The following is a 113515-nucleotide window of genomic DNA, read 5'->3' as shown; positions in this document are numbered from 1 at the left end:
TCGTTTCCGCGTTGAGTTTTGGGACCGCACGCCGTTGCAGGAGCAGGAAACCATTTTCGGCCGTGAAAAGCACAGCGGCGCGCCGCTCGGCATGAAGCATGAACATGATGAGCCGAACTATGCGAGCGATCCCGACGGCAAGGTGATCCCGATGGATGCGCATATCCGATTGGCTAATCCGCGCACGCCGGAAAGCCAAAGCAATCTGATGTTGCGGCGTGGCTACAGCTATTCCCTTGGCGTATCCAATGCCGGCCAGCTGGAAATGGGGCTGCTGTTCGTCTGCTATCAGGCCGATCTGGAAAAAGGGTTTCTGACGGTGCAAAAAAGACTGAACGGCGAAGCGCTGGAGGAATACATCAAGCCGATCGGCGGCGGGTATTTCTTCGTATTGCCGGGCGTGAAAGAGGGCGGCGACTATCTGGCCAGCGGCTTGCTCAAGGCCTGAAGACGGAATGGCGGGGCGGGATCTTCCGCCTCGCTTTACGTTTGTCTTTCCCGTTGTGGGGGCAATGAACGATGAAACGCAATTCAATGCTGTGCCGGCAGATTAAAAAAACCGCAGTTGCGCTGTTTTTGGTTGCGCAAAATTTAATCGGGAAACCAAAGTGTCATTCGTGGTTTTAAATTGTAATTCATTGATATTTATTAATTATAATTTTCTATGGAATGACGTCTTAGGCGTGATATAGTGTTTTTGTGTTAACTGAAAACAAAAGATATTAAATTTTTTTACATTTTAGTAACGCTGTGGGATTGAATGTCATTATACTGTAATCATCTGGCGGTAGTTTTCACACGGTGCACAGCTTGAAGCTGTAAATATCACTGCGGGGATCGCTAATGGTAAAGTCCTTGGTTGGGCTGGAAAGAAAAAATAACACATCTCCCCTGATTTCTCGTTGTTACGAGGGTTCTCTCTCCGACTCTCTTTTACCGGCAACTCCGCACCCTTATCGCTACCGAATCTCATCGTTTTTTACTCCACGTTTATTGATGCAGTCCGCGTTGTCCCGTGAAGATACGGCGCCGAAGCATTGCCGTCGATTCACTTTGTCCCTTGGCTCTTATTGGCTCGGAGGAGGCCAAAACCTAATACGTGTGTGAAACATAATCGCGCGGCCTGGCCGTTGCGGTAGGTGAAACAAACTGTAAGGTGCCACTATGGGTAGACAGAAAGCAGTGATCAAAGCACGTCGTGAAGCGAAACGCGTTATTCGTCGTGACGCTCGTAGTCATCGCCAGCTGGAAGAAGAGTCTGTGACCTCGCTGGTGCAAATGGGGGGAGTCGAGTCTATCGGCATGGCGCGAGACAAGCGCGATAGCTCACCCATCGAGGCTAGAACCGAAGCTCAGGGTCATTACTTATCAGCCATAGAAAATAAGCAGCTGATCTTCGCCACCGGCGAAGCCGGCTGCGGCAAAACATTTATCAGCGCCGCCAAGGCGGCGGAGGCGCTGATCCATAAAGAGGTGGATCGGATTATCGTTACCCGTCCTGTTTTGCAGGCGGATGAAGACCTCGGTTTCCTGCCGGGGGATATCTCCGAGAAATTCGCCCCTTATTTCCGCCCGGTGTATGACATTCTGGTGCGCCGTTTGGGCTCTTCCTTTATGCAGTACTGCCTGCGGCCGGAAATCGGCAAGGTAGAGATTGCACCGTTCGCTTATATGCGCGGACGCACCTTCGAAAATGCGGTCGTTATCCTGGATGAAGCCCAGAACGTGACCGCCAGCCAGATGAAAATGTTCCTGACCCGCCTGGGCGAAAACGTGACGGTTATCGTTAACGGCGACGTGACCCAGTGCGACTTGCCACGCGGCGTAAAATCCGGCCTCAGCGACGCCCTGGAGCGCTTCGAAGAGGACGAGATGATCGGCGTCATCCGCTTTGAAAAACAGGACTGCGTACGCTCCGCTTTGTGCCAGCGCACGCTCAACGCTTACAGTTAACCTATCCGCTAATGGAAAGGCCGCTTCGGCGGCCTTTTTTATCTCCGCAATTTCCGCTCTCGTTTAACCTTTGTGTAAATTATTGTGGTTATTTGTATAGATTTTCGTTGAGTTAGCGTTAATGATTAATGGGTTCCAGATTGGCGCGCAGTTTGCGTGTGCCGCCAAAAGGACACTATCTGGGGTGTGCGCCGCGCGGCGCATTGAGTGTGGGTTCTTTGCTGCGATTCAAACATGAAATATATCATTCTGATTTTGCTTATTTTATGCGTCGTCTATGTGCATTACCGCGGACGAGTGCGCTACAACGTATGGCGGCAGCTGTCTGACCATTCCACCTTTACCGCACCGCTGAACGTCTTCATGTATCTGTTTTCTCGCGTGCCGACTACGCCGTACCTGAAGCCGGAGCAGTTTCCTGAGCTGGCGGTACTGCGGGAGAATTGGGAAACCATCCGCGACGAAGGACAGAAGCTGATGGAGATCCAGCAGATCAAAGCGTCCGATCAATTCAACGACGCCGGTTTCAACTCGTTCTTCAAGACCGGTTGGAAGCGCTTTTATCTGAAATGGTATGAAGACAGCCATCCTTCCGCCATGACCCTGTGCCCGCAGACCACTGAGCTGCTGCGCAGCCTGCCTTCGGTCAAGGCGGCGATGTTCGCCGAACTGCCGGACGGCAGCCGTTTGCCGCGTCACCGCGATCCTTACGCCGGTTCGCTGCGTTATCACCTGGGGCTGATTACCCCTAACGATGACCGTTGCTTCATTGAAGTGGACGGCGAGCGCTACAGCTGGCGCGACGGTGAAGGGGTGATGTTCGATGAAACCTATCTGCACTACGCGGAAAACCAGAGCGGGCAGAATCGCCTGATCTTGTTCTGCGACATCGAACGGCCGATGCGCTACCGCTGGACGCAGGCGGTGAACCATTGGCTGGGGCGCAATCTGATGAGCGCCGCCACTGCGCCGAACGAAGAGGGCGATCGCACCGGCGGCGTCAACAAGATGTTCAAATACATCTATGCGATACGCCGGGTGGGGAAACGCCTGAAGGCCTGGAACCGCACCGGTTATTACATCATCAAGTGGATTTTGTTCGGGGGGATCGCCGCGGCGATATTCTTCTCGGTATAACGCAGACAGGGGCGCACAGAGTGCGCCCCTTTTTGATCAGGCGAAGATAGTCATCATGTAGGCGGCGAACAGCGCCAGGTGGGCGGTGCCGTTCAGCACGTTGGTGCGGCCGGTCGAGAACGACAGCTGGCACAGCAGCAGCACCGTCAGCATCACCACGATATGCGGCGTTTGCAGGCCGAAGATCAGCGTCTGCCCGGTCAGGGTGGCGATGATGGTCACCGCCGGCACCGTCAGGGAGATGGTCGCCAGTACCGAACCGAAGAACAGGTTCATGGCGCGCTGCACCTGGTTGTTCAGCACGGCGCGCAGCGCACCCAGCCCTTCAGGCGACAGGATCAACAGCGCCACCAGGAAACCGGTGAACTGCGCCGGCGCATTCACCTTGGTCAACAGGCCTTCCAGCGGGTTGGCGTTGAATTTGGTGACGGCGATAACCGCGATCAGGTGCACGATAAGCCAGGCGGCATGCCAGGCGCTGCTGTGCGAAGAAGGTTTGCCGTGATGCGGGTCGCCATCATCATCTTCATGTTCATACACGAACAGGCTCTGGTGGGTTTTGGTCTGGATCACCAGGAATACGCCATACATGGCGGCGGAGATCAGCGCCACCAACAGCGCTTGCCCGGTGCTGAAGTTGCCGCCCGGCAGCGCGCTCGGGAATACCAGCACGATCACCGCCAGCGGGAAAATCGCCATCAGGTACTGTTTGATGCCGCCCAGGTTGACGTACTGAGTGGCGAACTTGCGCCCGCCGAGCAACAGTGCGAAACCGACCAGGCCGGCGGAGACGATCATGATGATGGAGTACAGCGTGTCGCGCATCAGCGCCGGCGCGGCATCGCCGGTGGCCATCAGCGCCGAAATCAGGCTGACCTCGAGGATCACTACCGACAGGCTGAGGATCAGCGATCCGTAGGGTTCGCCCAAACGGTGGGCGAGCACGTCGGCGTGGCGCACAACGCTGAAGGCGCTGCTGAGGATCCCCACCAGCGCGAGAATATTGATGCCGACGATCAGCGGAAAGTTAGTGGTGCTGCTCCACAGATTCAACACCACCAGTGCGGCGATGGGGAAGATCAGCGAGTATTCGGTGTGGCGAGATTTGGTGGATCGGCCAGGATCGTGTTGCGACTTCATGAGGGTGGCACTCCTTCTCAAACAGCGTAGCCCGTCAGCGCCGGTCGCCGTAACACGGCAACTCTGCGTTTCCAGTAGGTATTTTATATTAGGATACACCCACGGCGCCGGTGTGATGTTGTTTTTATCTGAGAAAGCAATTGCTTGCTTTATGTGATCAGGGTAGCAAAAAAACCGCACGGGGTGCGGTTTTATTTACTTACTTTTACGCAATAACGCTGTTTTTTAACGTTAGATTTGAGAAAAGTCGTGTTTACTTATTTAGTGCGTGGTTAATCAAGGAAAATGTGACAGTTAGTCGTCAATATTATCCATGATTTCATGCCGTTTATTATGATAACCCTCTTCATTTAGTCCCTCACGCCAGTAAGGTACGGCATAAAGACGATTACGATCGCATTGGCGTTCGCGGCGCAGGTAACGGCGCAGCCCTACCACCAAAAGATCTTCACCGGCCAGCCAAAAATGCGTCTCGCCTTGCGGCAAGGACTGCTCGCGGAACAGTGCGATCAATTCGTCGGTTTTTTCCGTGCCGCCAACGACCCAGTTGACTTCAACGTCCGCCGGTTTCTTCAGCTCAATCACGTCGGCGGAGCTGTCAACGCGGACAAAAGCGCGCCCCGCGCTATGCGGCGGCAGGTTTTCCAGCAGCGCGGCCAGCGCAGGCAGCGAGGAGGGGTCGCCCGCCAGGCTGTAGAAGTCGGCCTGCGGCAGCATCGGTTTCGGGCCACCCGGGTTGCTGATGCCGATTTTATCGCCGGCTTTCGCCTGGCGCGCAAAATCGACCGCCGGGCCCTGGTGGTCATGGATGGCGAACTCGATGTCCACTTCTGCCTGCTCCGGGCGCACGGCGCGAATGGAATAGGTGCGCACGATCGGGCGCACGGCGTCCGCGGCCCAGCGCGGGCCGTTTTCGGTCAGCGTCGGCAGATCCGGCTGGGTTTGGCCGGCGAGCGGTAAAAATACCTTGATGTGCGCTGCGGCGGCGTTGGCCGGGTAGTAGCGCAGATCGGGCGCGGTAAAGGTGATGCGGCGCAGATGCGGGGTAATGTCCTGTACGGCGCTGACGGCAATCAGGTAGGGGGCGCGTGAGCGAGGGGCTTCGGTAGTCACGGGGATCTCCTTATAGTTCGTTTGGCGGTGAGTATATCATGCCGTTTGATAATGAGAATTGTTTGCTCATTGAGGCGCATCGGCCGCGAACCCGGTTTAGTCAGGATTCTCGGAACAAGCACCGAGGGCATGATGTTCTGCCACGCCGCGAACGGCTTGCCGAACGCGGTGAAGCCAAACATGCGCAGGCGCTCTATTATAAGGAAGCGTTCAACAGCGCTCGGCGACAACGTGTGCGGGCGCAAAAAGTCACGTTTTCCCCGCGGCGAGGATCGCATATGCGCTATGCGACCACGGCAATTAATATTATTGCTGCTCAGTACAAATACTTTTTCACTTTAATACCGCTTTGCAACTTGATTGCGCGACGGGAAAAGAATAAGGTCATTATTAATAGGCGCGGTTGTTGAATTAATAAAATTCCGCACCAAAAATAAAATTGCAAAGGTTCAGCAGTGGCGAGGGAGGACGAGCAATCGTATTCCCGGGAGGTTGTAACAGTGTTAACGCGAGATTTTCTGCAAAAAGCGGATTGTAAAACCGCCTTCGGCGCTATTGAGGAGTCGATGTTGCTGACGCCTGAACAGCGCGCAGCCTCGTTGGATTGCACGTTATCGCGCCGGCCGGATCACAGCCCGGTATGGGTATTCGGCTACGGCTCGCTGATGTGGAATCCGGTTTTTGAATCGGAAGAAGTGCGGCCCGCCACGCTGCCGGGCTGGCATCGGGCGTTCTGCATGCGCCTGACCGCCGGGCGCGGCACGCTGCACCAGCCGGGGCGGATGCTGGCGCTGAAAGAGGGCGGCCAGACCACCGGCCTGGCATTCCGCCTGCCGGAAAACAAGCTGCGCGAAGAGCTGGAACTGCTGTGGAAGCGCGAGATGATCACCGATTGCTACGTGCCTACCTGGTGCGAGCTGCAGCTGGATGGCGGCGAGGTCGTGACCGCGCTGGTATTTGTGATGAACCCGCAGCACCCGCTGTTTGAAGAAGACACCAGCTACCAGGTGATCGCGCCATTGATCGCCAGCGCCAGCGGTCCGCTAGGCACCAACGCGCAATATCTGTTTGCGCTGGATAACGAGCTGAAACACCACGGCATGCAGGATGATTGCATCGGCGATCTGGTGCGCTATGTACAGCAGTGGTTGCAACAGAACCGCCCTGGCGCTTTCGGGGCTGAAGCCACGGCCTGAGGCGTTAGCAGGGCAGCAGACACTGAAGGGCTCAGCATGCTGAGCCCTTTTTATATATCTAATGCCTATATTTAATAACTTTCTTCTGCATGATTATTTAATGCTTATTTTTTGTGTGGTTATTTATCTCTTTATTTTTAAAGTCATTTGGCATTTCGTTGTGCCTTGTTGAGCCGAGAGCAACGATGAATAATTCACTTAGTATTAAATTGCATAACTAAAGGTTATTTCTTATTTGTTCAGCCTCGCAGGACTCCGTATCAATATGGCAAACGCTACTGCAAGAAACAGGGAGACGGGGATGAACTTTCAACAATTAAAAATTATTCGTGAATCGGCGCGCTGCAACTACAACCTGACTGAGGTCGCCAATACCTTATTTACCTCGCAGTCCGGCGTCAGCCGCCATATTCGCGAGCTGGAAGAAGAACTGGGTATCGAAATATTCATTCGCCGCGGCAAGCGCTTGCTGGGCATGACCGAACCCGGCAAAGAGCTGCTGGTGGTGGCGGAGCGCATTCTCAACGATGCCAATAACATCCGTCGCCTGGCGGACGTTTTCAGCAGCAACGATTCGGGGCAGCTGCATATCGCGACGACGCACACTCAGGCGCGCTACAGCCTGCCGGGGGTGATCAAAGAGTTTCGCGCGCTTTATCCACGGGTGCGGGTGGTGCTCAACCAGGGCAGCCCGGAGGAGATCGCTTCGATGTTGGCCGCCGGCGAAGCCGATATCGGCATCGCCAGCGAACGATTGATGAGTGACGAATCGTTGGCGGCGTTTCCTTACTATCGCTGGCATCACACCATTCTGGTGCCGGAAGGGCACGAGTTGACGCGACAGCCGCAGGTGACGCTGGAGATGCTCAGCACCTTGCCGCTGATTACTTACCGCCAGGGCATTACCGGGCGCGCGAAGCTGGATGCGGCGTTTAAAACGGCGGGGCTGACGCCGGACATCGCGCTCAGCGCACAGGACTCCGACGTGATTAAAACCTACGTTGAATTGGGGTTAGGCGTGGGCGTGCTGGCCGACATGTCGTATGAAAAAGAACGCGATCGCGGATTGGTCAGCCTCAACGCCGAGCATTTGTTTGAACCTAATACGGTATGGTTGGGCCTGAAGCGCAGCCAGCTGCAGCGCAATTATGCCTGGCGCTTTATTCAGCTGTGCAACCCTACGCTGTCGCTAACCGAAATCAAGGACAAAGTCTTCTCGTCGCAGCTGGATGCGGTGATTGACTATCAGATTTAAGCGAGAGACGTTGTCCTAAAAGGAGTGCTCGCGGGCTAATGCATGGTCAGTCATCTGTACGTTCGATAAGGTGACGCTTGCTTTTTCTGAACGGGCCGATGGCTTCCCATTCCGGGAGTTCTTCGGCTGGACGTGGATTGGCCATCTCCCAGCGATGGTACTGACGTAAAATCTCGATGGCGATGCGTTTTTGCTCTTGAATGGAGAGCGTGGGGTCGGTCAGATCCTTATTTTCCATTTTGGCTTCCTTGCTGCTCGTTATTTATACGCACCTTATCACATCTGGTGCCGTACTTTTCCAGCGATTGTATGTAATTTTTCAGCGCGCTGAAGCGGGTTTTACATGTCATGGTGCCGGGTATCACTTCAAAGGCGGCCTGGCGTGTATACAGTGCTAACACGCGATGATTAATGGCGTGGCTGATAAGTATGTCCGGTGGCGACGCCGGCGTCAGCCCCTGCTCTTGCAGGTTCAGGCCATACAGATATAGCGCCTGCAAGCAGTTGCGCAGCATATTGCCTTTCAGGGGATGTTGCGTTTCGCGCAGGGAGAAATTCTCCAGCGCGACAAGTTCGATAACGTTCTCCGCCTGGAGATAACGGCACAGGCAAAAGCCGGCGCGGCTTAGCGGGCTGGCCATTTGCCGGTAGACAAAAGCGAAACTCATCGGCATTTGGACATGATATTTAAACAGAGAGCGCCAATTTAACGTATGGCCGTTTTTTCTGCCTTTTTGCCAGCGCCGGTCTTGTACCGTCAGACGAGTCATAAACAGATTCGACTCAAGCAGCACGCTGTTCATGTCTGCCAGCGTTTGCTCTATCGCTCTCTCATGCAGGAGTGAGCAGCCATTTTCTGATGGATAGTTTGCCATTTGCCCGTCCTTTGGGTGACTGAGCTCACGTTAGTCACCCGATGAAACAGACTCAAACCCCGACTTTCATCGCTGCGAATCGCGCCGCAAAGACAGTAGGCAATTGCCGCGACGTGGCGCGAGAGTGCGACCTGCCGCGCAATCCTTGCCCTAATAATCAAAATCCCAGCTATATACATAAAAAGAATATCTATAGTGATTTAAGTACCTTCAGCTGCCGATCGTGCTCGCATACACTCGCAAAATTATTATAAATTCCATCCGCTTGGAGAGTTTCAGATGAAAGCGCTCGTTCCTTCTTTGCTGTTTTTGGCCGTGGCGGCCAGCGCAAACGTACAGGCGGCGACGCCGGCCAACACGCTGGTGATCGCGCAATCTATCGATGACGTGGTCAGTTTTGACCCGGCCCAGGGATTTGAGTTGACCACGGTGCAGTCGTTCAACAGCCTGTATCAACGTCTGATCCAGTCTGATCCGCACAACCCCATCGATCTCAAGCCGACCCTGGCCAGCAGCTGGCAGGCCGGTGCCGACAACCGCAGCCTGACCTTCCGTCTGCGCCCGGACGCCAGGTTCGCCAGCGGCAACCCGCTGCGACCGGAGGACGTGATCTTCTCGCTTTCGAGGGTGGTGAAGCTGAATCTGGAACCGTCGTTTATCCTGACGCAGCTGGGCTGGAACGCGAAAAACGTCGAGCAGCATCTGATCAAAGTGGATGACCACCAGGTGAAAATCAGCTGGAGTGAAAACGTCAGCCCGGCCTTTGTGCTCAGCCTACTGTCGGCGCCGGTATCGTCGATCGTCGACGCCAAAGAGGCGCTGGCACATCAGCAGGGCGACGATCTGGGCCACCAGTGGCTGAACAGCCACTCCGCCGGCAGCGGTCCTTACAAAATCCGTACCTATGTGCCGCATGAAGTGGTAGTGCTGGACGCCAACCCGGGCTCGCCGGAAGGCGCGCCGACGCTGAAAACCATCCTGATCAAAAACGTGCCCGATCCGGCCGCGCGTCGCTTGCTGATCGAGCAGGGCGATGCCGATATCGCGCGCAACCTGGGGGCCGACCAAATGGCGGCCTTGAAGGGCAAGCCGGGCGTCAAACCGCTGGCTATTCCCTATGCTTCGCTGTATTTCCTGCAGTTCAACGCCAAGGCGTCGCCGGCGCTCGGCAATCCGGCGTTCTGGGAGGCGGCGCGTTGGCTGTTCGATTATAAAGGCATCGCCGACGATCTGCTGAAAGGGCAGTTCCAGAGCCATCAGGCGTTTCTGCCGGAGGGTTATCTGGGGGCGCTCAAGGATCAGCCATACAGCTTCAATCCGCAAAAAGCCAAAGAGATACTGGCCAAAGCGGGGCTCAGCAACGTCAGTTTCCGTCTGGACGTCAACAATCAGCCGCCGTATCTGGATATCGCCCAGGCGCTGCAGGCCAGTTTCGCCCAGGGCGGCGTGAAGGTCGAATTGGTGCCGGGCATCAGCTCACAGGTCTCCACCAAGGTGAAAGCGCTTAACTACGATGCGACGCTGACTTCCTGGGGGCCGGATTATTTCGACCCTAACACCAATGCCGCAGCCTTCGCCTACAATCCGGAAGACGGCAGCAAAACGCTGGCCTGGCGCGCTAACTGGCAGATCCCGGCGCTGAGCAAGCTGACGTTGGCCGCCACCGCGGAAAACGACACCGCCAAACGGGTGGCCGACTACCAGCAACTGCAAAAACAGGTGCAGCAAAGCTCGCCGTTCGTCATCGGCCTGCAGGCGCGCAGCCTGATCGCGGTGCGCGACAATCTCAAGGGCTATGTACAGGGCATCAACCCTGACATGGTGTTCTACAGCAAGGTCAGCAAGTAATGGCCGCTGAACTCTCCGCTTCCGCCGGAGCTGCCCGGCGGTATTGGCGCTGGGGCGGGCGGCTGCTTGGCGGCGCGCTGTCGCTGGCGTTAACGCTGCTCGGCCTGCTGTTGTTCACCTTCATGTTGTCGCACCTTGCGCCGATAGATCCGGCGCTGCAGGTGGCGGGCGATCACGCCAGTGAAGCCACCTATGCGCAGGTGCGGCATGAGCTGGGGCTGGATCAGCCGCTGCCGGTGCAGTTTTGGCGTTATCTGACGCACCTGGCGCACGGCGATCTGGGCATTTCGCGCATCACCGCCCAGCCGGTGTTGAGCGATCTGCTGCGTACCTTCCCGGCGACGGTGGAGCTGGCCACTTGCGCCATTATCCTCGGCGCCCTCGGCGGCATTACGCTGGCGTTTCTGGCGGTGCTCAAACCGGGCAGCTGGCTGGATAACGCGGCGCGTTTGCTGTCGCTGATCGGCTATTCGGTGCCGATTTTCTGGCTGAGCCTGCTCGGGCTGCTGCTGTTCTACGCCACGCTGCACTGGTCGGCGGGGCCGGGGCGGCTGGACGATATCTACTTGTACAGCATGGAGCCGCGCAGCGGTTTCGTGTTGATCGACAGCTGGCTGTCCGGCGATCGCGAGATGTTCTATAACGCCATCAGCCACCTGTGGCTGCCGGTGGTGGCGCTGGCGCTGCTGTCGATGGCGGGCATCACCCGGCTGCTGCGTGCGGCGATGCTGGAAGAGTGCAACAAGGAATACGTGACGCTGGCGCGTTCCAAGGGAGCCGGGCGTCTGCGCATTCTGCTGCGCCACGTGTTTCCTAACGTGCTGGGCACGCTGATCACCGTACTTTCTCTCTCCTACGCCAGCCTGCTGGAGGGCGCGGTATTGACCGAAACGGTGTTCGCCTGGCCCGGCGTCGGGCGTTACCTGACTTCGGCGCTGTTTGCCGCCGACACGCCGGCGATCCTCGGCGCCACGCTGCTGATCGGCACCTGTTTTGTGCTGTTGAATGCGCTGGCTGACGCCTTGACCTATTTAGTGGATCCGCGAACCCGATGAGCCAATATCTTTCTGAACACGAACCGCAAAGCGAGCCGGCCGTCGGTTACCGCACCGGTCGGCGGTTGACCACGCTGACGCTGGGCGCGGCGCTGGTCGCGATCCTGATCGTCACCGCGTTGCTGGCCCCGTGGCTGGCGCCTTTCGATCCTAATCTGCAGCATATCGAGCTGCGTTTGCTGCCACCTTCCGCCGAGCATTGGCTGGGCACCGACGGCTTCGGCCGCGATTTGCTCTCCCGCGTGATTTACGGCGCGCGGCCGACGCTGATTCTGGTGTCGCTGATTCTGGTGCTGACCATTCCTATCGGTCTGCTGGTCGGTATCTGTGCCGGTTATCTCGGCGGCTGGGTTGAACGCGTTTTGATGCGCCTGACCGATATTTTCCTGTCGTTGCCGAGTCTGGTGATTGCGCTGGCGTTCGTGGCGGTGATGGGGCCGGGGCTGATGAACGGCGCGCTGGCGCTGGCATTGACCAGTTGGCCGGCCTTTGCCCGCCAGGCGCGGGCCGAAACCCTGGCGCTGAGGCGCAGCGATTACCTGGCGGCGGCGCGCATGCAGGGTATCCGCGGGCTGCGGCTGATGGCTGGCCACATTTTGCCGCTGTGCCTGCCGAGCGCGGTGGTGCGCGCGGCCCTGAGCCTGGGCGGCATCATCCTGTCCGCAGCCGGTCTGGGGTTCCTCGGCATGGGCGTCGCGCCGCCGACCGCCGAATGGGGCTCGATGGTGGCCGAAGGCAGCAAAGTGATTTTCGACCAATGGTGGGTCGCCGCCGCACCGGGCGGGGCGATCCTGTTCGCCAGCCTGGCCTTTAACCTGCTGGGCGATGGCCTGCGCGACAAAATGGATCCTCGTCATGGGCACTGATAACACCTTATTGACCGTCGAGCGTTTGGCGATCGGCGTGCCGGGGCCGCAGCCGGTGGCGCTGGTGAAAAATATTTCGTTCAGCATGGGGCGGGAGCGCCTGGCGCTGGTCGGCGAGTCCGGCTCGGGCAAATCGTTGACCGCGCGTGCGCTGATGGGGCTGTTGCCGCCGCCGTTGCAGCTGCAGGCGCAGCGCCTGACGCTGGGCGGCGAAGACCTCACGCGGCTGAGCGAACGCCAGTGGAGCCGGCTGCGCGGCGATCGGGTGGCGATGGTGATGCAAGACCCCAAGCATGCGCTGAACCCCAATCAGCCGATTGGGCGTCAGGTCGAGGAGCCGCTGGTGCTGCATGCGAAGCTGAGTCGCGCCGAGCGGCGTGAAAAAGTGTTGGAGATGCTGGCGGCGGTGGGGTTGCCCGATCCGGCGGCGCTGTGCCGGCGCTATCCGCATCAGCTCTCCGGCGGCATGGGGCAGCGGGTGATGCTGGCCATTGCGCTGATCAACGATCCGCAACTGCTGATTGCCGACGAACCGACTTCGGCGCTGGATCACCAGATGCGCGATCAGGTGCTGCAGCTGATAGAAAATCTGGTCGCACAACGCAATATGGGCCTGATCCTGATCAGCCACGATTTGCAGCAGGTGGCGCACCACTGCGAACGGGTATTGGTGATGTACAAGGGTGAGCTGTTGGATCAGCTGCCGGCGACGCAGTTGGCGCAGGCCACGCACCCCTATACCCGCACGCTGTGGGCGTGCCGGCCGAGTCGCGAGACGCGCGGCAAACCATTGCCGGTGCTGGATCGGGCGCTGTTGGAGACCTTGAAATGAGCGTGATTGCACTGGATAACCTGAGCGTCAGCCATCGTCAGGGATACGAACTGCGCACCGTGGTGCATGACGTTAACCTGCGCATCGAACCGGGCGAGTGTTTCGGGCTGGTGGGGCCTTCCGGCTGCGGCAAGTCCTCGTTGCTGTGGGTATTGGCCGGGCTGAACGACAGCTGGCGCGGCGGCTTTGAGCTGTTGGGGCGGCGGCTGCAACCGGGCCAGGCATTTACCGGCCCACTGCGGCGCGAAGTGCAGATGGTGTTTCAGGATCCCTATGCTTCGCTGCACCCCAAACACCGGCTGCTGCGCACGTTGTCCGAGCCGCTCAAACTGCTGCAGGAAAGCTATATCGAACGCAAGATCAGCGCGGGATTTCGCCAGGTCGGGTTGGATCCGCGCCTGCTGGATCGCTATCCGCATCAGCTGTCGGGTGGCCAGCGCCAGCGCGTGGCGATCGTGCGCGCGCTACTGCTGCGGCCGAAGCTGTTGCTGCTGGATGAGCCGACCTCGGCGTTGGATATGTCGGTACAGGCGGAGATCCTCAACCTGCTCAACGAGCTGAAGCAGGCGGGCGATCTGACCATGGTGCTGGTCAGCCACGATGCGGACGTCATCGACCACATGTGCGATCGCGCGGTGGCGATGGCGCACGGCCGCATCATCATTTAAACCTGTGCCCGCCAACGCGGCGGGCATATCCATCTTGGTAATAAATAAAGCAATTTATCGTCGTTCTTCTGTTAATTCTTACCCCCTACACTCGAAAAACAACGCAACCGCGTGATTGTGGAGAGTGTATCGATGAAACGGTTAATTCCAACTTTGTTGTATGGTGCGCTGGCGGCCGCTTTCGGTGCGCAGGCCGCCACCCCGCAAGACACCCTGGTGGTGGTCAGTTCGCTGGAGGGCATTATCAGCCTCGATCCGGCGGAGAGTTTTGAGACCGTCAGCTCGGCCAATTTGGTCAACCTCTATCAGCGCCTGGTGGCGCCGGATCGCGCCGCGCCGCAAAAGCTGGCGCCGGACGCCGCAGGCAGTTGGCAAGCGGGCGCCGATGGCCGCAGCCTGACTTTTACCCTGAAACCGCAGCAACGCTTTGCCTCCGGTAATCCGTTACGGCCTGAGGACGTGATTTTCTCACTGGTGCGTGCGGTGAAGCTGAACAAGGCGCCGTCGTTTATTCTCGCCGAGTTTGGTTGGACGTCGGATAACGTTGAACAGCAGCTGAAGAAGATCGGGGATGACCAGGTGCAGCTCAGCTGGCCGGCCAATATCGGCAGTGAGTTGGCGCTGCGTCTGCTGACGGCGAATGTGGCTTCGATTGTGGATGAGAAGCTGCTGAATGAGCATGCGCAGCAGGGGGATTACGGCAACGCCTGGCTGCGCAGCCATTCCGCCGGCGGCGGCCCGTATCGGGTGAATAACTATGTGCCGCACGAGGCGCTGCTGTTTGGCCGCAACGACTATGCGCCGTCGCCGGCTCGGCTGAAAACGGTGCTGTTCAAGAATGTCAGCGACGCCGGCACCCGCCGCCTGCTGTTGCTGAAGGGGGATGCCGACGTGGCCTACGATCTGGGTGCCGACCAATTCGACTCGCTGCGCAAGGCGCCGGGTGTGCGCATCGAGCAGGCCGATGCGCCCCGGGTGTATTATCTTGGTTTCAACACCGGCAGCAAAGACAACCCGGCGCTGGGCAATCCGGCGTTGTGGCAGGCGGCACGCTGGCTGGTGGACTATCAGAGCATCGCCGAGCGGTTGCTGAAAGGGCAATACCGGGTGCATCAGGCCTTCTTGCCGCAAGGATTGGACGGTGCGCTCAACGATCGGCCGTTTAAGCTCGACGTGGATAAAGCCAAACAGATCCTGCGCGATGCCGGCATCGCTGAAGGCACGCGCATCGACCTAATCGTCATCAATCAGCCGCCGTATACCGATATCGCCCAGGCGCTGCAGGCCAGTTTTGCGCAGGCCGGGCTGCGGTTGGATATCCATCCGGTGGTGGAAAGCGATCTGTGGGGCAAGATGCGCGGTCGCGATTTTCAGGCGATATTCACCTATTGGGGCGCCGACTACCTGGATCCGAACACCAACGCCAGCGCATTTGCTTATAATGTGGCCGACGGGCCGAAAACCCTGGCCTGGCGTACCCAGTGGCGCATACCCGCCATCAGCGCGGAAACGCGCGCGGCGGCCGCGGAGGGCGACAACGCCGCGCGCAGCGCACGCTACGTTACGCTGCAGCGGGAACTGCAGGCCAGTTCGCCCTATGTTGTGGCGCTGCAGGGGCAAACGCTGGTGGCATTACGCAACAACGTTCAAGATGCTCGGGTGGATATCGCCAACAGCATGCTGTATCTGGACCGGGTGAGTAAGTAGCGACCGCGCCGCGCGCCTGGCCGGGCTTCTGGCGCGCCAAAGGCCGACAGCGTGTGAAATCGCGTGCTGTTGCAACCGCGAAACGCGAGATGTTGTATCAAGGTGAAATAAAATGAAATTTCATAACGTGCTCATGTGGCGGTGATAGATTGGCGCTGAAAGGTGGCGTTATTTACGCCTTTCAGCGCGGTCGTTCGCAATGATGCGAACACATCACGTCAGGAGATATTATGGACAATAACGAAAACGTTCCAGTACAGCGCGCAGCAACCTTGCTCGCCACCGGTGAGGTTGTGACGCCGGAACAGTTTTATCAGGACAGCGACGGAAGCAACTGGGGGCCGGCTATCAACAAAGCGGCGGAGGCGGCGTTGCAAGCAGGCGGTACACTGTCTCTGGGGAAACGGGTATATACGGTCGCTGGACATGTACTCATTCAGACGACAACGGACATCTACGGCGGCATCGGTTTGCGGGTGGTCGGATTGGGGCGAGCGACCAAAATCGTCAAGACCGCGGACAGCAGTTACACCAATGAACAGGGTGAAACGAAGAAAGCGGTAATCGTAGTGAAAGGATTCGCCAATCTGACGCTGCACGGCTTGACGCTGCGGGATGATACCGGCGTAGACGACACCCACGGCGTATGGTTTAGCGATCGCAATATGACGAAGTTCGATATCCGTGATATCTACACCAACGTCGGCGGTTATTCGCTGTTTGTCTCGGGCGACATGTTCATTAACTGGCTGGTGAATGTGCAGATGGAGGCTAACGCCAGTCGCCCGGGCGATGGGGTGTTGTGGATGGACAAGTCCGGCACCACCAACTTTATCGATGGCCTTTATGCTGCGCGTGCCAAGGGTACTGCGTTCAGAATCTCAGGGTTTTACTCTACTGTCGGCTCGTTGGCTGCGGATGACTGCATCGGCGATATCTACTATTTCAAAGATTTTAACGGCACGATCAATTCATTGGGCTGCGAGAACCGCAACACGCAGCGCGCCGCCAATGTCAGCGTGCTGTCCACCAACTTTGCCCAAGGCACAATAGGCAATATCAATATCCAGGACGCGCAGAACGTGGAGAGCGGCGGCGTGTTGTGCCGATTCATCAACGAATCCCGTTGGGATATCGGCCAGTTGAGTCTTTACAGCGGTTCGACGACTCCCTTCCCGGTGGCGATCGCCGCCTGCAACAACAATACCGAGGTGACGTTCAGCAACGTATACAACGGCGGCGTAGCGGTAGCCGGCAAAAGCACCGTCGACGTCACGTCATTTTTGAGCGGAGTTGAGGTGATGAACAGTTTGGGGGAGCGGGGGATAGCGCCTTCCGCCACCAGCAATCATCTGCCACGCAATATCTCGAAACAGCAATCGTGGACTTTTTTAGGCACCCTGACTGCGCCGGATCGGCAACCCACAACGCACATTACTCTGCAACAGGGAGTAAGCACCAAAGTGCTGGCGTGCGATTTGTATATCACGTTCGATCTGTCTTCGCAGGCCGCCGCCTTTGTCGTCAATAAAGGCAGCTATAGCGCGAAAGGCGCTTTTATGCTGCGGCGCACCGGGCCGCTGAGCTGCGAAATATATTACCGCGTCGAGAAGGACTTTGGTTTTGGCAGCTATCAGGTGCAGACTACGCGAGGCAGCTATTGGCGACCGGATGGCGGATCGTTAAACGCACCGCCATCCGATGCGCTGGAAGTCCGCAGCGATGAGGTGCTCTCCACGACCAGGCTTGCGGCGATCCAGCCCCTGGCCAATCCGACAACGGCCAGCACGGCGGAAGTGGCCGGTGTACTCAATCGACTGATCGACGCGCTGAAGAACTAACCGAACAACGCCGGCACATTTTGGCCGGCGTTCATCATCAGCAACAGCCAGCCGGCCGCCGCCAGGGCGATGCCGAAAGGTTGCGGTGCGCGCCAGGCGCGGCGGTTGTGCAGGCCGTGCGCCAATGCCGCGCCGAGTCCGAATACTGTCGCCAGACAGACCAGCAGCGGCAATGCCGTCCAGCCGAGCCAGGCGCCCAGTGCCGCCAGCAGCTTGAAATCGCCCTGGCCAATGCCGTTACGCCCCCGCACCAGCCGATAGAGCGCGTTGAGCAGCCACAGTGCCCCGTAACCGGCGGCGGCGCCGATAACCGCGTCGTCCAGCGGCGCCCAGCGAGCGTCCAGGTTGCACAGCAGCCCACCCCACAGCAGCGGCTGAGTCAGTCGGTCCGGCAACCAGCGATGACGCCAGTCCAGCCACGCCAGGGCGATCAGCAGCGCCGCCGCCGCCGGCAACCATAACCGCTGCGCCGCCGGCAGCTCGAAAGGCAGCGCCGCCACAGTCAAACCCAGGGCCGTCAACAGCAGGCTGCGGCGACGTAATGTCGACGGGGTGGCGCGTGCGGTTACCGTTCGCTCCAGTCGGGTGATGAGTGCGAAGGCGCCCAGGCCTGCCGCCAGCAGCGCGGTGAAAAACAGCGCGTGCCACAGTAGAGAAATTAACATCAGGACTCCGCCAACCGTAAAACAGGCGTTTAAAATAACGGCAAAATGCTGATTTCATCGGAGTGAAACGCGGCTGCCTGCGGGGAACGCGCGATAGCACGCATCGGCACTGTGCTGATTACATGGCAGTGCAACGCCATGCGCGGCGGCGCGCAGAGGCTGGCGTACTTTTTATCGGCAAAATCGGCGCTAAAATGGCGTGAATTCACCCGATGGCTGAAATGAAAGGGTAAACCGCGTAATGTGACGTCGTCACAAAAGAGGGATTAGGGGTTTATCCTATTGTTTCTTCTCGTCAAGCCGTTAGGCTTTAGGGTAGAGGCGCACCCGCCTGGTCGGGGCGTGAGGTTTTTCAGAACTGTCGCGGGAAGGCGGCGGCGCAGCAGTGGGTTGGCGTGCTCCAGGAAGGAGGGAGCTAACGGTGTCATGAACGACGTCATTCAGGCAGTACTCAACAAGACCAAAAAACGATTCTGGCGCCGGCGTCAGACGGCGTGGCTGGCCGGGCCGCTGATGTGGCTGGCCGGAGCGGCGCCCGCGTGCGCCGAGTCCCCACCGGCGCCGGACAGCGTGATCCCTTCCGAACAGACCGCCGCGGATCCTGCCGCGAATTTGCCCGAGCTGGGCGGTGCGCCCGACGACGCGGCGCGCGAAAAGCAGTGGGCCGAGATGGCCAAGCAGCTCGGTGAACAAGAGTTGAACAATGTGTCTCGTCAGCAGATGCGCAGCCGCGCTGAGGATTATTTGCTGGGCCAGGCGACCGGCGCGCTGCAGCAACAGGCGCAGGAGCTGCTGTCTCCGCTGGGGACCGCCAGGCTGTCGCTGAAGATGACCGGTGAGGGCGACTTTACCGGCAGCAATGGTCAGCTATTCAGCCCGCTGTACGACGTCGACGGGCTATTGACCTACAGCCAGATCGGCTGGCTGCAGCAAAGCGCCGGGGCGCTGGGCAATTTTGCACTGGGGCAGCGCTGGATCGCCGGCGATTGGCTGCTGGGTTACAACACCGCGCTCGACAGCGATTTCGCCCGGCAGCGCAATCGCGGCAGCATCGGCGCGGAGGCCTGGGGAGACTATCTGCGTTTCTCCACCAACTATTACTACCCGCTGTCGGCGTTGTCGCAACAGCCCGGCGATGGGGTGTTCTTCAGCCGTCCGGCGCGAGGCTACGACATCACGACGCAAGGCTATCTGCCGTTTTATCGCCAGATCGGCGGTTCGCTCAGCTATGAGCAATATCTGGGCGATAATGTCGATCTGTTCGGCAGCGGGAAAAAGCAAAACGATCCGCGCGCCATGCAGCTGGGGCTCAATTACACCCCGGTGCCGCTGGTGACGATGAAGGCGTTGCATAAGATTGGCGCGGGCGGCCAAAGCCAGGATCAGGTTGAGCTGGCGCTGAGCTATCGGCTCGGGGTGCCATTGGTGAAGCAGATTTCGCCGGAGTATGTGGCGCAGGCCAAGTCGTTGCGCGGCAGCCGCTACGATCCCATCGAGCGTAAAAATGTGCCGGTGCTGGAATTCCGTCAGCGCAAGACGCTGCAGGTGTTCCTGGCTACGCCGCCGTGGAACCTGCAGGCGGGAGAGACTGTGCCGCTGGTGCTGGAAATCAAGGCGTTGCACGGGATTTCTCATGTCAGTTGGCAGGGGGATACGCAGGCGCTGAGCCTGACGCCGCCGCACAACGCCAACGACCCGCAGGGCTGGACGGCGATCGTGCCGCCGTGGGATGACGCGCCGGGTGCCGCCAACAGTTATCGGCTGTCGGTCACGCTGGAGGACGACAAGCAGCAACGCGTGACGTCCAACTGGATCGAGCTGAAAGTGGCGCCGCCGCTGACGGCGAGCGCCGGCGATGGCGAGGACCTGCCGGCGATCCAAACCCTGACGCCGCCGCCCATTCCGGCGCAAACCGGGCCGTTGTACGGGGAAGATTAACCGTTTTTACCCTGCAGCACCCACACGGCGGCCTCGACGCGGGATTTCAGCTTCATCTTTTTCAGCAGGTGTTTGACGTGCACCTTGACGGTGCTTTCCGTGATGGTCAGGCGGCGCGCGATCAGCTTGTTCGGCAGCCCCTGGGCGATCAGCTTGAGAATATCCCGTTCGCGCGGCGTCAGCTGCTGAATATCGCGCTCGGCGCTGGGGCGGTTTTCACGCAGGCTGGCGGCGAGGATCGGCGTCAGCGTTTCGCTGAGCACCATCTGCCCGGCGGCCGCCTGATGCAGCGCTTTTAGCAGCTCCTCCGGCTCCATGTCTTTCAACAGATAGCCGTCGGCGCCGCGCTTGAGCGCGCTAACGACATCGTCTTCATGGTTGGATACGCTGAACACCACGACGCGCCCTGACAGGTCGGTCTGGCGCAGGCGATCCAGCGTTTCCAGCCCGTTGATGCCGGGCATGTTCAGGTCGAGCAGGATCAGATCCGGATCGTGCTGTTGCGCCAGTTCCACGCCTTGCTCACCGCTGCCGGCTTCGGCGATAACCTGCAGGCGAGCGTCCATGCCGATCAGCTGTTTTACGCCGTTGCGCAGCATGGGATGGTCGTCGATCAGTAAAATTGTGGCGGCGGTTTCTGTCGTCATGGTGTCTCCGTTAGTCGATGGCGTGGTTATCCGGCGTGAAGCTGACTCGCACTTCGGTGCCGCCGCCGCTGCGCGGTAAAATGTCGCAGCGGCCATGCAGGCTCTTGGCGCGATCGCGCATGATGATCAGGCCGTAATGGTCGGGGCGGGACGTCTCGGCCGGCAGGCCGCGTCCGTTGTCGCAAACGCTCAGGGTCACTTCGCCCCGTTTATTGATGACCTGAATGCTCACCTGGCTGGCGGCGGCGTGCTTAAGGATGTTGCTGAGCGCCTCGCGGGCGATCTGCAGCAGATGAATGGCCTGATAGGCGGGCACCGTGCGCGGCCCGAGCTGGTAATCGAGGTTGATGGTCAGGCCCAGTTTGGGATTGAACTCCGCCACCGTCGATTGCAGCGCCGCCAGCAGGCCCGGTTCGGTCAGCTGCAGGCGGAAGGTGGTCAACAGCTCGCGCAGCTGGCGGTAGGCGCCGTTCAACTCTTCGCGCATCTGTTGCACCAGCGCCTGGCTGGCGGAAGAGAGCGTTTCGCCCTGCATCTGCAGGCAGGCGATCTGCATTTTCAGGCAAGAGAGCGATTGAGCGATGGAGTCGTGCAGTTCGCGGGCGATCGCCGCCCGTTCCTCCATCAGCATCAGCTGTTGCTGGTGGTCGACCTGGCGTTCGATGGCCAGCACGCTGGTCAGTTGCTCTACCAGAGTGTTGATCAGTTGGCGGTGCTCATCGTTCAGCGGCTGTTGCGGCGCATGCTGAGCCACGATCACGCCGTAGTCGCCGAGCTTGTCGCTCAGGCTCCAACTCAGCGACGGGTTATCGGGATGCTGGCGATCGCTGTCGTTCAGGCAGGCGCTGCACACCGGGTTGTGGCAGTGCTCCGGCCGCAACGGCTGGTTGCCGCTCAGCTGCAGCAGCGGTTCCCGGCTGTCGTTTTCATACAGCCGCACCTGGATGGCGCGCAGCGGCGTCAGGGTTTGCAGTTGGTTGAGCAGCGGCGTCAGACGGCTGCATAGCGGTTCGTTGGCGTGCAGCTGGCGGCTGGCGCGATAGAGGAAGCTCAGCACTTGATTTTTCTGCTGCAGGTCGGCGGTCTTTTCGGCTACGCGTTGCTCCAGCCCGCTGTAGGTGGCAGACAGCTCATCGGACATGGTATTCAACGCGCCGCCGAGCGAGGCCATTTCATCCTGGTGTCCGCGCTGGGGAAAGCGGCGGCTAAAATCGCCGCGGCCTACCGCTAACGCCATCTCTACCAGCTGCCGCCAGGGATGCAGCAACCGGCGGCGCAGGTAGCAGGTGGTGCCGAACAACAGCAACAGCGTCAGTGCGATGAAGCCGGCCTGCACCAGCGTCACCATCAGCAGGCGGCGCTCGGTTTGCCGATCGATGTCCGATACCAGCTTGTCCAGCAGTTGCACGAAGTGCGCCACCTGCGGCGCGGCATCGGCCGGGCGCTGCGCGCTGCGCAGGCGAGGCTGCAGAGTCTGCTGCCAGTAGTCGCGCAAGGCGACGAAAGGCTGTGTCAGCCCCTCTTGTTCCACCGAGCGCTGCAGGTCTGGGCTGTTTTCGTCGCGTTCGAGCTCCTGAATCAGAATTTCGTGCCGCGCGTCCAGCGGCACCTGCGCCAGCAGGCGATAGCTTTGCATACGCAGCGAACCGGCCTTGTTGATGGCATGCGCGTTGCCCTGAATGCTTTGCGACATCCAGGCGGAAATGCCCATGCCGGCCACGCCCAGAATGCCCGACAGTAACATCAGCAGGGCGACCTGATTCACGATCGAAAGCGGGGCCAACAGGCGTTTCATAAGTCCGGATTCCTGGCGTTTAGCGCCGCTGAAGCTCAGGGGCGAAGGCGGCGACGGGGATAAAAAAAGTAACGATTCAGCCATATTTTTGATTATCCATGAGCATAACCCCATACCTCGAATGAAGTACCCATTAGTTTCCAGTGAAGTGGCGAGCCGGTAAAAACAAGGAAGTGATGTTGATCAACTTATTGATTTTAAGTTATTTAATTTTTTGTTTGCCCGTACCCCTAAGGGGATGAAGGCGCCGTTTACGCCGCCAACTACTTGCATTCGGGTTGATGTACATCAACTTTGCCGCCGGGGCCGCCCCCTAGGGTGTGCGGAATAATCCCCCGTGTCTGAGGTTTTTATGTCGCAACTTGCAACGCCTTCATCAAAGAAAACCGGCGCGCTGATTCAGGACTGGCGCCCTGAAGACAGTGCTTTTTGGCAGCAACGCGGCCAGCGCATCGCCACCCGCAATCTGTGGATTTCCATTCCCTGTCTGCTGCTGGCCTTCTGTGTCTGGATGCTGTTCAGCGCCGTCGCGGTCAACCTGAACAAGGTCGGCTTCAACTTCACCACCGACCAGCTGTTTCTGTTAACGGCGTTGCCGTCGGTCTCTGGCGCTATTTTGCGCGTGCCGTATTCGTTCGTGATCCCGCTGTTCGGCGGCCGTCGCTGGACCGCTATCAGCACTTGCTTCCTGCTGGTGCCTTGCCTGTGGCTGGGGTTCGCGGTACAGGACAGCAGCACACCGTACAGCGTGTTTGTCGTCATTTCCCTGCTGTGCGGTTTCGCCGGTGCCAACTTTGCTTCCAGCATGGCCAACATCAGCTTCTTCTTCCCGAAAGCACGCCAGGGCGGCGCGTTGGGGCTCAATGGCGGGTTGGGCAATCTGGGCGTCAGCGTGATGCAACTGGTTGCGCCGCTGGCGATCTCTTTCAGCCTGTTCGGCCTGTTTGGCGGCGCGGCGCAAAATCAGGCGGACGGAAGTCCGCTGTGGCTGGAAAATGCCGCCTGGATCTGGGTGCCGTTCCTGTTGATCGCCACGCTGGCAGCCTGGTTCGGCATGAACGATCTGGCGGCGGCCAAAGCGTCGCTGCGCCAGCAACTGCCGGTGCTCAAACGCGGGCATCTGTGGATGCTGAGCCTGCTGTACCTCGCGACCTTCGGTTCCTTCATCGGTTTCTCCGCCGGTTTCGCCATGCTGTCGAAAACGCAATTCCCGGATGTGGTGATCCTGCACTACGCGTTCTTCGGGCCGTTCCTCGGGGCGCTGGCGCGGCCGGTTGGCGGTGCGTTGTCTGACCGTTTCGGCGGGGTGCGGGTCACGTTGATCAACTTTGTGGTGATGGCCGTTTTTGCCGCGCTGTTGTTCCTGACCTTGCCGGACGCAGGGCAGGGCGGTTCATTCATCGCCTTCTACGGCATCTTCATGGTGCTGTTCCTCACTGCGGGGCTGGGCAGCGGTTCGACTTTCCAAATGATCGCCGTCATCTTCCGTAAAATCACGGTCGATCGCGTCAAAGCGGCCGGCGGCAGCGACGAGAGCGCGCAGCGTGAAGCGGTGACCGACTCCGCCGCCGCATTGGGCTTTATCTCGGCGATCGGTGCGGCCGGCGGCTTTTTCATTCCGCAGGCATTCGGCACCTCGTTGGCGCTGACAGGTTCGCCGGCGGGGGCGATGAAAGTGTTCCTGGTATTCTATATCTTGTGTGTGGTCATTACCTGGGCGGTGTATGGCCGTAAGAAAAAGGCCTGAGCACCAAACGATTGTCTCAATTCCTCCCCGACAGGGGAGGGATATTTCGCTCATACCGAATCATCTCTCCTCGCCTTCTCAGTGAAATTTTCTGCCTTTAGGTAAAATTCTCATCTCCGCTTGCCGTTTTTTTCTTTTTTTATAGCCATATCTCTCAATGTAGGAATGTCTTCTCACAAACGGATTATATTATTTGCACGGTTTTTTCTTTTTGTTGAGAGTATTCTTACATTAAAATATTAATGCCATCGCCGCAGGTTAAATGAAATTTCTGGGTGGGGAAGGCATAATTAGTGCGATTGTTATAAAATCATCAATAGGGATTTGTCTTAGATGCTAAACTTGCTGGAATGAATGAGTGTTGGAGTTAAATCAGATAACTCTCATTCTGTTTTTTTCGGCTTTTTGTAGTCTATCTGCCAACCAGATTAAGTGGGAAAATAGGATGAATTCACATCACGGAATGAAATTTCACAATTTTACTCGATTAACAATTAAACGACATTGTTAGTTTTTCTTTTTTAAATCAATGAGGTGCCAGGTTGGATTTTACGGCGGTCATGAGAGAAATCCATGTTGCCAACAGGGAAAAAGAGTCGTCTGGATAAACAGAACATCCTTAATCAGGCTTAATGTAAAAAATGAAATCAGAAAATTTTTATAAAAGCCAATATCCGATGAATGCAACCTGTTGAGTTTACATTTAATTTCTTGAACATTTTTTGATATTTCTATACAAAGTGTGCAGGACAGGCACGCTAAGGAAATTAAAAGTGAATCTTGATAAAAGAATAAAGATTAGGAATCTCGATGTTCTGACTCCTGCCGGGGAGAAATTTCGTCTGCGTTGGAAAGAGTATCAAATCCTTTCGCTGCTTGTCGCCAGATCCCCCGAACTGGTTACCCGAACGGAAATTATAGAAAATATCTGGAAAGGGACTTATTGTTCAGATTCAACGATAAATCAAACAATTAAATCCATTCGTCAGAAAATTAGCGACACCGAACATACGCTTATCAGAACCATTCCTCGCTTGGGTTACAAGGTGGAAAATCAGGCGGTTTTTCACTTTATATCTGAAGATGAAGACTACGTCGGTAATGATATATTAAACGGCGATGATGATATTAATGTTGATATTCAAGCGGAACTTTCTGAAAATGTAAATGGAGCGCCTGAAACAAACGATGAGAAAATAGTTAAGCAACGTAAATCGACACTGGTTTCTGCGCCTCTCGCGGCAGAGACGCCATCCCAGGAAACACCGGCGTCTGAAAAGAAGCCAACATCGGGGCGGCGTTTTTTCAGCATGCCCGCTAGCCGCGTAGTGAAATACCTGACGGTATTCGCTTCTTTACTGGTCATTTCACATTTTTCATATGTGTTGGGCAACCAAACCCGCCCGCCGGTGATCAATGATATTCAGAATAACACGCGCGTCGTGTTGACGTTGACGCTGAACAACCCTCATACCAATAGCCCGCAAACCCTGTTCTGCCTTTACCAGGGAGAGAGCATGGAGCAGGCGACCATTGAATGTGTCGATCCTAAGCAAGGCCAGATTAAGCTGCCGGTAAAATATGAGGCCTTTTCTATGCCTGGTAAAGGTCGGATTAATCTCATACTGCCCAATAAAACCTTGCAATATCAAGTTGCTTACGATGTTAAAAATTAGCACTGAATGAGGTTTTATCTTTAGCGATAATTTCACATTTAATGAAATCTTTTATTTCATTATTTGTTATTTGAAAGCCTGATTCGATTTGTCCAGTCTGAATCTCATTACCTAACGCGTATTAGCGTCCTGTCTCAATGTTGTGACGGGAATAATGAGAACCTGCTGAGTGACAAATTATGGATAAGCGTAAAGTAGCTATTATCGGGGGGGCCGGTTTTATCGGAACGCGCCTGGCGAAACGTCTCAGTGCACGCGATGATCTGACGCTGATCATCGTGGATAAACGGCCCAGCGAGCACTTTCCGGCGCTCTACCAGTACGGTGATGTGACTCAGCCCGAGACCTTGCAGCAACCGCTGACGGGCTGTGACGCCATCATTAATCTGGCTGCGGAGCATCAGGACAATGTCGACCCCATTTCGCTCTACTACCAGGTCAACGTCGAAGGTGCACGCCATGTCTGCATGACCGCTTCCGCATTGAATATCCGCCAAATCATTTTCACCTCATCGGTCGCCGTTTATGGTTTCGTCAAACAAGAGACTGGCGAAGAGGGGCGTTTCGAACCCTTCAATCACTACGGCAAATCCAAGCTCGAAGCGGAATACGTTTATGAAGCGTGGCGCAAAGCCGATAGTGAAAACAAGCTGACCATCATTCGCCCGACGGTGGTATTCGGCGAAGGGAATCGCGGCAACGTGTATAACCTGTTCCGTCAGATCGCCAGCGGCCGATTCGTGATGATCGGCAGCGGCAATAATATGAAGTCGATGGCGTATGTTGAAAATATTGCCGCACGATTGGAACACGCGCTGGATCAGCAATCCAGCTATCAGGTCAGCAACTACGTTGATAAACCAGACTTCACGATGAATCAACTGGTTGAGGTTATTTCCTCTTCTCTTGGTCGTGAAAATAAGACGATTCGCATTCCCTATGCAGTGGGAATCTGCGGGGCGACCGCATTAGATGTTGTGAGTAAAATAAGTCGAAAAAAATTCCCAATCAGCCGCGTCAGAGTGCAGAAATTCTGCGCCAGAACGCAATTTAAAACCAATGTGAAGAATGATTTCGTAGCGCCGGTGGAACTTGATTCGGCCATCGAAAGAACCATTAAACATGAGTTTTCTGACCGATAACTTAACCGCACGCTGGCGTTATTTATGTATTTCCGCCGACAAGCGGATAAATCTGCATTTTCAGGATTAACTCATGCTGACTTATATCCTGGCAGGATCAATTTTGTTTTTGCTAATAGCGCATTGGGAGCTGTAACTCAAGGGCGGTAGCGTGCTTAATCGCTGGAGGAACGATGTTATATCAACTGAGCGTGATATTTGTGCTGGCGGTCGCCTGGGTGCTTATTGCCCGTCGGGCCGCTTTGGCGGTGGGGTTAGTGGATAAGCCCAATGCGCGCAAGCAACATCTGGGGCATATTCCGCTGGTCGGCGGCATCGCCGTATACCTGACGTTGACGCTGATGACGCTGTGGCAACCCGCCTGGCTGCCCGACAGCACGATCTACCTGCTGTGCGTCACGGCGCTGGTGGTGTTGGGCGTGCTGGATGACCGCTTTGATCTGCCCGTGGCGCCGCGCGTCATGGTGCAGGGAGGGATCGCGCTGGCGATGATGCTGGCGGCAGGGATGCAACTCTCCTCTCTGGGCTATGTCTGGGGGCATCAGGAAGTGATGCTCGGCTATGGCGCGCTGCTGCTCACGCCGCTGGCGGTCTGGGGGGCGATCAACGCCTACAACATGGTGGATGGCATCGACGGGCAACTGGGCGCCTTGTCCTGCGTTACCTTCGTCGCGTTGGCCGTTGTGTTTGGACTGGGCGGGCGGGAAGACCTGGCGCTGTGGTGCCTGGGTCTGCTCGTCGCGCTGGCAGCTTATCTGCTGTTCAACCTGAGCCTGTTCGGCGCGCGTAACAAAATCTTTATGGGCGATGCCGGCAGCATGGTGATTGGCTTTAGCGTGCTGTGGCTGGTGCTGTTGGCGACGCAGGGGCCACAGGCGGTGATGCGCCCGGTCACCGCGCTGTGGCTGATCGCCATTCCTCTGATGGACATGGTGACCGTGATGGTGCGCCGCCTGTTGCGTCGCCAAAGCCCATTCAAAGCGGGCCGTGACCATCTGCACCATATTCTGATGCGCCGCGGGCTCAATGCGCGCCAGGCGCTGGCCATGAGCACCATGCTGGCGGTGACGCTGGCCTGCATCGGCATTTGCAGCGAAGTGTTGAAGCTCCAGGAGAGCCTGATGCTGGTGGCGTTCCTGTTCTGTTTTTGCGGCTATTTCGCCATGCTGCGCGAACCGCGGCAGGCAACGGTGCTTAGCGACAACCCGACCGTTGGTCGCTAATCCTCTCACGGGCTGCGACAGCAGCCCGTCTATCACGGTAACCCCATGAATTTTCATTTGCCTCTTTTGATGCCGTTGGTCTGTACCTCCGCGCTGTTGAGCGGTTGTACGGTGGTCCCCGGCTCGCATTTACCGACCAGTGGAAAAGCCATCGTCGTGCAGCAAGACGACGATTTCGATTTGAACAACCAGGTACAGGTCTATCGCATGTCGCCGATGCTGCTGCAGAAAATGCGGCGCATAGAACCGGTCGCCCGGCCGAACCCGGCGCTGGATCGGCGGTTGCAGAGTTATCAATACCGCATCGGCGTCGGCGACGTGTTGAACGTCACCGTCTGGGATCATCCCGAGTTGACCACACCGGCCGGGCAGTACCGCAGCGCCAGCGACACCGGCAACTGGGTGCATGCGGATGGCACGATCTTTTATCCCTATATCGGGCGCGTGGCGGTGGTGGGCAAGACCGTCACCGAAGTGCGCAGTCTGATCGCCGGCCGTCTGGCACAGTATGTGGAAAGCCCGCAGGTGGATGTCAGTATCGCCGCGTTCCGCTCGCAGAAGGCTTATGTCACCGGCGAAGTGAAAACCTCCGGCCAGCAGGCAATCACCAACGTGCCGCTGACCATTCTGGATGCGATCAACGCCGCCGGCGGCCTGACGGACAACGCCGACTGGCGCAACGTCGTGCTGACCCATCAGGGCAAGGAGCGGGCCATCTCGCTGCAGGCGCTGATGCAGCGCGGCGACATCAGCCAAAACGCGCTGCTGCAACCGGGCGATATCCTTTACGTCCCGCGCAATGACGAGTTGAAAGTGTTCGTGATGGGCGAGGTGGGCAAACAAACGACGCTGAAGATGGACCGCAGCGGCATGACCCTGACCGAAGCCCTCGGTTCTTCCGAAGGGATCAGCCAGACGGTGGCGGATGCGACCGGGGTATTTGTGATCCGACCGAGCGGCGGCAAACAGCCGCAGCGGTTGGCGACGCTGTACCAGTTCGATCTTTCAGACGCCAGCGCGCTGGCGATGGGCGCTGAATTTCAGCTGCAACCTTACGACGTCGTGTACGTCACTGCGGCGCCGGTCGCGCGCTGGAACCGTTTGATCAGCCAGCTGGTGCCGACCATCAGCAGCTTTAACGATCTCAGCGAGGCTACCTTGCGCGTGCGCAACTGGTGAGTCCGCAGGATGAACAAGGAACAGAAAATGAAAAACAATTCGCTGTCCGTTATGGTGGCCGAACAAGATGAAAAGCTGGAGTGGGAGCGCCTAATCGGGCCGCTGTGGGATAACCGTTGGCGGATCGCCGCCGTGACCGGTTTGGCCGGTGTGCTGGGCGTGGTCTACGCCCTGTTGGCCACCCCGGTGTACCAGGCCACGGCGGTGGTGCAGGTGGAGAAGCAGCTGTCCGGCGATTCGCTGCTGCGCGAAACGCTGGACAGCTCGATGATGGGGCAAAGTTCGGCGACGGAGGATGAGGTGACGCTGGTCAAGTCGCGCTACGTGCTTGGCAAAACGGTGGACGCCCTCGGCCTGACGGTGCGCGTCAGCCCGGACTATTTCCCGGTATTCGGCAAAGGCTTTGCCCGGCTGAGCGGCGAAAAACCGCCGGTCCTGGAGATTGCCACGCTGACGACGCCGGAGGACATGCTGGACGAAGCGCTGACGCTGACGGTGCGCGACGGGCAGCATTATGAATTGAGCCATGACGGCGACAAACTGTTCAGCGGCGTGGTCGGGCAGGCGGTCGCACAGGGCGGATGGAACATGACCGTTTCGGCGCTCGATGCAGCGCCGGGCGCCAGTTTCACCGTGGTGAAAGTCGCGCGTCAAAAAGCGGTGGATGAGCTGCGCAAATACCTGGACGTGGTGCCGGGTGGCAAGGACAGCGGCATCATGACCTTTACGCTGCCGAGCGAAGATCCGCAGAGCGCCGAGGCGATGTTGAAGAACATCACCGACAACTATCTGCAGCAGAACGTGGATCGCAAAACGGAAGAAACGCAGCGGATGCTGGCGTTCCTGCAACAGCAGCTGCCGCAAACGCAAACTTCGTTGAACAACGCCGAAACCCAGCTCAATCAATTCCGCCAGCAAAACGACTCGGTGGATCTGTCGCTGGAAGCCAAATCGGTGCTGGATACTCAGGTGCAGCTCGAGGCCCAACTCAACGAGCTGACCTTCAAGGAAGCGGAGATCTCCAAACTCTATACCCGTGTGCACCCGGCTTACCGGGCGCTGTTGGAAAAGCGTGCCACGCTGGAGGCGGAAAAGGCGCGGCTGGGTAAGCAGGTGCAGACGCTGCCGAAAATGCAACAAGAGATCCTGCGCCTTACCCGCGACGTGCAGGTGGATCAGCAGGTTTACATGCAGTTGATGAACAAGCAGCAGGAGCTGAGCATCAGCAAGGCCGGCACGGTCGGCAACGTCCGCATTATCGACGAAGCGGAAACCGCTATCCGGCCGATTAAGCCGCAAAAGGTGTTGATCGTGCTGTTGGCGCTGTTGCTGGGCGCGGCGGGCACCGTCTCGGTCGTGCTGTTGCGCGCGGCCTTCCATCGCGGCATCAATGATATCGATACCCTTGAGAGGCGGGGCATCAACGTCTACGCCACCGTGCCGCTGTCGCCGTGGCAGGTGAAGCGCAACCGCGAGCAGCGCCAACTGTTGCCTAAATCCGGCGGCCGACGTTTGCCAATCCTGGCGGTGGCCGAGCCGACGGATCTATCGGTGGAAGCGATCCGCAGCCTGCGCACCAGCCTGCATTTCGCCATGATGGAGGCCAAGAACAACATTCTGATGGTCTCCGGTGCCAGCCCGGAAAGCGGTAAGAGCTTTACCAGCACCAACCTGGCGGTGGTGGTGGCGCAGGCCGGGCAGCGGGTGCTGTTGATCGACGCCGATATGCGCAAAGGCTTCCTGCACCGCTGGCTGGCGGATGATGGGCATCAGGGCCTGTCTGACCTGCTGGTGGGCAACGTGATGGCGGAACAGGCGGTGCGGAAAACCGCCATCGCCAATCTGGACTTCGTGCCGCGCGGCCAGGTACCGCCGAACCCGTCCGAACTGCTGATGCACCGCCGTTTCGCCGATTTTCTGCGCTGGGCCGGGCAAAACTACGATCTGGTGTTGATCGATACGCCGCCGATTCTGGCGGTGACGGATGCGGCGATCGTCGGCAACCACGCCGGCACCTCGCTGCTGGTGGTGCGTTTTGAGGTGAATACCGTCAAGCAGATCGAAACCAGCATGCGTCGTTTCGAACAGAATGGGGTGGGGATCAAGGGCGTGATCCTCAACGGCATGGTGAAGAAGGCGGCAACCGACATGAGCTACTACAACTTCGCCTACCCAAGCCATCGGGAAGATCGCCCGCAGGCAGGGGAATAAGCGGGTGAAGGCCATTATCACCAATGCCCTGTGGCTGATGCTCGAACGCGTTTCGCTCAGCCTGTCCGGCATCTTCGTCTCCATTTACGTTGCGCGCTATCTGGGGCCCGCACAGTTTGGCGCTCTCAACTATCTGTTGGCGACGATTGCCATCGTGGTGCCACTGGTGCAGTTGGGCGCCGACAGCATCATTTTCAACCGCGTCGCCCGCCGACAGCCGAGCGGCATTCGCCTGATGCTGGCGTCAATACGCCTGCGCCGTTGGCTGTTCCTGGTGGTAGCGCTGCCGATACTGACATGGAGCTATTTCAGCCAATCGCCCGCCAGCCAACTGATGACGCTGTTGCTGCTTGTCAGTGCCTATTTCTCGATTCAGGACGTGTACAAGATTTATTACGATGCCCGCCTGCAGTCGAAACGCAATACGCTGATCAACAACCTGGCGCTGCTGCTGTCGATCGGGCTGCGGCTGGCGCTGGTGAGCGCCGCGCTGCCGCTGGTGTGGTTCGCGGTACCCTACATCCTCAGCAGCGCCGTACCTTACCTGGCGCGCCTCTGGTTATTCCGTGGGGAAGCGGCGGCCTCGCCGCAGGTTACGCCGCGCCAGGCCGGGCGCTATGGCCGTTATTTGCTAAAGGTGGGCCTGCCGTTGGCCATCTCCAGCCTGTCGATAGTGATCTATACCCGCATCGATCAAATCATGCTGGGCAATCTGGTCGGCGAGCAGGCGGTAGGCTGGTTCAGTGCCGCCACCACCCTCAGCCAAGGCTGGGTTTTCGTGCCGATGGCGCTGATCACCTCGTTGATGCCGGGCATTGCCAGCTGTCGCGATCCGTTGGAGCAAGAATACCGTATACGGGTGCTGTATTTGGTGGTCTTGGGCCTATCGTTGCCGGTGTTGCTGGGCCTGTGGTGGTTCGCCCACCCGGCCATTGCGCTGCTGTACGGTGCCGCTTTCCAACCGGCCGCCAGCATCCTGGCTATTTGTACGCTGACCTCGTTGTTCTCGGTAATGGGGACAGTTTCTTACCGCAGCATCGTGCTGTTCGCCGGCTATCGCTTTATCGCCATCAAGATGCCGTTGGTGGCAGTGGCGAACGTGGTGATGAATCTGCTGCTGATCCCGCGCTACGGCCTGATCGGCGCGGCGGTGTCTACGCTGCTGGCGGAATTCATTTCGTTCTTCGTGCTGAACAGTTTATTCCGTGGCGGAAAAATTACCCGACTGCAGCTGACCTGTTTTTACTGCTTGCCGCGTCTTGTCAGCAAATTAAGGAGAGAACATGTTAAACATCCTGGTTAAAAACATTTCCAAGCGCCTGCCCGATGCCTGGCACCATCAGGTTAAATACGCGCTCTATTTCAAGAAGCTGCCGCACCTGTCAAAACCGACCGGCTTCAGCGAAAAGATCATGCGACGCAAAATTTACCCGCGCAGCATCTACACCACCTTGTCGGACAAGTTCAAGGTACGTGAATTTATCGCCGGTCTGTGGGGCGAGGAGTATCTGGTAGAGCTGTATGCGCATGGCACCGAGCTCAGCTACGACATGTTCAGGCAATTGCCCAACGCCTTTGTACTGAAAGCCAACCACGGCAGCGGTTATAACCGGTTGGTGTTCGACAAACAGCAGGTTAGCTACGCGGAGTTGTACGATCTCAGCAACGCGTGGATGCGCAGCAACTTCTACGAGCAGAGTCGCGAAAAGCATTATCTGGATATCGAACCCTGCATCATGGTGGAGCGCCTGTTGCTGGATGGCGAGCAGGTGCCGAACGATATCAAGTTTCATTGTTTCAACGACAATCATGAAATTCGCATGTTCATCCAGGTGGATTATCAGCGTTTTGGCACTCATCGGCGCGATATTTTTGATATCGACTGGAACCGCACCGAAATCCGTATCAGCTTGCCGAATGCCGACGAACCGATGCCGCGCCCTACGCGGTTGGACGAAATGACGCGTTTGGCTCGCCAGGCAGCGCAGCAGTTCTCTTATGTCCGTGTGGATTTCTACCAGATCGGCGAGAAGGTGTATTTCGGTGAGTTGACGTTTACGCCTGGCGCGGGGCTAAGCAAGCTCATGCCGAAAAACATTGAGCAGGAATGGGGCAGTTATTTTACTGAGTAAACACTTATGCAAAGAGTCGCCTCCAATTTTCAAATGCATACCAATGCCGGTTATAATCAGTCGCGGGATTTAGTCAATCAATCCATCGTATTGACCTTTCTGCTGATGTTTTTCGTGAAAACTTTCCTGACCTCGGGATCGTTCAACAGCGAGCTGATTAATAAAACCGTGATGGGGCTTAATGGCCTGATGTTGCTCTATGTCGGTTATGCATTTTTTATCGCTACGCTGGCGGAAAAAGCGGTTGCGGGTTTTTTGGCTCTGTTGTTTCTGGTTAATATTGCCACCGGGCATGGCGATTATCTTTTTGGCGTGGTATTCAGTACGGCGGTGATAATTTTATTTCGCCGCATAGACATGGGACGTGGCGCTGAAATGTTTGCCATTGCCTTTGTAGTGGCAGGGTTGCTGATGGTCATTCCCTATACCTTTTACACCAATGGATTTGTTTATCTTGATGAGCGTTACGGCAACAGATTAACGCTGGGTTTCGATAACCCGAATACCCTGGCGTATTATTCTTTTGCCTTGTTCGCCACCCTGCTGTGCCTGATCGACCATGCGAAATTAACGCGTGGAATGAAAAATATCGCGTCGTTGGCGGCGTCGACGTTAATTCTCCCGGTGCTGATGTATTCCTATTCGCGCACCTGTTTTATGCTGGCGTTGTTGATGTTATTGCTGTTTTGGCTGGCGCCGCTGCTGCGTGTCGCCCCCAATAGAAAAGTCTGCATCGTGCTGACGTTGATCATTATCGGCTTTCAATTCGCCAGCGTTATGCTCTGGGGTAGCAATCCGGCATTGGACGTCCTCTTGAACCAGGCGTTGACCGGGCGAGTCTGGTTCTCCTGGCAGATGTTTCAGGCGGTGGGACTACCCAATCCTCTGTTCGGTATGAATATAGAACCTTATAAACCCGTCGATTTCTTCTTCATTGCCATGTTTTATTCGGCCGGTGGCATCGCCTCTGTTGTCATGCTTTTCTGTTATTTTCACCTGTTGGGTAACATGCGCAAGCTGAGTCGATTCATGCGCTGGGTGGTGGTGGTTTTCCTGTTAACTACGTTGACGGAAACCTATTTTTTGGTCCCGGTATTTAACGTGTCGTTATTGTTGCTTTGCCGTGGAAAAGAAATGATAAATTCTAAATTAGAGGGCTAAGAAATGGATTTCTCGATCGTGATCCCTATTTATAATAGTGCACGTTATCTGCCTAAAACTCTGAAGCGGGTTTTCAACGCTTGCCAGGGGTTCGACTATCAGGTGATTTTGGTTGATGATTGCTCTGACGAGGATGATATCAAATATATTCGCCAGATAGCAGCGACCAATAGCAACGTGATGTTGCATGAGAAAAAAAAGAAGAGCAATGCGGCGGTATCGCGTAACTTAGGTATCAGGTTGGCGCAATCGGAGATCGTGTTTTTTCTCGACTCTGATGATTACTTTACGACCAACTATATTATTCGCCGCATGAATAAACATGAAGATCGCCAGATTGATATTATCTTCGGTAACTATGCGGAGGTGAGCGGCGATTCGGTACGTGACTTCAACTTCAACTACAAATCCGGTTCTTCCGGCGAAGATTTCCTTTTTCTGGAAATGGGTGATATCCGTTCATCCACCATCAGCATACGTAAAAAAAGCGATCGCCGCTTTTTATTTCCCGAATTCCTCAATAAGCATCAGGATTGGGGCTTTTTAGTCAATGCCACCAATTTGGGCGCGCATGTGGCACACGACGCCGGCGGAGGGGTGTTTCTCGACGTAGGACGCTACGGGCGCATGACGGCGAAGCTAAATTTGGAGGCCAGCGATCGCTTTATCAATACCTTTCTCAGCCCCAGCGATCGCCATATCAGCGGATTCGCCTGCAAGCACCTGCTGGCCTCGCTGTATTCGGAGAACGCCCAGGCGTTCAATTATTACTCGTCGCGCATCGTGCGGCACAGTCTGAGCGGCAAGTTCAAGATGATCAAATGGTATGGCGATTGTCTGGCGCGGTTGGGGTTGTTCTCGGTTGGCGGCCGGCTACTGCGCAATGTGCGCCAGGGATTCAGGAGATGATATGCAACCACGCAAGGTAATCATCGTTATCGAAAATATAGCGGGCAAGGGCGGTACTGAACGGGTCGCCAGCGGCTTGGCCAATGCGCTGGCACGTCTGCCGGGTTACGAGGTGGCGGTGTTTTCGCTGTTTGGCGAGCGGAGCTTCTTTCCGTTGGCGAGCGACGTCCGGCTGCGCTGCGGCGGCGGCGATTCGCTGTTCTGGCCATGGCGGCTGGCGATGGCCCTGCGACGTGAACGCGCGGACGTGATCATTACCGTTTCCATGGGGAAACTATCGGTGGTGATGACGCCTTTTCTGCGTTTGTTCTGTGCCCGCAGCCGGCTGCTGTTGAGTGAACACGTCAGCTTTCACCAGTATCCACGCGTATTTAAGTGGTTGAAGTTGCTGGTTTACCGTCTGGGCGACCGCGTGATTTTCCTGACGCGGCAAGATAGCGACGCCATCGCTCGCTGGGTGGGGGCCGGGAAATGTCGGGTGATCGAGAACGTTTCACCGTTCGGCACGCAGGCGCCGACGCCGGCGCTGCAGAACAAGGTGGCGCTGGCGGTGGGGCGATTGAGCAATCAGAAAGGCTTCGATCGTCTAATCGCGTTGTGGCGAGGAGTGGCGGCGCAGGTGCCGGATTGGCGGCTGTTGATTATTGGCGACGGTCCAGAGCGCGACGCATTGCGGCGGCAGATTGAAGACGCCGGGTTGGAGCAGCAGGTGAGCCTACTGCCGGCCACCGCCGACGTGGCGGCCTATTATCGCCAAGCCAGTCTGTATCTGATGACTTCTCGCTATGAGGGGTTGCCGATGGTGCTGATCGAAGCCATGAGTTTCGGCCTGCCGCTGGTGGCCTACGACTGCAAGACCGGCCCGGCCGAGTTGATAGACGACGGCGTCAACGGCTATCTGGTGCCCGATGACGACGCCGCCGCCTTCAGCGAAGGGGTGATCAAATTGATGCTCGATCCGGGTTTGCGCGAGCACTTTTCTATTGCCGCGTTAGAGAAGTCTCGTCGTTTTACCCCCGAACGTATTTATCCCCAGTGGCAACAGCTCACCGAGTGAGGACAGTATGGAAAAGATATCCGTGATAATGCCGGCCTACAATGCTGCGAACTCTATTAAAGAGTCGATTTTAGGCGTGCTGAACCAGCGATTTACCGATTATCACCTGTATGTGATCGATGATGCGTCTACCGACGATACTGCCGAGGTTGTGCGGCCGTTTATCCACGATCGCCTCACCTATATACGTAATGAGCATAACCAGGGCGTGGCGGAAACGCGCAACATCGGCATTGAGGCGGCGAAGGGCGACTATATCGCCTTCTGTGACAGTGATGACGTATGGCTGCCCAACAAGCTGTCGCGCCAGGCGAGCATTTTGCAAACCCGCCGCTATGACGTGGTGTGTTCCCATTATTACACCTTTGAAGACGACCTGAAATTGGTCAAAAACACCCGTGGCGCGGATGAGCTTATTGGCTATCAGGACATGTTGAAAAGCAACTGGATCGGCAATCTCACCGGGATCTATAACCAGAAGCGCATCGGTAAGGTGTATCAGCAAAAAGTAGGCCATGAGGACTATTTGATGTGGCTGGCGGTGCTGCAGAAGGCGCGCAACGGCCTGGCTTACTGCATTCCTGAACCGCTGGCCTGCTACCGATTGTCTACCCATTCGCTGTCGGGCAACAAAATCCGCGCCGCAGACTGGCAATGGCGGATTTACCGTCATCATTTGGGGCTGTCTTACCAGAAATCCTGTTATCTGTTCGCCACCTACCTGTTCAATGCCGTGGTGAAAAGGAAATGACCATGAAGGGGATGTATCAGAGGGTGGCTCTGGTCTGTTGTGCCTGGTGGAGTGCTTTTGCTCTGGCGCAGAGCTGCCAACCCAATCTGTTGGCCAACCCCGGCTTTGAACAGGGTCTCAGCGGCTGGCGTGCGCAAGGCGCGCAGGCCGACGGCGATACGCACAGCGGCCGTGGAAGTCTGCGTTATGACAATGCAGATGCCGCGCAGTACCGCACCTTCAGCCAGATGCTGCGGGTTGTGCCCGGGCAGACGATCGATTTCGGCGTCTGGCTCAAGACCCATGGCGTACGCGGGCAAAGCCGCGACGGTGGTGCTGGGGTTTATCTGCAGAGCTTCGATGCGCAAGGGCGCTTTCTGGAAGGCAGCTACCCGGCAGGGGTGACCGGTGACAGCGGCTGGCGGCAGGTGAGCGCCAGCTATACCGTGCCGCCGCAGGCGGCGCGAGTCACTTTTGGCGTCTATCTGCGCAAGGGGAGCACCGGTACCGCCTGGTTTGATGACGCCTATGCGTGTGCTCGAGCGCCTACGCCGGCGTTATATCAGCTCGGCGCGTCGACACAGGGGAAAGTCGACACGCTGCTGGTTACTCCGCAGCCGCAGCATTTGCAGGTCGACAGCGAATTGCTCAATGCCGCAGGGCAGGTTGTTCACAGTAGCCGCGACCGTTATCAGGTTGAAGGGCAGCGCCGTATCGAATATCAACTGCCGACTGGCCTGGCCCAGGGGGAATATCGCCTGCGTCAGCAGGTCACCGGGCAGCAATCCCAGCCGGTACAGGGTAGCGAGCTGTCTTTTCGCGTCGGGCAGCCTGCGGCCAAAGTGGCGATCGACAGCGAAGGCTTTACCCTGCGCGATGGTCAACGACTTTTCCCGTTGGGCATTTATGCCAACGTGGCTACCGATGAGCATTTGGCGCGCATCGCATCGGCGGGATTCAACACGGTGCTGAACTATGATTATGGGGAAAAGAAAGATCCTTACACCTTTTTCCGCAACGCACGCAACCGCGGGCTGCTGGTCATTTACTCCGTCAAAGATCAGTACAGCGGCAGCCGTTTCGCTCCGGCCGTTCGCGGTGGCGACTACGCGGCGATGACGGCCTGGTACGTGCAGCGTTTGCGCTCTCAGCCCAACCTGCTCGCCTGGTACATCAACGATGAACTGGGGCCGGAGTATCTCGATAAGATCGAGGAAAAAAACCTGCAAATAAAGCGGCTTGACGGCGATCATCCTACCTTCCAGGTGTTGAACAAAACCGGGGAGTTGGACGCCTACTTTAACAGCAGCGACATTTTGGCGACCGATCCTTACCCGGTGGGGAACGATAGCGATCTGACGCGCACCACGCGTTATACCGCCCTGACGGTACAGGCCGCCCGTCAGGTTCGCGGGGCCTGGGTGGTGATGCAAATCATGGATCACGCCGCTTATGACGCTCGCCGTAGGCCACATCCACCGTCAGAGGCGGAAATTCGCAATCAGGCCTGGCAGGCGCTGATCGGCGGTGCCAAGGGACTGTTGTTTTATTCTTATACCGATCTGTTTTACAAGCGCAAAACCGGCCGCTTCGACCAACGGGAGTTTGACGCTACCTGGCGTGGTGTGGCTGCCGTGTCGCAGCAAATCGCCGCCTTCACCCCTTATCTGCTGACAGGAAAATCGACGCCGCTGGCGGGAAGCGACCCTCAAATGCCGGCGCGGATGTTTATTCTGGGCGATCGCGCCTTGCTGCTGGTAGCCAACCCCTATTATCGAGAGGGAAGCACCCGATTGCGCCTTCCGGCGGGCTGGCGGCAGCAGGGAGGGGGGGCGGAGCTCATGCTGGCGTTGCCCGCCGTGGGCACCGCGACGCTGTGGCTTCAACGCTGAAAGCATCGAGTGAACGTCACGCGGGAGGTTTCTCCCGCGTCCTACCCCCAAATACCTCGTCTTGCCTCACGCCCGTTCGCCTTTACCCTAATGCTCCATTTTATTTATTGTAATTCAATCAATTAACCTCATTTTTCACCCCTATACTTTGGTGGTATTCCTCTCCCGACGCGCGCGTCGCCGCCCGCTTTCTCTTGATCGCAATCAATTTGCCGCCGCTTGGCCGTCAGTAGGCTGGCGGCAGATTGAGCATGTCTTCTTATAACGACAAGAGCCTTCAGGAGCATTCCGGATGAGCAAATTTTTAGACCGTTTCCGCTATTTCAAGCAGTTGGCGGAGCCTTTTTCTGGCGAGCACGGCCAGACCTTGAACACCAACCGCGACTGGGAAGACGGCTACCGCAGCCGCTGGCAGCACGACAAAGTGGTGCGTTCCACCCACGGCGTGAACTGCACCGGTTCCTGCAGTTGGAAGATCTACGTGAAGAATGGTCTGGTGACCTGGGAAACCCAGCAAACCGACTATCCGCGCACCCGTCCCGATCTGCCCAACCATGAACCGCGCGGCTGCCCGCGCGGCGCCAGCTACTCCTGGTACCTGTACAGCGCCAACCGGCTGAAATACCCGCTGATGCGCAAGCGCCTGCTCAAGCTGTGGCGCGAGGCGAAAGCGCAGCACAGCGATCCGGTCGCGGCCTGGGGCTCTATCGTCGGCGATGCGGAAAAAGCCAAAAGTTACAAGGTCGCGCGCGGCCGCGGCGGTTTCGTCCGCTCCAGCTGGCAGGAGGTCAATGAACTGATCGCCGCCGCCAACGTCTACACCGCCAAAACCTTCGGTCCTGATCGCATTATCGGCTTCTCGCCGATCCCGGCGATGTCGATGGTGTCCTACGCCGCCGGCGCCCGCTACCTGTCGCTGATCGGCGGCGCCTGCCTGAGTTTCTACGACTGGTATTGCGATCTGCCGCCGGCCTCGCCGATGACCTGGGGCGAACAGACCGACGTGCCGGAATCCGCCGACTGGTATAACTCCTCCTACATTATCGCCTGGGGCTCCAATGTGCCGCAGACGCGCACCCCGGACGCCCACTTCTTTACCGAAGTGCGTTACAAGGGCACCAAAACCGTGGCGGTGACGCCGGACTATGCCGAAGTCGCCAAGCTGTGCGACCACTGGCTGAATCCGAAGCAGGGCACCGACAGCGCGATGGCGCTGGCGATGGGCCACGTGATGCTGAAAGAGTTCCACCTGGATCGCGAAGTCGGCTACTTCCGCGACTATGTGCGTCGCTATACCGACATGCCGATGCTGGTGCTGCTGGAGCCGCGTGAAGGCGGCCATTACGCCGCCGGTCGCCTGCTGCGCGCCGCCGATCTGGTGGACGGGCTGGGCCAGGAAAACAATCCCGAGTGGAAAACCGTCGCTATCGACGGCCGCAGCGGCGATCTGGTGGCGCCGCAGGGCTCCATCGGTTTCCGCTGGGGCGAAAAGGGCAAGTGGAACCTGGAACAGCGCGAAGGCAAGGCGCAGCAGGAAATCGAGCTGCAGCTCAGCCTGTTGGGCGTGCATGACGAGGTTGCCGAGGTGGGCTTCCCATACTTCGGCGGCGCCGACAGCGAGCATTTCAACAGCGTGGCGCTGGACGAGATCCTGCTGCACAAGCTGCCGGTGAAACGCCTGCAGCTGGCGGACGGCAGCGAAGCGCTGGTGACCAGCGTGTACGATCTGACGCTGGCCAACTACGGCCTCGAGCGCGGGCTGGGCGACGCCAACTGCGCTGCCGACTATGACGAGGTCAAGGCTTACAGCCCGGCCTGGGCCGAACAGATCACCGGCGTATCGCGCCACAACATCATCCGCATTGCCCGCGAGTTCGCGGAAAACGCCGAGAAGACCCACGGCCGTTCGATGATCATCGTCGGCGCCGGCGTCAACCACTGGTATCACATGGACATGACCTACCGCGGCCTGATCAACATGCTGATCTTCTGCGGTTGCGTCGGCCAGAGCGGCGGCGGCTGGGCGCACTACGTCGGCCAGGAAAAACTGCGGCCGCAAACCGGCTGGCTGCCGCTGGCGTTCGGCCTCGACTGGCAGCGCCCGCCGCGCCACATGAACAGCACCTCGTTCTTCTACAACCATTCCAGCCAATGGCGCTATGAAACCGTCGGCACCGACGAGCTGCTGTCGCCGCTGGCGGACAAGTCGCGCTTCGGCGGCAGCCTGATCGACTTCAACGTGCGCGCCGAGCGCATGGGCTGGCTGCCGTCGGCGCCGCAGCTGGGCACCAACCCGCTGCGCCTGGCGGAGCAGGCCCGCGCGGCCGGCCAATCGCCGGTCGAATTTACCGTCGACAGCCTGAAGAACGGCTCGCTGGGCTTTGCCGCCGAGCAGCCGGACAATCCGCAGAACTTCCCGCGCAACCTGTTCGTCTGGCGCTCCAACCTGCTGGGCTCTTCCGGCAAGGGCCATGAGTACATGCTCAAATACCTGTTGGGCACCGAAAACGGCATTCAGGGCAAAGATCTCGGCCAGCAGGGGGGCGTGAAGCCGCAGGAAGTGGAATGGCGCGAGCAGGGCGGCGAAGGCAAGCTGGATCTGGTGGTGACGCTCGATTTCCGCATGTCGAGCACCTGCCTGTACTCCGACGTGGTGCTGCCGACCGCCACCTGGTACGAAAAAGACGACATGAACACCTCCGACATGCACCCGTTCATTCATCCGCTGTCGGCGGCGGTCGATCCGGCCTGGGACTCGAAGAGCGATTGGGAGATCTACAAAGGCATCGCCAAGGCCTTCTCCGAGGTGTGCGTCGGCCATTTGGGCCAGGAAACCGACGTGGTGACGCTGCCTATCCAGCACGATTCCGCCGCCGAACTGGCGCAGCCGTACGGCGTGCAGGACTGGAAGAAAGGCGAATGCGACCTGATCCCCGGTAAAACCGCGCCGCACATCATCGCGGTGGAGCGCGATTACCCGGCCACCTACGAGCGCTTCACCTCGCTGGGGCCGCTGCTGGACAAACTGGGCAACGGCGGCAAGGGCATCAGCTGGAATACCCAAACCGAGGTCGATTTCCTCAAGCAGCTGAACTACGTCAAGGCCGACGGCCCGGCGGCGGGGCGGCCGAAGATCGAAAGCGCGATAGACGCGGCGGAAGTGATCCTGTCGCTGGCACCGGAAACCAACGGCCAGGTGGCGGTAAAAGCCTGGGAAGCCTTAAGCAACGTCACCGGCCGCGATCACCGGCATCTGGCGCTGAACAAGGAAGACGAAAAGATCCGCTTCCGCGATATTCAGGCGCAGCCGCGCAAAATCATCTCCAGCCCGACCTGGTCTGGCCTGGAGGATGAACACGTTTCCTATAACGCCTGCTACACCAACGTGCACGAGCTGATCCCGTGGCGCACGCTCAGCGGCCGCCAGCAGCTGTATCAGGATCACGAGTGGATGCGCGCCTTCGGCGAAAGCCTGCTGGTGTACCGGCCGCCGATCGACACCCGCGCCGCCCAGCCGCTGCTCAACAGCAAGCCGAACGGCAACAAGGAGAAGGCGCTGAACTTCCTGACGCCGCACCAGAAGTGGGGTATCCACTCCACCTACAGCGACAACCTGCTGATGCTGACGCTGTCGCGCGGCGGGCCGATTGTCTGGCTGAGCGAAGACGACGCCAAAGATCTGGGCATCGCGGACAACGACTGGATCGAGGCCTTCAACGCCAACGGCGCGCTGACGGCGCGCGCGGTGGTCAGCCAGCGTATCCCGGCCGGCATGACCATGATGTATCACGCGCAGGAGCGCATCGTGAATCTGCCTGGCTCGGAGATCACCAGCCAACGCGGCGGCATCCACAACTCGGTGACCCGCGCCTGTCCGAAGCCGACCCACATGATCGGCGGCTATGCGCAGCTGGCCTACGGCTTCAACTACTACGGCACCGTCGGCTCCAACCGCGACGAGTTCGTGGTGGTGCGCAAGATGAACCGCATTGATTGGTTGGACGACGAAGGCAACGACTACGCGCAGGGCAGTCAGCAGGAGAACAGCAAATGAAAATTCGTTCGCAAGTCGGCATGGTGCTGAATCTGGACAAGTGCATCGGTTGCCACACCTGTTCGGTTACCTGCAAGAATGTCTGGACCAGCCGCGAAGGCATGGAATACGCCTGGTTCAACAACGTGGAAAGCAAACCCGGCGTCGGCTATCCGCACGCCTGGGAAGATCAGGAAAAATGGAAGGGCGGCTGGATCCGTAAAATCAACGGCAAGTTGGAGCCGCGCATGGGCAACCGCGTCGGCGTGCTGGCGAAAATCTTCGCCAACCCGGACGTGCCGGCGCTGGACGACTACTACGAGCCGTTCGATTACGACTACCAGCATCTGCACACCGCCAAACAGGGCAAACACCAGCCGGTGGCGCGCCCGCGCTCGCTGATCACCGGCCAGCGCATGAACAAGATCGAAAGCGGCCCGAACTGGGAAGAGATCCTTGGCGGGGAATTTGAAAAGCGCTCGCAGGACAAGAACTTCGACAACCTGCAGAAGGCGATGTACGGCCAGTTCGAAAACACCTTCATGATGTATTTGCCGCGTCTGTGCGAGCACTGCCTTAATCCGGCCTGCGTCGCCACCTGCCCGAGCGGGGCGATTTACAAACGCGGCGAAGACGGCATCGTGCTGATCGACCAGGACAAGTGCCGCGGCTGGCGCATGTGCCTGACCGGCTGCCCGTACAAGAAAATCTACTTCAACTGGAAGAGCGGCAAGTCCGAGAAGTGCATCTTCTGCTACCCGCGCATCGAAGCCGGGCAGCCGACGGTGTGTTCGGAGACCTGCGTCGGCCGCATTCGTTACCTCGGCGTGCTGCTGTACGACGCCGATCGCATCGAGCAGGCGGCGGCGGTGGAGAACGACAAGGACTTGTATCAGAGCCAGCTCGATATCTTCCTCGATCCGCATGACCCGGCGGTGATCGCTCAGGCGTTGGCGGACGGCGTGCCGCAGGGCGTCATTGAAGCCGCCCAGCAGTCGCCGGTGTACAAAATGGCGATGGACTGGAAACTGGCGCTGCCGCTGCACCCGGAATACCGCACGCTGCCGATGGTCTGGTACGTGCCGCCATTGTCGCCGATTCAGTCTGCCGCCGACGCCGGCGAGCTGGCGCACAGCGGCGTATTGCCGGACGTCGAGAGCCTGCGCATTCCGGTGCAGTATCTGGCGAACCTGCTGACCGCCGGCGATACCGAACCGGTATTGTTGGCGCTGAAGCGCATGCTGGCGATGCGCCACTACAAACGGGCGGAAACCGTCGACGGCGTAGTGGACACCAGCGCGCTGGAGCAGGTCGGTCTGAGTGAAGCGCAGGCGCAGGAGATGTACCGCTACCTGGCGATCGCCAACTATGAAGATCGCTTTGTGGTGCCGTCGAGCCACCGCGAACTGGCGCGCGAAGCCTTCCCGGAAAGCAAAGGCTGCGGCTTCAGCTTCGGCGATGGTTGCCACGGCAGCGACGGCAAGTTCAACCTGTTCAACAGCCGCCGTATCGATGCCATCGACGTGACCGCGAAAACTGCGCGGCCGGAGGACGCCTCATGATCAGCCTGAAAGTGATCGCCCGCCTGCTGGATTACCCGGAGCAGGCGCTGTTTGACCATCAGCAGACGCTGATCGAAGCATTGGAGCCGGCCAGCGAGCTGGATCTGCACCACAGCGCGCAGCTGATTCTGTTTATCCGCCGCCTGTGCGCGCGCCCGTTGCTGGACGCGCAGGCCGACTATTGCGAACTGTTCGATCGTGGCCGCGCCACCTCGCTGTTGCTGTTTGAACACGTGCACGGCGAATCGCGCGATCGCGGCCAGGCGATGGTCGATCTGATGGCCCAGTACCGCGCCGCCGGGCTGGAGATCGACAGCCGTGAGCTGCCGGACTTCCTGCCGCTGTACCTGGAGTATCTGGCCAGCCGCAACGCGGCGCAAGCGCGCGAAGGGCTGCAGGACATCGCGCCGATCCTGGCGCTGCTGGGGGCGCGTTTGCAGCAGCGTGAAAGCCCGTATGCGGTGCTGTTCGATTTGCTGCTGGCGTTGTCCGGCAGCGAGGTGCAGGCGCAGGCGCTGGAGATGCAGGTGGCGCAAGAGGCGCGCGACGATACGCCGCAGGCGCTGGATGCGGTGTGGGAAGAGGAGCAGGTCAAGTTTCTCGGTGAACAGGGCTGCGCTTCCGCCCAGCAGACGGCGCACCAGCGGCGCTTTGCCGGCGCGGTGGCGCCACAGTATCTGGACCTGACGGATGCGTTAACCGGAACCAAAGGACGCTAATCATGCAATTTTTGAATCAGTTCTTCTTCGACATCTACCCTTATCTGGCCGGTGCGGTGTTCCTGATCGGCAGCTGGCTGCGCTACGACTACGGGCAGTACAGCTGGCGCGCCGGTTCCAGCCAGATGCTGGATAAAAAGGGCATGCGCCTGGCGTCCAACCTGTTTCACATCGGCATTATCGGCATCTTCGCCGGCCACTTCCTCGGCATGCTGACGCCGCACTGGATGTATGAGGCCTTCCTGCCGATCGACGTGAAGCAGAAGCTGGCGATGATCGCCGGCGGCGCCTGCGGCCTGATGACGCTGATCGGCGGCGCACTGTTGCTCAAACGCCGGTTAACCAACCCGCGGGTGCGCGCCACCAGTAGCTTCGCCGACATCATGATCCTGACGTTGCTGGTGGTACAGGTGTGCCTCGGCCTGCTGACCATTCCGTTCTCCGCCCAGCATATGGACGGCAGCGAAATGATGAAGCTGGTGGCCTGGGCCCAGGCGGTGGTGACCTTCCACGCCGGCGCCTCTGCGCATCTCGAAGGGGTGGCGCTGATCTTCAAGCTGCACATGGTGTTGGGCATGACGCTGTTCGTGCTGTTCCCGTTCTGCCGCCTGGTACATATCTGGAGCGCGCCGGTGGAATACCTGACTCGCCGTTACCAACTGGTGCGCAACCGCCGTTGAGCCTGACCTCGCCGCCGCTGATCGCCAGCGGCGGCGCTATTCCGATAATTCGCCCGCCGTCTGCCCATTCTCCCCGCCATGTCGTAAACTGAATATCTCAGTCATGTTACGCTTATGCTTACGCCGACGGACGTCGGCCCGTGGTAGCCGATAACAAGAGATACCGCCTTGATGAAAGGCATTTTGGGATATAAAAACCGGGGATGATCCGCGTGGCCTTCGCGTCGTGCGGGAGAATCGCTTTATGGATAGTCAGGTTAATCAATAACAATAATGACCACACAATTTTGCTCACCCGAGCCGCTGCCTCTGAAAATCATCGCCACCGGGGCTGCGTTGCCGCCCAACCGCGTGGCTTCTTCTACGCTCGATGCCCGCCTGGGGAAACCGGCCGGCTACGTTGAGAAACGCTCGGGCATCGTTTACCGCTATCATGCCGCCGACGACGCCAGCCAGGCCGAACTCGCCGCCGCCGCGCTGCAAGACGCGCTGGCTCGCAGCGCCCTCCCGGCAGCCTCTATCGACCTGCTGATCTCCGCCTCGGCGATTTCGGTGCAGGCGCTGCCGTGCACCGCTGCGCATATTCTCAAGGTGGCGGGGCTGGCGCCGGGCACGCCGGGCTTCGACATCAACAGCAGCTGTGTCAGCTTTATCTCTGCGCTGCAGGTGGCGGCGGGGCTGTTGAACGCCGGAACGTATCGACGCATCGCCATCGTCTCGGCCGATCTCGCTTCACGCGGCATCGACTGGCAGCACGAAGAGTCGTCGCTGATCTTCGGCGACGGCGCCGCCTGCGCCATCGTGGAACGCGGCGACGGCGCCAGCGGCATCCTCGCCAGCCTGGTGGAAACCTATCCCGCCGGCAGCGAGCTGTGCGAAATCCGCGCCGGCGGCACGCGGCGCAACCCGCGCGCCGGCATGTGCGAGCAAGACTTCCTGTTTCATATGCAGGGCAAGCCGCTGTTCCGCCAAGCGTCGGCGCTGATTGAGGATTACCTCGACCGGCTGTTGAGCGCCAGCGGTTTGACCCTGGCGCAGATCGCCACCGTGGTGCCGCATCAGGCCAGTCATCTGTCGCTCGAACATATGCGCAAGCGGCTGCACGTCTCCAGCGAGGCGCTGGTGGATATCTACCGCCATCATGGCAATCAGGTGGCGGCGTCGATTCCGACGGCGCTGCATGCCGCCGTGACCACCGGGCGCTTCAATCCCGGTCGGCCGGTGATGCTGATCGGCACCGCCGCCGGGCTGGCGCTGGCCGGCATGGTGTTGCTGCCATGAGGGTGCTGGTCACCGGGGCGACCAGCGGGCTGGGACGCAACGCGGCGCAGTGGCTGCTGGAGGCGGGACATCAGGTGCGCGCCACCGGCCGCGACGAGCGGGCCGGCGAAGCGTTGCGTCAACTGGGTGCCGAGTTTTTCTCGCTCGATCTGGCGCAGGCCACGCCGCAGCAGTGCCGGCAGCTGGTGACCGGCTGCGAGTGGGTGTGGCACTGCGCGGCCAAGTCCTCGCCCTGGGGCGGCAAAGCGGAGTTTCACCGCATCAACGCCGCCGCAACGGAGAAACTGGCGGAGGCGGCGGGGCGCTGCGGCGTGCGGCGCTTCGTGCATATCTCCACGCCGGCGATCTACTTCGATTTTCGGCCGCATTACGATCTTGACGAAGGTTTCCGTGCCCGGCGCTTCGCCAATCATTATGCCGCCAGCAAGCACGCCGCCGAGCAGCGGCTGTTGGCGCAGGCGAAAACCTATCCGCAAACCACCTACATTATTCTGCGGCCGCGCGGCCTGTTTGGCCCGCACGATCGGGTGATCGTGCCGCGGCTGTTACAGCAGCTCGAACGCGATCGCGGCGTGCTGCGGCTGCCCGGCGGCGGGCAAGCGCTGCTGGACCTGACCTTCGCCCCCAACGTCGTGCACGCGATGGAACTGGCCAGCCGGCAGCGCGGGTTGCCGTCCGGCGCCGTTTACAACATTACCAACCACCAGCCGCAGCGGTTGGCGGAGATGCTGGATGCGTTGCTGCGTCAGGAACTGGGGCTGAGCTACCGGCTGCAGGCGGTGCCTTATCCGCTGCTGCACGCGCTGGCCGGCGGCATGGAGCTGTGGGCGACGCTGAGCGGCAAGGAACCGCTGCTGACGCGCTACAGCGTGGCGGCGGTGCATTTTGACATGACGCTGAGCCAGACCCGCGCGATTGAAGAGCTGGGCTATCGGCCGCGTTACTCGATGGAGGAGGGCATTCGCCTGACCGGCGAGTGGCTGCGGCAGCAAGGAGGCATACAGCATGGCTAAGGTCACCGTTTTTGAAGTGGGTTACTGCACGCATATCGGCTGCATGGCGCTGCGCGGCGCCGGGTTCCGGGTGTGCAAATTCCCGGCGCGCGCCTATCTGCTGGAGGTGGGAGAGCGGCGCTGGCTGTGGGATACCGGCTATGCGCGTTATTTTCAGCAGCACACGCAGTCGGGGCTGTTCAGCCTTTACCGCCGAATGACGCCGGTCTATTTCGATCCCGCCGAGTCGTTGGTGCATCAGCTGCGCGCCGCCGGTTACGCCGAGGGGGATATTCAGACGCTGATCGTCTCGCATTTTCACGCTGATCACATCGCCGGGCTGCATGATTTCGGTCAACTCGACTTTATTTGTTCTGGCGAAGGCTGGCGGCAAACCCGTGATCTGCGCGGTTTCGCGGCGCTGAAGCGCGCCTTTATTCCCGGCCTGATCCCGCCGGATTTCGAGAGCAACCTGCAGTTTATGGAAGCTTTTCCCTCGGTGGCGTTGCCCGCGCTGCTGGCACCGTTCGAGCGCGGCTATGCGCTGCCGGGCAGCGAAGGGCAGATCGTGCTGGTGCCGTTGCCGGGGCATGCGGCCGGCCATATCGGCGCCTTTATTCTCACCGACGCCGGTTGGACGCTGCTGGCCAGCGACGCCGCCTGGTCGCCGCAGAGTTACCAGACGCTACGTGGGCCTTCGCGCCTGGCCAATCTGGTGATGGACGACGCGGCGGCGTATACCCGCACGCTGGAGCGGCTCAACCAGCTGTGGGCGGGCGGCCAGGTCAACATTTTGCTGTGCCACGAGGGGGACCTGTGATCCCCTTCATGACCCTTTGGCACTATTTCCGCGCCCGGCGCCTGCGCTTTGACGATCGTGCGGCGCTGGAGGCTCATCAGGCTCGCCAGCTCGCGGGCTTTGCCCGCCGGGTGCTGAGCAAGAGCCCCTATTTTCAAGGCTTCAGCCGCCGGCCGTTCGTCGAATGGCCACAGATGGACAAGGCGTTGATGATGGCGCAATTCGATCGGATGAACACCGCCGGGCTGCGGCGCGATGCGGTGCTGGCCTGCGCGCAGCGCAGCGAGGCGGATCGCGATTTCACGCCGAAGATCGGGCGCTACAGCGTCGGATTGTCGTCCGGCACCTCCGGGCAGCGCGGCGTGTTTGTCGTCAGCCCGCGCGAACAACAGGTGTGGGCCGGCGGCATGCTGGCGAAGATGCTGCCGGACGGGCTGTTGGCCGGCGAGCGCGTCGCGCTGTTTCTGCGGGCGGACAATAATCTTTATCACAGCGTGAACAACCGTTGGCTGAGCCTGGCGTTTTACGATCTGCTGGCGCCGTTCAGCGGGCATTTGCCCGCATTGGAACGGCAGGCACCCAGCATCATCGTGGCGCCGGCGCAGGTGCTGCGCGCGTTGGCGTTGGCGGTGCTGGCCGGGCAGGTGAAGCTGCCGGTCAAAAAAGCGATCTCGGTCGCCGAGGTGTTGGAAGAGCAGGATCGCCGCCTGCTGTTGCAGGTATTTCCGGCGGTCGGCGAAGTGTATCAGGCTACCGAAGGTTTCCTCGCCGCCACCTGCGCGCACGGTACGTTGCATCTGAACGAAGAGTTCTTGCATATTGAACCGCAGTGGATCGACGAATTGCGTTTCACGCCGCTGATCACCGACTTTACCCGCCGTACCCAGCCTATCGTGCGCTATCGGCTGGACGATGTGCTGGTGCTGCGCAAGGAGCCCTGTCCGTGCGGGCAACCGACGCGGGCGATCGCCCGCATCGAGGGGCGGCGTGACGATCAGCTGATGCTGCCCGATACGCAGCGGCAACCGCAGGCGGTGTTCGCCGATGCCTGCAGCCGGACGATCGCCAATGCGCTGCCGTTAACCAGCGATTACCGGCTGATCCAGCATGGCGAACGGCGACTGGAGCTGATCGCCGATTGCAGCCAGGCTGAATTGGTGCACTGCCAGGCGCAGTTGAACGCGCTGTTCGCTCGCCAGGGCATCGCCACCGAATGGCTGGAATGGCGGTTGACGGCGCAGGCGGTGCTGCCGCAGTTCGACCGCAAACGGCGGCGCATTGTGCGCCGGGCGGAGGAGACATGAAAAACGCACTGTTCAGGCTGTGGCAGATGCTGCTGGGCTGGGGGACGGTTGGCATCGTGTATAACCTGACCGATCGCTTGCAGGGGGCGGGAACGCTGTTGCCGCCGTCGGCGCTTGACCGGGCGATCCCGTTCAGCCCCTCGGCCATCTGGCTTTATCTGTCGTTCTTCCTCATCGTCCCGGCAGGCTATCTGTTGGCGCCACTGCAGCGGATAAAATGGCTGACGCTGGCGATGCAGCTCACCGCGTTGGGCGCCGGTGCGGTTTATCTGTTGTGGCCGACCACCATGGCCTATCCGCAGAACGATGGCGTTGGGATCAGCGCGCAGCTGCTGGCGGCGTTAACCCAGGTGGATTCGCCGCAAAACTGTTTGCCTTCGTTGCACATGGCGTTGACGGTATTGGCGGTGTGGGCGCTGAGCGACGGCGAGCGCAAAATGCGCACGGCGCTGTGGATGCTGTGGGGCGTGGCGATCGCGTTCTCCATTCTGCAACTGCGCCGCCATTTGTTTGTCGATCTGGCCGGCGGCGCGCTGTTGGCGCTGTTCGCCGGCTGGTTGGCTCTGCGCATGCAGACCCTGCGTGGGCGCGTGGTTAAAGGAGAAATGGGATGAGCGATCTGGCGTTGCCGATAGTGTTCATGCTGTTCATCGTGGTGGCCGAGGCGGTGGCGTTGCAGTGGGGGCGCCGTGAACCGGTTAACTGGCACGATCTGGTGTTCAACCTGAACTCCGGCCATATCATGCTGTGGCTGTTCCGCGGCCTGGAAATTACCTGCTACGGCTACGTGGCCGCACATTTCAGTCTGGGGCTATTGGACGCCTGGCCGCCGCTGTTGATGTGGCTGTTCGCTTTGCTGGCGTGGGACTTCGGTTTCTACTGGCTGCACCGTCTGCACCACCGTTTCCGGCTGCTGTGGGCGGTGCACGTGGTGCACCATCAGGGCGAGCATTTCAATCTGTCGTTGGGGGTGCGCAACTCCTGGTATTCGTCGTTGACGTCGATCCCGTTCTTTTTGCTGCTGGCGCTGGCGGGCGTGCCGCTGTCGGTATTCGTCACGGTGTCGATTTTTCATTACAGCATCCAGCTGTTTAATCACAACGCGCTGACGCCGAAGCTCGGCGTGCTGGAAAACATTCTGGTCACGCCCGCGCACCACCGGGTGCACCACGTCAAGGACATGGCGTATTCCAATAAGAATTTCGGCGGCAGCTTTATCTTCTGGGACAAGCTGTTCGGCACCTTCTGCCCGGCACTGCCGACCACGCCGTTCAGCTATGGCGTCAGCGGCGACAGGCCATCCGCCAACCCGTTCTGGGCGAGCAATCTGCCGTTCCTGCGTTATTTACGGCTGGGTTGGCGCCCGACGCCCGGGCGGCCGCGCGACCGCCGTTCGGCGTTCAGCGTATTCAGCGGCGCCATGCTGTTGTTCTCATTGGTGGTCGGTTACGTCTACCAATACGGCTATGGCTACGCTGACGTCAGCTGGCCGCAAATGGCGCTGCTGGCGTTGCTGGCGTTGGGATCGGTGGCATTGGGCGGCATGACGGAAGGGCGGCCGTGGGCGAGCGCGCTTTGGTTGTTGATCGCAGTAGGTATGCCGCTGCTGTTTATCGGCTATCTCGGCTGGCCGCAGCGCTATTGGCATATCGCCATGGCCGCCGTGGCGCTGCATGCCCTGTGTGTCGCGCTGGGCTGGGGGCGCATGGCCGCGTCGGTCGCCGTGGAGGAGCCGCATGGTTGAATCACTGCCGCCGCTGAGTTTTCCCGCCGATGGCGAACAGGCATTCCACCGCGATCTCAAACGTGCGGCGCATGCTTGCCTGGCGGGCGATCATCGCTATGCCGATGCGGCGCGATTGGCCAAGGCCGCGCTGCTGATGGCGTTGTGCATCGGTTTTTACGCGCTGAGCCTGCTGCAGCATCAGCCCTGGGCGTTTTTCCTCTGTTATTTCCTGTTCGTGACCATGGGCATGCTGCTCAACGTCAACGTCAATCACGATGCTTCGCACAACGCTTTCCTGCGCGCGCCCTGGGCCAATCGCCTGGTGGGTCGGTTGGTGACATTGCCGCTGGGCGTCGATCCGGACTATTGGCGCACCCGGCACGTGGATTACCACCATGTTTACGCCAACGTCGAACACTACGATCTGGACACCGAAGAGAACGGCTTTTTCCGCCAGACGCCGTTCCAGCGCTGGCGGCCCCATATGCGCTATCAACATCTTTACTGGCCGCTGATCGCCGCGCTCTCGTTGCCCTACATCGCCTGGATTTTCGATTGGTCCGATCGGCTCGATAAAACGCCGCTGCGGGAAAAACGCGTGCTGGCCGGGCGCGGCGGTTGGGCGCTGTTCGTGCTGTGCAAGCTGGCCCATCTGGCGCTGGTGCTGATTGTGCCGCTGATCCTGTGTCATTTGCACGGCATCGGTTGGGGATGGGTGTTGCTGGCCTACGTGCTCAGCCAGATGTGCGCCTCGCTGCTGGTGGTGTTCCTGCTGTTGGGCACCCACTGGGCGCAGGCCGAGTTTTACCCGGCGCCGACGGGCGAGACCATGCCGCACGGCTGGTACCGGCACAATTTTGCCACCGCCTGCGACTGGCAGCCCGAGCCGCGCTGGCTGGAGCACCTGACCGGCGGCTTGAACTATCACCTGACGCATCACCTGTTCCCCGGCTGGAATCACCGCCATTACCCGGCGCTGGCCGCTGCGGTGGCGGAGGTGGCGCAGCGGCACGACATGGCGTACCGCTGCATCGGCTATCGCGAACTGCTGGCGCAGCAACAGCGTTTCCTGCGTCGCATGGGGCAGCGATGAAAGCGCTGCGACCGTTAGCCTATCGGCGCGACGACAGCGGGTTGCATCGCGCGCTGATGCAGGCCGCTCAGCATTATCTGGCGACCAACGGCGACCACCGCTTCGCCGACGGCGGCATGCTGGCGAAGGTGGCGCTGCTGCTGGCGCTGTGCGCTCTGTGTTACGGGCTGAGCCTGCAGCAGCAGAACGGCTGGGCGTTTTTCGCCTGTTACTTCGGTTTTATCTTTATCGGCATGTTCCTGACGGTCAATGTGGTGCACGACGCCTCACACAACGCGTTTTTCCGTCGGCCCTGGGCCAACCGCTGGCTGAACGCCCTGGTGAGCGTGCCGCTGGGGCTGGATCCTGACTGCTGGCGCGTGCGGCATGTGTTGTTCCACCATGCCCATAACAATATCGAACATTACGACCCCGACATCGACGCCAACGGCGTGCTGCGGCAAACGCCGTTCCAGCGTTGGCGGCCCTTTATGCGCGCACAGCGTTACTATTGGCCGCTGGTGGCGGCGCTGACGTTCCCGTACTACATCTGGCTGTTCGACTGGCTGGACCGGGCGGGCCGCACTCGCGTGGCGGCCCGCATGGCGCAGCAGGGCGTGCGTGGCTGGAGCGCTTTTCTGGCGGGGAAGGCGGCGCACCTGCTGCTGGCGCTGGCGATCCCGTGCTGGCTGCTGCCGCCGGCCATCGGCATCGGGCAAATCCTGCTGGTCTATTTGCTGAGCCAGATGCTTTCTTCATTGCTGTTCGTGATGTTGATCATCGGCACCCACTGGGCCAAGGCCAACTTTTACCAGGCGCCGGCGCAGGGCGCGATGCCGCACGGCTGGTATCATCATGTGTTCGCCACTACCTTCGACTGGTTGACCCGGCCGCGCTGGCTGGGCTACTGGTTCGGCGGGGCGAACCTGCATTTGACGCATCATCTGTTCCCGCATTGGAGCCACCGCCATTACCCGGCGCTGAGCCGCATTATCGGCGAGGTGGCGCCGCGTTTCGGCATCGACTACCGGCTGCTTGAGTTGGAGGAACTGTTGCGTCTGCAGCAACGCTTCCTCAGCGCGATGGGACGCAAGCCGCACTAGCGTTGCATGCGGCTTATGCGAGACGTTACGCAGTTCACTAATTGAACGATATTTGCCCTTCCAGTAGACTTTCTCCCTGTGAATCAACGGCCACAGGAGGTGGGGTATGCGGAGTTTACCTATTCGGTTATCCAATGAAATCGACGACAGTTTGAACGATATCGCCCGGCGTCACGGGATGGCCAAAACTGACGTCATACGGCTGGCGTTTGCTTTAATGACGATTGCCGACCGTGAGTGGATGAAACAGGATGGTTCCCGCCTCGGTATCGTGCGTGAAAGCGACGAGGGGCTGGAGGCCGTCGCCGTGGTGGTGGGGATTTTTCCATGAAGCCGCAAAATGAGCGCCCGCAGCTCGATGCTGAAAGGTTGTATTTGGATCCTTCGCTGGTCTTCGACGAAATGGAGCGGCTGCGCCTGGCGCGTCAGGTGCTGTGCGGGATATTTGCGGTCAGCGTGGGCGTATTCGCCGCCCACGCCGTTCCTCTAAATAATTGGAGTTGCTTCCCGACGGCAAGAGCGCTCATCCCCGGGAGCTTACACAGGTAAGTGACCGGGGTGAACGCTTGCAGCCAACACAGAAGCAACTTCAAGTATGACGAGGATATTGGGAGAAAAATGAAGCGCTGAGCCAGGTGTTCGAGCTGGTGAAGATCGGTGCCTTGCCGCTGGTCACGCTGGTGGTCTCTTTCTACTTTCCCAACAGCGCGGCCAGATAAGGCGCCGCGTTAATGCGACTTCATGCCCGCCGCGGTCATCAGCAAGCGGAACAGTGAGGCGACCACGAACAGCCCCAGCACGCTGGCGCTCCAGATGATCACCAGCCAACCGATGCGTTTCCACCAGGGCGCCGGGGCGGCTGCGGCCGTTTTATCTTGCATAGCGTCCTCCCTCCTCAGTGATAGCCGTGTTCATGGCTGATCTTGCCGCGGAACACGTAGTAGCTCCAGAAGGTGTAGACCAGAATGATCGGGATGATAAACAGCGCGCCTACCAGCATAAACCCAAGGCTCTGCGGCGGTGCGGCGGCGTCCCACAGGCTGATGGCCGGCGGGATCAGGTGCGGCCAGATGCTGATGCCGAGCCCGCTCAGGCCGAGGAACACCAGCAGCAGCGTCAGCATGAACGGCGAGTAGTGCGCGCCGCGTTTCACCCCGCGTTGAATTCCCCAGGCGCAGAGCAGCACCAGCACCGGCACCGGCAGCAGCCAGAACAGGTTCGGCAAGGTAAACCAGCGGGCGGCGATTTCCGGATGGGCGATCGGCGTCCAGATACTGACCGCAGCCAGCACCAACAACAGGATCGCCAGCAGCGGCGTCGCCAGGTGATACATGCGCGCCTGCAGATCACCGGCGGTTTTCATCACCAGCCAGGTGCAACCGAGCAGGGCGTAGGTCACCACCAGCCCCAGCCCGCAGAACAGTGCGAACGGCGTCAGCCAGTCCAGCGCGCCGCCGGCGTAGGTGCGCCCCTCGACCGGGAAGCCGTTGATCACGGCGCCCACCACCACCCCCTGGCTGAAGGTGGCGAACAGTGAGCCCCAGATGAACGCCTTGTCCCAGATATGGCGCTTCTCCGGTGTTGCCTTGAAGCGAAACTCGAAGGCCACGCCGCGGAAAATCAGCCCGATCAGCATCAGCGTCAGCGGGATCGCCAGCGCATCGAGGATCACCGAGTAGGCCAGCGGGAAGGCGCCGAACAGCGCCGCGCCGCCCAGCACCAGCCAGGTCTCATTGCCGTCCCACACCGGGGCGACGGTGTTCATCATCAGATCGCGGTCGTCGCTCGCTTTCACCCATGGAAACAGGATGCCGATGCCCAAATCGAAACCGTCCATCACCACGTACATCATGGTGCTGAACACGATGATCACAAACCAAATCAGCGGAAGATCGATGCCCATGTTCAGCTCCTGTCATCCAGAGTGTCGTTGACCGCGGACAGCGGACGCGCCGGGCGGCCCTCGGTATTGTCTTCTTGGTGCTCATGCGGCTGCGGCCCTTTGCGGATCAGGCGCATCATGTAGGAGTAACCCACGCCGAACACCGAACAGTAGACGATGATGAACGCCAGCAGGCTGATGCTCATGTGCAGATCGCCGTGCGCGGAGACCGCATCCTTGGTGCGCAGCAGGCCATACACCACCCAGGGCTGGCGGCCGATCTCGGTGGTGAACCAACCCGCGAGCAGCGCCAGCAGCCCGGACGGGCCCATCCACAGAATGAAGTACAGGAACGGACGCGACTGATACAGCCCGCCGCGCCAGCGCAGCCACAGGCTCCACACCCCGGCCAGAATCATCAGCATGCCCAGCCCGACCATGATGCGGAACGACCAGAACACCACGGTGGAGTTGGGGCGATCTTCCGGCGGGAAGGATTTGAGCGCCGGCACTTGCTCGGTCAGGCTGTGCGTCAGGATCAGGCTGCCGAGATAAGGCACCTCCAGCTTGAAGCGAGTCTCTTCACGCTGCATGTCCGGCCAACCGACCAGGATCAGCGGCGTAGCTTCGCCCGGCGGGTTTTCCCAGTGGCCTTCGATGGCGGCGATCTTCGCCGGCTGGTGTTTCAGCGTATTCAGGCCGTGCGCATCGCCGATCAGCGCCTGCACCGGCGCGACGATCAGCGCCATCCACATCGCCATCGACAGCATCTTGCGCATCGCCGGCGTATCGCGGCCGCGCAGCAGGTGCCAGGCGGCGGAAGCGCCGACGAAGAACGCCGAGGAGAGGAAGGCGGCGGTGGACATGTGCAGCAGGCGATACGGGAAGGACGGGTTGAAGATCACCTTCAGCCAGTCGACCGGCACCACCTGGCCGTTGATGATTTCGTGTCCCTGCGGGGTTTGCATCCAGCTGTTGGAGGCCAGGATCCAGAAGGTGGAGATCAGCGTGCCGAGTGCCACCATACAGGTAGCGAAGAAGTGCAGCCCTGGGCCGACGCGGTTCCAGCCGAACAGCATCACACCGAGGAAACCGGCTTCGAGGAAGAAGGCGGTCAGTACTTCGTAGGTCAGCAGCGGCCCGGTAATGCTGCCGGCGAACTCGGAGAAGAAGCTCCAGTTGGTGCCGAACTGGTAGGCCATCACCAACCCGGAAACCACGCCCATGCCGAAGTTAACGGCGAAAATCTTTGACCAGAAATGGTAAAGCTCACGATAGGCTTCATTGTGCGTTTTCAACCATAATCCCTCCAGCACCGCCAGATAGCTGGCTAAACCGATGGTGATGGCGGGGAAGATGATATGGAAAGACACGGTGAAGGCGAACTGTATTCTGGCGAGTTCCAGTGCATCAAGACCCAGCATGGCGCCTCCTAGGGTTGAACATAAATTAACCTCTTGAGTATAGCTGTCATTTTTATGTGAAAAGCTTGGCGTGAAGTTAATCACGAAGTACAGTGACTATAATAGTGACAGTTATTTTACTTTTTTATATAACAGTTAAGAGCTATGACCCGATACGAACAGCTTGCGCAGCAGATTAGAGAACAGATCCAGAACCGGGTGTGGCGGGCGGGCGACAAGCTGCCTTCGCTGCGCGAAAGCGGCAAACGCGCCGGGCTGAGCCTGATGACGGTGGTGCAGTCTTACCAGCTGTTGGAGAGCCAGGGATGGATCGTCGCCCGGCCGCAGTCGGGCTATTATGTGGCGGCGCGCCCGCAGCCGTTGCCGCAGCCTTCGCGCGGCGAGAAGCTGGTGCTGAGCGAGCAGGTGGACATCAACGCCTTTATCTTCGACGTGCTGCAGGCCTGCAAGGACCCGGACATCGTGCCTTTCGGTTCGGCGTTTCCCGACGCCACGCTGTTCGCGCAGCCGAAGCTGGCGCGGGCGCTGAGCAGCGTGGCGCGCAAGTTCACGCCGCACAGCTCGCTGGCCAACCTGCCGCCGGGCAACGACGCGCTGCGGCGGCATATCGCCCAGCGTTATGCGCTGAGCGGCATGCAGGTGGCGCCGGACGAGATCGTCATCACCGCCGGGGCGATGGAGTCGCTCAGTCTCAGTCTGCAGGCGGTGACCCAGCCGGGTGACTATGTGGCGATCGAGTCGCCGGCGTTTTACGGCGCGCTGCAGGCGCTGGAGCGGTTGCGACTGAAGGCGGTGGCGATCGCCACCCATCCGCAGGACGGCATAGATCTGGATGCGTTGCAGCAGGCGGTGGAACAGTATCCGATCAAGGCCTGCTGGCTGATGACCCATTTCCAAAACCCGCAGGGCGCCACCTTGCCGGAGGCCAACAAACAGCGTCTGGTGGCGCTGCTGCGCGAGCGGCAGATCTCGCTGATCGAAGACGATGTCTACGGGGAACTCTATTTCAGCGCCGAACGGCCGCTGCCGGCCAAGGCGCTCGACAGCGGTGGCCAGATCCTGCACTGTTCGTCGTTTTCCAAATGTTTGGCGCCAGGCTTTCGCGTTGGCTGGGTGGCGGCGGGGCGTTACGCGCAACAGATCCAGCGTTTGCAACTGATGAGCACCGTTTCCACTAGCGTGCCGACCCAGATGGCGCTGGCGGATTATCTGTTGCACGGCGGCTACGATACCCACCTGCGGCGGTTGCGTCGCCTGCTGGCTCAGCGCCAAAGCGCCATGCGTCAGGCGATCGCCCACCATTTTCCGCCGACGGTGAAAGTCAGCCAGCCTGACGGCGGTTATTTTCTGTGGCTGGAGCTGGATCCGGCGCTGTCGTCGATGGAACTGTACCGGCGCGCTCTTTCTCGGGGTATCAGCATCGCGCCGGGGCGCATGTTCACCACTGGCGACCATTTCAATCACTGCTTCCGTCTCAACGCCTCGTTTGAATGGAACGACCGGTTTGAAGAGGCGATAAAAACCTTAGCCAAACTTATCCGGGGGCTGGCGGCGACCGGTTGAACCGCGTTTGGCACGACGGTTCGCCCCAGAAAAATTCATAATGCTTTTTTCGGCAATGGAATGCCGGTTTCGTTGTTAGACAGCCCTCCAGCCGCCCATTACTCTGCGATAAATTTTGTCACATTTTTATCAACGGGAAGACGAGGGGCAGTGGGTGAGTGGAATAAAAAATAGACTAAACAAACTGTTGCGTTATCGGCTGACGCCGCTGGCGTTGGTCTGCGCGCTGGGGCTGAGCGCCGGCGTTCAGGCGGAAACGCTGGCCGAAGGCATCACGCCGGCCAGCGACGCCGCTCGGGTGCCGGCCGCCGCCAAACTGCGCAAAGACACCGTTGTGGCGGGCATCTCGGAGCCGCAGGGGATTTTCAACCCGTATCTGTTCACCAACGGCTGGGACGAAAACGTGACCGACGTGATCTTCAGCCGCCTGATCGGCCTGGACAGCCAGGGCAAGCCGGAAGGACGCCTGGCTGAGTCCTGGCAGGTCAGCCCCGATAATTTGACCTACACCATCAAGCTGCGGCCGAACCTGGTCTACAGCGACGGTTCGCCGTTGAAGGCCGACGATATCGCCTTTACCCTGACGCTGCTGCACGACCCGGCCTATGACGGCGATACCGATATCACGCCGGCTCACATTCAGGGCGGCGCCGACTATAAAAACGGCACCGCGGCCAGCATCAGCGGGCTGAAGGTGATCGACGATCGCACCATTCAGATCGTCACCACGCAACCGGGCGCGACCACCTTACAATTGATCGGCGGGCCGGTGCTGTCTCGTGCTTACTACGGCAAAGACTATCAGCGCGGCAAGCTCGACGGCGTGCGCGCCTTCAACGGCAAGCCGCTCGGCAACGGCCCCTACATTTACGACAGGTATGTGCCGGGGCAAGAGATTCGCTTCCACGCCAACCCGAACTTCTACCTTGGCCCGCCGCCGATGGCGCGCTTTATCTATCGCGTGACCAACCCGGCTACCAACTTCCAGCTGTTCCAGACCGGCGAGACCGACTACGACGCCTTTACCGCCAAGCCTGACGATATCGAACAGCTGAAGCTGCTCGGCTTCGCCAATATCAACCTCTACAGTTCGAGCGATTACAGCCGCGTCGACTTCAACCTCCGGCGCCCGGCGCTGCAGGACAAACGGGTGCGCCAGGCGCTGATCTACGGTCTGGATCGGCAGAGGCTGATCGCCGTGGTATACCAGGGGTACGGCAAGGTCGCCAACCAGCCAATCTCGCCGATCTCTTGGGCCTATGACGCGAACGGCATCAATCCCTACGCTTACGATCTCGATAAGGCCGGTAAGCTGTTGGACGAGGCCGGTTGGCGAGTGGGGGCGGATGGCATTCGGCAAAAAGACGGTAAAAAGCTGGAGCTGACGCTGTTGGTGACCAAAAAACTGATCAACGATGCGTTGGTGCCGATCGCCAAGGACAACTACCGCCGGCTCGGCGTGGTGCTGAAACCGCAGGTATTGGATTTCAACGCGCTGCTGGCGCAGCGCAAGGCGGGCAATTATGACCTGGCGTCCCTCAGCACCAGTACGTTGAACGATCCGCACGACGGCGTGCGCGATTTCATCAGCCGCGAGAGCCAGACCGGGTATCACAACCCGCAGGTGGATGCACTGATCGCCAGGGCCAACGCCACGCTGGACATCGCGCAGCGCAAACCGCTGTACCATCAGCTGTATCAGGTGTTGGCGGACGATCCGCCGGTGATCTTGCTGGGCAATCGCGAAATCTTGAGCGCCAGCAGCGCGCGCGTCACCGGCTTTAAACCGGATATCTACAACGGCTTGGTCGGCAGCCTGCCGAACGTCAAACCGGCGCCGTAACGCCCTGAAGCCGCTGCGCCACTTCGGGCGGCGGCGATGGAAACCGCAATGAGAAACTTTATCCTGCGCCGTCTGTTGCAGACTATCCCGATGCTGCTGTTGGCTTCATTGCTGATTTTTTGCATCTTCGCCCTGGCGCCCGGCGACTTTATCGATGGCAACATCAACCTGACCGCGCAACGCGCCGCCGAGCTGCGGACGCTGTACGGGTTGGATCAGCCGCTGTTCAGCCGTTACCTGCACTGGCTTGGCCGATTGCTGCAGGGCGACCTCGGCTTTTCGCTGCAGTACCAGATCCCGGTCAGCACGCTGCTGAATCAATACATCTGGAATTCGTTCCTGCTGGCGGCGGTGGCGATGGTGCTGTATTGGGGCATCGCGCTGGCGGTGGGGGTGGTCTCGGCGATGAAACCCTATTCGCTGTTCGATCATCTGATCACCGTGGCGGTGTTCGCCGCCATGTCGTTTCCGACCTTTTTTCTTTGCCTGTTGCTGATCAAATGGTTCGCCGTCGATCTGCACTGGCTGCCGGCGGGCGGCATGTTGCGCACCGGCAGTGAGGCGAGCGGGCTGGCCTGGGCGCTGGAGGTGGCGGCACATCTGCTGTTGCCGGTGCTGGCGCTGGTGATGCTGCAGGCCGGCAGCCTGACGCGCTATTTCCGCGCCAGCATGCTGGAGGTGATCCGCATGGACTATATCCGCACCGCGCGCGCCAAGGGGCTCAGGGAGAAAACGGTGATCCTCAAACACGCGCTGCGCAATGCGCTGTTGCCGATCATCACCCTGCTGGGGTTCGAGCTGCCGGGATTGTTCTCCGGCGCGCTGATCACCGAAAAAATCTTCAACTGGCCGGGGGCCGGGCATATTCATATCGATTCGCTGGCGGCGCGCGACTACCCGGTATTGATGGGGTTTACGCTGTTTCTGGCCGCCTTGACCATTCTCGGCAACCTGCTGGCGGACATTCTGTACGCCTACGCCGATCCGCGCATTCGCTTGAGGTAATACGATGTTGGTTACGCTGTTTTTCGGCCGCCGTCGCCGCTGGCGACAGGCGCAGCTGCCGGTGCTGGCTCAGCTGTCGCCGCCGCCCGCCGCGCAGGCCTGGCGACGTCTGCGCCGCCACCGGCCGGCGATGATTTCGCTGGCGTTGCTGGTGCTGCTGGCGTTGCTGTGCCTGATTGGGCCGCCGCTGTCGCCGTGGCGCGACGACGCCGGCGATATGCTGAATATCAACCAGGCACCGAGCGGTGCGCACTGGTTGGGCACCGACTTTCTCGGCCGCGATATCTGCACCCGGCTGCTGCTGGCGGGGCGAATATCGCTGACTATCGGCCTGGTGTCGATGCTGTTGTCGGTGACGCTGGGCTATGTGCTGGGAGCGCTCGCCGGTTATCTGGGGGGCGTGGCGGATCGGCTGATCATGCGTTTCGCCGATCTGCTGATGACCATCCCCGGCCTGCCGCTGCTGATCATCATGGGGGCGATGCTGACCGAGCTCGACGTCTCGCCTGACTACCGCATCTACATGGTGATGATCATGCTGAGCCTGCTGGGTTGGCCGTCATTGGCGCGGCTGGTGCGCGGCCAGATCCTGTCGCTGCGCGAACGGGATTTCATGCTGGCCACCGAAGTGCTGGGGCTCTCCACCCGGCGGCGGCTGTTTGGTCATCTGCTGCCCAACACCGTGCCGATTCTGGTGGTGGTGGCCACCATGGCGGTGGCCAATGCCATCCTCAGCGAATCGGCGCTGAGCTACCTCGGGCTGGGTGTGGTGCCGCCGACGCCGTCGTGGGGCAACATGATGGACGCTGCCAATAGCCTGATCGATTTTCAGCGCCGCCCCTGGCTGTGGATGCCGCCGGGGCTGGCGATCTTCGTCACCGTGGTGGCGATCAATATTTTGGGCGACGGCCTGCGGGACGCGCTCGATCCGAAAATGAACGGGGTAAAACGATGAGTCAACCGCTGCTGGCGTTCGATCGATTGTCGGTGTCGTTTCAGGGGGAGCAAGGGCCGGTGCGGGCGGTGCAGCAGGTTAGCCTTGAACTGCATGCCGGGCAAACGCTGGGGATCGTCGGCGAATCGGGTTGCGGCAAAAGCGTGACCGCCATGGCGTTGATGGGGCTGTTGCCGCAGCCGCTGGCGCAGGTAGACGGCGGTGAAATCCGCTTCGAAGGGCAAAACCTGCTGTCGCTGCGGGCATCAAACATGGCGGATCTGCGCGGCAACCGGTTGGCGATGATCTTTCAGGAACCGATGAGCGCGCTCAATCCGGTGCTGACGCTCGGCGAACAGCTGGTGGAGCCGCTGATACGTCACCGGCTGCTGTCGCCGAAAACGGCCTGGCGGCAGGCGATTCAGTTGCTGGCGGAAGTGGGGCTGGCGCGTGCGGAGGCGCTGATGGGCTGCTATCCGCATCAACTGTCCGGCGGCATGCTGCAGCGCGTGATGATCGCCATGGCGATCGGGTGCCGCCCGGCGCTGTTGATCGCCGATGAGCCGACCACGGCGCTCGACGTTACGGTACAGGCGCAGATCCTGGCGCTGCTGCGCGAACAGAGCCGGCGACACAATATGGCGATGATCTTGATCACCCACGATCTTGGGGTGATCGCCCAAATGGCGGATCGGCTGGCGGTGATGTACGCCGGGCGCGTTGTCGAACAGGGAACGACGCGGGAAGTGTTGGCCGAACCGCAGCATCCCTACACGCAGGGGCTGATCGCCTCGCGGCCGTCGCCGGGGCAGCGGCGTCATCGCTTATATTCCATTCCCGGCCAGGTACCGGATCTGGCGCGGCTGCCTGAGCATTGCGCTTTCGCCGAACGCTGCGCGCAGGCCACCGCGCGCTGCCGCGACGGCATTCCGCCGCTGTACGGCTCCCGGCAGCGCCAGTCCGCCTGTTTTCTCAACGCCGGAGGGCGCCCGCATGTCGACTGAACCTTTGGTGGAAGTGAAGGGATTGAAGAAATATTTCCCGCTGCGCGACGGGCTGTTCGGGCGTACCACCGGCCAGTTGAAGGCGGTGGACGACGTCAGCTTCAGCATTCGCAAGGGCCGCATTTTCGGGCTGGTGGGCGAGTCCGGCAGCGGTAAAACCACCGTCGGCCGCACGTTGCTCGGCCTGCACGACAAAACCGCCGGCGAGGTGCGGTTTAACGGGCAGGCGCTGGATAGCCTGAGCAAAGAGGCGCTGCGCGCGCTGCGGCCGAAAATGCAGCTGGTGTTTCAGGACCCGTACAGTTCGCTGAATCCGCGCCTGCGCGTGGGCGACGCCATCGGCGAAGCGCTGTTGCAGCACGGTCTGGCGAGTAAGGCGGAACTGCGCGAGCGGGTGCTCGACACTCTGGCGATCTGCGGGCTGTCTCCACAGCATTACGGGCGGTTTCCGCATGAGTTTTCCGGCGGCCAGCGGCAGCGCATCGGCATCGCGCGCGCGCTGATCCTGCAGCCGGAGTTTATCGTCGCCGACGAACCGATATCGGCGCTCGACGTGTCGATTCAGGCGCAGATCATCAATCTGTTTTCCGATTTGCAGGAACGGCAGGGGGTGACGCTGCTGTTTATTTCGCACGATCTCGGTGTGGTGGAGCATCTGTGCCAGGACGTGGCGGTGATGTATCTGGGGCAGATTGTCGAGAGCGCCGACCGCGATGCGCTGTTTCGCCAACCGCTGCATCCCTATACGCAGGCCCTGTTGGCGGCGGTGCCGACGCTGGATACGCAACGCTTACCGACGCAGGTGGCAAGCGGTGAACCGCCCAATCCCGCCAACCCGCCGCGCGGCTGCCGTTTCCACCCTCGCTGCCCGCAGGCTACGGCGCAGTGCCGTGAACAGGCGCCGCACCTGCGCAGCGTGGCGCCCGGCCATCAGGTGGCCTGTCACCTTGTCGGTTAGCATCAGGACAGGTAATGCTTCAGCGCGCGCCCGGCCTGGTGGATCGCCGAATGCACCGCCGGGACATGGGCGAGCGGGTTCAACAGACCGTAGTCGTGGATCAATCCGTTGTAGCGGGTGGAAGTGACCTCGACCCCGGCGGCGTCGAGCAGGCGCGCGTAGGCCTCGCCCTCATCGCGCAACACGTCCAGCTCGGCGGTCTGCACCAGCGCCGGCGGCAACCCCTGCAGCTGTTCCACCGTGGCGTTGAGCGGCGAGGCGTAGATTTCCTTGCGCTGCGCCTTATCGGGCGCATAGCTGTCCCAAAACCACTTCATCATGTTGCGGGTCAGGAAATGGCCTTCGGCGAACTGATGATAGGAGTCGGTATCAAACTGGGCGTGCGTGACGGGCCACAGCAGGATCTGGCAACGCAGCGCCGGTATGCCTTTCTCTTTGGCCATCAGGCTGACCACCGCCGCCATGTTGCCGCCGACGCTGTTGCCGACCACCGCCAGCCGTGAGCCGTCGACGTTGATCTTTTCACCGTACTCGGCCACCCATTCCGTGGCGGCGTAAGCCAGGTTGATCGCCTCAGGGTATCGCGCTTCGGGCGAACGGGGGTAGTTGACGAACACTGCCGCCGCCCCGGAGCTGTGCACCAGATCGCGTACCAGGCGTTCGTGGGTGGGGAAATCGCCCAGCACCCAACCACCGCCGTGAAAGAACATGAAGACCGGCAGCTTTTCCTTGACCCTGGCCGGCCGCACCAGCTGCAGCAAAATATCCTGCCCCTCTACATGAATGCTTTTCTCGCTGATCTCGACCTCACGCAGCGGCACCTCGGCGCTGCGCTGCGCGTCTTCCAAAACCCTGCGTGCCTCTTTGGGCTTCATGTGTTCCATGGGTTTGCCGCCGGCGGCATTCAGCGCGTCGAGAAAGGTACGGATGTCATGCAGGGGGAGCGGCCGACCGAGGTCGACGGTTTTCTTGGACATGGTGACTCCTTGTGCGCGGAAGAAGAAAAGGTGCGATCAGAATCACAGTGTAGTCGTTGGCGCATAAAGCGAGAGCCGCGGCAGTCGGGCATAGGCGCTTCGCCGCCGCATTGCACGATCCTGGCACACCGCTGCACCGGATTGGGGCAAAAAGTGTGATGACGAGCAAATCGGATGAAACTATTTTTGCGAGCCCGATCAGAAATCCTGAAGTTTTTCGTAATTGAATAGGATTTCGCGGGAAATGATGATTGTAGGCCTTATTTTTTAATTTATGCATTATCAATGCATAAAAAATGAATAGATATTCATTATAAGCTGTTGTTTTAACGTAAAAAATAGCAAAATCCGGCAAAAATCCCGTTTTGGCACGATAGCTGCTCTACACTCTTTATCAAACGACATGTATTTTAACTGCTCGTTAACATTTACTCCCCGCTCAGGGACCGGATATACGCCATAAATAGTGAAAAACCGATTTTATGTAACAGATTTGTTTCTAAATCAGCGGTGAAAGGCAGCATTTTCTCCGCGGGGAAAGTCGGTTTTGAACAGCGTTTTTTTTGCATTGTGGCGGCCTAGCCGGGCTTGAGCGGCCCTTACAGTCAAAATTCAGCCTTTGCTGAGATTATGAGGTCACTATGGAACAGCCAATCGCAGTTACCCGCCAGTCTTTCGATGACTGGATGGTCCCGGTTTATGCCCCTGCCGATTTTATTCTGGTGCGGGGAGAAGGCTCGCAGGTGTGGGATCAACAGGGTAAGTCTTACATCGATTTCGCCGGCGGCATCGCGGTTAACGCGTTGGGCCATGCGCACCCGGCGGTCAAGGCGGCGCTGGTGGAGCAGGCGGGCAAACTGTGGCATCTGGGCAATGGCTATACCAACGAACCGGTGCTGCGTCTGGCCAAAAAGCTGATCGACGCCACCTTCGCCGACAAGGTGTTTTTCTGTAACTCGGGCGCCGAAGCCAATGAAGCGGCGCTGAAGCTGGCGCGCAAACACGCGCACGACCAGTACGGCGCCGGCAAAGATCAGATCGTGGCCTTCAACAACGCATTCCACGGCCGCACGCTGTTCACCGTCTCCGCCGGCGGTCAGCCGAAGTATTCGCAGGACTTTGCGCCGCTGCCGGGCGGCATCACCCACACGCCGTATAACGATCTGGCGGCGGCGGCCGAGCTAATCAACGATCGTACCTGCGCGGTGATCGTCGAGCCTATCCAGGGTGAAGGCGGCGTGCTGCCGGCGGAGGCCAGCTTCCTGCAGGGGTTGCGCGAGCTGTGCGATCGCCATAACGCGCTGCTGATCTTCGACGAAGTGCAGACCGGCGTCGGCCGCACCGGCCACCTGTATGCCTACATGCAGTACGGCGTGGTGCCGGACGTGCTGACCACCGCCAAAGCGCTGGGCGGCGGCTTCCCGATCGGCGCCATGCTGACCACCGACGCCCTGGCGAAAACGCTGGGCGTCGGCACCCACGGCACCACCTACGGCGGCAACCCGCTGGCGACGGCGGTGGCGGGAGAGGTGTTCTCCATCATCAACACCCCGGAAGTGCTGGCAGGCGTCAAACAGCGGCACCAGTGGTTTATCGATGGGTTGAACGACATTAACCGCCAGTATCCGATCTTCGCCGAGATTCGCGGCGGCGGTTTGCTGATCGGCTGCCAACTGAAGAAAGACTATGCCGGCAAAGCGAAGCAGATCACCCAACTGGCCAACGAAGAAGGCGTCATCGCGCTGATCGCCGGACCGGACGTGGTGCGTTTCACGCCGTCGCTGATCATCCCTGAACAGGATGTGAAAGAGGGGCTGGCGCGATTCGCGCGCGCCGTGGCGCGCATTTGCAGCTAATCAGCGGGCTGCGCCTTCACCGGCGCAGCCTGATTCAGAAGAGGTTCGCATTATGATGATTATTCGCCCTATAGAGCGCCGCGATCTGGCAGATTTGCTGACGTTGGCTGGCAAATCCGGTATCGGTCTCACGTCGCTGCCGCAAAATGAAGATACTCTGTCGGCACGTATTGAGCGGGCGTTAAAAACCTGGCAAGGCGAACTTCCGCAAAGTGACCAGTGTTATTTGTTCGTGTTGGAAGACAGCGAGCGCCGGCAGGCGGTGGGGGTCTGCGCGATCGAAGTGGCCGTCGGCCTGGCTGAACCCTGGTACAGCTTCCGCGTCGGCACGCAGGTGCACGCGTCCAAACAGCTGAACGTCTATAAATCGGTGCCGACGCTGTTCCTCAGCAACGACCACACCGGCCATTCGGAGCTGTGTACGCTGTTCCTCGATCCGGACTATCGTCACGGCGAGAACGGCAAGCTGCTGTCGAAGGTGCGTTTCCTGTTTATTGCCGCGTTCCGTGAACGCTTCTCCCGGCGTCTGATCGCCGAAATGCGCGGTTTCTCCGATGAAAACGGCCGTTCGCCGTTCTGGGAGAGCGTCGGTCACCGTTTCTTCTCCATCGAGTTCGCCAAGGCGGACTACCTGAGCGGCACCGGGCAAAAGGCGTTTATCGCCGAGCTGATGCCGAAGCATCCGCTGTATGTCGATTTCCTGGCCGAAGACGCGCAGAAAGTGATCGGCGAGGTGCATCCGCAAACCCTGCCGGCGCGCCGCCTGCTGGAGGCGGAAGGCCTGAGTTATCAGGGCTATGTCGATATCTTCGACGGCGGCCCGACGCTGGAAGCCGAGATTGACCACATCCGTGCGGTGAAGCAGAGCCGCCTGGTGAAAGTGGTACTGGATGACACGCCGATGCGCGCCGATGCGCCGGTGCATCTGGTGGCCAACGACAACTATCAGAACTACCGCGCACTGCTGGTCAATGCCGATTTGTATGACGACCGCCTGCATATCAACGCCGCCACCGCCGCGGCGCTGGGCGTCGAGCAGGGCAGCCCGGTGCGGGTGCTCCCCCTTATTGCACAGGAGAAAGCATGATGTCCCATCCTGCTCTGTTGATTAATGGCGTCTGGCGGCAGGGCCGCGGCGCTGAGTTCGGCAAGACCGACCCGGTCGGCAATCAGCCGCTGTGGCGCGCCAACGCCGCTGACGCCGATGACGTCGCCGCCGCCTGCGAAGCCGCGCGCGCCGCTTTCCCCGCCTGGGCGCGCACGCCGTTCGAGCAGCGTGAACAGCTGGTGAAACGCTTCGCCGCCTTGCTGGAAGAACACAAACAGTCGCTGGCGGAAACCATCAGCCGCGAGACCGGCAAACCGCGCTGGGAAACGCTGACCGAAATTCAGGCGATGATCGGCAAGGTGGGCATTTCGCTGCAGGCCTATCAGACGCGCACCGGATTTAGCCAGACGGCGATGGCCGACGGCGTTTCGGTGCTGCGCCATCGCCCGCACGGCGTACTGGCGGTGTTCGGGCCTTATAACTTCCCCGGCCATCTGCCCAATGGCCATATCGTGCCGGCGCTGCTGGCCGGAAACTGCGTGGTGTTCAAGCCGAGCGAACTGACGCCGCTGACCGCCGAAGAGACCCTGAAACTGTGGCTGAAAGCCGGTCTGCCGGAGGGGGTGATCAATCTGGTGCAGGGCGGCCGGGAAACCGGCGAAGCGCTGGCGGCCAGTGCGGATATCGACGGGCTGTTGTTCACCGGCAGCGCCGGGACCGGCTACCATCTGCACCGCCAATTGGCGGGACAGCCGGAGAAGATCCTGGCGCTGGAAATGGGCGGCAACAACGCCCTGATCGTAGATGGTTTCGAGGATCGCGACGCGGCGGTCAACCTGGCTATCCAGTCGGCGTTTATCTCCGCCGGCCAACGCTGCACCTGTTCACGCCGCATTCTGGTGAAGCAGGGAGCGGAAGGCGACGCCTTCATCGCGCGTTTGGTTCAGGTGGCGGGTGAACTGCGCGTCGGCCGTTGGGATGCCGAACCGCAGCCGTTTATGGGCGGCGTGGTGTCGTCCGCCGCGGCGGAAAACATGCTGAAAGCGCAGCAGCGCTTGCTGGCGCTGGGCGGCAAATCGCTGCTGACCCTGCGCCTGCTGGAGCCGGGCAGCTCACTGCTCAGCCCGGGGATCATCGATCTGACCGGCGTGGCCGGCGTACCGGACGAAGAGTATTTCGGGCCGTTGACCACCATTGTGCGTTACCGCGATTTCGACGAGGCCCTGCGGCTCGCCAACCAGACGCGCTACGGCCTGTCGGTGGGGCTGGTCTCGCCGCAGCGCGAACTGTTCGAGCGGCTGCTGTTGGAAGCGCGCGCCGGCATCGTCAACTGGAACAAGCCGCTGACCGGGGCGTCCAGCGCGGCGCCGTTCGGCGGCGTGGGGGCCTCCGGCAACCATCGCCCAAGCGCCTTCTATGCGGCGGACTATTGCGCCTGGCCGATGGCTTCGCTGGAAAGTGAAAGCCTGTCGCTGCCGGCAACGCTGTCGCCGGGCTTGTCGTTCCGTTAATCGTCTGCGGCGGTGCTGTGGCGCCGCCGCAGGCCATCCCCAGGGGATAGCCATGTCAGGATATGAAGTCAATTTCGACGGTTTGGTGGGGCCGACGCACCACTATGCCGGGCTGTCGTTCGGCAACGAGGCCTCGACGCAGCATCAAAACAGCGTATCGAACCCGAAGCTGGCGGCGAAACAAGGGTTGCTGAAAATGAAGGCGCTGGCCGATCTCGGTTTCCAGCAAGGGGTATTGCCGCCGCAGGAGCGGCCGCATTTGCCGATGCTGCGGCGTCTGGGGTTCAGCGGCAGCGATGAGGCGGTGCTGGCGCAGGCGATGCGTCAATCGCCGCGCCTGCTGTCGGCGCTCAGCTCGGCGTCGTGCATGTGGACCGCCAATGCGGCCACGGTGTCGCCTTCGGCGGACAGCGCCGACGGTAAGGTGCATTTCACCGCCGCCAACCTGAACAACAAATTCCACCGCGCCATCGAAGCGGAAACCACCACCGACGTATTGCGGGCGATGTTCAACGACGATCGGCATTTCGCCCACCACGAGGCGCTGCCGCAGGTGGCGTTGTTCGGCGACGAAGGGGCGGCCAACCATAACCGTCTGGGCGGCGACTACGCCAAGCGCAGCGTGCAGGTGTTCGTTTACGGTCGTCAGGAGTTTGGCGGCGAAACGGCGCCGGCGCGTTACCCTGCGCGCCAGACGCGTGAAGCCGGTGAGGCGATCGCGCGTCTGCACCAGTTGGACGAGCGGCATACGGTCTTCGTGCAGCAAAACCCGGCGGTGATCGATCAGGGCGTGTTCCATAACGACGTGATTGCGGTCAGCAACCAGAACGTGCTGTTCCACCACCAGCAGGCGTTTTATCGCCAGCAACAGGCGCTGGATGAAGTGCGCCGCAAGATGGCGACGCTGGACAGCGAACTGGTGGCGATCGAAGTGCCGACGGAGCGCGTGTCGGTAGCGGACGCGGTGGCGACCTATCTGTTCAACAGCCAAATTCTCACCAAGCCGAACGGCAAGATGATGATCGTGGTGCCGGAGGAGTCGCGTCAGCATGCCGGCGTCTGGCGTTATCTGAACGACATGGTTGGCGACGGCGGCCCGATCGATGAGATCCGCGTGTTTGATCTGCGTGAAAGCATGCGTAACGGCGGCGGCCCGGCCTGTCTGCGCCTGCGGGTGGCGCTCAATGAGCAAGAGCTGCGGGCGGTGAATCCGCGCGTGATGATGAACGATCGGCTGTTTACGACGCTGAACGAATGGGTGGATCGCCATTACCGCGATCGTCTGACGCAGGATGACCTGGCCGATCCGGCGCTGCTGCGCGAAGGGCGTGAGGCGTTGGATTCGTTGACGTCGATCCTCGGTCTCGGCTCTATCTATCCGTTCCAACGCTAAGGGAGGCTGTATGATCGATCTACTGCCCCTGACGCTGGAAGGGAATGAACCCGCCGAATGGCAAGGTGAAACGCCGCAGCTGCGCTGGCGTTGGCAAGGGGAAGGGGTATTGGAGCTCACGCCGCGGCAGCCTTATCGCCAGGCGATGGTGGTGTCTGCGGGCGTGCATGGCAACGAAACTGCGCCGATTGAACTGCTCAATCAGCTGGTCGGCGATCTGTTGGCCGGCCGCTTGCCGCTGACGGTGCGGCTGTTGGTGGTGCTGGGTAATCCGGCGGCGATGCGTGCGGGCAAGCGTTACCTGCACAGCGACATGAATCGTATGTTCGGCGGCCGCTATCGCAACTTCGCCGCCAGCGGGGAAACGGCGCGTGCCCAGCAGCTGGAGCGCACGCTTGCCGCCTTTTTTGATGGCGAGCAGGCGGCGCGTTTCCACTACGATCTGCACACCGCCATTCGCGAGTCGCACTTGCCGCGCTTCGGTATTCTGCCATTTCAGAAACGGCCGTACAGCGATGCTATGTTAACGCTGCTGGATGCCGCCGACCTGGATGCGCTGGTGGTGCACAGCGCGCCGGGCGGTACTTTCAGCCACTATTCCAGCGAGCAACTCAATGCCGCGAGCTGTACGCTCGAGCTGGGCAAGGCGCGGCCGTTCGGCAGCAACGATCTGCAGCAGTTCGCCGCCATCGATCGCGCTCTGCGGGCGGCGGTCAGCGAAGGGGCGTTGCCGGTGCGCGTGGGCGATGCGATCCGGGTATTCCGTGTGATGCACTCGTTAATCAAACACAGCGAGGATTTCAAACTGCACCTGGACGATGATACGGCCAACTTCACCGAGCTGAAAGCGGGCATGTTGCTGTGCGAGCAGCCGCAGGAGGAATACCGCGTCGGCCAAGAGGGCGCATGGATCCTGTTCCCTAATCCCAATGTGGCGCTGGGGCTGCGTGCCGGGATGTTGCTGAACGAAGTTTCCCGCTCTACGTTGTATTGAATTATCCACGGTGGCGCCGTCAGCGCGCCGCCGTTATTCATTTAACTACTTTAATCTGCTATTTCCCGCTATTTTAATTGCCTCAAAGCGAATTTTATTCGCCGCAGATGCCTGCATTTCCGCGCATCAATAAAGATCCTATTAGGCCGTTATAGAAAAGCCTTAATTGCCTGATGTCTTTGTTAAGATAAAAATGTGAAATAAGTAACGTTTTTAATAACCATGCTAATCTTGTTGCTACTTTTGAATCGCGCAGAAAGCACGCAAAACGAAACCAAAATGCACCATTTTAGTGCAATGCACCATTTTGGTTATAACTTATGTGATAAAATATTCTTATATTCAATGGGTTGGGTGGTTGTTTTGTTGTAATATCTGGTTACAAATAAACATGCTTTCTCCTCGTTGTTTCATGAACTTTTTGATTTTAAGTTTTGATTCATGATGCTAATGTCACATCACCCCCACATTAGGGGCGCTCATAAAATACCAAAAGATAAAATCACAGCCCAAATTATAAATTGGGCGTGACGGGCAGGGTTCTAATTATAATATCTAGGAAAATAAATGATGAAACGCAGTGTATTAGCCTTAGCTGTCGCCCTCGGGGCGGTCACCTCCTTCGCCAACGCGGCTGAAATCTATAATAAGGATGGCAATAAACTCGACCTGTACGGCCGCGTTGCCGCCAAGCACGTTTTCAGCAAAGACAAAGGTGAAGACGGGGACAAAACTTATGTTCGTCTGGGTTTTAAAGGCGAAACCCAAATCAACGATCAGCTGACCGGTTACGGCCAGTGGGAATACCAGGTTGCTTCCAACCACGACGAAGCGCAGGGCACCACCGGCACCAAAACGCGTCTGGGCTTCGCCGGCCTGAAGTTTGCCAACTACGGCTCATTCGACTACGGCCGCAACTACGGCGTGGTGTATGACGCCGAAGCCTACACCGATATGCTGCCGGAATTCGGTGGCGACTCCTACAGCTACACTGACAACTACATGACCGCGCGCTCCAACGGCCTGGCGACCTACCGCAACCGTGACTTCTTCGGTTTGGTGGAAGGCCTGAACCTGGCGTTGCAGTATCAGGGTAAAAACAACGAAGACAAGCGCAGCGTGACCAAGCAAAACGGCGACGGCTACGGCATGTCTCTGGACTATCAGGACATCGGCGGCACCGGCATCGGCGTTGCGGCGGCGTTCTCCGACTCCAGCCGCACCGGCGATCAGAAGGCGCTGCAGTACGGTAAAGGCGACAAGGCCACCGCCTGGACCACCGCAATCAAATATGACGCCAACCAGGTCTATCTGGCGGCCATGTATGCCGATACGCGCAACATGACGCCGATCAGCGTCAATGGCACTTCCGGCTTCGCCAACAAAACGCAAAACTTCGAAGTTGTGGCCCAGTACCAGTTCGAGAACGGTCTGCGTCCGTCCGTGGCCTACGTGCAGTCTAAAGGCAAGGATATTGAAGGGATTGGCGATGCCGATCTGGTGAAATACGTGGAAGTGGGCGCGACTTACTACTTCAACAAAAACATGTACACCTACGTCGACTACAAGATCAACCAGTTGAACGACGATAACAAACTGAAGCTGAACACCGACGACATCGTTGCCGTCAACCTGACCTACCGCTTCTAAGTTTCTCTCATTACCTTCATCCTGTGTCGGGATCGGTAATCAGGCAGGGTGCAAGCCCTGCCTTCGTTCTATTGGGGACTCAGCCTTTTGGCGCCAGCCCCACCAGCTCAATGGCGGAACGCAGCGCGGCGAAACGCTGCTGATCCTGCTCGCGCTCTATTTCCTTCACCAGCTGTGAAAGAATATTGCCGCCGGATACCTTTTTGTGGTTTTTGATTAACTGCAACACCGCGTCGCCTAACGCCAGGCTGACGTCGCGCAGCAGAGTTTCATAATGCTCGTTAGAATGAGCCGATGCTGACATGACCTTTCTCTGTCTCTCTTCTTCGGGAGCCGCAATTTAGCAAAACAGCGGCCTCATGCCTCGGAGGAAGACGAAGTTTCCGATGAAATCAGAAATTCCTCAGCCATCAGCGTGGGAAAGGATTAAAAATCCGAGTATTCGCTGGCTGGTAACCAAAAGCCGTCGATAAACTCTTCCATGGGATAACAGCCGGCGTGGCGCAGGTTCTGTTCCTTCATCGCCACCAGGCATTGCGGTTCGTCGCGCAATATGTCGACTACCATCTCACTGCAGCCGCCATCCAGATAACAGACAAACATCACCAATGCGTACATCGTTGCACGCCTCCTTCGTCGAGCCGCCCTGTCTGCAACAGTGTAGGCAAAAAAGCGCGATTTTTCAGCATCATTGCCTGATAAATCGCCACCGAAGCACGGCTTGCGGCACTTTCGGAATTCTCTAACCCTTTCTGGCGTCGCGAGCGGATGGCATATCCTTTTGACGGTGCTAAGCTTAACAGGCCTTACTTCAACGCATTAGTGCAACCATCAAAAGGAGTGAATATGGGCTTGTTTAACTTCGTCAAAGAAGCGGGCGAAAAACTGTGGGACACAGTCACCGGCAATGCCTCCGCCGAAGATCAAAGCGCCAAACTCAAGGAGCATCTCGATAAGAGCGGCTTGCCGGGTACCGACAAGGTCGATGTGCAGGTCGTCGATGGGAAAGCCGTCGTAACCGGCGACGCCGTCAGCCAGGAATTGAAAGAGAAGATTCTGGTCGCGATCGGCAACGTGGCGGGTATCAGCGGCGTGGAAGACAAGGTGGCGGTCGCGCAATCCGATGCCGAGAGCCGTTTCTATACCGTGAAGAAAGGCGATACGCTGAGCGCGATTTCCAAAGAGATGTACGGCAACGCTAATTTGTACAACAAGATTTTCGACGCCAACAAACCGATGCTGTCGAGCCCGGACAAAATCTATCCGGGGCAAGTCTTGCGTATCCCGCAATAACCCGGCGTTCCGCCATAGCCCGGTTGCATGCCGGGCTTTTTTTTGCGCCCTGTCATAAGCATCTTTTATTTCCCTTCGAACCCAATAAAAGTTACCTATATCTGGCGTTTCCTGTCGTTTGCCTGATGGGGGAGTGTTGACCCTGATGGTGAAAATTGATAGCGTCATGCCCCGGTTGAGCCCTGAAAGACCATGATGGCGGCTTCAATCCCATTCTGAGGGGGCGTCTTGCCCCATCAAGCAGCAATGCAGTAGTTGAACGAGTGAAAACCGATTTAGTGAAACAACAGCGCAATGCCTCAACGGATAAAAACTATCGAGAAACCTTGGGTGATGCGCAATTTGCGATCGTCGTGCTGGCGATTGCGTCCTGCTCGCTGATTATTTTTACGCTGGCGGTCACGCTGTGGGTGACCTGACGCGATTAACTAGGGGAGATAAAATGGAGCCTAATCTCCATGATGAAACCAAACTGCTGGCGATTATCGGCCTGTTGGTTTCCGTGCTGCTGGTCGTATCCATTCTTTTTGGCGTGACCTATTTTTCCGATCTCAGGCACGCGCAAGACGATATCGACATCAAAAGCTGCTATATCAAAGCGCCTTAATCCGCGCGAATGCGCCTGAGGTGGTCGTTCTCCGGGGGAGGCTGTCCTGTGCTAAGCTGGGGCGGTTGCCTTTGGCGAATCGGCGTCATTCAGGAGGTCTTTGCGATGAGTCAGTCCCGTCCTACGCGTTCTTTACCTTCACGCGAGCGCCCCGTCCTTGACGGCGTGCGCCAGATCCAGCGTATTGCCGTGCGTAACGCCGAAGTGGGGGGCATTCCGATCAACCGCGCGTTGCCCACTCGTGAGCGACGCACCGTCGGTGCCTGGTGTTTTCTCGATCACGCCGGGCCGACGGTATTTAACGGCACGTCGCCTGGCATGGATGTGGGGCCGCATCCGCACACCGGTCTGCAAACTTTTACCTGGATGATCGAGGGGGAGGTGTTGCACCGCGATAGCCTCGGCAGCGAACAGCTGATCCGCCCGGGCCAGGTCAATCTGATGACTGCGGGACACGGCATCGCGCATACGGAACAGTCGGTGGGCGAAGCGCGCCGATTACACGCCGCGCAACTGTGGATTGCGTTGCCGGCCGAGCATGCCGATATGGCGCCGCGTTTTGATCATTACCCTGATTTACCGCACTGGCAAAATAATGGCGTGAATCACCGTTTGTTGGTCGGCGAGTTTGGCGCTTATCGTTCGCCGGTGTTTACCCTTTCGCCGCTCATCGCCATTGATATGGAATGGCAGGAAACGGCGACGATAACATTGCCGCTGCGCGAGGATTATGAAATCGGTTTTCTGCCGCTGATTGGCACCTTTGAACTTAATGGCGACATCTTTTCACCTGACGAGTTTGCCTATTTGGGCATAAAAAATAACTCTATCGAGTTAAATTCTCAAAAAGGCAGCCGGGGATTATTAATCGGCGGAACGCCGTTAAACGAAGAGATCCTTATCTGGTGGAATTTTGTTGGCCATAGTAAGGCAGACATTATTCAGGCCCAGCATGATTGGGAGCAAGGAACACCGCGTTTCCCTGCCGTTAGCGGCTATTCCGGCGAGCGAATGACCGCGCCGCGCCTGCCCTGGAGCGATGTTTGATAGCATTAAGCTATAATCGCCGCGATTATTCGGTTTATTTTGCTCTAATAAGGCGCAATTAATGTGATCGCGGCACCAGCTTTACGACAATATAAGCTTTCTCGGCGAAACAGTGATCGGGTTCATATAACGACAATGAAAAGAAGTTTAGGATAATCCTCAGGAAGTCAGGCTGTCTCCCGTTAGTCAGATGTCAGTGAGGTCATTATGAGCCAGGTACTCTATCGTGCAAGACTGTCCCATGTCGTGATCGCTACGGCGCTGTTTTGGGTCTCTGTCGCGGCATTATTGGTCGCCGTGTTAAATTAACCTCAAAAAATGACTCCTGCATAAACCCGCTTCGGCGGGTTTTTTTTCGCCAACGTCTGGTGATATTGGCAGTACGCTTATACTTAATGGCATCTTCAAATAAGCGTTAAGGATAATCATGAAGCTATTCGCCGACATTTTGCTGCTGCTAATTGCCGCTCTCCATCTTTATATCCTGGTGCTGGAAATGTTCCTGTGGCGTGCGCCGCTCGGCAGACGGGCATTCGGCACGACGGCGGAGTTTGCCGCGGCCACGTGGGTATTGGCCGCCAATCAGGGGTTGTACAACGGCTTTCTGGCGTTGGGACTGGCATGGGGTTACTGGCGCGAGGATATCGCTCTGCAGCTGTTCTTTCTCGGCTGCGTGCTGGCGGCCGGCGTGTTCGGCGGACTGACCGCCAATCGCAAGATCCTGTGGGTGCAGGCGTTGCCGGCCCTGATCGCGCTGCTGGCGGTATGGGGCGCACGCTAGCCCGCCGGTTTACGGCGGGGGAGATCAGGCGGATTTTTGGTGAATGACGTGCAACGGCGGGTCGATGTGCAGATCGACGCTCAAATCCTGACGGAAATCATAAGGCGTGATATTAAAACGCTTTCTGAACATGTAGGTGAAATGGGACTGCGAGCCGAAACCAAAGTCCAGGGCGATATCGAAGATCGACGCTTCGCTGCTGCGCAGTTGATAGACCGCGCCGGCCAGACGGCGTTCGCGAATGTATTTGCCCAGCGAAATCCCTGTCGCTTCTTTGAACAGCTTTTGCATGTGCCACAGCGAGTAGCCGGAGTACTCGGCCAGCTCTTCGAGATGGATCACTCGCCCGAGGTGAGTTTCGACCCATTTGCTGAGGGCGCAGACCAATGAGAGATGGTGTTCTTGTATCATCAGTGCGTCAGTGTGAGATCTACATAGCGGTGAAGTATACACAACTTGCCGCCGCGGACAAAAACGCCGCCGATGACAGAGGGCAATTATTCGGAAAAACCGTTTAACCGCCGCTTGTCAGTCGAAAGGAAAAACGGCTAATCTGAGACTGTCGCCGCCGCGGTGGGTGACGCAGAGCAGGCCACAGCAAATAACCGCCAAAACAGAGTCAGCCGTAACAACTCAACGTTGATGGGGTGATCGCATGTTAATGACAGTGATTATTACTCTGGTTGTAATCGTGGGCGTCGGCGCTTTTATGGCGATGCCGGTGATGAGCATGAAAAATGCGGAAGGTGTGGGAGGTGAAGAGCCGTGAGATCAAGAGAATTTGCCCGCCGCTGAGCAGGGCGATCGCCAATCGGGAAAGCCTGGGTCAGAAACCCGGGCTTTTTGTTGCGTGATGGCTTAAACGTTTTTCCGCTCGACGGTTTCCTCTCCCCAATACAGCTGGTCGGCGGTGGTTTTAGCGAACGCCTTCTCCAACGCTTCGTCGCTGCCTTCTTCCCAGATCTTCTGCGCCAACACTTCGTCGTTCCCTGCCAGTTCAAAAATGGCTTCGGCGATTTCCACCGAAGTTTCACGCACTGTCGCCCAGGATTTCACATTGTGATTCGCCATAACTTTCTCCTGTTGGTTGTGGCTTAGGGGTGGTTTTTGCCACCGTCATGCTGCAAGTATAGGCCAATCCGCCGCGGGCTTTTGCTCGGTGGTGCGCAGAATGGGGAAAAAGGCGGGGAGAGCAGGCAATGCCGCGGGCGGCGTGTTATTCTGTGCGGCGTTTGAATCAAGAGGAAAAATTATTATGTCTGACATGCTGAGCAACGAGCAGGAACTGGCTTCCGATCTGGTCGCTTGCCAACTGGTCATCAAACAGATTCTGGACGTTATCGACGTGATTGCGCCGACCGAAGTGCGCGACAAGATGGCGGGCCAGCTCAAAAGCATCGATTTCTCCACCCACCCTGCCGGCGCCGATCCGGTGACTCGCCGAGCGATTGACAAGGCGATTGCGCTGATCGAAATGAAGTTTACCCGCAACTGAGGCGGGGCCGCCGCAGCGCGGCGGCATCTGGCGGTGGCGGTTAATCCACCACCGTTTCGATTTTCTTGAACAGCGGACAGTCGGCTACGCCGATGAAACCGTTGTCGCCATTGACATACTGGGCGATCGCCACGTTGCGCGCAGTCAGATATTTGCACTGCAAACCCAACCCGCCGACGTTCTTGTTGCTGCCGATCAGCACGCCGTAGCCCGAGATCAAAAAACCGCCGTAAATGACCGCCAACACCAGAACCCACTTAATCAATTTGCTCATTGCGCTTCCTCGTTATCCCTGAGTGTGCATCTAGCCACGGCGGCGGCGTGAGGGCAAGGGTAACAGTCTGAAAAATGGGCGGTAGCCAGAAATCTAAACGACAAGTTAAACTTCGTTTAACTTCGCTGTGATAACATGCGCGATAGATTACCCAGATAACAATGAGGCTGCTAAATTTGTTGCGAAAAAAAATCCTCGTGATAATGACGGCCGTCGCTGCCTGCCTGTTTTTCTACCTGTTGGCGCTGGACAGTTATTGCGACGATGGCGGAAATTTCGCGCTGGGCATCTGTTCGGTGACGCGCTTCGTGCCCTGGTAAGCTTTTTTGGCGGGGATGTTCGCACGACCGCTGCGAGTGTTAAGATGGCGGCCTGAATGTCGCAGTAGATAGGGTTGTCCATGTACGATTTAGGTTTTGGCCAGAACGGCCTGCTGTCGCTGGCCCTCGCCGCCGTGGCGTTGCTGGTGGGGCTGTGGGTCTGGTTCCTGGTGAACCGCGCCAGCGTGCGCGCCAACGAGCAGGTTCGCCTGCTGCAGGAAATTGCCGAGCAGCAACGCCAGCAAACGGCGCTGTTGAAGCGTCTGGCGCACAGCGCCCGCGGCGCCGATGCTGACGCGGATGACGACGAACTCAGCCCCGCGCTGAACTTCAAAGGTTTTATCCCCGAACGCTGAACATGTGCTCCGGCTGGCGGCCGCGCCGCCGGAGCGCCTCAGTAAAACACCATGCCTTGATAGGGGGTTTCCCGGCACGCCGCCAGGCGGCTGGCCAGATCGCCGGCATGAATCTCCAACTGATGCCCATCGGGATCGAGAAAATAGAGCGATTCGCCTTCGCTGCGATTGCTTTTCCACTCTTCTACGCCGCTCTGGCGCAATCGCTCGCTGACCTGCTCCATGTGCTCCGGCGCTACGCTGAAGGCGTAGTGGGTATAATCGCGCGCGTTTTGTGGCGTGCGCGATTCATCCACCGACAGGCACAGCCACAAGGCCCCCAACGAAAGATAGGCGCCGCCTTGCCAACGGGCGTGCGGGATAAACCCCAACAGATGATGATAAAAATCGACGCTGCGATCGAGATCGTGGACGGCGAGCGTCAGATGGTTGAGACCGGTCAACATGTAGGCGTTTCCTGGGCGGTAAACAGGCAAAAAGTGTACGCAGGCGATGAGGAAAGATAAAGGGGATAAAACATTAGTAGAGATAATGTGAAAACCGGCGACGCTGTCATAAAACTGTCGTATAGACATCGTAATGTAGCGCGAACCTTACAAAAGATGGATAAAGCCGATGATTAAATGGTACGAAGAAAGCGATGCCGAAGTGAACCGCAGCATCGCGCTGCTGACCGGAGAGAACCCGGACAAGTGGTATCCTTACGGTGGTGTGAAAGGTAAAGATTACTGCAAGAATCCCTCCGATGCCTGGCCGATCATTTGCGCCAACAAAATCAGTCTGAACCCCGACCAGCAAAGCGACAGCCCGCAGTGGCAAGCGCGCATGAGCACCCAGGGCGGTGAATGGCAGGCGGACTGCGCCAGCCCGCTGCGCGCGGCGATGATCTGTTTCCTGATGAGCCAACAGGCTAACTGATTCGATAAAAATACCGGTGATTGGTAAGAGTTTCTCCTTTTTCTAATAACAGAGCTGTCGTTGGCGGAGGCTGTTTATGAAGCGCATTATCAAAGGTGATAAAAACTTGTCTCATCTGGTGATTGCCCACGCGGCGATCGATCGTCATGCCGAAAGCTTCGGCCAGCGTCGTCAGGGGTGGCCTTCGACCTACCTGATAAAATATCAAAACGATCGCGTGGCGGTGGAAGTGGTTACGCGTAGTCAATCTTATGTCGCGACGCTGATGATCGGCGCGCGCAACCTGACCAAACTGTGCGGTATGCCTAGCTGAACGCCGTCATTACTTGCTCTCCCTCGGTTAAAAAATCGCGCTCCGGCCTACCGTCTCGGGGCGCTACTCCTTGATGCTCACGGGGTTAAGTGTTAAAAAGCCGCCCGCAGATACATTTATTGATTGGTGAAATCTTGGCCGATAACGGCAAGGGTGTACGCCATATGAGGATAAGATGGGCGGTCAGCATCAGGATACCCCGCTAAAACGCGGCTTAAAAAACAGACATATACAGCTTATTGCCCTCGGGGGCGCCATCGGAACCGGTTTATTTCTCGGCATTGCGCAAACCATTAAAATGGCCGGCCCCGCCGTGCTGTTGGGCTACGCCATCGGCGGTTTTATCGCGTTTTTGATCATGCGCCAACTGGGCGAAATGGTGGTGGAGGAGCCGGTCGCCGGATCTTTCAGCCACTTTGCCTATAAATATTGGGGCGATTTCGCCGGCTTCCTTTCCGGCTGGAACTATTGGGCGATGTTCATTCTGGTCGGCATGGCGGAGTTGACCGCCGTCGGCATCTACATTCAGTACTGGTGGCCGGAGATCCCCACCTGGGCCTCGGCCGCGCTGTTCTTCGTGCTGATCAACCTGATAAACCTGGTGAACGTGCGTCTGTACGGCGAAACCGAGTTTTGGTTTGCGATCATCAAAGTGGTGGCGATTGTCGGCATGATCGTGTTCGGTGCCTGGCTGCTGGTCAGCGGCAACGGCGGACCGCAGGCCAGCATCACCAACCTGTGGCAGCAGGGCGGCTTTATGCCGCACGGCTTCTCCGGGCTGGTGATGGCGATGGCGGTGATCATGTTCTCGTTCGGCGGGTTGGAAATGGTCGGCATTACCGCAGCGGAAGCCGCGGACCCGCGTCGCAGCATTCCCAAAGCCACCAATCAGGTGGTGTACCGCATTTTGATCTTCTATATCGGCTCGCTGACCGTGCTGCTTTCGCTCTATCCGTGGGGACAAGTGGTGGAGGGCGGCAGCCCGTTCGTGCTGATCTTCCATGCGCTGAACAGCAATCTGGTGGCGACCGTGCTCAACGTGGTGGTGCTGACCGCCGCACTGTCGGTCTACAACAGCGGCGTTTATGCCAACAGCCGCATGCTGTTCGGGCTGGCCAGCCAGGGCAATGCGCCGAAGGCGCTGACGCGCGTCAACAAACGTGGGGTGCCAGTGCTGTCCATCGCGCTGTCGGCGCTGATTACCTCGGTCGGCGTGCTGATCAACTACCTGATGCCCGGCAAGGCGTTTGAGCTGCTGATGGCGCTGGTGGTGTCCACGCTGGTGATCAACTGGGTTATGATCTGCCTGGCGCACCTGAAATTCCGCGCGGCGAAGAACCGGCAGGGCGTTATTCCGAGCTTTAAAGCGCTGTGGTATCCGTTCGGCAACTACCTGTGCCTGGCGTTCCTCGGCCTGATTCTGGTGATAATGTATTTCAGCGAAGGGATCCGCATTTCGGTGTTGCTGATGCCGGTGTGGGTTGCGGTGCTGTGGGGCGGGTTTATGCTGACGCGCCGCAAAGGCGCCAAGCGTTAATCTGCGTGCGGAGGCGTATTGGCGCCTCCGCTCTCTTTTCGTCAGCCGCGCGGCATAAAGGCGCGCCCCTCACTGCGATCCCGCCCCAGCAGTTTCCGACACAACAGCAGCAGAGTGCTGATCACGTCGATGGCCACCACGCTGAGCATCAGCAGGGTCAACATGAAGAACCCGAGCAGCGAACCGCCCAGCACCACCAGCGGTGCAGGTACGCGCAGGCGGCGCAGCTTCATGGCGAAATACATTTTCCAGTATTGCTTCTGCGCCAGCAGCGCGCGGCGAATACGGCGTCCCAGGCCTGCGCCTGATTTACGGGATGTAGAACGGCTCATAACTTCTCCTTTTCTGTATGCCCTACAAGTCAATCACAAAGATCTTAAGAGAGTCTTAACGGGCTCTTGGCGGCCCTGGCTGCTCACCGAAGTGAGACAACAGCATACGGCAAAAGCTCCCGCGATGCAGCGCACGGCTGACGAAGTGCGAGCTTCATCGGGTTTGTTACACTGAAGGTCATGCCCGTGCGGGGCGCAGCGGTCGGGAGAAGAGGCTGAATGAAAAGAATCAACCGTTATTACGACGCGGCCAAGGCGCATCACACGCCGGAGGGATTTCGCAACCCGGAGCCTTCGCAGCGCCAGGAGGGCGACCTTCAGCGTTGGCAGGATGAACGCAAGCGGCAGGGATTGCCCAAGCCGCCGCAGCACGGTTACGCGCAGTTTACCGAGCGCTGGTGGCAACCTGCCGATCTCAGCGGCAGCGACGACAGCGTCTGGTGGTTGGGGCATGCCTCAATGCTGCTGCGGTTGGGGGGGCGCTATGTCCTGATCGATCCGGTGTTGTCCGAACGCGCGTCGCCGCTGAGCTTTTACGGCCCGAAACGCAGAACGCCGCCGCCGCTGGCGGTGGGGCAACTGCCGGCGGTGGACGCGGTGCTGATCTCTCATAACCATTATGACCATCTCGACAGGCGCACGGTGCGGCAACTGGCGCGGCGTTTTCCTCGGGCCGAGTTCATCGTGCCGCTCGGATTGAAGCGCTGGTTTCGCCGCTATCGGCTGAACGTGCATGAGCTCGACTGGTGGCAGAGTCTGTCGTTGGGCGAGCTGACGGTCTACGCTACGCCGGCGCGGCACTGGAGCATGCGCACGCTGTGGGATCGCAACCGTTCTCTGTGGTGCGGCTGGGTGATCCACCATCCGGCGCTGCGCTTCTACTTTTCCGGCGACAGCGGCTATTCGGAGCGGCTGGCGGAGATCGGACACCGGCTGGGGCCGTTCGACGTGGCGGCGTTGCCGATTGGGGCCTATGCGCCGCGCTGGTTCATGCAGGAACAGCATATGGATCCGCAGCAGTCGGTGACGCTGTATCGACAGCTGAATCAACCACGCGCCATTCCCATCCATTGGGGGGTGTTCGAATTGGCGGATGAATCGCTGGATGAGCCGCCCCATCAGTTGAATCTGGCGTTGAGCGAAGCGGGGTTGGAACAACATCAATTCCATCCGCTGAAGATTGGCGAGCGCATTGCGTTGCAGAACTTGCAGCAAGCATCGCCTATCCGCCCGCCGGAGGAATAATGTCAACGGTTTGAAAGCGTGACAGTAATTAGCAGAATTGATAAGCGCGGGCGGTGATTCAAATAACCACTCTGTTTCAGGATTTAATTCAACGTTGAACTTTCACCATGCATAAGATTATTCCGGCTATTGAGGCTAACAGCCTTCGGATTATTTATGCGAAAGCCGCAGGTCGGCGGAGACGCGCCATGGCTTTGCATGCTTATGCATCCGTTGCGCAGGGCGGGGCGCTGCCTCTTGCCCGCGTGGCGCTGCCGTTTGCGCCGTTTGGCAGCAGGGCTGAAGACCGGCGATGAGTGCGTTCTCGTGCGGTAAATGGTCGGAGGAGCATGGCGTAAATGGCTCCCCGTTCATCGATATTCAAATGTTGCATATCAAATTCCATAAAGATTCAAATTTTTTAACGCTATAAGCGCAGAAAAGGTGAAAAAGAGCGGATAGACATGCGTCAAAACGATGAAAGTTTTGTTAAAACATCACCAGAATGCGGGGCTTGGCGTGATGTTTTCGGCAAGCAGAAAATAGCCGATGCTTCAACATCTTTTGGCCTATTTAGGCAAATGTGGCTCTCGACCGTTTCAAATATGTGCGACATGTCGTTCAGTGATTAAAAATGGCTTGCCATCGCATACAGAGTATGTGATAACGCATCTGGGTAAAACGAGGTACAGTTCTGTATATGTGTGGCATTTTCAGTAAAGAAGTTCTGAGTAAAGACGTTAGCGTTGAATACCGCTTCTCTGCCGATCCTTATCTTAGTGCCTCAAGCAGTAACGACTCTAGTTTGTCTATGTAACGCCCTCGGGCGGTTTAAACAATCCAAAGGAAATACTCAAGATGGCAAAGATCAAAGGTCAAGTTAAGTGGTTCAACGAGTCTAAAGGTTTCGGTTTCATCACCCCGGCTGACGGCAGCAAAGACGTGTTCGTACACTTCTCTGCAATCCAGGGTAACGGCTTCAAAACCCTGGCTGAAGGCCAGAACGTTGAGTTCGAAATCCAAGATGGCCAGAAAGGTCCATCTGCAGTAAACGTTACTGCTATCTAATCAGCGTCAGCTGTACAAAAAGCCCGCCTTCGAGCGGGCTTTTTCGTTTCCGTCATCCGGCGGCGATGATGATGGCGGCGTACTGGTTGCGGCCTTTGATCCCCGGATGCGTCGGATCCTGCGCGCGCCGGTGGCTGTTGCGGCGATAGCTGGTGTATTTGTAGCGCTGCGGCCGCTGTGGGTCGACGTCCGGCGTGCAGATAGTGCAGCTGCCGGCGCGGTCAACGGCGGCGAAGCCCAGCGCCGCCAGCTTGTATTCGGCAATTGCGGCCAGATCCAGATGCCGATAATGCGGGCTAATCAGCGCAGCGGGCAGCGGCAGGCGCTGTTTAAAATTTTCCACCAGCGCTTCATCGACTTCGTAGCAGCACGGGCCGGCGGCGGGGCCGATAGAAACCACCCAATCGGCGGTGTCGCCGTCCTGGCGAATGCGCGCCGCCATCTGTTCCAGAATGCCGTCCAGCAACCCGCGCCAACCGGCGTGTACCGCCGCGATGGCGCCGCCGTCACGGCGGCTGAACAGCACCGGCAGGCAGTCCGCCGTCAGCACGCTGAGCAGAATGCCGGGTTGGCGAGTGTAGAAGCCGTCGGCCTCACCGCACGCCTGCGCCGGTTGCAACACGTCGACGATGCGGGTGCCGTGCACCTGCTTCTTTTCCGGCAGCGTAGCGCTGTAGGGCAGCAGATGCCCTGGCAGCAGCGCGAGTTTGCTGCCGAAGCCGTGCTGAATGTGGGGCACCGCATCGAGCAGCGCGGAACGATCGCTCATAAGTTATTTTCACCTGCGTGAGAAAACAGACTCTCAGTGTAGCCAGCTTTTTCCCCGCTTGACCAGGTGTTGTTGGCGGTGAAAGCGAGCGGGGATGCGCCTTGCATCGGGCCGGCGCCTTCTTTAGACTAGCCGCGCCCTGTCTTTCTGGAAGCCCATTCATGTCTTATCAATGTCCCCTGTGTCATCAGCCGCTGCATTTTTCCTCACAACAATGGCGTTGCGACGGCAATCATCAGTTCGATCAAGCGAAAGAAGGCTACGTCAATCTGCTGCCGGTGCAGCACAAGCGATCGAAGCAGCCGGGGGACAGCGCGGAAATGATGCAGGCGCGGCGCGCATTTCTCGACGGCGGATTTTATCAGCCGCTGCAAGAGCAGGTCGCCGAGTGGCTGGATTTGGCGCTGGCGGCCGATGCAGGCGCGTTATTGGACATAGGCTGTGGGGAAGGGTACTACACCGCCGCCGTGGCCGCACGGCTGGCACAGAAACGCAATATGACGGTCTATGGGCTGGACGTCGCCAAGGTGGCGATCCGCTACGCGGCCAAACGTTATCCGGCGGTCTCGTTCTGCGTCGCCTCCAGCCACCGTTTGCCGTTCGCCGACGGGGCGCTGGATGCGGTTCTGCGCATTTATGCGCCTTGCAAGGCGGAGGAGCTGGCGCGGGTGGTAAAACCGGGCGGCGTAGTGGTGACGGTTTCGCCGGGGCCGCGCCATCTGTACCAGCTGAAAGAGCAGGTGTACCAACAGGTGCAGCTGCATGCCGAACAGGACGAACAGTTCGCCGGTTTCGACTGCGAGCGCAAAGAGACGCTGGCCTATACGATGACCCTGCCGGGGACGCAGGCCGCCAATCTGCTGCAGATGACGCCGTTCGCCTGGCGCGCCACGCCGGAGGTGCAGCAGCGGTTGGCCGACGGCGGGGAGTTTGTGTGCGAGACGGATTTCGTCCTGGCGCTGTATCGGCGTCGGGCTTAAAAGCGCCGGGCTCAGAAACAAAAAAACCTGCCGCGGCAGGTTTTTTTTTTGCAGAGCAATCGCCTCAGGCCAGATAACCGAGGTGTTCCAGCAGGATGTTGACGCCGATACCGATCAGCACCACGCCGCCGAGGATCTCGGCGCGTTTGCCCAGCAGCGGGCCGATAAAGCGGCCGATCATCATGCCCAGCGTCGCCATGATCATGGTGGCGCAGCCGATGGCCATCGCGGTGTGCACGATATTCACCTGCAGGAAGGCCAGACCGACGCCGATTGCCATGGCGTCGAGGCTGGTGGCGATGGCGGTGGCGACCAGCAACCAGAAGCCATGACGTTTGACCTTCTCTTCTTCATCGGGCCTGTTGCGCACCCCTTCGACGATCATGCGCATGCCGAGAATGAACAGCAGCGAGAAGGCGACCCAGTGGTCCCATTCCATGATGTATTGACTGGCGAACAGGCCGATGGCCCAACCGATGAGCGGGGTGATCGCTTCGACCACGCCGAAGATCAGGCCGGTGCGGATCGCTTCGCGGAAACGGGGCTGATGCAGACTGGCGCCTTTACCGATCGAAGCGGCGAAAGCATCCATGGACATGCCGAAAGCGAGAATAAGTGTTGCTGAAAGGTTCATGTGAAATAGCCTCGGCCGGGTGGCTCCATATACACGTAACCCACCCCCAACCAAACGACGGAGTTACGTGTCTATGGTCTCGCCAACCTTACCTGGCTGCCCGCACCACGTTTCTTACGGCGAAACGAGTATGTTGATACGGGCGTTTCTGGCGTTTTATTCTCCAGAAACCGGCTACTCCCCAATGACGGCGCAACCATACCATATTATTTCCGCCACCGACAACCTTATTCTGTGGCAATGTCTGTTCTTAATTGAGACTCGTTTTCATTAATCTAATTTCATCTGGGAATATAATGTAGCCAGGGGTAACAATGTTGCGGAAATAATAGTCAGAAGGGAATTGCGCTGCCGATTAATTATCCATAAGCAGCGCAGGGTTTGAGCAATTGAAAAATGACTGTTTCTTTATTTATTGATTATCAACAAAAAAATGATAAATCTTCTCCAGGTCGTCCAGGTGCGTCACTTGAACCAACAACCGACGCTGTTCCAGATCGACGGCCAGAATGCCATCCTCCGATAAATTCATGGCTTTAATGCGGTTATATTCGACAAACACATTGGCGAAGAAAAAACCGTGCGCTTTAAACAGCATCTTGGGGGAGCGAATATAAAAGATATAGATCGCAAGCAGCGCTAAAGAAATAAGCAGATAGGTGGTGAGTACCGCACCATTGTCGGTGACATTGCGGTAAATCAGAATGGCGATCAGGCCGACGAAAATCAGGCTGTCGAGGCGGTTGCGGCGTTTGAGCGGCACTTTAAGCCGCGTTTTGCCTTTCAGCAGATCCATGCCGAGTTCGTCATACAGCGAGTACAGCAACAGCAGGGCGATAAACAGCATCAGTACGGCGTCGGTCAGTGACATCTCTTGCTCCACACATAAAAAAGCCGGGGGTCGCCCCCCGGCCGTTTCTAACGATTACAGGCCCAGCAGGCCAATCCAATAGCCAAAGATGCCGATGACGAAGAAGCCGATGATGATCCACAGCGCGTTGACTTTCTTGCGCAGCAGCCACATACAGGCGAAGGTCAGCAGCAGTGGCACCAGGCCCGGCATCAACTGGTCGAGGATGGTCTGCACCGTGGTGACGTTGGTATGCCCGGTCTGGTCGGTTATCTTGGACACCACCAGCGGGATATTCACGTGCGTCCATTTGTTGACCAGCGCCCCCATGACAAACAGGCCGAGAATGGACGCCCCTTCCGTCAGTTTCTGCAGGAAACCACCGCCCATGTCGTTGACGATATCCACCCCTTTACGGTAACCGTAGGCCACGCCGTAGTAGCGGGTCAGCAGGCGCACCAGGTTGAACAGCACGAAGAACAGGATCGGCCCGAGCAGGCTGCCGCTCATGGCGATGCCGGCGCCGAGCGCGGCGAACACCGGCCGCACGGTGCCCCAGAAGATCGGGTCACCGACGCCTGCCAACGGCCCCATCAAACCGACCTTGATGCCGTTGATTGCGGCGTCGTCAATCGGCGCGCCGTTGGCGCGTTGCTCTTCCATCGCCATGGTTACGCCGAGCACCGGCGCCGCCACGTAAGGGTGGGTGTTGAAGAACTCAAGGTGGCGCTTGATCGCCTGTTTGCGATCGTCATTGTTTTCCGGATACAGGCGGCGGATCACCGGCACCATCGAGAAGCAAAAACCCAGCGCCTGCATGCGTTCGAAGTTCCATGAACCCTGGAACAGGTTCGAGCGCAGGAATACGCCGCGAATATCGGCCGGCGTGAGTTTCTTTTGAGCAGTCGTATCAACCATTTCTCTCACCTATTCCTAGTCGAGTTCGTTATCGAGATCGTTCGCGTTAGCCGGGCCGGCCTGTACAACCTGAGACTTGTTGTATTTCGGGCTGAGCTGGATATACAGCACGGCCATCACCACGCCGATGACGCCGAGCGCCACCAGGTTGAAGTTGGTGAAGGCGGCGGTCACGAAACCGAGATAGAAGAACGGCATCAGGTAGCCGGCACGCATCATGTTAATCACCATCGCGTAACCGACCACCACGATCATGCCGCCGGCGATGTTCAGGCCGCTGGTGACGACTTCCGGGATCGAGTTGAGCAGGGCGTGTACCCCGGCGGTACCGACCGAGATGGCGACGATGACCGCCGGGATGGCGATACGCATCGCCTGCAGCAGCAGGGCACCGACATGGATCCAGCTAATGGCGCGCAGGCTGCCGCGCTCCGCTGCGCTGTCCGCCGCGTGCTGGAAGGCTACGGTGAGGGTACGCACGATGATGGTCAATACCTGGCCGGCTGCCGCCAGCGGAATGGCCAGGGCGATACCGGCACCGACGCTTTGCCCGCCGGCGATGACCAGAATGGTCGAGATGATGGAGGCCAGGGCGGCATCCGGCGCGACCGCCGCACCGATGTTCATCCAGCCCAGGGCGATCATTTCCAGCGTACCGCCGATGATGATGCCGGTTTTCATGTCGCCGAGGATGAAGCCTATCAGGGTACAGGCGACCAACGGACGGTGGAACTGGAACTCGTCGAGGACGGAACCCATCCCGGCGATACAGGCAACGATAAATATCAGCACAATCTGAAGAGTGGTGATCTCCATTGCACTTCTCCTATGACCAAAAAAGCTCTGAGTAAAATAATCAGCGGCTGGCGCCACTAATTGAGTTTGTTAATCAGGTCCATCATTTTTAGCCGGCTGTCGGACGAGACCTTGCGCACCTCCAGCTCGATACCGCGATCGTTCAGTTTCTTAAACGCTTCGATATCTTTTTCATCGACGGATACGGCGTTGTTCACCTGGGTTTTCCCCTGACGGAACGCCATGCCGCCGATGTTGACAGATTTGATATCCACGCCGCCTTCCACCAACCGCCAGACGTCGGTCGGGTTGGTAAACAGCAGCATCACGCGGTCGTTGGCGTATTTCGGGTTGTTCCAGACGCGGATGGCCTTCGCCACGTCCACCACGTGGGCGGTGACGCCCGGCGGGGCGACCTGAGTCAGCAGAGTTTTGCGCACATGGTCGGCAGCGACTTCGTCGCTGACGACGATGATGCGGCTGACGTTGGTCTCTTTGGTCCAGCGGGTGGCGACCTGACCGTGAATTAAGCGGTCATCGATGCGCGCCAGGCCGATTTTCATGTGGTCGTTCGGCCCCAGCGGCGCCTGAGGGGCAGCGGCTTTGGCGACGGGTGCTGCGGGTTTTGCGGGTTCTTCCTGCGGTTTTTTCAGCGCTTTCACGCCTTCGCGGCCGGTTTCCAACGCCAGCGCCACCAGTTCATCGAAAGCGGGGTTGTCGTCCCGCGCCATGAAGGTTTCCACCAGCATCGGAATGTTGACTCCGGTGACGACCTCATAGTGTTCTTTGTCGACCGCAATACGGCTGGCGGCGTTGAACGGGCTACCGCCCCAGGTATCCACCAGGAACAGCACGCCGCCGCTGGTATCCAACCCACTGATTTTTTCATTGTATTTGACGATTAACGTTTCGGCATTCTCACCGGGAACGAAGTCTATAAAGGCGACGTTGTCCTGCTCGCCCAATAGCATCTCCGCCGTTTTCAGCAGTTGTTCCGCTGCAGCCCCGTGTGTGCCGATGATAATAGCTATTGCCACTCGCTACCTCCTCGTTGAACTCCAGGCGCGGTTTGTGTCGTTCCTCCGCGCCGTTTTGGCAGTCACTTCCGCGGTTCAGATACATTATGGTAGAAAAAAAGAAACGCACCCCTAACATTTCTCACGCAGTTTCAAATGCCTGTGCGCGATATTTCACGAACGCGCCATTTATTTTAGTGAGTGAAAAAATATTTTTTGTGACGTTGCTCCGCTATTGAATGCTCGGAGAAATCTTAGCTGTCATGGGGGAGATGACGGAGTGTCATCCTAAACCGTCGTTGAAAAAGCCGCTTTGTCCCCCAGAAAAATCCTGATACAGTAATTTCCTCTTTCATCACTAAGGAGTGAAGGGCCTCAGCCCTCCCTATGGACTGTCACCGAAGTTACTGTTTTTCCAGGTTTCACCCGCCACCTGCTGGCGTTACATATGCTGTTCGGCCGTCCGGCCACCTCCCGGTAACCCCATTCCGTCACCTTGCTATTGTCGACTGCGCCCATGCAGCGGCGGCATCGTCACGTCTGAGCGGCCTGCGCTCATTCCCACTTTTCTCTGGAGTCTGATATGGAATTTTTAATGGACCCCTCTATTTGGGCGGGGTTGCTTACGTTGGTGGTGCTGGAAATCGTGCTGGGCATCGACAACCTGGTGTTCATCGCCATATTGGCCGACAAGCTGCCGCCGAAGCAGCGCGATAAAGCGCGCATCATCGGCCTGTCGCTGGCCTTGTTGATGCGTTTGGGCCTGCTGTCGGTGATCTCCTGGATGGTGACGCTGACCACGCCGCTGTTCAGCGTAGGCGATTTCAGTTTTTCCGGCCGCGATCTTATTCTGCTGTTCGGCGGGGTATTCCTGCTGTTCAAGGCCACCATGGAGCTGCATGAACGGTTGGAGGGGCAGTCGCATCAGGACGGCGCCAACCGCGGCTACGCCAAGTTCTGGGCGGTGGTGGTACAGATCGTGATTCTGGACGCGGTGTTCTCGCTCGATGCGGTGATCACCGCCGTGGGCATGGTGAACGATCTGCCGGTGATGATGGCGGCAGTGGTGATCGCAATGGCGGTGATGCTGCTGGCATCCAAGCCGTTGACCAACTTTGTCAACGCGCACCCGACCATCGTGGTGCTGTGCCTGAGCTTCCTGTTGATGATCGGCCTGAGCCTGATCGCCGAAGGCTTCGGCTTGCACATTCCTAAAGGCTATCTGTATGCCGCGATTGGCTTCTCGATCCTGATTGAATTGTTCAACCAGATCGCGCGCCGTAACTTCATTAAGCATCAGGCGCGTCGCCCGATGCGCGAGCGCACCGCGGAAGCGATCATGCGCCTGATGGGGCAGCAGCGTGCGCAGCAGACGGACGACGCGGTCGCGTTGCCGAGGGATGAAACCTTTGCGGCGGAAGAGCGTTATATGATCAGCGGCGTGCTGACGCTGGCCTCGCGCTCATTGCGCAGCGTGATGACGCCGCGCACCGAGATCTCCTGGGTCGACTGCGAGCGTTCTCGCGAAGAGGTGCGCGCACAGCTGCTGGATACGCCGCACAGCCTGTTCCCGGTATGCCGCGAGTCGGTGGATGAGATTGTCGGCGTTGTGCGCGCCAAGGATCTGCTGGTGGCGCTGGAACAGGGTGAAGATATCGCCGAGTTCGCTGCCCGCACGCCGCCGATCGTGGTGCCGGAAACCATGGATGTCATCAAGCTGCTGGCGGTGCTGCGTCGCGCCAAAGGACGTCTGGTGGTGGTCACCAACGAATTCGGCGTGGTGCAGGGGCTGGTGACGCCGCTGGACGTGCTGGAGGCGATTGCCGGTGAATTCCCGGACGAAGATGAAACGCCTGACATCGTGGCGGAAGGCGACGGCTGGCTGGTGAAGGGCGGGACCGACCTGCACTCGCTGGAGCAGGCCCTGGCCTGCGATGACCTGGTCAGTCCTACCGCCGACTACGCCACTCTGGCGGGGCTGCTGTTGGCCCATTATGGCCAGATGCCGGTAGCGGGGGATACCATCGAGTTGAACCACCTGCGTTTCGATATCGTCGAGGTCTCCGAATACCGCATCGAACTGGTGCGCGTGACCCGCGTCGTGTTTGACGAATCAACGCATTCGTAACCTTCCCGCCGGAGGCTCAGGCCTCCGGCGTATTCTCTTCTGCTTTCCTGACGCGCGATTCGTACTGCTGTAACCACAGCGGGAAAACGTGGATCGGCATCGGCTTGGCGAAATAATACCCCTGTAGGGCATTGACCTCACGCGAGCGCAAATAGTCGGCCTGCTCCGCCGTTTCTACCCCTTCGGCCACCAGTTTCAACTTCAGGCGCTGCGCCAGCGTAATGATGGTGTCGGTTACCGTGGCGTTGACCGCGTCGGTGCCGATGGCGGCGGTAAACCCGCGGTCGATCTTCAACACGTCCGGGCTGAGATTTTTCAGGTAGCTCAGCGAACTGTGGCCGGTGCCGAAGTCGTCGATAGCCAGCATGATGCCCATGTCTTTCAGCGTGCGGATCTGGTCGTACTGGATCGCCGACAGTGCGGTGCGCTCGGTCAGCTCCAGCATCAGTGACGGCATCGGGTGCGCCGGCAGCCAAATCTGACGGATATCGTCGATGATATCGAGCGTTTTAAAGTGCTCGGCGGCGACGTTGATGCTGATGTAAAACGACGGCCGCGGCGGGAACAGCTGCAGGTTTTCCGTCACGGTGTTCAGCAGATAGCGGGTGAGCGGAATGATCAGCTCATGCTGTTCGGCCAATGGGATAAATACGTCGGGCGAGATCCATCCCTGCCGCTTCTTTTTCCAACGCAGCAGCATCTCGACGCCGGCGCAGCGCCCGGTGTCGCTGTGGATGATCGGCTGGCAGTAGACGCGAAATTCCCGATGGGTGATGGCATGGCCGATGTGGTAAGACAGGCTCATGCGGTTAGCGGTAAGCAGATAGACCACATAGGCTGCCAGCAGGCTGATCAGCAGCGCCAGCGGAATATGGCGCGGCAGCGCGGAAAGCGCGAGCATGCCAATCTGTGGCCCGAACAGTGAAATCGAGAAGGGGTACAGCGCGGAACCGGCGGTGTAGCGCAGATCGTTAGTCAGGGTATCGCGGCTCAATATTTCACGGCGGCCATACTCCAGGCTGCTGTCGGCGACGTTCAGCACCACTCGCTGAACATAAGGTTCCTGCGGCTCGAGTAAAAAGTTGGACAGCAGTTCGATATTGAAGACGTGCAGCACGCCGCTGGTTTTATCGGTGGGGGATGGCGTCCACAATACTAACGTGGGGAGACCTTTGCTGACCGCCAGCGAAGGGCGCAGCGCCAACCGGGCGTTGCTGTTGACCAGGGTGGGCATCACTGCGGCCATCTGATAATGGCGGGCGCCGAACAGGCTGGAGCAGTAAATGATGCCGTTTTTCACCAGCAGCATGGCGCGCAGCGCCTGATTTTGCGCGGCGCGAAAACGCAGGGTCGATGAGACGTTCTCGCAGGGCTGATCCAGCATATCCATACTGCGTTCCGCCTGTAGCTGCGCCGGGCTCAACAGTTGGTTGATCTTGCCAACGGTACGGGTGGCCAACGTCTGTTGGCTCTGTTCGATGCTTTTGACCTCTTGATAGTAACGGGTATACAGCGATACCAACAGAATAGCCACGCCCACCGCTCCGGCCAGCAGCCAACGGTAGTAACGATATCGGGACGCGGCGAGGTGGGTCATCAACATCCGGTAAATCCTTGTTCGGTAATCCAGCTCCGAGTCACAGTCAGACCATAGATCCTTAAGTTGCGCTCGGCTAATTCTAGCCTGAGGTTATACAAGATTGATGGTAACTCAGTAAATTATTTCAGTTTGGTAAAACAGAAGGCCAATTTGCAGGCTAACCGTCGGATCGATGAGAAAAATGCAGGATATTTTTGGTGACATTGTCACTAAAGCGGCCAATGAGTTGATTACCCATAAAAAACCCCGCCGGCGGCGGGGTTGTCTGTCAGTCGCATTGCACCTTGATCGCCAGGCCGCCGCGAGAGGTTTCACGGTATTTGGCGTTCATGTCTTTACCGGTCTCGTACATGGTTTCGATCACCTTATCCAGCGAAACGCGCGGTTCGCTGGTGCGGCGCAGAGCCATGCGGGCGGCGTTGATCGCTTTGACCGAGGCGATGGCGTTGCGCTCGATGCACGGCACCTGCACCTGGCCGGCGACCGGGTCACAGGTCAGCCCCAGGTTGTGTTCCATGCCGATCTCTGCCGCCACGCACACTTGCTCAGGGCTGCCACCCAGCAGTTCGGCCAGGCCGGCCGCCGCCATGGAGCAGGCGACGCCCACTTCCCCCTGGCAGCCGACTTCGGCGCCGGAAATGGAGGCGTTCATCTTGTACAGCGCACCGATCGCACCCGCTGCCATAAAGTAACGGATGTAAATGTCGGGGCTGACAGACTCAATGAAGTGATCGTAGTAAGCCAGCACGGCAGGCACGATGCCGCAGGCGCCGTTGGTTGGCGCAGTGACCACGCGGCCGCCGGCGGCGTTTTCTTCGTTAACCGCCAGTGCGAACATGTTGACCCAGTCGATCACGTTCATCGGATCGTTGGACAGTTTGTCCGACGCCACCAGCATGCGGCGCAGCGCGGAGGCGCGGCGCGGTACGCGCAGCGGCCCCGGCAGCACGCCTTCGGTGTTCAGACCGCGATCGATACAGGCGCGCATGGTTTGCCAGACGTTACCAAAGTAGGTGTCGATCTCTTGTTTGCTGTGCAGCGCCAGTTCGTTCTGCATCACCATGCCGGACAGCGACAGCCCTGTCTCGCGGCAGTGGTCGAGCATTTCGCGCGCGGAGTTGAACGGATAAGGCATTTGCAGTTCTTGCTCGGCTGCCTTGCCGAAGTTCTCCTCGTCGACGATGAAACCGCCGCCGATGGAGTAATAGGTCTTGCTGTACACTTCTTTATCGCCGGCGAAGGCGTGAACCTGCATGCCGTTTTCATGCAGCGGCAGGTTGTCGCTGCGGAAGACCATGCCGCCGTCGCGTGGGAAATCGACTTCATGCAGGCCGTTGGCCAGCATCAGGCGTTGACGTTGTTCTACATCGCGAATAAAACCCGGAATGCTATCGATATCGACGGTGTCCGGCATGTTGCCGGCCAGGCCGAGAATGATGGCGATATCGGTATGGTGACCTTTGCCGGTCAATGAGAGTGAGCCGTAAACGTCTACGGCAACACGCGTGATAGAAGGCATCAGGCCTTTATTTACCAGATCGTCGACAAACTGTTTGCCGGCTTTCATCGGTCCAACCGTATGAGAGCTGGACGGGCCGATGCCGATCTTAAACATGTCGAAAACGCTAATCACGCTAAAACTCCTTAAAGAGACGTATTGTTATGGCTGCGGCGGTTAAAAACCACGCAGGGAACAGCGATATTGTAAAAGGGCCGTGCGGGTTCGGCTGCCTTTTTCGCATGAAATTAAATAATCCGTGGTGTCACTTTTTTTACTGATTACCCGGGGCGAACCCTTGTGCGTGGCATCCGCTTTCGCCCAAGCTCCATTAACGGTAATCGCGCCCGCTTTTCCTTGCTGAGCGCCGCCGGCTTAATCCCTGTTTCTACAGTGGTTTATCTCGGACGGTGGTATTTTACAGGTATTTCGTAAGGTTTAAGAGAGGGTTTACAGTTTTTTTAAAACCATTCAACCGCAACGGTAGTTGAAAAAGCGATCAAATGAAGTGATTTCGATCGCTTTACCCGCAGCGGAAAGCCGATAGTCATGCCAGATTGCGAGTCAGATCACGCAATGGAAGCTAAATGCTGACCTGTTGCGCCAGACGTCGAATGATGGCGGCGGTCAGCCCCCAGATAAACTGGCTGTGATACCAGGAGAGATAGATGCGGTGCGTATGCCCGGCGCGATGAATATCGAGCGGATAGTAACGCGACAGGGTCAGCGCCTCCCGCAGGGGCATCTCAAACACGTCCGCCACTTCGCCTTCATTGGCCCGGAACTGCACCTCCGGCGGGATCAGGCCGACGATAGGCGTGACTTGAAATCCGGTGCTGCTGTCGAGCGGCGCCATTTGGCCGAGTACGGTCACCGCTTGCGGCGGTATCGCTACCTCTTCGTGCGCCTCGCGCAGCGCCGTGACGATCGCCGAGCCATCTTCGGCGTCGGTTTTGCCGCCGGGGAAGGCCACTTGGCCGGCATGTTTGCGCAGCGAGTCGGCGCGGCGAGTCAACAGCAGCGTTGGCTCTGAGCGACAGATAATCGGGATCAACACCGCCGCCGGGCGCACGTTGTGCGAGATCTGCGCCGCCTGCGGCAGCTGCAGCTGAAAACGGCTGATAAAGGCGTGCAGAGAGGCTGGTGAATTCGATGGGATCACGACAGCTCACACTCCCCAAGCTGCGGCAGAATGCGGCCTACCTTGTCGAAGGTTTCCTGGTATTCCGCCTGTTCCTCGCTATCCGCCACGATGCCGCCGCCGGCGGAGCAGTGGATGCGCCCGTTTTCGGTGACGAGCGTGCGGATAGTGATATTGGTGTCCATGGTGCCGCAGGCGCTCAGATAGCCGATGCTGCCGCAATAGGCATTGCGGCGCTGCGGCTCCAGTTCTTCGATGATTTCCATCGCGCGCACCTTGGGGGCGCCGGTGATCGACCCGCCGGGGAAGCAGGCGCGCAGCAACGCGGTGGCTGAGGCCTGGTTCGGCAAGATCGCGGTAATGGTGCTTACCAGGTGGTGTACCGCCGGGAATGGCTCCACGGCGAACAGTTGCGGCACCCGTACGCTGCCGGGTTGGGCGACACGGCCGATATCGTTACGCAGCAGATCGACGATCATCAGATTTTCGGCGCGATCCTTGGGAGAATCCGCCAGGCGGCGAGCCTGCGCGGCGTCTTGTTCCGCGTCCGCCAGCCGCGGCAGTGTGCCTTTGATCGGGCGGGTTTGGATGCGCTGTTGTTCCAGCCACAGGAAGCGTTCGGGAGAGACGCTCAGCACGCTGTTGTGCGGCAGGCGCAGGAAAGCGGAGAAGGGCGCGCGGTTGCTGGCGCTCAAGCGGCAAAATGCCTGCCATTCGTCCCCTTGATAGTCGGCGGAGAATCGCTGCGCCAGATTAATTTGGTAGCAATCTCCGTTGTGCAGGTAGTGCTGGATGCGTTGGAATTTCTCGCCGTACTGCCGCCGGCTCATATTGGCGCGCCAGTCGCTCAGCAGCGCAAAAGGGCGTTCCGTCGGCGCGGTTTGATTATTGAGCCAGCGCCAGCGCTGTTCCACGTCGCCATAGCTGAGCAGCGTCAGCGTTTGCAACCGGTGGTCGGCGATAAGCGCCCAGTCATAAATGCCTACCGCCATATCCGGCAAAGTGAGATCGGCGTCGGCCAACTGTGGCAAAGTTTCCACCCGGCGCCCGAGATCGTAGCCGAATAGCCCCAGGGCGCCGCCCTGAAACGGCAGATCTGGATTGAAGGCCGGCTGCCAGCCTTGCGTCGCCAGCTGTTGTTGCAGCAGGGCAAACGGATCTTCCTCAGACAGGCTTGTGACGCCGTCACAACAAATCTCGGTGGTGGCGCCATGGGTGGTGAGCGTAACGCGCGGCTCAGCGACCAGGATATCGAAGCGGTTATGCGAATGCTCGGCAAACCCCGAATGCAGCAGCATCGCCCAAGGGGAGGATGAAAGCGGGGCGAAAAGCGTCATCAGGGCGCTGCGGCTGTAAGGCAAAGACTTTATGTTTGGGGCTGTTACGCTCATGAACGTCAATAAACCTGGCTGTGGGGGCGGCGATATCGGCCGTTAGTGTGCCATAGACGGCCGCGGCATGCATGTCTTGCCATGCGCGACATGAAGCACAGTTCACATAAACAGCAGCTCAATAGACCTTAAATAAGGCATTTTTTGCGCCATTAACTAGACTTCAATATGTTAAAAATTCAGCGTTAAAGTTAGCTGGAAGTATTTCAATCGAGGGCGCGCAACCCGAAGAATATAAAGATTACTCGTTAATTTCGCAAATTTACTGTTTCTCTTCGTTATCAAAAAAAAGAGAAAGGGATGCACCGCCCGGTATTGAGAGGGCGAGGCGATTATTTTTGGATTAACGGTTGATTATATAACGTTTCTTGCCCGTAGCATGAAAAGAGAAAAATAAGACTAATCTTATTTGGCCTGTATTGGAAATGCCTGTGCCTTATCAGCAGCCATTTTCCTCCAGCGCTGAACGGGTGGGTTTTATCTAAAAAAATAAAATTATTATTTTGTTACATTATCATTGAAGAGCTGCCTATGTCGTTAATGCTGAGCGTTATTGTCCCGATGCATAATGCGGGAGAATTACTGGAACCCTTCCTGGCCTCGTTGTTGGCGCAGCGCGAACAACGGTTGGAGGTGATCATCGTCAATGATGGTTCTACCGACGGCTCGGGTGAGACTGCGCACCGTTACGCGGCGCAGCATTCGCATATTAGAGTGATCGATCAGGCCAACGGCGGCGTTTCCAATGCGCGTAATGCCGGTCTTGCCGTCGCCCGGGGCAAATATGTGGCGTTTCCTGATGCCGACGATCTGTTGGCGCCAGAAATGTATTCCACGCTGTTGGAACAGGCCGAGCTGCATCAATTAGACGTGATGCAATGCAATGGCGAGCGCTATTTCGCCAGTGAAGACGAATTACAGCCGATCTTTCCCCAAGAGCGTTTACAGACCACCGATGTTATCACCGGCGTACAGTGGTTCGAACGGGCATTGAAATCGCGAAAATTTATTCACGTTGTATGGCTGGCGATATATCGCCTCGATTTTATCCGCCGGCATCAGCTTTATTTTGAACCAGGGTTACATCATCAGGATATTCCCTGGACGACCGAAGTCATGTTTAATGCCCAGCGGGTCAAGTATTTAAGCACGCCGCTGTACCGTCAACGGGTGCACGACAAGTCGATCAGCAATCGTCGCCGCACCGGCAAAGCAAACGTGGATTATCAACGCCACTATATGAAAATCGTCGAAATGCTGGAGCGCCTCAACTTGCGCTATGCAGGCAGCATTGCCATTCGTCCGGCTTTCCACTGGCAAATCACCCGCGAAGCGTTGGGCATTTGCCACAGCATTCGTCGTGAGCCGGATCCGCTTGCCCAGAATCATATTACCGAAGAGTTTTATCAGCGCGGCATCGACAGAGCGATGTCCGCCAATGCGCGCGGCGTGAAGCAGGGGTGGCATGTCATGCTGTGGCGGCATCGTCTGAAGCAGTGGCGCAGCGATAACGGCTGTTCGCAACCGGCCTGAGGCTTGGGATCCGCCGCATTAGCGCGTATACTCCTTCTCCCTTTTGCCGGAGAGAACGACACATGCATGCAGGTATGCCATTACTGAGTCACGCGGAGCAGCAGGAAGCGGCGGATCGCATCCATCAACTGATGGAGCAGGGCATGAGCAGCGGTGAAGCGATTGCTCGCGTTGCGCAGGAAATTCGTGAGAAGCATCAGGGCGCTCAGGTTGCGGTATTGTTCGATGACGATGATGAAGACGAGCAGCATGAAGTCGCGCCGGATGCGTCGTTGGATGACGATGCCGAAGAAGACGAAGATTATTGATGTTATCGGGGCTGCGTAAGCGGCCCCGTCAGTTTCAGCTTTCAACCGCCACGGCGGCGGCGGCCTGCTTCGCTCGCTCCACCGCGTGTTCAGTGGTGTCCGCGGTGGCCAGCGCAACGCCAAGACGGCGTTGCCCGGCGATTTCCGGTTTGCCGAACAGACGCAGCTGGTTGTGCCCGCGCAATGCGTTTTCCAACCCGCTGAAACGCACATCGCTGCTGGTGAGCTGCGGCAGGATCACCGCCGAGGCGGAAGGGCCGAACTGGCGAATGGCGCCGATCGGCAAGCCGAGAAACGCGCGAACGTGCAGGGCGAACTCGGACAGATCCTGTGAAATCAAAGTGACCATGCCGGTATCATGCGGGCGTGGCGACACTTCGCTGAAGATCACGTCGTCGCCACAGACGAACAGCTCCACGCCGAACAGGCCGAAACCGCCCAGGGCTTTCACGACTTTCTCCGCGATCGCCTGAGCGCGGTTCAGCGCCGTGGCCGACATGCGCTGCGGCTGCCAGGATTCGCGATAATCTCCGTCTTCCTGACGATGCCCGATCGGCTCGCAGAAATGCACGCCATCCACTGCGCTGATGGTCAGCAGCGTAATTTCAAAGTCAAATCTTACCAGCCCTTCGACGATCACTCTGCCGCCGCCGGCCCGGCCGCCCTGTTGGGCATAATCCCAGGACTGTTGCAACTGGTCGGGCGTGCGGATCAGGCTTTGGCCTTTACCGGAGGAGCTCATCACCGGTTTGACGATGCACGGGTAGCCGATATGTTCAACCGCCTGGCGGAAGGCGGCCTCGCTGTCGGCAAAGCGATAGCTCGAGGTGGGCAAACCGAGATCTTCCGCCGCCAGACGGCGAATGCCTTCGCGGTTCATGGTCAGGCGCGTGGCTTCGGCGCAGGGCACGACGCGGTGCCCTTGATGTTCAAGCTCCACCAGCATGGCGGTGGCGATCGCTTCGATTTCGGGAACGATATAGTCCGGCCGTTCTTGTTCGATAACGGCTTTCAGCGCGTCGCCGTCCAGCATATTGATGACGTGGCTGCGGTGCGCCACATGCATGGCGGGCGCATCGGCGTAGCGATCGACGGCGATCACTTCCAGACCTAGGCGCTGGCATTCAATGGCGACTTCTTTGCCCAACTCGCCGGAGCCGAGCAACATGACGCGGGTGGCGGAAGGGCGCAGGGCGGTTCCAATCGTTAACATAGTTTCGTACCTGGATCGGTGAAAGTAAGCGGATTGATGATCGGCGGGCAGTATATACGAAAACGATTGCGTGCACAGCCGTCGCGCCAGTTTTGTTGCTAACTGACTGTTTTTATAACAAGCAGAAATATTTGCCCTGCATGGGCGATTATGCGTTAATAACCGACGGCGAAAGAAGGCCTACTTATCACAAGGTTTTCGCGTCTCGTGCCGTCAAGGCAGGTTTATCAAGTAAAGGAAACACAAATGAGCAAGATCACTGGTCACGTTAAATGGTTCAACGAAAGCAAAGGTTTCGGCTTCATTACCCCTGCCGATGGCTCTAAAGACGTTTTCGTGCATTTTTCCGCTATCGTTAGCGATGGTTTCAAGACCCTGGCTGAAGGCCAGCAGGTTGAGTTCTCCATCCAGGACAGCCAACGTGGCCCGGCTGCAGCCAACGTCGTTGCTATTTAACGACAGCGTTGCCAAGAAACCCGCCGCCGGCGGGTTTTTTTATGCCCGCAGCCCGTAACGCCGCCCATCTCTGTTATCATTTACCGCTGATTCGGCGCTAACCTGCGGGCGCGCCGCCATTTCATTCGCCATATAAGAGTTATCGCCGTGAGCACAGTTTCTTTTTCTTCCCTGCCGCTGCCAGCCGAACAGTTGGCCAACCTCAACGAACTGGGGTACGCCGAAATGACGCCGGTGCAGGCCGCCGCGTTGCCCGCCATCCTGCAAGGGCGGGACGTGCGCGCCAAGGCGAAAACCGGCAGCGGTAAAACGGCGGCGTTCGGCATTGGCCTGCTGAACAGCATCGTCGTCGGTCAGGTCGCCACACAGGCGCTGGTGCTTTGCCCGACCCGCGAGCTGGCCGATCAGGTCAGCAAAGAGCTGCGCCGCCTGGCGCGTTTCACGCAGAACATCAAGATCCTGACGCTGTGCGGCGGCCAGCCGATGGGGCCACAGCTCGATTCACTGGTGCATGCGCCACACATCGTGGTGGGGACGCCGGGCCGTATCCAGGAGCACCTGCGCAAGAAAACGCTGCAGTTGGACGAGCTGAAAATGCTGGTGCTGGATGAGGCCGATCGCATGCTGGACATGGGGTTTGCCGACGATATCGACGATGTTATCAGCTACACGCCGCCGCAGCGCCAGACGTTGCTGTTCTCCGCCACTTATCCGGCGGGCATCGAGCGCATCAGCGAGCGCGTTCAGCGCCAGCCGCTGAGCGTCGAGGTGGACGATGGCGAAGCGCAGACTTCCATCGAACAACGTTTCTATGAGACCACCCGCGATCAGCGCCCGGCGCTGCTGGTGTCGGCGATTCGCCATCATCAACCCGCGTCCTGCGTGGTGTTCTGCAATACCAAGCGCGATTGCCAGACTGTGCTTGAAGCCCTGGAGGCCCGCAACATCAGCGCACTGGCGCTGCATGGCGATCTGGAGCAGCGCGATCGCGATCAGGTGTTGGTACGTTTCGCCAACCGCAGTTGCCGGGTGTTGGTGGCGACCGACGTCGCCGCTCGCGGCCTGGATATCAAAGAGCTGGAGCTGGTGGTTAACTACGAGCTGGCGTTCGATCCCGAAGTGCATGTGCACCGCATTGGCCGCACCGGCCGCGCCGGCCTGAGCGGACTGGCGGTCAGCCTGTGCACGCCGCAGGAAATGGCGCGGGCGCACGCGATTGAAGATTATCTGCAGATGAGCGTCGATTGGGCGCCGGTGTCCGAGCTGAGCGGGGCGGCGAGCGGTTCGCTGGAGGCGGAGATGGTGACGCTGTGCATCGACGGCGGCCGTAAGGCGAAAATCCGTCCCGGCGATATCCTTGGCGCGTTGACCGGCGACGCCGGGCTGACGGCGGCGGAAGTGGGCAAGATCGACATGTTCCCGGTGCACGCCTATGTCGCTATTCGCAAGGCCAGCGCGCGCAAGGCGCTGCAACAGCTGCAGCAGGGTAAAATCAAAGGCAAAAGCTGCAAGGTACGGCTGCTGAAATAAGCCGAAGGCGGGCGGCGGTTTGCCTTCCCGCCATTATCTATTTATACTGTATATAATTACAGTTATTTGAGTATTTGAGGACGCACGCATGGCGGTTGAAGTTAAATATGTGGTGGTGAGAAACGGTGAGGAAAAAATGACTTTCGCGAGCAAGAAAGAAGCCGACGCCTACGACAAAATGCTGGATCTGGCGGACAACCTCGGGGAGTGGCTGCAGCAGGCACCTCTGAGCCTGGATGACGAACAGCGTGAAGGGCTGAGCTTCTTCCTGGCGGAAAATAAAGACGCGCTGGGTCTGATTCTGCGCGGTGCTTCGCCGGCGGAAACCCTCAAGAAACCGGCGGAAAACAAAGCGAAAAAAGCGCCGTCTAACTCAAAAGAGGGATCTGCGTCAGAAAAGCAAGCGGCATAATGACCTATGTTGCGGTGTTGTGATGAAAAAGGATCTAAAATGAGCCGTGAAATAACTTTCTTCAGCCGTTTTGAGCAAGACATTCTGGCCGGGCGTAAAACCATTACCATTCGGGATGCCAGCGAATCGCATTTCGAACCGGGCGAGGTGCTGCGCGTAAGCCGCAATGAGGACGGCGTATTCTTCTGCTTTATCGAAGTGTTGTCGGTAACGCCGGTGCGCCTGGATGCGCTGACCGAACGCCACGCGCAGCAGGAGAACATGTCGCTCAGCGAGTTGAAGCAGGTGATCAAGGAAATCTATCCGGGCCTGGATGCGCTGTTTGTCATTGAGTTCGTCAAACGGTAATCCTTTGCCGAAACCCTGTTGTGAGCCAGGGATGGGCGCCCGGATAGCGCTAATCACAACGGGAGGACATATGAAAAAAACGGGTTTGGCTATCGCTTTGTTGGCCATGGTGGGAGCATCGACGACGGTGTGGGCGCAGGATCACGAACAGCGCACCGCCAAGGTGGGACAGTGTGCGGGCCTGCAGCCGGCGGATATCGCCGCCCAGGTCAAGCGCGACTTCTTGCAGAACCGCATCACGCGCTGGGAGTCGGACAAAAAGCTGTTGGGTACCGCAACGCCGATTGCCTGGGTCAGCCCGGATGCCATCAGCGGCAAGGATCAGGTGTGGCAGGTGCCGTTGACGGTGCGTGGCACCAAGGCAGATAAAACCTACAACGTGACGCTCAACTGCAACACCGGCGAAATCGCCTACAGCGCGCCGCAGTAACCTTTACCCGCAATAAAAAGCCCGCCGGCGGCGGGCTTGATGCTTCAGGGCGGCGTCAGTCGCTGAACGGGATCACCAACTCACCCGGCTTCACTTCCAACCCCTTCGCCAGTTTTTTCGCCAGCGCTTCGGTTTTGCTGTTGTCAGGGTTCAGCACATAGGCCGGTTTTTGGTCGAAGTAGGATTTCAGCGACTGGTTCAGATACGGCGTCAGCGCTTTCATCACCGTCTGCATTTTTTCCGGCTGCACGCTGTAATCGGTCAGTTCCATGTCCTTCAGGTAAATGGCGCCCTGCGCTCGGTCGTAAACCGGCTGCGCCTTCAGCGTCAGCTTCAGGTCCGCCGCCTGCGGGCCGAGAATCGACGTGATGTTGACCTTGGCGTCGCCGGAAAGGGTGACTTTACCCGGTTCGCTGCGGCCAATCTGGCTTTGCAGCTGAGTCAGCACGATGTTGGCGTCCACCAGACCGGGCACGCCGATCTGTTTCTGATAGTCGTTGTGTTTCTGCAGGTAATCATTCACTTCCTGCTCGCTCAGGGTGTACTGGGTCAGTTGGTTGCAACCGGCCAATACGCCAGCGAACAGCAGGGCGGCTGCGCCCATCAGGATCTTCTTCATTAATGCCTCATTGCGACTGCTGGCGAAAAGTGCTGCAGATAATTGATTAATCATTATAAACGCTCCACCTGCGCGTGAAAACGGCCGGCGGAGAGATGGGGAGGATAGTGCGCGCAAAAGCGGGCAAGACCTATCGGATAACGCCGAAAGCGTCAGCGCCGCAATCGCAGTGCCAACAGAATCACCCCGGCCAGGCAGACTGCGCCTCCCAACAGCGGGAACAGCGGAATGCCCCACAGCCGCAGCGACGAATGCATCAAATAAGGCGCCAGCCCCAGGGCGAAAGCGGCGGTGACGATGGCGATGGCCAGGGTGACGGCGGCGCGTTCCAGCGCTTTGCTCAACTGGCCGAGGTTACTGACGTTGATATCGGCATTGAGCTGCCCGCGCTTCAGGCGGCGAACCAACAGCCGCAAGGTTTGCGGCAGCTCCTCTCCGGCGTCGAGCGCTTCCCCGCCCAGAGCCAACAGCCGCTGGCGCACGGCGTCGGGGGCGTAGCGCCGCAGCGCCGTTTGTTGCAACATCGGCTTGAGCGTTGCGACGATGTCGAAGGCCGGATCCAGCCGGTGCAGCACGCCATCGGCGGTGATCAAGGCCTTGAACAGCAGCACCAGATCGGGCGGCAGCGCCAGCTGGTGTTCGCGCGCCATCACCAGCAGATCGGTCAGGGCTTTACCCAGCGTAAGGGTGGCGGCGGCCTGCTTGTCGAGAAAGTTTTGCGCCGCCAGCTCCAGATCCATCAGGTCCAGCGGTTCGCTGTCCGACCAGGCGATCAGCGTGTTGACGATGCCCTCGGACTGACGTTCGGCGATGGCTTGCAGCAGCAACAGCAACTGGTTGCGCCGCCGTTCTGACAACTGGCCAACCATGCCGAAGTCGATAAAGCCGACGCGATCGCCGCTCAGCGCCATCACGTTGCCGGGGTGCGGATCGGCGTGATACAGCCGGTGCTCCAGCACCATGCTCATAAAGGCGCGGGCGCCGCGTTGCGCCAATAGCGGCCCGTCAAAACCCGCCGCCGCCAGCTGCTCAGGGTTTTCCGGCGCGGTGCCGGGCAAGTATTCCTGCACGAGCAGGCGGGGGGAAGAGTATTGCCAATAGATTTTCGGCACCACGACGTCGGGTTGATGAGCGAACATCCCGGCGACGCGATCGCAGTTATGCCCTTCGTGAGTCAAATCCAGTTCGTGATTGAGCGCCGTCGCCAGCGCTCTGACCATCTGCCGCGGTCGATAGCGCGCCAGCGCCGGGCTCTGCTGTTCCACGGTCTCCGCCAGCGAAGCCAGCAGCCGCAGATCGGCGTGGATGGTTTTCGCCAGTCCGGGCCGCAGCACTTTTACCACCACCTGTTCGCCGCTGTGCAGGCGCGCACGGTAGATTTGCGCCATCGACGCGGCGGCCAGCGGGGTACGATCGAATTCGGCAAACTGCTGCTCGGGCTCGCCGCCCAGATCGGCGATGATTTGCGGCGCGAGCGTTTCCCATGGCAGCACCGCCGCCTGGCTGTGCAGGCGATCCAGTTCATCGGTCCAGGCCGGATCCAAGAGATCAGAGCGCGTGGCCAGGATCTGGCCGAATTTGACGAAGGTAGGGCCCAGCGCCTCGAGCGCTTCGCGCAGCCGTTCAGGCAGCGTCTGCGCGTCCTGTCGGCCGGGCTCGCTGCGGGCGCCGCGCAACAAAGCGCCCAGCCCCAGCAGGCGCAGAACGTCCTGCAGGCCGTAACGAATCAGAACGGAGGTAATTTCCTTCAGCCGCGCCCGGTCGCGAGCGGTGGCGAGCACCATTTTCAACATCAGTACGCCATGTCCTTGTTGTGACTTGCTAACGTTATTGTTCCATATCCAGCAGCAACGGCACCTCGCTGCGCTGCGCCATGCGGTTGCGATAGGCTTCAACATTGTCCGGCAGGGCAACTCCGGCGACGATCGATAGCGAACGCAACAGCGGGAACAGGTGAATGTCGTCCTCGGACAGCTCGCCGTTCACCGCCTCGGCGGAGACGATTAGCGGCGACAGCGCGTGCAGGTCAGCTTCCAACTCGGCGATCAGATCGGCACTGTTGGCGAGATGCTCGGTAAAATCACCGATTGACGCCTGCTTTTTATCGATAAAGTAACGGCGGGCGCTGTCGGTGGCAAATTCTTCGAAGTCGGCATGCGCAATGCGCGGCAACAGCAGTTTTGCGCTGTAACCGCCGACCCGCTGCAGCCACTCGGCGATGGCCGGGTTGGTGTTGCCGGTCAGCGCCGGTTTGCCGTCCAGACCGTCGACATAGCGTACGATATCCAGGCTTTCCGCCATCGCTTCACCGTCGTCTTTGACCAGGATAGGCACCATTTTTTTGCCGATCAGGGTGAACGGGGTCGTCTCATCGTCGTTGAGCAACGTGACCAGGCGAACCGGCAGGTGCTTCAGGCCGAAAATCATGCGGGCTTTAACGCAGAATGGGCAATGATCGTAAATGAACAGTTTCATGCTTGCTCCGGGTTGTCAGGTTTTAACAGCAATAGTTACCACAGCTTACCGAGGCTGTCTTGAAGTGCGTGTGTTGGATGGTGCGTTATTGCGACATTGCCCGCGCAACAGGCGCGGGCGAGGGGCGTTATTTCTTGACCGGTACCGAGTTGAGCACATCGATCAGGTGAATGCGGGCCTGTTCCAGATCGAGCTGATCGCGCTCGTTGGCGGCGGTGACGATCTGCAGCTGCTTGATGACATCGCTTTTCAGCGCGCTGTCGCCGGCGATAATTTGGGCCAGCGCCTTTTCCACCAGGGTAGAGCGCGCATAGATCATGCGCAAGTTCAATATCATATGTTCGAGCAGTTGCGGTAACTTCGCTTCTTCAATCATGCCGACGGGCTCCTGTAGGTGTTTTTACTAACAGGATAGCAGCTGCTGCCGATTCGGCCGGATTTCTATGGCCTCAACCGCCGCGCAGCATCATAGAGGCGCTGCGCCGCGGGCTGAATTGCCAATACAGCGCCAGCAGCGTGGCGAAGCCGACGGCACCGAGCAGCAACCAGGGCAGCTCCGGCAGGTTCATCGTCCGGCCGGTATCGTACATCCAGCCGCCGCCGGTATAACCTAGCGCGCCGCCGAGCGCCAGACCGAGACGGCTGAAGCCCATGTAGCTGCCGCGCGCCCGCGGATCGGCCAGTGAAGCGCTCAGCGTTTCGCGCGCCGGTTCGGCGATGATTGAACCCAGGTAGAAGCAGCAGATCAGCGTAAACACCCCCTGCAGACTGGTGGCCAGGCCGATCGGCAGCAGGCTGAGGGTCATCAGCAGCAGGCCCGCCATCAGGCGTTGTTCAAGCCGAAAATGTTTTTCTCCCCAGCGCGCCAGCGGATAGAGCAGCGACAGCGATAGCGCGGCTTCGATCGCATACATCCATTTGACCGCCGCCGGCGAACCGGCAATTTCGTTGACCACGATCGGCAGCATCAGCATCACCTGCACCGCCAGCATATAGTAGCCGGTCAGCGTCAGGACATAGGTGAGGAAACGGCGATCGCGCAGGACCCGCAGCATGCCTTCTTTCATCGGTACGCGCACGGTGGAGATGCGATAAGCCGGCAGCAACCAGGCGTTCCAGCCGGCGGCCAGCACAAAGATCGCCGCCCCGACCCAGCAGACAAAGTGGAAATCGTACTGCAGCAGCCAACTGCCGATCAGCGCGCCGACCACCGCACCGGCGCTGTCCTGCATCATCAGCAGCGAGAAAAAGCGACCGCGTTCGTGCGGGCGGGTCAGTTTGATCACCAAAGCGGTGCGCGGCGGATCGAACAGCGTGCCGCCGAGGGCGGAGAGCGCGCAGGAGAACCACAGGATCCACGGTTCATCGGCCATCGCCATGGTGGCGAAACCGGCGGCGCGCAACAACATGCCGGTGACGATCATCGGTTTGGCGCCGAAACGATCGGCGATGGCGCCGCCGAAGATGCCGAGCCCCTGCTGCAACAGCTGACGCAGACCCAGCGCGATGCCGACGATCAGCGCCGCCCATCCCAGCTGATCGACAAAGCGAATCGAAATAAGCGGAAACACGACAAAGAAGCCTAATACCACCAGCAGGTTGTCGAGCAACAGAAAATATTTACCCAAGCTGCGCGCTTGCGACACCAGAGACATGCTTCACCATGAGCAATTAAGAAAGAGGGGGAGACAGCCTCTCCATTCTCTACCCAATTTCCGTGCGGCGACAGGGGCGGTGTAGATAATATTTTTTTATCGTCAAGCTGTTATCTGCGCTGCAAAATTGGCGGAAAAACGCCGTAAAGCGCGCATTCGGCGATTTACTGAGCGGCCGGGATTTTACCTCGGGGGCGGGCAACGGTTATATTGAAGACAGGAAAGTGCGGTTCGACGGCGCGATTGGCAAAATAATGCCGTGGCGTAAGATCGGCACAGGATAATTATCCGCACGGCTTCCTAATAAATACTTCTTATCGAACCGTTTTGACTGCGGGGGAAATGATGTTCGGCTACCGCTCTGCATCGCCAAAAGTACGTCTTACTACCGACCGGATGGTGGTCCGTTTAGTGCATGAACGGGATGCCTATCGCCTGGCGGACTATTATGCCGAGAACCGGACCTTTCTCAAACCCTGGGAGCCGGTGCGCGACGAAAGCCACTGTTACCCCTCCGGCTGGCAGGCTCGGCTGGGCATGATCACCGAAATGCAAAAGCAGGGCAGCGCCTACTATTTTATCCTGCTCGATCCGGAAGAACAGGAAGTGCGCGGCGTGGCGAATTTCAGCAACGTGCTGCGCGGTTCGTTTCACGCCTGTTTCCTCGGCTATTCGCTGGGGGAGAAATGGCAGGGGCAGGGGCTGATGTTCGAGGCCTTGCAGTCCGCCATTCGTTATATGCTGCGCCAACAGCGCATGCACCGCATCATGGCCAACTATATGCCGCACAACCAGCGTAGCGGCGCACTGCTGACTCGACTGGGATTCGAACGCGAAGGTTACGCCAAGGATTACCTGCTGATAGACGGCAAGTGGCAAGATCACGTTTTGACGGCGTACACCAATAAAGAGTGGCTACCGCCACGTTGAGGCCAAACGATGAAATATGAATTGAACGCCAAAGAGGCCCGGGTTATCGGCTGCCTGTTGGAAAAACAGGTCACGACCCCGGACCAATACCCGCTTTCGCTTAACGCCATTACCCTGGCCTGTAACCAAAAGACCAACCGCGAGCCGGTGATGGACCTGAGCGAAAGCGAGGTGCAGCAACTGCTCGATTTGTTGCTGCGCAAACATTTCCTGCGCACCCTCAGCGGGTTTGGCAATCGGGTGGTGAAGTACGAGCAGCGGTTTTGCAATTCCGAATTCGGTCAGTTGAAACTCTCACCCGCCGAGCTGGCGGTGATCGCCACCTTGCTGCTGCGCGGCGCGCAAACGCCGGGCGAGCTGCGCACCCGTACTAATCGGATGCATGAGTTCAGCGATGTCAGCGAGGTTGAACAGGTGCTGCAGCAGTTGGCCACCCGGGAGGATGGCCCGTTTGTGGTGCGCCTGGCGCGTGAGCCCGGCAAGCGCGAAAGTCGATTCATGCATCTGTTCAGCGGTCAGGTTGATGAGGCGCCGCTGGCGCTCGAGCCGGAGGCCGACGACGAATTGAGCGCCAGGGTCAGCGCGCTGGAAATTGAAGTGGCGGAGTTGAAACGGCAAATGCAGCAACTGTTGGCGAGAGAGACGAATGACTAAATTGCGCGTGGGTGTAGTGGGATTGGGCGGCATCGCGCAGAAAGCGTATCTGCCGATCCTTGGGCAGGCGGCGGACTGGACGCTGGTGGGCGGCTTTTCCCCCAATCAACAAAAGGCGCAGCCGATATGCGACAGCTATCGCATGGCCTGTTTCCCTCGTCTGGACAGCCTGGCTGAACAGTGCGATGCGATCTTTGTCCACAGCAGCACCGCCAGCCATTTCTCGGTGATTGGTGAGCTGCTCAACCGTGGCGTGCATGTTTACGTCGATAAGCCGTTGGCGGAAACGCTGGAGCAGGGCGAGCAGTTGCTCGAGCTGGCCGAGCGGCGGGGCAAAACGCTGATGGTGGGATTCAACCGCCGTTTCGCGCCGCTTTATCAGCAGCTCAAGCAGCAAATGAACCAGCCGGCTTCCATTCGCATGGACAAACACCGGGCGGACAGCGTCGGCCCTCAAGACCTGCGTTTTACCCTGTTGGATGATTACCTGCACGTGGTGGATACCGCTCTGTGGCTGGCGGGTGGGCGCGAGCAACTGCTGAGCGGCAGCTTGCGGGTTAACGCCGCAGGCGAAATGCTGTATGCCGAACACCACTTCGCCTGCGGAGACACGCAGGTGACGACCAGCATGCATCGCCGCGGCGGCAGCCAGCGCGAAAGCGTGCAGGCGGTGACCGACGGCGCGCTGTACCAGTTGACCGATATGCGTCACTGGCTGCGTGAAGATGCGCAGGGCGAGCTGGAGCAGCCGGTGCCGGGGTGGC

The 113515-nt window shown here is 58.9% G+C and carries 114 protein-coding genes and 1 riboswitch (2 of these 115 only partly in view); of the genes, 80 read left to right on the top strand and 34 right to left on the bottom strand.

Annotated features, from left to right (window positions below; genetic code table 11):
• From efeB to lpxO, 3 genes are all read left to right on the top strand, one after another.
• Positions 1-448, top strand: the 3' end of a protein-coding gene (efeB, locus tag GKN89_RS03965) for an iron uptake transporter deferrochelatase/peroxidase subunit (protein WP_154746380.1). The gene continues 851 nt to the left of window position 1, outside the view; 448 of the gene's 1299 nt are visible here — the last part of the coding sequence; its start codon lies off the left edge, out of view; its stop codon occupies positions 446-448.
• Positions 449-1164: 716 nt separating this feature from the next.
• Entirely contained in the window at positions 1165-1953 is a 789-nt protein-coding gene (phoH, locus tag GKN89_RS03960; RefSeq protein WP_015378226.1) for a phosphate starvation-inducible protein PhoH, read from the top strand.
• A 234-nt stretch (positions 1954-2187) separates the two neighbouring features.
• Positions 2188-3090, top strand: coding sequence for a lipid A hydroxylase LpxO (gene lpxO, locus GKN89_RS03955; protein ID WP_019452916.1), 903 nt, complete (start codon positions 2188-2190; stop codon positions 3088-3090).
• A gap of 36 nt (positions 3091-3126) precedes the next feature.
• Here the strand turns inward: lpxO and chaA are convergent, their stop codons facing one another.
• Positions 3127-4230 (bottom strand): sodium-potassium/proton antiporter ChaA, encoded by a 1104-nt coding sequence (gene chaA / locus GKN89_RS03950; RefSeq protein WP_019452915.1) that lies wholly within the window; start codon positions 4228-4230, stop codon positions 3127-3129.
• A 294-nt stretch (positions 4231-4524) separates the two neighbouring features.
• Entirely contained in the window at positions 4525-5343 is an 819-nt protein-coding gene (locus GKN89_RS03945; RefSeq protein WP_370520155.1) for a siderophore-interacting protein, read from the bottom strand.
• A gap of 38 nt (positions 5344-5381) precedes the next feature.
• Between GKN89_RS03945 and GKN89_RS03940 the strand changes: the two genes are divergently transcribed.
• The 3 genes from GKN89_RS03940 (at position 5382) to cbl (ending at position 7794) form a co-directional block, all read left to right on the top strand.
• Complete coding sequence (locus tag GKN89_RS03940; RefSeq protein WP_154746379.1) at positions 5382-5753, top strand: hypothetical protein; 372 nt, start codon at positions 5382-5384, stop codon at positions 5751-5753.
• A 90-nt stretch (positions 5754-5843) separates the two neighbouring features.
• On the top strand, positions 5844-6539 hold the full coding sequence (locus GKN89_RS03935) for a gamma-glutamylcyclotransferase (protein WP_025159829.1): 696 nt from the start codon (positions 5844-5846) through the stop codon (positions 6537-6539).
• Positions 6540-6840: 301 nt separating this feature from the next.
• A complete protein-coding gene (gene cbl / locus GKN89_RS03930; RefSeq protein ID WP_019452911.1) occupies positions 6841-7794 on the top strand; it encodes an HTH-type transcriptional regulator Cbl in 954 nt (317 codons plus the stop codon).
• A gap of 46 nt (positions 7795-7840) precedes the next feature.
• Here cbl and GKN89_RS03925 read toward each other — a convergent pair whose 3' ends face one another.
• Together GKN89_RS03925 and GKN89_RS03920 are read right to left on the bottom strand one after the other, a co-directional pair.
• Positions 7841-8032, bottom strand: coding sequence for a hypothetical protein (locus GKN89_RS03925; RefSeq protein ID WP_015378216.1), 192 nt, complete (start codon positions 8030-8032; stop codon positions 7841-7843).
• Positions 8022-8669, bottom strand: coding sequence for a hypothetical protein (locus tag GKN89_RS03920; protein ID WP_154746378.1), 648 nt, complete (start codon positions 8667-8669; stop codon positions 8022-8024). Before GKN89_RS03920 ends, GKN89_RS03925 begins: the two co-directional genes overlap by 11 nt.
• A 279-nt stretch (positions 8670-8948) precedes the next feature.
• Here GKN89_RS03920 and GKN89_RS03915 point away from each other — a divergent pair, with 279 nt between their 5' ends.
• From GKN89_RS03915 to GKN89_RS03885, 7 genes are all read left to right on the top strand, one after another.
• On the top strand, positions 8949-10517 hold the full coding sequence (locus GKN89_RS03915; RefSeq protein ID WP_154746377.1) for an ABC transporter substrate-binding protein: 1569 nt from the start codon (positions 8949-8951) through the stop codon (positions 10515-10517).
• Positions 10517-11572 carry an ABC transporter permease gene (locus GKN89_RS03910; RefSeq protein ID WP_154746376.1) on the top strand — a complete coding sequence of 352 codons (1056 nt, stop codon included), beginning with the start codon at positions 10517-10519 and terminating at the stop codon, positions 11570-11572. The genes GKN89_RS03915 and GKN89_RS03910 overlap by 1 nt, the downstream gene beginning before the upstream one ends.
• Positions 11569-12438 carry an ABC transporter permease gene (locus GKN89_RS03905; protein WP_019452908.1) on the top strand — a complete coding sequence of 290 codons (870 nt, stop codon included), beginning with the start codon at positions 11569-11571 and terminating at the stop codon, positions 12436-12438. Before GKN89_RS03910 ends, GKN89_RS03905 begins: the two co-directional genes overlap by 4 nt.
• Positions 12428-13270: an ABC transporter ATP-binding protein gene (locus GKN89_RS03900; protein ID WP_154746375.1), complete on the top strand. Its 843-nt coding sequence runs from the start codon at positions 12428-12430 to the stop codon at positions 13268-13270. The genes GKN89_RS03905 and GKN89_RS03900 overlap by 11 nt, the downstream gene beginning before the upstream one ends.
• Positions 13267-13938 (top strand): ABC transporter ATP-binding protein, encoded by a 672-nt coding sequence (locus GKN89_RS03895; protein ID WP_154746374.1) that lies wholly within the window; start codon positions 13267-13269, stop codon positions 13936-13938. The genes GKN89_RS03900 and GKN89_RS03895 overlap by 4 nt, the downstream gene beginning before the upstream one ends.
• A 132-nt stretch (positions 13939-14070) precedes the next feature.
• The gene (locus GKN89_RS03890; RefSeq protein ID WP_154746373.1) at positions 14071-15645 is read left to right on the top strand and encodes an ABC transporter substrate-binding protein; all 1575 of its coding nucleotides are present in this window, start codon (positions 14071-14073) and stop codon (positions 15643-15645) included.
• A 230-nt stretch (positions 15646-15875) separates the two neighbouring features.
• Positions 15876-17486 carry a hypothetical protein gene (locus GKN89_RS03885; RefSeq protein ID WP_154746372.1) on the top strand — a complete coding sequence of 537 codons (1611 nt, stop codon included), beginning with the start codon at positions 15876-15878 and terminating at the stop codon, positions 17484-17486.
• Here GKN89_RS03885 and GKN89_RS03880 read toward each other — a convergent pair.
• The gene (locus GKN89_RS03880) at positions 17483-18151 is read right to left on the bottom strand and encodes an A24 family peptidase (protein ID WP_154746371.1); all 669 of its coding nucleotides are present in this window, start codon (positions 18149-18151) and stop codon (positions 17483-17485) included. The two genes, GKN89_RS03885 and GKN89_RS03880, sit on opposite strands and share 4 nt — an antisense overlap.
• Positions 18152-18577: 426 nt before the next feature.
• Here GKN89_RS03880 and GKN89_RS03875 point away from each other — a divergent pair, with 426 nt between their 5' ends.
• Entirely contained in the window at positions 18578-20089 is a 1512-nt protein-coding gene (locus GKN89_RS03875; protein WP_019452901.1) for a YchO/YchP family invasin, read from the top strand.
• On the opposite strand, the gene narL is transcribed toward GKN89_RS03875, so the two are convergent.
• Entirely contained in the window at positions 20086-20736 is a 651-nt protein-coding gene (gene narL / locus GKN89_RS03870) for a two-component system response regulator NarL (protein ID WP_019452900.1), read from the bottom strand. The genes GKN89_RS03875 and narL overlap by 4 nt on opposite strands.
• A 10-nt stretch (positions 20737-20746) precedes the next feature.
• Positions 20747-22531 (bottom strand): nitrate/nitrite two-component system sensor histidine kinase NarX, encoded by a 1785-nt coding sequence (gene narX, locus GKN89_RS03865; RefSeq protein ID WP_019452899.1) that lies wholly within the window; start codon positions 22529-22531, stop codon positions 20747-20749.
• Between the two features lie 352 nt (positions 22532-22883).
• Between narX and GKN89_RS03860 the strand changes: the two genes are divergently transcribed.
• The 27 genes from GKN89_RS03860 (at position 22884) to GKN89_RS03730 (ending at position 55410) form a co-directional block, all read left to right on the top strand.
• On the top strand, positions 22884-24278 hold the full coding sequence (locus tag GKN89_RS03860; protein ID WP_019452898.1) for a NarK family nitrate/nitrite MFS transporter: 1395 nt from the start codon (positions 22884-22886) through the stop codon (positions 24276-24278).
• Between the two features lie 773 nt (positions 24279-25051).
• Positions 25052-25954, top strand: a complete 903-nt coding sequence (locus GKN89_RS03855) for a helix-turn-helix domain-containing protein (protein ID WP_019452897.1) — start codon at positions 25052-25054, stop codon at positions 25952-25954.
• 179 nt (positions 25955-26133) lie between these two features.
• On the top strand, positions 26134-27096 hold the full coding sequence (locus GKN89_RS03850; protein WP_063918522.1) for an NAD(P)-dependent oxidoreductase: 963 nt from the start codon (positions 26134-26136) through the stop codon (positions 27094-27096).
• 173 nt (positions 27097-27269) lie between these two features.
• Positions 27270-28319: a UDP-N-acetylglucosamine--undecaprenyl-phosphate N-acetylglucosaminephosphotransferase gene (gene wecA, locus GKN89_RS03845; RefSeq protein WP_019452895.1), complete on the top strand. Its 1050-nt coding sequence runs from the start codon at positions 27270-27272 to the stop codon at positions 28317-28319.
• A 45-nt stretch (positions 28320-28364) separates the two neighbouring features.
• A complete protein-coding gene (locus GKN89_RS03840; protein ID WP_063918521.1) occupies positions 28365-29498 on the top strand; it encodes a polysaccharide export protein in 1134 nt (377 codons plus the stop codon).
• A gap of 27 nt (positions 29499-29525) precedes the next feature.
• Positions 29526-31709, top strand: a complete 2184-nt coding sequence (locus tag GKN89_RS03835) for a polysaccharide biosynthesis tyrosine autokinase (protein ID WP_154746370.1) — start codon at positions 29526-29528, stop codon at positions 31707-31709.
• Between the two features lie 4 nt (positions 31710-31713).
• Complete coding sequence (locus GKN89_RS03830) at positions 31714-33012, top strand: flippase (RefSeq protein ID WP_063918520.1); 1299 nt, start codon at positions 31714-31716, stop codon at positions 33010-33012.
• Positions 32993-33841 (top strand): ATP-grasp fold amidoligase family protein, encoded by an 849-nt coding sequence (locus GKN89_RS03825; RefSeq protein WP_019452891.1) that lies wholly within the window; start codon positions 32993-32995, stop codon positions 33839-33841. The genes GKN89_RS03830 and GKN89_RS03825 overlap by 20 nt, the downstream gene beginning before the upstream one ends.
• Positions 33842-33847: 6 nt before the next feature.
• Positions 33848-35002 (top strand): hypothetical protein, encoded by a 1155-nt coding sequence (locus tag GKN89_RS03820; RefSeq protein WP_154746369.1) that lies wholly within the window; start codon positions 33848-33850, stop codon positions 35000-35002.
• A 3-nt stretch (positions 35003-35005) separates the two neighbouring features.
• Positions 35006-35911: a glycosyltransferase family A protein gene (locus GKN89_RS03815; protein ID WP_019452889.1), complete on the top strand. Its 906-nt coding sequence runs from the start codon at positions 35006-35008 to the stop codon at positions 35909-35911.
• Between the two features lies 1 nt (position 35912).
• Complete coding sequence (locus GKN89_RS03810; protein ID WP_063918519.1) at positions 35913-36968, top strand: glycosyltransferase family 4 protein; 1056 nt, start codon at positions 35913-35915, stop codon at positions 36966-36968.
• Positions 36969-36975: 7 nt separating this feature from the next.
• Positions 36976-37719 (top strand): glycosyltransferase family 2 protein, encoded by a 744-nt coding sequence (locus tag GKN89_RS03805; protein ID WP_154746368.1) that lies wholly within the window; start codon positions 36976-36978, stop codon positions 37717-37719.
• A gap of 11 nt (positions 37720-37730) precedes the next feature.
• On the top strand, positions 37731-39590 hold the full coding sequence (locus GKN89_RS03800) for a carbohydrate binding domain-containing protein (protein WP_154746650.1): 1860 nt from the start codon (positions 37731-37733) through the stop codon (positions 39588-39590).
• 292 nt (positions 39591-39882) lie between these two features.
• On the top strand, positions 39883-43644 hold the full coding sequence (locus GKN89_RS03795; RefSeq protein WP_154746367.1) for a nitrate reductase subunit alpha: 3762 nt from the start codon (positions 39883-39885) through the stop codon (positions 43642-43644).
• Positions 43641-45185 carry a nitrate reductase subunit beta gene (narH, locus tag GKN89_RS03790; protein ID WP_049240570.1) on the top strand — a complete coding sequence of 515 codons (1545 nt, stop codon included), beginning with the start codon at positions 43641-43643 and terminating at the stop codon, positions 45183-45185. Before GKN89_RS03795 ends, narH begins: the two co-directional genes overlap by 4 nt.
• The gene (gene narJ / locus GKN89_RS03785; RefSeq protein WP_063918517.1) at positions 45182-45904 is read left to right on the top strand and encodes a nitrate reductase molybdenum cofactor assembly chaperone; all 723 of its coding nucleotides are present in this window, start codon (positions 45182-45184) and stop codon (positions 45902-45904) included. Before narH ends, narJ begins: the two co-directional genes overlap by 4 nt.
• Positions 45905-45906: 2 nt before the next feature.
• Positions 45907-46584 carry a respiratory nitrate reductase subunit gamma gene (gene narI, locus GKN89_RS03780; protein ID WP_019452883.1) on the top strand — a complete coding sequence of 226 codons (678 nt, stop codon included), beginning with the start codon at positions 45907-45909 and terminating at the stop codon, positions 46582-46584.
• A gap of 273 nt (positions 46585-46857) precedes the next feature.
• Positions 46858-47865: a 3-oxoacyl-[acyl-carrier-protein] synthase III C-terminal domain-containing protein gene (locus tag GKN89_RS03775; protein ID WP_019452882.1), complete on the top strand. Its 1008-nt coding sequence runs from the start codon at positions 46858-46860 to the stop codon at positions 47863-47865.
• A complete protein-coding gene (locus GKN89_RS03770; protein WP_154746366.1) occupies positions 47862-48878 on the top strand; it encodes an NAD(P)-dependent oxidoreductase in 1017 nt (338 codons plus the stop codon). The genes GKN89_RS03775 and GKN89_RS03770 overlap by 4 nt, the downstream gene beginning before the upstream one ends.
• A complete protein-coding gene (locus GKN89_RS03765) occupies positions 48871-49677 on the top strand; it encodes an MBL fold metallo-hydrolase (protein ID WP_154746365.1) in 807 nt (268 codons plus the stop codon). Before GKN89_RS03770 ends, GKN89_RS03765 begins: the two co-directional genes overlap by 8 nt.
• The gene (locus GKN89_RS03760; RefSeq protein ID WP_370520154.1) at positions 49674-50960 is read left to right on the top strand and encodes a F390 synthetase-related protein; all 1287 of its coding nucleotides are present in this window, start codon (positions 49674-49676) and stop codon (positions 50958-50960) included. Before GKN89_RS03765 ends, GKN89_RS03760 begins: the two co-directional genes overlap by 4 nt.
• Positions 50957-51574: a phosphatase PAP2 family protein gene (locus tag GKN89_RS03755; protein ID WP_019452878.1), complete on the top strand. Its 618-nt coding sequence runs from the start codon at positions 50957-50959 to the stop codon at positions 51572-51574. The genes GKN89_RS03760 and GKN89_RS03755 overlap by 4 nt, the downstream gene beginning before the upstream one ends.
• Positions 51571-52704 (top strand): sterol desaturase family protein, encoded by a 1134-nt coding sequence (locus tag GKN89_RS03750; protein ID WP_154746363.1) that lies wholly within the window; start codon positions 51571-51573, stop codon positions 52702-52704. The genes GKN89_RS03755 and GKN89_RS03750 overlap by 4 nt, the downstream gene beginning before the upstream one ends.
• Entirely contained in the window at positions 52697-53779 is a 1083-nt protein-coding gene (locus GKN89_RS03745) for an acyl-CoA desaturase (protein WP_154746362.1), read from the top strand. Before GKN89_RS03750 ends, GKN89_RS03745 begins: the two co-directional genes overlap by 8 nt.
• A complete protein-coding gene (locus GKN89_RS03740; RefSeq protein WP_019452875.1) occupies positions 53776-54861 on the top strand; it encodes an acyl-CoA desaturase in 1086 nt (361 codons plus the stop codon). The genes GKN89_RS03745 and GKN89_RS03740 overlap by 4 nt, the downstream gene beginning before the upstream one ends.
• A gap of 106 nt (positions 54862-54967) precedes the next feature.
• On the top strand, positions 54968-55192 hold the full coding sequence (locus GKN89_RS03735; protein WP_004934623.1) for a hypothetical protein: 225 nt from the start codon (positions 54968-54970) through the stop codon (positions 55190-55192).
• Positions 55189-55410, top strand: coding sequence for a hypothetical protein (locus GKN89_RS03730; protein WP_154746361.1), 222 nt, complete (start codon positions 55189-55191; stop codon positions 55408-55410). Before GKN89_RS03735 ends, GKN89_RS03730 begins: the two co-directional genes overlap by 4 nt.
• 179 nt (positions 55411-55589) lie before the next feature.
• Here the strand turns inward: GKN89_RS03730 and GKN89_RS03725 are convergent, their stop codons facing one another.
• The 3 genes from GKN89_RS03725 to GKN89_RS03715 are packed head-to-tail and all read right to left on the bottom strand — an operon-like array spanning position 55590 to position 58167.
• Entirely contained in the window at positions 55590-55742 is a 153-nt protein-coding gene (locus GKN89_RS03725; RefSeq protein ID WP_004934619.1) for a DUF2474 domain-containing protein, read from the bottom strand.
• A 14-nt stretch (positions 55743-55756) separates the two neighbouring features.
• A complete protein-coding gene (gene cydB, locus GKN89_RS03720; RefSeq protein WP_154746360.1) occupies positions 55757-56764 on the bottom strand; it encodes a cytochrome d ubiquinol oxidase subunit II in 1008 nt (335 codons plus the stop codon).
• Positions 56765-56766: 2 nt separating this feature from the next.
• Entirely contained in the window at positions 56767-58167 is a 1401-nt protein-coding gene (locus GKN89_RS03715; RefSeq protein ID WP_004934615.1) for a cytochrome ubiquinol oxidase subunit I, read from the bottom strand.
• A 144-nt stretch (positions 58168-58311) separates the two neighbouring features.
• On the opposite strand from GKN89_RS03715, the gene GKN89_RS03710 reads away from it, so the two are divergent.
• From GKN89_RS03710 to GKN89_RS03685, 6 genes are all read left to right on the top strand, one after another.
• Positions 58312-59730 carry a PLP-dependent aminotransferase family protein gene (locus GKN89_RS03710; protein ID WP_019452872.1) on the top strand — a complete coding sequence of 473 codons (1419 nt, stop codon included), beginning with the start codon at positions 58312-58314 and terminating at the stop codon, positions 59728-59730.
• Between the two features lie 187 nt (positions 59731-59917).
• Positions 59918-61573, top strand: coding sequence for an ABC transporter substrate-binding protein (locus tag GKN89_RS03705; RefSeq protein ID WP_063918509.1), 1656 nt, complete (start codon positions 59918-59920; stop codon positions 61571-61573).
• 48 nt (positions 61574-61621) lie between these two features.
• A complete protein-coding gene (locus tag GKN89_RS03700) occupies positions 61622-62578 on the top strand; it encodes an ABC transporter permease (RefSeq protein WP_154746359.1) in 957 nt (318 codons plus the stop codon).
• Positions 62579-62582: 4 nt separating this feature from the next.
• A complete protein-coding gene (gene opp4C / locus GKN89_RS03695; protein WP_063918507.1) occupies positions 62583-63533 on the top strand; it encodes an oligopeptide ABC transporter permease in 951 nt (316 codons plus the stop codon).
• Positions 63530-64516, top strand: a complete 987-nt coding sequence (locus tag GKN89_RS03690; RefSeq protein ID WP_019452868.1) for an ABC transporter ATP-binding protein — start codon at positions 63530-63532, stop codon at positions 64514-64516. Before opp4C ends, GKN89_RS03690 begins: the two co-directional genes overlap by 4 nt.
• Complete coding sequence (locus tag GKN89_RS03685; protein WP_019452867.1) at positions 64506-65474, top strand: ABC transporter ATP-binding protein; 969 nt, start codon at positions 64506-64508, stop codon at positions 65472-65474. The genes GKN89_RS03690 and GKN89_RS03685 overlap by 11 nt, the downstream gene beginning before the upstream one ends.
• Positions 65475-65476: 2 nt before the next feature.
• Here GKN89_RS03685 and GKN89_RS03680 read toward each other — a convergent pair whose 3' ends face one another.
• The gene (locus GKN89_RS03680) at positions 65477-66451 is read right to left on the bottom strand and encodes an alpha/beta hydrolase (RefSeq protein WP_063918505.1); all 975 of its coding nucleotides are present in this window, start codon (positions 66449-66451) and stop codon (positions 65477-65479) included.
• 641 nt (positions 66452-67092) lie between these two features.
• On the opposite strand from GKN89_RS03680, the gene GKN89_RS03675 reads away from it, so the two are divergent.
• The 6 genes from GKN89_RS03675 (at position 67093) to ompC (ending at position 74903) form a co-directional block, all read left to right on the top strand.
• Positions 67093-68307: an aspartate aminotransferase family protein gene (locus GKN89_RS03675; RefSeq protein ID WP_154746358.1), complete on the top strand. Its 1215-nt coding sequence runs from the start codon at positions 67093-67095 to the stop codon at positions 68305-68307.
• 52 nt (positions 68308-68359) lie between these two features.
• Complete coding sequence (gene astA / locus GKN89_RS03670; RefSeq protein WP_004934585.1) at positions 68360-69394, top strand: arginine N-succinyltransferase; 1035 nt, start codon at positions 68360-68362, stop codon at positions 69392-69394.
• Positions 69394-70866 carry a succinylglutamate-semialdehyde dehydrogenase gene (gene astD, locus GKN89_RS03665; protein WP_154746357.1) on the top strand — a complete coding sequence of 491 codons (1473 nt, stop codon included), beginning with the start codon at positions 69394-69396 and terminating at the stop codon, positions 70864-70866. Before astA ends, astD begins: the two co-directional genes overlap by 1 nt.
• Positions 70867-70918: 52 nt before the next feature.
• The gene (astB, locus tag GKN89_RS03660) at positions 70919-72259 is read left to right on the top strand and encodes an N-succinylarginine dihydrolase (RefSeq protein ID WP_154746356.1); all 1341 of its coding nucleotides are present in this window, start codon (positions 70919-70921) and stop codon (positions 72257-72259) included.
• Between the two features lie 10 nt (positions 72260-72269).
• Complete coding sequence (astE, locus tag GKN89_RS03655) at positions 72270-73253, top strand: succinylglutamate desuccinylase (protein ID WP_019452862.1); 984 nt, start codon at positions 72270-72272, stop codon at positions 73251-73253.
• 567 nt (positions 73254-73820) lie between these two features.
• The gene (ompC, locus tag GKN89_RS03650) at positions 73821-74903 is read left to right on the top strand and encodes a porin OmpC (protein ID WP_304621490.1); all 1083 of its coding nucleotides are present in this window, start codon (positions 73821-73823) and stop codon (positions 74901-74903) included.
• A gap of 79 nt (positions 74904-74982) precedes the next feature.
• Here the strand turns inward: ompC and GKN89_RS03645 are convergent, their stop codons facing one another.
• Positions 74983-75207, bottom strand: coding sequence for a biofilm development regulator YmgB/AriR family protein (locus GKN89_RS03645; protein ID WP_019452860.1), 225 nt, complete (start codon positions 75205-75207; stop codon positions 74983-74985).
• A gap of 122 nt (positions 75208-75329) precedes the next feature.
• The gene (locus tag GKN89_RS03640; RefSeq protein WP_004934567.1) at positions 75330-75521 is read right to left on the bottom strand and encodes a YebW family protein; all 192 of its coding nucleotides are present in this window, start codon (positions 75519-75521) and stop codon (positions 75330-75332) included.
• 228 nt (positions 75522-75749) lie between these two features.
• On the opposite strand from GKN89_RS03640, the gene lysM reads away from it, so the two are divergent.
• From lysM to GKN89_RS03620, 5 genes are all read left to right on the top strand, one after another.
• Entirely contained in the window at positions 75750-76196 is a 447-nt protein-coding gene (gene lysM, locus GKN89_RS03635) for a peptidoglycan-binding protein LysM (RefSeq protein WP_019452859.1), read from the top strand.
• Positions 76197-76459: 263 nt separating this feature from the next.
• Entirely contained in the window at positions 76460-76615 is a 156-nt protein-coding gene (locus GKN89_RS03630) for a hypothetical protein (protein ID WP_019452858.1), read from the top strand.
• 23 nt (positions 76616-76638) lie between these two features.
• Positions 76639-76803, top strand: a complete 165-nt coding sequence (locus GKN89_RS24285; protein ID WP_019452857.1) for a hypothetical protein — start codon at positions 76639-76641, stop codon at positions 76801-76803.
• 105 nt (positions 76804-76908) lie between these two features.
• On the top strand, positions 76909-77850 hold the full coding sequence (locus tag GKN89_RS03625; RefSeq protein WP_154746354.1) for a pirin family protein: 942 nt from the start codon (positions 76909-76911) through the stop codon (positions 77848-77850).
• Between the two features lie 427 nt (positions 77851-78277).
• Entirely contained in the window at positions 78278-78631 is a 354-nt protein-coding gene (locus GKN89_RS03620; protein ID WP_019452855.1) for a DUF1304 domain-containing protein, read from the top strand.
• Between the two features lie 24 nt (positions 78632-78655).
• On the opposite strand, the gene GKN89_RS03615 is transcribed toward GKN89_RS03620, so the two are convergent.
• Both GKN89_RS03615 and GKN89_RS03610 read right to left on the bottom strand, forming a co-directional pair.
• Positions 78656-79042 carry a helix-turn-helix domain-containing protein gene (locus tag GKN89_RS03615; RefSeq protein WP_004927697.1) on the bottom strand — a complete coding sequence of 129 codons (387 nt, stop codon included), beginning with the start codon at positions 79040-79042 and terminating at the stop codon, positions 78656-78658.
• Between the two features lie 447 nt (positions 79043-79489).
• Complete coding sequence (locus tag GKN89_RS03610; protein WP_004927694.1) at positions 79490-79702, bottom strand: YccJ family protein; 213 nt, start codon at positions 79700-79702, stop codon at positions 79490-79492.
• A 184-nt stretch (positions 79703-79886) separates the two neighbouring features.
• Between GKN89_RS03610 and GKN89_RS03605 the strand changes: the two genes are divergently transcribed.
• Positions 79887-80126, top strand: coding sequence for a DUF2766 family protein (locus tag GKN89_RS03605; RefSeq protein ID WP_004927692.1), 240 nt, complete (start codon positions 79887-79889; stop codon positions 80124-80126).
• Between the two features lie 40 nt (positions 80127-80166).
• On the opposite strand, the gene GKN89_RS03600 is transcribed toward GKN89_RS03605, so the two are convergent.
• A complete protein-coding gene (locus tag GKN89_RS03600; RefSeq protein ID WP_004927690.1) occupies positions 80167-80400 on the bottom strand; it encodes a YobH family protein in 234 nt (77 codons plus the stop codon).
• A gap of 161 nt (positions 80401-80561) precedes the next feature.
• On the opposite strand from GKN89_RS03600, the gene GKN89_RS03595 reads away from it, so the two are divergent.
• Positions 80562-80720 (top strand): PhoP/PhoQ regulator MgrB, encoded by a 159-nt coding sequence (locus tag GKN89_RS03595; RefSeq protein ID WP_004927688.1) that lies wholly within the window; start codon positions 80562-80564, stop codon positions 80718-80720.
• A gap of 80 nt (positions 80721-80800) precedes the next feature.
• The gene (locus GKN89_RS03590) at positions 80801-81076 is read left to right on the top strand and encodes a YebO family protein (RefSeq protein ID WP_019452852.1); all 276 of its coding nucleotides are present in this window, start codon (positions 80801-80803) and stop codon (positions 81074-81076) included.
• A gap of 38 nt (positions 81077-81114) precedes the next feature.
• Here the strand turns inward: GKN89_RS03590 and fos are convergent, their stop codons facing one another.
• On the bottom strand, positions 81115-81522 hold the full coding sequence (fos, locus tag GKN89_RS03585) for a fosfomycin resistance glutathione transferase (protein ID WP_154746353.1): 408 nt from the start codon (positions 81520-81522) through the stop codon (positions 81115-81117).
• Between the two features lie 169 nt (positions 81523-81691).
• On the opposite strand from fos, the gene GKN89_RS03580 reads away from it, so the two are divergent.
• From GKN89_RS03580 to GKN89_RS03570, 3 genes are all read left to right on the top strand, one after another.
• Positions 81692-81994: a phage protein NinX family protein gene (locus GKN89_RS03580; protein WP_154746352.1), complete on the top strand. Its 303-nt coding sequence runs from the start codon at positions 81692-81694 to the stop codon at positions 81992-81994.
• Positions 81995-82070: 76 nt separating this feature from the next.
• Complete coding sequence (locus GKN89_RS03575; RefSeq protein WP_154746351.1) at positions 82071-82307, top strand: DUF4060 family protein; 237 nt, start codon at positions 82071-82073, stop codon at positions 82305-82307.
• A 175-nt stretch (positions 82308-82482) separates the two neighbouring features.
• A complete protein-coding gene (locus tag GKN89_RS03570) occupies positions 82483-83844 on the top strand; it encodes an amino acid permease (RefSeq protein ID WP_019452849.1) in 1362 nt (453 codons plus the stop codon).
• 41 nt (positions 83845-83885) lie between these two features.
• On the opposite strand, the gene GKN89_RS03565 is transcribed toward GKN89_RS03570, so the two are convergent.
• Entirely contained in the window at positions 83886-84176 is a 291-nt protein-coding gene (locus GKN89_RS03565; RefSeq protein ID WP_154746350.1) for a hypothetical protein, read from the bottom strand.
• Between the two features lie 219 nt (positions 84177-84395).
• On the opposite strand from GKN89_RS03565, the gene GKN89_RS03560 reads away from it, so the two are divergent.
• The 4 genes from GKN89_RS03560 (at position 84396) to cspE (ending at position 86468) form a co-directional block, all read left to right on the top strand.
• The gene (locus GKN89_RS03560) at positions 84396-85421 is read left to right on the top strand and encodes an MBL fold metallo-hydrolase (protein ID WP_019452847.1); all 1026 of its coding nucleotides are present in this window, start codon (positions 84396-84398) and stop codon (positions 85419-85421) included.
• Positions 85422-85864: 443 nt separating this feature from the next.
• On the top strand, positions 85865-86032 hold the full coding sequence (locus GKN89_RS03555; protein WP_154746349.1) for a hypothetical protein: 168 nt from the start codon (positions 85865-85867) through the stop codon (positions 86030-86032).
• Positions 86033-86100: 68 nt separating this feature from the next.
• The gene (locus tag GKN89_RS03550) at positions 86101-86217 is read left to right on the top strand and encodes a DUF2627 domain-containing protein (protein ID WP_002211058.1); all 117 of its coding nucleotides are present in this window, start codon (positions 86101-86103) and stop codon (positions 86215-86217) included.
• 41 nt (positions 86218-86258) lie between these two features.
• Positions 86259-86468, top strand: a complete 210-nt coding sequence (cspE, locus tag GKN89_RS03545) for a transcription antiterminator/RNA stability regulator CspE (protein WP_002221949.1) — start codon at positions 86259-86261, stop codon at positions 86466-86468.
• 52 nt (positions 86469-86520) lie between these two features.
• Here the strand turns inward: cspE and pgeF are convergent, their stop codons facing one another.
• Positions 86521-87237 (bottom strand): peptidoglycan editing factor PgeF, encoded by a 717-nt coding sequence (gene pgeF / locus GKN89_RS03540; protein ID WP_019452846.1) that lies wholly within the window; start codon positions 87235-87237, stop codon positions 86521-86523.
• 161 nt (positions 87238-87398) lie between these two features.
• Between pgeF and rlmA the strand changes: the two genes are divergently transcribed.
• A complete protein-coding gene (rlmA, locus tag GKN89_RS03535) occupies positions 87399-88217 on the top strand; it encodes a 23S rRNA (guanine(745)-N(1))-methyltransferase (protein WP_063918499.1) in 819 nt (272 codons plus the stop codon).
• A gap of 64 nt (positions 88218-88281) precedes the next feature.
• Here rlmA and mntP read toward each other — a convergent pair whose 3' ends face one another.
• From mntP to manX, 5 genes are all read right to left on the bottom strand, one after another.
• Positions 88282-88851: a manganese efflux pump MntP gene (gene mntP, locus GKN89_RS03530; protein WP_025159822.1), complete on the bottom strand. Its 570-nt coding sequence runs from the start codon at positions 88849-88851 to the stop codon at positions 88282-88284.
• 7 nt (positions 88852-88858) lie between these two features.
• Positions 88859-89046: riboswitch (yybP-ykoY riboswitch) on the bottom strand.
• Between the two features lie 217 nt (positions 89047-89263).
• Positions 89264-89722 carry a DUF986 family protein gene (locus GKN89_RS03525; RefSeq protein ID WP_154746348.1) on the bottom strand — a complete coding sequence of 153 codons (459 nt, stop codon included), beginning with the start codon at positions 89720-89722 and terminating at the stop codon, positions 89264-89266.
• Between the two features lie 54 nt (positions 89723-89776).
• On the bottom strand, positions 89777-90619 hold the full coding sequence (locus GKN89_RS03520; protein ID WP_015378157.1) for a PTS mannose transporter subunit IID: 843 nt from the start codon (positions 90617-90619) through the stop codon (positions 89777-89779).
• A gap of 15 nt (positions 90620-90634) precedes the next feature.
• Positions 90635-91435, bottom strand: coding sequence for a PTS mannose/fructose/sorbose transporter subunit IIC (locus GKN89_RS03515; RefSeq protein WP_015378156.1), 801 nt, complete (start codon positions 91433-91435; stop codon positions 90635-90637).
• Positions 91436-91491: 56 nt separating this feature from the next.
• Positions 91492-92451: a PTS mannose transporter subunit IIAB gene (gene manX / locus GKN89_RS03510; RefSeq protein ID WP_025159821.1), complete on the bottom strand. Its 960-nt coding sequence runs from the start codon at positions 92449-92451 to the stop codon at positions 91492-91494.
• A 562-nt stretch (positions 92452-93013) separates the two neighbouring features.
• On the opposite strand from manX, the gene GKN89_RS03505 reads away from it, so the two are divergent.
• Complete coding sequence (locus GKN89_RS03505) at positions 93014-94558, top strand: TerC family protein (RefSeq protein ID WP_063918498.1); 1545 nt, start codon at positions 93014-93016, stop codon at positions 94556-94558.
• A 16-nt stretch (positions 94559-94574) separates the two neighbouring features.
• Here the strand turns inward: GKN89_RS03505 and GKN89_RS03500 are convergent, their stop codons facing one another.
• The 4 genes from GKN89_RS03500 to pabB form a co-directional block, all read right to left on the bottom strand.
• Positions 94575-96161 carry an EAL domain-containing protein gene (locus GKN89_RS03500; RefSeq protein WP_019452840.1) on the bottom strand — a complete coding sequence of 529 codons (1587 nt, stop codon included), beginning with the start codon at positions 96159-96161 and terminating at the stop codon, positions 94575-94577.
• Positions 96162-96426: 265 nt separating this feature from the next.
• Positions 96427-97791: an L-serine ammonia-lyase gene (gene sdaA / locus GKN89_RS03495; protein ID WP_025159820.1), complete on the bottom strand. Its 1365-nt coding sequence runs from the start codon at positions 97789-97791 to the stop codon at positions 96427-96429.
• A 448-nt stretch (positions 97792-98239) separates the two neighbouring features.
• A complete protein-coding gene (locus GKN89_RS03490) occupies positions 98240-98818 on the bottom strand; it encodes a CoA pyrophosphatase (protein ID WP_063918497.1) in 579 nt (192 codons plus the stop codon).
• Positions 98815-100188, bottom strand: coding sequence for an aminodeoxychorismate synthase component 1 (gene pabB, locus GKN89_RS03485; RefSeq protein WP_154746347.1), 1374 nt, complete (start codon positions 100186-100188; stop codon positions 98815-98817). The genes GKN89_RS03490 and pabB overlap by 4 nt, the downstream gene beginning before the upstream one ends.
• Before the next feature lie 531 nt (positions 100189-100719).
• Between pabB and GKN89_RS03480 the strand changes: the two genes are divergently transcribed.
• A complete protein-coding gene (locus GKN89_RS03480) occupies positions 100720-101721 on the top strand; it encodes a glycosyltransferase (RefSeq protein ID WP_154746346.1) in 1002 nt (333 codons plus the stop codon).
• Between the two features lie 62 nt (positions 101722-101783).
• On the top strand, positions 101784-102029 hold the full coding sequence (locus GKN89_RS03475) for a YoaH family protein (RefSeq protein WP_063918495.1): 246 nt from the start codon (positions 101784-101786) through the stop codon (positions 102027-102029).
• A gap of 34 nt (positions 102030-102063) precedes the next feature.
• On the opposite strand, the gene purT is transcribed toward GKN89_RS03475, so the two are convergent.
• Positions 102064-103242, bottom strand: a complete 1179-nt coding sequence (gene purT / locus GKN89_RS03470; protein WP_154746345.1) for a formate-dependent phosphoribosylglycinamide formyltransferase — start codon at positions 103240-103242, stop codon at positions 102064-102066.
• 246 nt (positions 103243-103488) lie between these two features.
• Here purT and cspC point away from each other — a divergent pair, with 246 nt between their 5' ends.
• From cspC to yebF, 5 genes are all read left to right on the top strand, one after another.
• Positions 103489-103698 (top strand): cold shock-like protein CspC, encoded by a 210-nt coding sequence (gene cspC / locus GKN89_RS03465; protein ID WP_004927572.1) that lies wholly within the window; start codon positions 103489-103491, stop codon positions 103696-103698.
• 147 nt (positions 103699-103845) lie between these two features.
• Positions 103846-105228 (top strand): ATP-dependent RNA helicase DbpA, encoded by a 1383-nt coding sequence (gene dbpA / locus GKN89_RS03460; RefSeq protein ID WP_025159815.1) that lies wholly within the window; start codon positions 103846-103848, stop codon positions 105226-105228.
• An 88-nt stretch (positions 105229-105316) separates the two neighbouring features.
• On the top strand, positions 105317-105640 hold the full coding sequence (locus tag GKN89_RS03455; RefSeq protein ID WP_019452832.1) for a YebG family protein: 324 nt from the start codon (positions 105317-105319) through the stop codon (positions 105638-105640).
• Positions 105641-105679: 39 nt separating this feature from the next.
• A complete protein-coding gene (yqfB, locus tag GKN89_RS03450) occupies positions 105680-105988 on the top strand; it encodes a N(4)-acetylcytidine aminohydrolase (RefSeq protein WP_060423960.1) in 309 nt (102 codons plus the stop codon).
• A gap of 70 nt (positions 105989-106058) precedes the next feature.
• A complete protein-coding gene (gene yebF / locus GKN89_RS03445; RefSeq protein WP_019452830.1) occupies positions 106059-106418 on the top strand; it encodes a protein YebF in 360 nt (119 codons plus the stop codon).
• Between the two features lie 55 nt (positions 106419-106473).
• Here the strand turns inward: yebF and GKN89_RS03440 are convergent, their stop codons facing one another.
• The 5 genes from GKN89_RS03440 to mdtH all read right to left on the bottom strand — a co-directional run bounded on the left by GKN89_RS03440 (position 106474) and on the right by mdtH (position 111167).
• A complete protein-coding gene (locus GKN89_RS03440; RefSeq protein WP_004927555.1) occupies positions 106474-107037 on the bottom strand; it encodes a lipoprotein in 564 nt (187 codons plus the stop codon).
• A 152-nt stretch (positions 107038-107189) separates the two neighbouring features.
• Positions 107190-108830 carry an AarF/ABC1/UbiB kinase family protein gene (locus GKN89_RS03435; protein WP_154746343.1) on the bottom strand — a complete coding sequence of 547 codons (1641 nt, stop codon included), beginning with the start codon at positions 108828-108830 and terminating at the stop codon, positions 107190-107192.
• Between the two features lie 34 nt (positions 108831-108864).
• Complete coding sequence (grxB, locus tag GKN89_RS03430) at positions 108865-109512, bottom strand: glutaredoxin 2 (RefSeq protein WP_063918491.1); 648 nt, start codon at positions 109510-109512, stop codon at positions 108865-108867.
• Between the two features lie 127 nt (positions 109513-109639).
• Positions 109640-109888 carry a hypothetical protein gene (locus tag GKN89_RS03425; RefSeq protein WP_019452827.1) on the bottom strand — a complete coding sequence of 83 codons (249 nt, stop codon included), beginning with the start codon at positions 109886-109888 and terminating at the stop codon, positions 109640-109642.
• 73 nt (positions 109889-109961) lie between these two features.
• Positions 109962-111167 (bottom strand): multidrug efflux MFS transporter MdtH, encoded by a 1206-nt coding sequence (mdtH, locus tag GKN89_RS03420; protein WP_074054003.1) that lies wholly within the window; start codon positions 111165-111167, stop codon positions 109962-109964.
• A 345-nt stretch (positions 111168-111512) separates the two neighbouring features.
• Between mdtH and rimJ the strand changes: the two genes are divergently transcribed.
• The 3 genes in view from rimJ to GKN89_RS03405 are tightly spaced (at most 9 nt apart) and all read left to right on the top strand, a layout consistent with a single transcriptional unit that may run on beyond the window.
• Positions 111513-112097 (top strand): ribosomal protein S5-alanine N-acetyltransferase, encoded by a 585-nt coding sequence (gene rimJ, locus GKN89_RS03415; RefSeq protein WP_025159814.1) that lies wholly within the window; start codon positions 111513-111515, stop codon positions 112095-112097.
• 9 nt (positions 112098-112106) lie between these two features.
• Positions 112107-112751, top strand: coding sequence for a YceH family protein (locus GKN89_RS03410; RefSeq protein ID WP_154746342.1), 645 nt, complete (start codon positions 112107-112109; stop codon positions 112749-112751).
• On the top strand, positions 112744-113515 hold the 5' portion of the coding sequence (locus GKN89_RS03405; protein ID WP_025159813.1) for a Gfo/Idh/MocA family protein. It continues 149 nt past the right edge of the window; 772 of the gene's 921 nt are visible here — the first part of the coding sequence; it begins with the start codon at positions 112744-112746; the stop codon falls past the right edge of the window. The genes GKN89_RS03410 and GKN89_RS03405 overlap by 8 nt, the downstream gene beginning before the upstream one ends.

Source organism: Serratia sp. YC16 (assembly GCF_009707615.1).
Lineage (GTDB): Bacteria > Pseudomonadota > Gammaproteobacteria > Enterobacterales > Enterobacteriaceae > Serratia > Serratia surfactantfaciens.
This window is presented reverse-complemented; position numbering and strand designations above follow the sequence as displayed.

Coding starts and splice junctions, on each gene's coding strand:
- phoH (WP_015378226.1), top strand. CDS start 1,165: ATGGGTAGACAGAAAGCAGTGATCAAAGCACGTCGTGAAGCGAAACGC.
- lpxO (WP_019452916.1), top strand. CDS start 2,188: ATGAAATATATCATTCTGATTTTGCTTATTTTATGCGTCGTCTATGTG.
- chaA (WP_019452915.1), bottom strand. CDS start 4,230: ATGAAGTCGCAACACGATCCTGGCCGATCCACCAAATCTCGCCACACC.
- GKN89_RS03940 (WP_154746379.1), top strand. CDS start 5,382: ATGCCGTTTGATAATGAGAATTGTTTGCTCATTGAGGCGCATCGGCCG.
- cbl (WP_019452911.1), top strand. CDS start 6,841: ATGAACTTTCAACAATTAAAAATTATTCGTGAATCGGCGCGCTGCAAC.
- GKN89_RS03925 (WP_015378216.1), bottom strand. CDS start 8,032: ATGGAAAATAAGGATCTGACCGACCCCACGCTCTCCATTCAAGAGCAA.
- GKN89_RS03920 (WP_154746378.1), bottom strand. CDS start 8,669: ATGGCAAACTATCCATCAGAAAATGGCTGCTCACTCCTGCATGAGAGA.
- GKN89_RS03915 (WP_154746377.1), top strand. CDS start 8,949: ATGAAAGCGCTCGTTCCTTCTTTGCTGTTTTTGGCCGTGGCGGCCAGC.
- GKN89_RS03910 (WP_154746376.1), top strand. CDS start 10,517: ATGGCCGCTGAACTCTCCGCTTCCGCCGGAGCTGCCCGGCGGTATTGG.
- GKN89_RS03905 (WP_019452908.1), top strand. CDS start 11,569: ATGAGCCAATATCTTTCTGAACACGAACCGCAAAGCGAGCCGGCCGTC.
- GKN89_RS03900 (WP_154746375.1), top strand. CDS start 12,428: ATGGGCACTGATAACACCTTATTGACCGTCGAGCGTTTGGCGATCGGC.
- GKN89_RS03895 (WP_154746374.1), top strand. CDS start 13,267: ATGAGCGTGATTGCACTGGATAACCTGAGCGTCAGCCATCGTCAGGGA.
- GKN89_RS03890 (WP_154746373.1), top strand. CDS start 14,071: ATGAAACGGTTAATTCCAACTTTGTTGTATGGTGCGCTGGCGGCCGCT.
- GKN89_RS03885 (WP_154746372.1), top strand. CDS start 15,876: ATGGACAATAACGAAAACGTTCCAGTACAGCGCGCAGCAACCTTGCTC.
- GKN89_RS03880 (WP_154746371.1), bottom strand. CDS start 18,151: ATGTTAATTTCTCTACTGTGGCACGCGCTGTTTTTCACCGCGCTGCTG.
- GKN89_RS03875 (WP_019452901.1), top strand. CDS start 18,578: ATGAACGACGTCATTCAGGCAGTACTCAACAAGACCAAAAAACGATTC.
- narL (WP_019452900.1), bottom strand. CDS start 20,736: ATGACGACAGAAACCGCCGCCACAATTTTACTGATCGACGACCATCCC.
- narX (WP_019452899.1), bottom strand. CDS start 22,531: ATGAAACGCCTGTTGGCCCCGCTTTCGATCGTGAATCAGGTCGCCCTG.
- GKN89_RS03860 (WP_019452898.1), top strand. CDS start 22,884: ATGTCGCAACTTGCAACGCCTTCATCAAAGAAAACCGGCGCGCTGATT.
- GKN89_RS03850 (WP_063918522.1), top strand. CDS start 26,134: ATGGATAAGCGTAAAGTAGCTATTATCGGGGGGGCCGGTTTTATCGGA.
- wecA (WP_019452895.1), top strand. CDS start 27,270: ATGTTATATCAACTGAGCGTGATATTTGTGCTGGCGGTCGCCTGGGTG.
- GKN89_RS03840 (WP_063918521.1), top strand. CDS start 28,365: ATGAATTTTCATTTGCCTCTTTTGATGCCGTTGGTCTGTACCTCCGCG.
- GKN89_RS03835 (WP_154746370.1), top strand. CDS start 29,526: ATGAAAAACAATTCGCTGTCCGTTATGGTGGCCGAACAAGATGAAAAG.
- GKN89_RS03825 (WP_019452891.1), top strand. CDS start 32,993: ATGTTAAACATCCTGGTTAAAAACATTTCCAAGCGCCTGCCCGATGCC.
- GKN89_RS03820 (WP_154746369.1), top strand. CDS start 33,848: ATGCAAAGAGTCGCCTCCAATTTTCAAATGCATACCAATGCCGGTTAT.
- GKN89_RS03815 (WP_019452889.1), top strand. CDS start 35,006: ATGGATTTCTCGATCGTGATCCCTATTTATAATAGTGCACGTTATCTG.
- GKN89_RS03810 (WP_063918519.1), top strand. CDS start 35,913: ATGCAACCACGCAAGGTAATCATCGTTATCGAAAATATAGCGGGCAAG.
- GKN89_RS03805 (WP_154746368.1), top strand. CDS start 36,976: ATGGAAAAGATATCCGTGATAATGCCGGCCTACAATGCTGCGAACTCT.
- GKN89_RS03800 (WP_154746650.1), top strand. CDS start 37,731: ATGTATCAGAGGGTGGCTCTGGTCTGTTGTGCCTGGTGGAGTGCTTTT.
- GKN89_RS03795 (WP_154746367.1), top strand. CDS start 39,883: ATGAGCAAATTTTTAGACCGTTTCCGCTATTTCAAGCAGTTGGCGGAG.
- narH (WP_049240570.1), top strand. CDS start 43,641: ATGAAAATTCGTTCGCAAGTCGGCATGGTGCTGAATCTGGACAAGTGC.
- narJ (WP_063918517.1), top strand. CDS start 45,182: ATGATCAGCCTGAAAGTGATCGCCCGCCTGCTGGATTACCCGGAGCAG.
- narI (WP_019452883.1), top strand. CDS start 45,907: ATGCAATTTTTGAATCAGTTCTTCTTCGACATCTACCCTTATCTGGCC.
- GKN89_RS03775 (WP_019452882.1), top strand. CDS start 46,858: ATGACCACACAATTTTGCTCACCCGAGCCGCTGCCTCTGAAAATCATC.
- GKN89_RS03770 (WP_154746366.1), top strand. CDS start 47,862: ATGAGGGTGCTGGTCACCGGGGCGACCAGCGGGCTGGGACGCAACGCG.
- GKN89_RS03765 (WP_154746365.1), top strand. CDS start 48,871: ATGGCTAAGGTCACCGTTTTTGAAGTGGGTTACTGCACGCATATCGGC.
- GKN89_RS03755 (WP_019452878.1), top strand. CDS start 50,957: ATGAAAAACGCACTGTTCAGGCTGTGGCAGATGCTGCTGGGCTGGGGG.
- GKN89_RS03750 (WP_154746363.1), top strand. CDS start 51,571: ATGAGCGATCTGGCGTTGCCGATAGTGTTCATGCTGTTCATCGTGGTG.
- GKN89_RS03745 (WP_154746362.1), top strand. CDS start 52,697: ATGGTTGAATCACTGCCGCCGCTGAGTTTTCCCGCCGATGGCGAACAG.
- GKN89_RS03740 (WP_019452875.1), top strand. CDS start 53,776: ATGAAAGCGCTGCGACCGTTAGCCTATCGGCGCGACGACAGCGGGTTG.
- GKN89_RS03735 (WP_004934623.1), top strand. CDS start 54,968: ATGCGGAGTTTACCTATTCGGTTATCCAATGAAATCGACGACAGTTTG.
- GKN89_RS03730 (WP_154746361.1), top strand. CDS start 55,189: ATGAAGCCGCAAAATGAGCGCCCGCAGCTCGATGCTGAAAGGTTGTAT.
- GKN89_RS03725 (WP_004934619.1), bottom strand. CDS start 55,742: ATGCAAGATAAAACGGCCGCAGCCGCCCCGGCGCCCTGGTGGAAACGC.
- cydB (WP_154746360.1), bottom strand. CDS start 56,764: ATGGGCATCGATCTTCCGCTGATTTGGTTTGTGATCATCGTGTTCAGC.
- GKN89_RS03715 (WP_004934615.1), bottom strand. CDS start 58,167: ATGCTGGGTCTTGATGCACTGGAACTCGCCAGAATACAGTTCGCCTTC.
- GKN89_RS03710 (WP_019452872.1), top strand. CDS start 58,312: ATGACCCGATACGAACAGCTTGCGCAGCAGATTAGAGAACAGATCCAG.
- GKN89_RS03700 (WP_154746359.1), top strand. CDS start 61,622: ATGAGAAACTTTATCCTGCGCCGTCTGTTGCAGACTATCCCGATGCTG.
- opp4C (WP_063918507.1), top strand. CDS start 62,583: ATGTTGGTTACGCTGTTTTTCGGCCGCCGTCGCCGCTGGCGACAGGCG.
- GKN89_RS03690 (WP_019452868.1), top strand. CDS start 63,530: ATGAGTCAACCGCTGCTGGCGTTCGATCGATTGTCGGTGTCGTTTCAG.
- GKN89_RS03685 (WP_019452867.1), top strand. CDS start 64,506: ATGTCGACTGAACCTTTGGTGGAAGTGAAGGGATTGAAGAAATATTTC.
- GKN89_RS03680 (WP_063918505.1), bottom strand. CDS start 66,451: ATGTCCAAGAAAACCGTCGACCTCGGTCGGCCGCTCCCCCTGCATGAC.
- GKN89_RS03675 (WP_154746358.1), top strand. CDS start 67,093: ATGGAACAGCCAATCGCAGTTACCCGCCAGTCTTTCGATGACTGGATG.
- astA (WP_004934585.1), top strand. CDS start 68,360: ATGATGATTATTCGCCCTATAGAGCGCCGCGATCTGGCAGATTTGCTG.
- astD (WP_154746357.1), top strand. CDS start 69,394: ATGTCCCATCCTGCTCTGTTGATTAATGGCGTCTGGCGGCAGGGCCGC.
- astB (WP_154746356.1), top strand. CDS start 70,919: ATGTCAGGATATGAAGTCAATTTCGACGGTTTGGTGGGGCCGACGCAC.
- astE (WP_019452862.1), top strand. CDS start 72,270: ATGATCGATCTACTGCCCCTGACGCTGGAAGGGAATGAACCCGCCGAA.
- ompC (WP_304621490.1), top strand. CDS start 73,821: ATGATGAAACGCAGTGTATTAGCCTTAGCTGTCGCCCTCGGGGCGGTC.
- GKN89_RS03645 (WP_019452860.1), bottom strand. CDS start 75,207: ATGTCAGCATCGGCTCATTCTAACGAGCATTATGAAACTCTGCTGCGC.
- GKN89_RS03640 (WP_004934567.1), bottom strand. CDS start 75,521: ATGTACGCATTGGTGATGTTTGTCTGTTATCTGGATGGCGGCTGCAGT.
- lysM (WP_019452859.1), top strand. CDS start 75,750: ATGGGCTTGTTTAACTTCGTCAAAGAAGCGGGCGAAAAACTGTGGGAC.
- GKN89_RS24285 (WP_019452857.1), top strand. CDS start 76,639: ATGGAGCCTAATCTCCATGATGAAACCAAACTGCTGGCGATTATCGGC.
- GKN89_RS03625 (WP_154746354.1), top strand. CDS start 76,909: ATGAGTCAGTCCCGTCCTACGCGTTCTTTACCTTCACGCGAGCGCCCC.
- GKN89_RS03620 (WP_019452855.1), top strand. CDS start 78,278: ATGAAGCTATTCGCCGACATTTTGCTGCTGCTAATTGCCGCTCTCCAT.
- GKN89_RS03615 (WP_004927697.1), bottom strand. CDS start 79,042: ATGATACAAGAACACCATCTCTCATTGGTCTGCGCCCTCAGCAAATGG.
- GKN89_RS03610 (WP_004927694.1), bottom strand. CDS start 79,702: ATGGCGAATCACAATGTGAAATCCTGGGCGACAGTGCGTGAAACTTCG.
- GKN89_RS03605 (WP_004927692.1), top strand. CDS start 79,887: ATGTCTGACATGCTGAGCAACGAGCAGGAACTGGCTTCCGATCTGGTC.
- GKN89_RS03600 (WP_004927690.1), bottom strand. CDS start 80,400: ATGAGCAAATTGATTAAGTGGGTTCTGGTGTTGGCGGTCATTTACGGC.
- GKN89_RS03595 (WP_004927688.1), top strand. CDS start 80,562: ATGAGGCTGCTAAATTTGTTGCGAAAAAAAATCCTCGTGATAATGACG.
- GKN89_RS03590 (WP_019452852.1), top strand. CDS start 80,801: ATGTACGATTTAGGTTTTGGCCAGAACGGCCTGCTGTCGCTGGCCCTC.
- fos (WP_154746353.1), bottom strand. CDS start 81,522: ATGTTGACCGGTCTCAACCATCTGACGCTCGCCGTCCACGATCTCGAT.
- GKN89_RS03580 (WP_154746352.1), top strand. CDS start 81,692: ATGATTAAATGGTACGAAGAAAGCGATGCCGAAGTGAACCGCAGCATC.
- GKN89_RS03575 (WP_154746351.1), top strand. CDS start 82,071: ATGAAGCGCATTATCAAAGGTGATAAAAACTTGTCTCATCTGGTGATT.
- GKN89_RS03570 (WP_019452849.1), top strand. CDS start 82,483: ATGGGCGGTCAGCATCAGGATACCCCGCTAAAACGCGGCTTAAAAAAC.
- GKN89_RS03565 (WP_154746350.1), bottom strand. CDS start 84,176: ATGAGCCGTTCTACATCCCGTAAATCAGGCGCAGGCCTGGGACGCCGT.
- GKN89_RS03560 (WP_019452847.1), top strand. CDS start 84,396: ATGAAAAGAATCAACCGTTATTACGACGCGGCCAAGGCGCATCACACG.
- GKN89_RS03555 (WP_154746349.1), top strand. CDS start 85,865: ATGCGTCAAAACGATGAAAGTTTTGTTAAAACATCACCAGAATGCGGG.
- GKN89_RS03550 (WP_002211058.1), top strand. CDS start 86,101: ATGTGTGGCATTTTCAGTAAAGAAGTTCTGAGTAAAGACGTTAGCGTT.
- cspE (WP_002221949.1), top strand. CDS start 86,259: ATGGCAAAGATCAAAGGTCAAGTTAAGTGGTTCAACGAGTCTAAAGGT.
- pgeF (WP_019452846.1), bottom strand. CDS start 87,237: ATGAGCGATCGTTCCGCGCTGCTCGATGCGGTGCCCCACATTCAGCAC.
- rlmA (WP_063918499.1), top strand. CDS start 87,399: ATGTCTTATCAATGTCCCCTGTGTCATCAGCCGCTGCATTTTTCCTCA.
- mntP (WP_025159822.1), bottom strand. CDS start 88,851: ATGAACCTTTCAGCAACACTTATTCTCGCTTTCGGCATGTCCATGGAT.
- GKN89_RS03525 (WP_154746348.1), bottom strand. CDS start 89,722: ATGTCACTGACCGACGCCGTACTGATGCTGTTTATCGCCCTGCTGTTG.
- GKN89_RS03520 (WP_015378157.1), bottom strand. CDS start 90,619: ATGGTTGATACGACTGCTCAAAAGAAACTCACGCCGGCCGATATTCGC.
- GKN89_RS03515 (WP_015378156.1), bottom strand. CDS start 91,435: ATGGAGATCACCACTCTTCAGATTGTGCTGATATTTATCGTTGCCTGT.
- GKN89_RS03505 (WP_063918498.1), top strand. CDS start 93,014: ATGGAATTTTTAATGGACCCCTCTATTTGGGCGGGGTTGCTTACGTTG.
- GKN89_RS03500 (WP_019452840.1), bottom strand. CDS start 96,161: ATGTTGATGACCCACCTCGCCGCGTCCCGATATCGTTACTACCGTTGG.
- pabB (WP_154746347.1), bottom strand. CDS start 100,188: ATGAGCGTAACAGCCCCAAACATAAAGTCTTTGCCTTACAGCCGCAGC.
- GKN89_RS03480 (WP_154746346.1), top strand. CDS start 100,720: ATGTCGTTAATGCTGAGCGTTATTGTCCCGATGCATAATGCGGGAGAA.
- GKN89_RS03475 (WP_063918495.1), top strand. CDS start 101,784: ATGCATGCAGGTATGCCATTACTGAGTCACGCGGAGCAGCAGGAAGCG.
- purT (WP_154746345.1), bottom strand. CDS start 103,242: ATGTTAACGATTGGAACCGCCCTGCGCCCTTCCGCCACCCGCGTCATG.
- cspC (WP_004927572.1), top strand. CDS start 103,489: ATGAGCAAGATCACTGGTCACGTTAAATGGTTCAACGAAAGCAAAGGT.
- GKN89_RS03455 (WP_019452832.1), top strand. CDS start 105,317: ATGGCGGTTGAAGTTAAATATGTGGTGGTGAGAAACGGTGAGGAAAAA.
- yqfB (WP_060423960.1), top strand. CDS start 105,680: ATGAGCCGTGAAATAACTTTCTTCAGCCGTTTTGAGCAAGACATTCTG.
- yebF (WP_019452830.1), top strand. CDS start 106,059: ATGAAAAAAACGGGTTTGGCTATCGCTTTGTTGGCCATGGTGGGAGCA.
- GKN89_RS03440 (WP_004927555.1), bottom strand. CDS start 107,037: ATGAAGAAGATCCTGATGGGCGCAGCCGCCCTGCTGTTCGCTGGCGTA.
- GKN89_RS03435 (WP_154746343.1), bottom strand. CDS start 108,830: ATGTTGAAAATGGTGCTCGCCACCGCTCGCGACCGGGCGCGGCTGAAG.
- grxB (WP_063918491.1), bottom strand. CDS start 109,512: ATGAAACTGTTCATTTACGATCATTGCCCATTCTGCGTTAAAGCCCGC.
- GKN89_RS03425 (WP_019452827.1), bottom strand. CDS start 109,888: ATGATTGAAGAAGCGAAGTTACCGCAACTGCTCGAACATATGATATTG.
- mdtH (WP_074054003.1), bottom strand. CDS start 111,167: ATGTCTCTGGTGTCGCAAGCGCGCAGCTTGGGTAAATATTTTCTGTTG.
- rimJ (WP_025159814.1), top strand. CDS start 111,513: ATGTTCGGCTACCGCTCTGCATCGCCAAAAGTACGTCTTACTACCGAC.
- GKN89_RS03410 (WP_154746342.1), top strand. CDS start 112,107: ATGAAATATGAATTGAACGCCAAAGAGGCCCGGGTTATCGGCTGCCTG.